Source organism: Acinetobacter sp. SM34 (assembly GCF_022012365.1).
Classification (GTDB): Bacteria; Pseudomonadota; Gammaproteobacteria; order Pseudomonadales; family Moraxellaceae; genus Acinetobacter.
In genome coordinates this window covers 115,343-201,538 of sequence record NZ_JAKLTP010000005.1, presented here as the reverse complement: position 1 = coordinate 201,538, position 86,196 = coordinate 115,343, and the positions used below count along the sequence as shown (strand labels likewise).

Below are 86,196 nucleotides of genomic sequence, written 5' to 3'. Positions count from 1 at the left end.
GCATGCAAAAGGTACAGGATTGGCTAATTCATCGCGCATTTTTTCTTGTTTATTTTTTTCTTGCCAGGTGAGTGAGCGGCAATCGATATATTCACAATAACCACTTTCACCCGTTTCTTCCTGCTGATTAATGCGGATTTGATATTTAAAACTGCCCACATAGCCTGCCGCCAGGCCAAATTTAAAATCTCCACGGCTTTGTGCTTGTATGGAAATGCAGGTGCCATCTTTACCTTCGTAGCCCCATTCAAACTCACGTGGCAAATACATGCTTTGTCCATTCGGTGTTTTTACTTTTGGATAAACCCGATGCACCTTAAAGCGAACGTTTTGGTCAAACATTTGTGTCTTGCCTGTTTTTGCATCTCTTAAATAGAGTCGTGATTGCAAAATGCCATTAAAAGAATCACGAATTTGTGCCAAAAGCAGCTGACGCTGATTTTCCAGGTTTATTACCTGATACGTAAAAAATGCCAAAGGCAAATAGGAAAAATTAATGCAGCGTGCATATTCAAAACAGCCCATCTGCTGAATTTCAAATTTTTGTTCTTTATAAGTCAGCTGCCCTTCACATTGACACAGTAAAGACCAGTGATCCGCCAACCCCATACGTAACTGAGTAAAATAAGAAATAATATTGCTGGTGGTAATCGATAAATCAAAACTCAGTTCTTTATCTTTACGCTGTATTTGAAAATGCGGAAAACTGCCGCGAATTGTTTCCCGATCTGAAAACTGAAAATGCCCTTTTGTAAAAAAACAGTCCTGTCCTACCGAGTAAGAATTCAATTGCCCCACCATATGCGAGCTAATACTGGCAATCGTGGTTGCAGTATCTAAGGCGGTGGTATGAATAGCACTTTCATTACGCAGCATTGCCGCATTCGGCTGACCAATCAGGCTAATAAAATTAAGATAATGTAAGGGTGCCGGCAAATTAGGAATCATCAATCCTTGATGAATGATTTTATAACGGCCTTTTTGCGCATGATATGCCAAGCGCGACTGAAGTGGAGCCTGATTGAGTTGTTTGGAACGATCAAATAAATCTTGAAACAACTGCATATCTTGCTCCTTTTATTTTCAGTATAGCGTTCTCATTTTTATATGGCGGTATTTTTTCTCGCAAGGAAAGTGGTCACAAAACCAGACAGTGCATAAATAATGGAAATTACCATAATCCCTACAGGAATATTATAAGTAATCGCGGCAAAGATAAATACAGCGATCGGCAACACAAAAAATGGAACGCGTTTGCGATCAAATGTTTTAAATGAATAGTATTTGATATTAGAAATCATCAGTAATCCCACAGCAATGATCGCTATAGCATTAAAGAGCTGAATACCAAATTCACGTACATCAAAAATTTGCGGGAAATCTTGTGCAACCCAAATCAGGGTAATAATAATCACGGCGGCTAATGGACTTGCAACACCAATAAAATAGCGCTTATCCACCACACCAATTTGTACATTGAAGCGTGCCAAACGGAATGCTGCACAAGCGGTATACACAAAACAGGCGGCTAACCCAATCCGTCCCAAATCATGTAGACACCAGCTATACATTAAAATAGCCGGTGCCACACCGAAAGCAAGCAAGTCCGACAAGGAATCGAACTGTTCGCCAAACGGGCTTTGAGCACCAATTGCACGCGCTACCCGACCATCTAATCCATCAAACAAAGCTGCCAGAAAAATGGCATAAATGGCGTGAATGAAATCACCATTCATACTGGCAATAATGGAGTAAAAGCCAGACAGCAAAGCTGCCGTGGTAATCAGATTCGGCCACAGATAGATTCCACGACGTTTCACCTTTTGTCCCTCATGGGTATGCTCTTCTTCCTCCACTTCAAAGGTGATGCCATCAAAACCATGTTCATCACGTGTAGAAGATTCACTTTCAGGTTTGTTTATACTTGTCATTCTTGTCGATCCTAAATGTAACCGTATCTCTTTCAAACGTATAACTTATTCGCCAACCAACCAACGGACAGCGGCATGTCCACCATTTTCACTCATGCGCAAATGCGGGAACAGCCATTGTAATGCTTCATCCGCATCTTCAGAAAATTTCCAAGGTGGGTTAATCACAAGTAAACCACAACCATTCAAGCCCACTGGAGTGTCATCTGGCCACACACAAACTTCACACACCAATTGACGGCGAATACCAGTTTTGATCATTTTCTTTTCGAAACGCTCAATCATGGCGCGGTCTTTAATCGGATACCAGACTGCAAAAACACCGGTAGGCCATTTTTTGTATGCAGCAACCAACAATTCTACCAATTGTGGAAAATCTTTACGTTCCAATTCGTAAGGCGGATCAATCATCACCAAACCGCGCTTTTCTTTCGGTGGAATCACCCCAAGCAAACCTTCATAGGCATCACGCTCATGCAAACCGGCACGGCGGTCACGAACATTAAAGCGCAACTGTTGAAACACCTCGGGCTGCATTTCAAAAATAGTCGCTTTATCTATTTCGCGCATGCCTTCCAAGGCAAACCATGGTGAACCTGGATAAGCCCCTTTACCTGAAACTTCACGCATATCCTGAACAATCTTAAGATATTGCTTTACGCCTTCAGGTGCATTACGAGTAATTGAATCATCAAGCTTGATTAAACGATGAATACCATTTAAAAACTCGCCTGATTTCTGTGCTGCAGAAGTCGATAAATCATATTTACCTGCCCCACCATGCGTATCGATATAGCGATAAGGTTTATCTTTGGCATTTAAACGTGTTAAAAGTTGCAGTAATAACACATGCTTCATGACATCGGCAAAGTTGCCTGCATGGAAATGGTGACGGTAATTCATGTTTCTTTAATTCCTGATATCAACCGATATTTTAGCATGAAAAAATGTTTCGTTCCGCAGGATATCTTGCTCTAGAATACGTCAGCATTTTTCTATCCTGTTTTTGAGTCTATCTTTATGGATGTAATTCACCTCCCGAAGTCATGCAATGTTGATCAAATTATTGAAGATTTAGATCAGCAAGGCTTTACCATTATTGATGATCTTTATCCTCAGGATTATGTACAGGCTTTGGCTGAAGAATGTATTTCTCATTTAAATCAGTTTAGAGATGCTGCCATTCAGAACGGTGTAATCAGCAAAATTCGTAGTGATCACATTTTATGGATTAATGAATATTTAGAAAAAGCCCAACAGCACATACAAACACTGCAAGGCTTGGCCGAACAACTGAACCGCGCATTTTTCCTCGGTATTCGTGAAGTTGAAGCCCATTTTGCCTGTTATAACGCCGGTGAGTTTTATGCCTTGCACCGCGACAATCCACAACAAAAAAATGACCGTGTGATTTCGGCAGTCTATTACTTACATGAAGACTGGCACGAAGATTGGGGCGGTGAATTACGTTTGCAGGACAAGCAGGATCAATGGCACATCATCCCGCCAAAACCGAACCGCATTGCCCTATTCCAAAGTGATTTATTGCATGAGGTACTCAAAACCAAGCATCAGCGCTTATCCATTACCGCATGGTTACGCAGCGGCAATTCCATTTGGTAATTTACCCCCAGAGGATGCTTTAAATCTGGAAAAACATCCTCATATAGCAATCATAGACAGATGAGGATGTAACCGATGCGGGAAAACACCCAACAAATTATTCAACGTATTGGCGAAACCGATCAGTTGTATTTACAAGGGAATACACCAAAACTTGCCTTGGAACGCGCTGAGTTACGTATGCAATTGGTTACACTCAGTATCGTACGTCAGGAACAGCTTCATTTCCTGCAAGAAGCCGTAGTATTGCTTGAACAGGGTCGTATTGAATTTGAAGAAATGCCGTTAAGTTTATATATGAACTTATCCATGCATTTGGCCAAAGCCTATATGCTGTATTTCGAAATCACCAAGGAACAAAGATTTGCCTTAATTACCCAGCAAATCTTAAAACCCATTACTCATGATGAGTATGGAGATATTTACTTCTTCCTGGCCTATGCTTCTGCGGTCAAAAGTGAAACGGCATTAACCCGACATTGGCTCACAAAATACAGTAAAACTGCTGAGTTTGACTTAATCCTACTACAGCAGCATCCAGCCTTCCACCCATTCCGTGAACACGACTGGTTTGTTAATTTAGTAAAAAGTAAATTGCATTAATGCTGATGCATCTGTAAAAAACGCCTCCGATGAGGCGTTTTCTGTTTCGGTGCTTTATTCTTCAGAATAAGGATATCGCTCCCATTTTTCAGTCGTCCATTGACTTCTTGTTCGTCTTCCTTTTCCCTAAATAAGATTAAAAATACCAATAAGGATCGAAAATTTTAAGATCGAAGTTTAAGCAGGCTGTAATTTAGTAGCATTCATATGTAATTGCTGGTTCAGCTCATCAATCAACATGACCCACTCATCTGCATCTTCCACTAAATAGCGAATTAAAAACTCACGCTGGGATTTATTCCAGAAGGGAGCATCATGCAGATTTTGATGTGCAGGTAATTGATGGGTCCGTATAAAAAGCTCAACAGCCGCAGGGCTAGAAGCCAGCCCGAGTTGTTCAAATAACATTTTAAAGGATGGGTTATTATTCATAAGCATGGCACACTCCTTATCAACCAAACTATCATTTATTATTCAATTAACTTATAAGATGTTCATAAAAAAACCTAGTCATAAAACTAGGTTTGTTGTTTCAATTTGTGTTCACTGATACGTGGAGGTTGAAAACCGGTCTTCGGTATGCAAGTGTTCATTTAAGATATCGACCGCCATCGCCCATTCATCATCCTTTTTTCCAATGACTGATAATGAAATCATGCTGAACACGCAACCAGAATGGTGCTGTATATAAAGAAACATCCATGGTCAATTGACCATGGATGTTTTTGGACTCGAATTCAGAGCCAATTGTTCAAAAAAGAGCTCCAAAAAGTAGGCTATTGTTCAAATACCATTTAAGACTCCGATAATAATGAATAACCTTTAAACCAGAAATAATAAAAATATTATTTCTGGTCATACACAGGTACGTCGCATGCTCCGGAGCCTTCAGCATCCATATGTAATTGTTCATTGAGCACATCAACAAAAATTGCCCAATCATCATCTTCTTTCCAATGACCAATCAGAAAATCGTGCTGTGACCTAGACCAGAACGGGGCTTTATGTAACGGAACATCCATACCAATTTGATGGGTCTGGATAAACTCATCAATGGCCTTAGGGCTTGAATCCAGCCCTAATTGTTCAAAAAAAACTTCCATGGTAGGGAGCTGCTCTAACATCTTGTGTACCTCAGCTTTTATTGATGATCTTGCTTATAAGTTAGACAAAAAACTTGAATAATTCAGTTATCCCTCCATCACAGCATGTTATTTTTTGTTCTATAAAAATGATGCAACAAAAAAAAGCACGCCATTGGCGTGCTTTTTTTAATTTAATCTTTTAGATTAAATTATTTAAGCATGTCAGCAATCGCTGCACGTTCTTCTTCTAACTCGTTAAGAGTGAAGTTAATACGTTCTTGACTGAATGCATCGATTTCAAGACCTTGAACGATTTTATATTCACCGTTTTCAGTAGTCACAGGGAAACCGAACATTACGCCTTCAGGGATACCATAAGAACCGTCAGAAGGAATACCCATCGTTACCCATTCGCCATTTGTGCCAAGAGCCCAATCGCGCATATGGTCGATTGCAGCGTTAGCAGCAGAAGCAGCAGAAGACAAACCACGAGCTTCAATAATTGCAGCGCCACGCTTACCAACTGTAGGAAGGAATGTGTTTGCATTCCAATCTTGGTCGTTGATCATGTCTTTAACGCTTTCGCCGTTGATAGTCGCAAAACGGTAGTCAGCATACATTGTTGGAGAGTGGTTACCCCAAACTGTAAGTTGTTTGATGTCTTTAACCGCTTTACCAGTTTTAGCAGCAATTTGAGATGCAGCACGGTTGTGGTCAAGACGTAACATTGCTGTGAAGTTTTTAGCTGGAAGATCTGGAGCAGATTTCATAGCGATGTAAGCGTTAGTGTTAGCAGGGTTACCTACAACAAGAACTTTAACATCACGGCTAGCAACTTCGTTAAGTGCTTGGCCTTGACCAATGAAGATTTCGCCGTTCACTTTAAGAAGGTCAGCACGTTCCATACCTGGACCACGTGGACGTGAACCAACCAATAACGCGTAGTCAGCATCTTTAAATGCAACTTTAGGATCATCAGTACCGATCATGTCCGCTAAAAGTGGGAATGCGCAGTCTTGAAGTTCCATCATTACGCCTTTAAGCGCTTGTTGAGCTTTCTCAAAAGGAACTTCTAACAATTGCAAAATAACGGGTTGGTCTTTACCAAGCATTTCGCCGCTAGCAATACGGAATAATAGGCTGTAACCAATTTGACCAGCAGCGCCAGTAACGGCAACGCGAACAGGTTGCTTCATGTAATTATCTCCAATTGAGGATAGTCAATGCGATTAAATAATCAATGTTTAATCTAATAATCATAAACGCGAAAGATTGTACTCCAATCCTTTTCGATATGCATTGAAAAGAAAATGAATTTCAACAAAAGTCTGATAGGAAATATAAAAAAGCTTAGTAAGAGCCTTTTATTATGAATAAATTGGGACAATTATTTTCTACCGCTACTGAGCATTGCTTGTACTGTCCGTTATTTTTATAGCAAAGTCTCACTTCGGTCAGAATGGCATTTCCTTGAGAGGTCGCACAGTTAAATTTAATTGCACTGGCAGGTAAACTCGAATTTAAACGCAAAAACCGTAACCGAAGATTGGTCTGATGCATGGTTCGTGTTTCAGGACTGGTCAACTCAGCCGGGACTTTAAGACGTTCGGCATAATTAATGATGGTACGAAAATATTGACTTGAATTCATCTTTACACATCCACCGATTCCCCGCCAAAGCTGCACGCGTGCATTTTCATCTGGCATGATACGTGCCACGACTTTCGCCTGCAGCGGCGATAGCATGGCGGAAGATGATGTTTTACATTCAGATTCTGAAGTTTCTGGATACAAACCGGAAATATTCAGTGAATAACCTTCCAGACATTTTCGCTGCTTGGATTTTTGAGCATCAAACATACATACAGCGGGGGTCATTTGCACGACCATGACATAGCCCTGCAAAGGCTCGGCAAAAATTTGAGGTGCAAGTAGCCCTAGTCCAGCACCGCTCACCCCGAACAGTGCCCATCTTGCTAAAACTGAAGTTTGCCCAAAAAATATCATCAACAAGTCAGACCTATCAATAAAATTAAAGTTTAAGGATTTATTCTCAATGGAATGATATTCATTCTTTTTTCAATCGATTGCGCCCCTTCCCCAAGCAATACCCCATAATGCGTTGCGTTAGTCATCACATGTTTTACATAATCACGTGTTTCAGTCAGCGGAATGGTTTCAGTATATTGATCCGCGGCAATGGACTGAGCGTCGGGTTGCCAGCGACGTGCCCGGTTTGGCCCCGCATTGTAGCCAGCCGTTGCCAGCACAGGGCTATTGCTGAGCTGGTTCTGAATCATCGACAAATAAAAAGTACCATAACGAATATTGGTATTCATATCGGTTAAAGCTGCAGGGTTATAGGTTTCACCCATTTGGCGGGCTACAAGTTTTGCCGTGTCCGGCATAATTTGCATTAAACCGCCTGCGCCCACATGCGAGCGTGCCTGCGAAACAAAACGGCTTTCCTGACGCATCAAACCATAGGCCCATGCAGGATCTATACCAGCATTACGGCTATGGCTGACCACATAGCTTTGATGTGGCATGGCATAACGATAAGAATAGTTGTGTTTGGATTCGGTACGGTCAGCAGCATAAATGGCCCGATCATACCAACCCATATCTGTTGCACGTTTTGCAGCTGCCAGCAGCAAGCCATCATCATGTTTTAAATAGGCCTGTCGCACCGCCCAGTTCCATTCACGATTCACATAACTATCTGGTGCATTTACCCGGCGTAAAGCAAAAGCACGGTTGAAATGAATATTTTGGCTTAAACGCTGCACATCACTATTTGAAGGTTGAACATTATTGGGAATACTATTGTAACTCTGGCCTAATTTATCTCTGGCCAGCAGATTATGGTAATCATCCCCTTGAGCCAACTTTTTAAAAATTTCTTGCGCTACACGTTTAGATTTAGCATCGCCACGCTGTTCCGAAGCCCGTGCCAACCAGTACTGCCAGCGATCTTCCTGTTTCTGGGTCACACTCATGGCATCAATGGCCCGAATCAAACTTTCCCAGCTACTGAAGCGAATGGCCTGACGGGCATAAACTTCCGCTTCTTCCGCACTAAAGGGCAATCCATAACTGGCATCCAGATAATTCAGCACTTCACGATTAAAGTTGTTTTTCATCACTGTGGTACCACCAATATAGCCCACAGCACGGTATAGTGCTTTTTGTACTTGCAGCGGTGTCCCTTCTGCTGCATTTTTTACCGAAGCCATTGCGGTATTTAAATCACTATCGGCCAAACGTCCTAGGGCATAAATCAAATAAGCCTGATCTGCACTAGTAGCTTTAGGCGCAGTCCATAAATAATTTAAAGGATTGGCCTGAATTTGATTGAGCTGTGCAAGGGACAGGCTCATACCCAGACTTTGTGCAGTTGCCAAAGCCAAACCGGACTGGCCTGCGCGCAGTTGCCCCCATAGGCGCTGCTGTCTGTCCTGCTCGGTCATCAGCGGGCTAGACAGCATCATCCGTCCTAAACCGGTACACGATTCAGGTTGTGAACTGGTGGCGAGCCAAACATCCTTATATTCAGCAAAAACCAAAGGATCACCCGATTTTGCACGAACTTGAGCAACTGCACAGCTTTCTGCCTGATCCGGATTGGTCACATACTGTAAAATGGGTTGTGCCGTCACAAAATCGGCTTGCTTTACTTTTTCTTCGACATAATCGGCAGCCAGTTTTTCAGCCATCGCAGATTGAGGATAACGCTGGGAAAAATTAACAATATTACCGGCCGGCTGATTGGCTAAATTACTATTCAATGACCAATATTCGGGATAATAGCCCAGTACGTCATTTTGCATCGACGCCTGATATTGTTGTAATAAAGCAACATTGCCTGAGTTGGCAGCACGCAAAGCATCATTAAACTGTTCATCGGCTGCATGGGAAATCGAAATAAAACCGCTAGATGCCACACTTAAAGCAAGCACTTTATAATAATTTTTATTGATTACCCGATTAAACATATGCTTGCCTTCTGTCATTTAGTATTGCCTTGGTCGCATCTAATCATTTTTGAATAGTTTAATTATTATTAAACTACTCTACTGTTCTGTTGTGTAACCTTATGATTAGACAATATTAATTTTCAATCATTTTTACTTCACAAATCAATATTCTTGTAGCTTTATTTATATCTATAAGTTTAGCTTCGATTCCTGCTAAAATATGCGCCTTTCTTGTATTCAAATCGCAATTTTTTCAAGATTGCAGCTAGCCTCATCTTTCTCAATCAATGCAATTAAGTATTGAAATAAAAAAGGAAATATTGCTCGCTCATCCGACCTGATCCGGTCAATCTTGAATGGCGATTTCATCGATTTACCTTTTAGGAGCCTACATGACGGTTCAAACCTTCATTCCAAATAGTGCCCAAGCTGCTTCAGAAAACACTGTTACCCAGCCACAGCACACCCCAGCCGACGGTTCAGTCAAAAAACTGTATATCGAAACGCAAGGGTGTCAGATGAATGAGTATGACAGTCATCGTATGGCAGACCTGTTGGGCGATTCACACGGTTATGTGTTAACAACCGATCCAAGTGATGCAGATATCCTGCTCATGAATACCTGTTCAATTCGTGAAAAGGCTCAGGAAAAAGTGTTTTCCGAATTGGGTCGCTGGCGCAAGCTGAAAGAAAAAAATCCTGATCTGGTGATTGGTGTCGGTGGTTGTGTCGCTTCTCAGGAAGGTGATAACATTCAAAAACGTGCACCCTATGTCGATATGGTTTTTGGTCCACAAACCTTGCACCGTTTGCCGCAAATGCTGGATCAGCATAACGATCAAATTGAAAAACCAAAGAAAGATAAAATCAAGCTGGTGGATATTTCTTTCCCTGACATCGAAAAATTCGACTTTTTACCTGAACCGCGTGTTGAAGGCTATAAAGCCTTTGTTTCAATTATGGAAGGCTGTTCCAAATACTGTTCTTTCTGCGTAGTCCCTTATACCCGCGGTGAAGAGGTATCGCGTCCTTTAGATGACGTACTGGCTGAAATTGCCGGTCTGGCGGAAAAAGGCGTACGCGAAATCTCTTTACTCGGTCAAAACGTCAATGGTTACCGCGGTGAAACTTTCGAAGGTGAAATCTGTACTTTTGCAGATTTACTACGTCTGGTGGCTGAAATTCCGGGCATTGGCCGTTTGCGTTATACCACTTCACATCCGCTTGAATTTAACGACGACCTGATTCAGTGCTACCGTGATTTGCCACAAATGGTTTCACATCTACACTTGCCGGTACAAAGTGGTTCAAACGATGTACTGAAAGCGATGAAACGTAACCACACCATCGACGTGTATATCGAGAAGATTAAAAAGTTACGTCAAGTCCGTCCAGATATACATTTATCTTCAGACTTTATTATTGGTTTCCCGGGTGAAACTGATCAGAACTTTGAAGAAACCTATCAATTCATCAAAGATTTGGATTTCGACCATTCTTACAGCTTCATTTATTCAAAACGTCCGGGTACACCAGCGTCAGAACTTGAAGACAACACCCCTGAAGATGTGAAAAAAGAACGTCTGGCCAAAGTTCAGCAATGGATTAAACGCTCAAGCATTGATAAAACAGATGCCATGCTCGGCACCATTCAGCGCGTATTGATTGAAAACGTATCCGATAAAGATCCGAACCTTTTGGTCGGTACGGCAGACAACACCCGTTATGTCTCCTTCATTGGTGATCCGGCTTGGGTTGGACGTTTTGCAGAGATTGAGATTACCGAAATTAAAACTTTGAATTTTGTTTACGGTGAGCTCTTGAATCTTGAGCCTGACGTGGCGTAATGTAAGGTAATCGGCTAGACCATTTATAAGGAATTCTCTTGACTGCAGCGATTCGGCGTACAGTAACTTTTCCTGGTGTTTCGATGGAGCGTTTGAAAGGCATGCTTGGTGCTTATAACGGTCATTTGAAACAAATTGAACAACGTTTAAACGTCAACATTTCCCATCGAGGCGAAGCCTTTTACATTGATGGTGAAATCGATGCAGTAGAGAGAGCTGAAAGCCTCTTGATGCGTCTACATGAAGAAACCGAAATTAGCCCGCAAGTGAGTGCAGATACCTTGCATCTCATGATTCAGGGCAGTCAAACTGACCGTGAATTACAAATCGATCCTCATCAGGAACATACCGGTCTGAATGAGGTGTGGCTGCAAACCCGTAAAGGTCGAATCAACCCGCGTGGTGCTAACCAGAAACGCTATGTGCAACGTATTTTGCAAAGCGATATTTCATTTGGTATTGGCCCTGCAGGTACAGGTAAAACCTATCTGGCTGTAGCAGCTGCGGTGGATATGCTGGAACGCAATGAAATTCAGCGTATCTTGCTGGTGCGTCCTGCGGTTGAAGCCGGTGAAAAACTCGGCTTTTTACCGGGGGATTTAAGCCAGAAAATCGATCCTTATTTGCGCCCACTTTACGATGCCCTGTATGAAATGCTGGGCTTTGAAAAAGTGGCCAAACTGATTGAACGTCAGATTATTGAAGTTGCGCCCCTCGCCTATATGCGTGGCCGTACTTTAAACCATTCTTTCGTGATTTTAGATGAAGCGCAAAATACCACACCGGAACAGATGAAAATGTTCCTGACCCGTTTAGGTTTTGGTTCACGTGCGGTCATTACCGGTGATATCACTCAGGTCGACTTGCCACGTGGTCAACAGTCCGGTCTTTCACATGCCTTACGTGTGCTGGAACCGGTGACTGAAATTCATATCACTCGTTTCCATTCTCGTGACGTGGTTCGTCATCAGCTGGTACAAAAAATTGTCGAAGCCTATGAAGGATGGGACAGTGAACAACACCGTCTTAATGCTGAAGCACGGGCAGAACGTAAAGCGCGTCAGGAAGCATTGATTGCTGAAAATGATGCCGCTGCCGATGCTCAGGATTAAGATATTTTAAGGATTCATTTTGAAACTTAACCTATCACTGCAACAAGACTACCAGTCCCATGAACTGGTACTGAAACGTGCTTATATTAAAAAGGTCATTGAAACTGCACTGCGTTTTATCGATGTCGATCAAGACTGTGAGATAGGGATTGCCTGTGTAGACAATGCCGAAAGCCATAAGCTAAATCTGGAGTATCGCCAGAAAGACAAACCTACCAATGTGTTGTCTTTTCCAAGTGACATTCCAGAGGAAGTTTTATCAATGCTGGATGCTCTTCCAATCGGTGACTTGGTCATTTGTATTCCTATGGTTTTAAAGGAAGCCATTGAGCAAAACAAAACCCCGATTGAGCATTTCACCCATATGCTGGTGCATGGCACATTGCACTTAATGGGTTATGACCATGAAACTTCAGATGAAGATGCCGAAGAAATGGAAGCATTGGAAATTGAAATTCTAGCCAAGGTAGGTTTTTCAAATCCATATACTGAACAGTAGTTCTTGTATTCCAGTTTTTTAAACCCGATTAATTTCGATTAGTCGGGTTTTATTTATGCCAAATAAGCATAAAATCTTAAAATCCCCTCTAAAATGGCGGAAGAAATAATGAACAGAATTATTTCCCGGCTTTTCCTGATTTCAGCGTTATTTCCTGCATGCCAGCTGTATGCCAATGACAAACTGCGCAGTAATGAACCGCCCAATAATGAACCACTATGTAAAGAAGTAAAATTCCAGCAGGCAGCAAATGCCTGGATAGGCCATTATTATCTGGAAGGCGTGATGGAAGTCGGCTCTGAGCTTTTACTGGAACCGGACGGCAAGTTTAAATGGTATCTGGCAGTGGGTGCATTAGACCAATATGCCGAAGGAACATGGTGGAAAAATGGGACATGTATTGGCTTGAAAGCCGCTCCCCAATACCGCCAATATTTAGAAATCTTCCCGACCCGTCTCGACCTTTCAGAAACCGGCTTAAATGCGACATGGCCGGATGGACATCAAAAAGGACAATATGTATTAGCGTCGCATTAAAACCCTAATCAAAAACCGTGATTAGCAATTTTTGCAAAGCAGATGAACCGCCATACAATCAATGTACTTCAAACTCAGCTTCAGCCGGATCAAAACGCCAGGTACGTACAATACGCAGCTCTGAAATATCCTTCATTCCCCGATCAAAGCTTCCAAACGGTGCTGCCTTGCGTACTGAAGTCTTTGCCGCTTCATCCAGCAAACTATGCCCCGAACTTTCAATCAGGCGAAGGGCACGAATTCCGCCGCTTTTATTCAAAATCACCATTAACCGAACCTCTCCTGCGAGGCGTTGCACTTTCGCTGCATCGGGATAATAACGGTTACCGTAGAATTCAACCTTTTCGCGGAATTTTTCCAAATAAGCCGCTGAAATGTCCTGCTTGGCTTGAATACCATCCACTGTTTTAATTTTTTGCTGGCGACTGAAATTTTGTTGACGTTGCAAATATTGCGCTTCCAGACTTGCGACCATAGCCGCTTTGGCCTGAAACTGACTATTCAGTTCCTGCATAGCTTTTTTGCGCTGGTTCTGTTCTGCTTCCTTTTTCCAGCTTAAGGTAGTCATCAACACTTTTTCTTCAAAACTTAATTCGCGCTTTTGCTGTAAACGTTCCAAAGTTTCCTGTTGCTGTTGGCCGGCACTTTGTTCAGCCATTGCAGCAGGCATATCGCTCGACATACGATGCGCTTCACGGAAAGTTCCGGAACCTTGCTGGTCTGCCTGTGCCAGAAAATCAGCCTGTTCTACCTTGTCCTGACTTGGGCGTAAGGTGACGGCAATTTCTTTGACTGCGGCATCACTTTCTTGAGGCATAGCAAATTGCAAGGTCAAAATAATCAAATGCAAAAGAGCAGCCACAATCACTGCGCTTGTGAAAACTGGATCTTTCCACCATGCCTGCATTAAAGGTGCAAAACTGATTTTCTTAAGCATCACATTAAACCGACAAAAAGTCAGGTTCCCCAAACTGCATAAAAGCAGTATAAAATAAACACAGCGTCTACTTTTGAATGAAAAAATGAGAACTCAATCAACAAGCGACCTGTAGACAATTAAAATCATGAAAATGGTGCAATTAATTTTGCTAAACTGCAAGATCGAATATCTGTATTTTTAATACTTTCGACAAAATCTATCGAAGTTTAAAAAGATTAACTCGCTGGGATGCCTTATATGCAAACGCTACTATCCAATATCTCTCAACGTATACGCCAGGTGTACCAAAAGGCAGAAGGGTTTATTGAGGATGAGCGTGAATTCCCCCTATCTCAAGTTTTTTTAAATGCAACTTTTCAGCGCTTTGTCACCGACAATGTCTCCATGCTCAAAGATCTGCATGCCGACTTGCATGAAGACTGGTTACGTTTATATGCAACGTTGGATGTGAAAGGTTTATACATTACCCTGTCAGTCGATTTGAAACTGGTTCAAATGGAATTGAATAAAGCTACCCAGCTGATTGTGTTTGAACAGATCAGCGATACCCAGGTCATTGACGCCAAATTCAAAAATGTATTCCAAAAACTTGCCGTAAAATTTGCTTTATTTTTCTATCAAAAAGTACTCAACCAAGACCCTTTGGGTATGATTCTTGAGAAACTGAAAGTAATTAAAGTTAAAGATGACTTGTTACATCTGGATTTAAACCGCTGGTTAGGCAAAAAGCGCTCTATCATTGATACCTTAGCGAAAGTTCATGTAAATCATGCCGTTTTACGTGAAGCTGAACTGGTGGTCATCGGCAATGTCAATCTGACTGCTTTATTCAGAAAAATGTCCGAAGAACCAATGGATGTTTGGGCGGATGAGGAAGAACAGGAAGAAAGCAAAGTCAGTCCAATTAAGCAAAAATAAATTGCATTGTGAGTAATGATTAAAGTCTGTATTTTTACCTAGAAAAAAACTACATAAAGATACAGATTGAACAAAATTTCGAATTTTATCTTCATAATCAAAGCGCATAATAGTAAGCAACAAAAACTTTATACTTTATTCAACCATTCTAGGAACCCACTACTTATGGCTCACAATGTATTGAAAACGATTGCGTTGGCATCTGGTGTAAGCACTACACTGTTGTTTGCTGGTTTCTCAAGCCAAGCATTTGCCATGAGTCCATTCCAGGCAAGTTATCAATTTAGCTATAACGGCAAAAATATGGGTTCGGCAACTCGTACTTTAAGCAAGTCGGGAAATAACTGGACTTATGTTTTTGCTGCCAAAGCAGGTGTTATTGCTTCTGCAACGGAAACAAGTCATTTTAGCTTAAATGGTAACAACATCATTTCTCATAACTTTAACCGCAGCAGTAAAATTTTGGTGCACAACAACACCATGAGCATTAACTTTAATCCGAATGCTAAAATCATTAACACCAAGAAAGATGACAAAGCACGTTCTTTTGCTTGGAAATCTGGTGTTTTGGACGAGCTAAATGCTGAATTGCAACTTCGTGAAGACTTAAAAACTTCAGGTTTAAAATCAAGTTATCCAATTGCCGACGCCAAAGAAGTTGAATCACGTCGCTTTGTCAAACAAGGGGCGGAAAAAGTTAAAACCTCTTACGGTACCTTTGACACCATTAAAGTGGTAATGAAACATGATAAACCAAACCGTGATACGATTTTCTGGTTAGCTCCTAAACTTGACTATGCTCCTGTGAAGGTTTCTCACCAAGATGGCAATACCTCCTATGGTTTGCTATTAACGGGGTATAAAGGCGCAACGAATTAATCAATTTGATCAATTTTGCTTGCATTTTTCGAGAGCCTTTTTAAAATACGCTTTTGCTTGAAAAAGCATCTGCCCTTAGAGGAATTCTCCCGTGCACGCACTAGAACAGAAAATCTTAAGTGAAGGTATCGTTCTATCTGATCAAGTTTTAAAAGTTGATGCTTTCCTGAATCATCAAATTGACCCTGTATTAATGCAGCAAATTGGTAAAGAATTTGCTGCACGTTTTAAAGATGCAGGAATCACCAAGATTATTACAATTGAAGCTTCCGGTATTGCTCCAGCAGTAATGGCTGGTTTAGAACTTGGCGTGCCTGTAATCTTTGCACGTAAATATCAATCTTTAACCTTAAAAGATGATTTATACCGTTCTAAAGTGTTCTCTTTCACTAAACAGATTGAAAGCACCATCGCCATTTCCAACAAGCACATTAACTCGAGCGATAAAGCTTTAGTCATTGATGACTTCTTGGCAAACGGTCAAGCAGCTTTAGGTCTTGCCGATTTGATTCATCAAGCGAATGCCGAAGTTGTCGGTATTGGGATTGTGATTGAAAAATCTTTCCAGCCGGGCCGCCAATTGTTACTCGATAAAGGTTACCGTGTTGAATCTTTGGCACGTGTTAAATCTTTAGAGAATGGTACGGTTGAATTTGTTCGTGACTAAGTTTCGAACTGAATTTAAAAAGAGCGCTTAGGCGCTCTTTTTTTGTATGTGGCTTTGTTATAAAAGACTGTATGTGAGATAGATATCTTGATCGGTTTCTCCCAAATCACTGACTATTTAATGTTTGCAATCTCTAAAAAGTCTTTTTTAAGTCTTTCAAGCTCTTCATAGACTTTTTCATCAAGTTTAGGTCTAACCTTTTCAAATTTAATTTTAAGCAAATCTAAACTTCTGAGCATCATTTCAAAAATAAGTTTTTGGCGTCCTAAATCATCCGTTGAATTAAATTCCTCATGATTTATTTTTAAGCGAAAATCCATAATCTTTTTTTTAAATGAATACATGACCCGTTCTTCAAAGCCTCCTGGACCCATCATTACCGTAATACAGTCCCAACTATCTAAAGGTAGATCGTAAGTCTTATGTTCAAGTCCACTTTTAAGTGTATTCTCCACATAATTGCGAGCAAGCCTCAATTGTGTTAATTGTTCTTCATTTAATACTTCTTTACTTGATTCACTACTTAACCACACTTGCATAAAAACCTCTTAATAGTCTGATTTTTTATCTCTCCGACATCCTGTCGAGGTTTTTCGTATTGGTTCGCTCAGTATAACTCCTGTTACATCTCACATTCCTTATCATTTATTTTCTTATTTTATCTAAAGCTTCCTGCTCTATATTTAACATCATAGGAAATTGTAATGCGATGATATAAGGTACGAAAGCCCCAAATTGATTTGTGCAGAAGCGTACAAATCAGCGTAATTTTTATAAATCGGAGATTATTTCGGATAATAAAGGTGCTAAGAAATCTACAAAAGGACTAAATTAACAATTTATATTATTGTAAGATAAAGGAAGGTCTAACTATCCGCAAATAGTTAGACCTTGGATCATATTGAACGGTGGATTTACTTTACGGTAACAGTAATGCTGCCGGTGTTCACAGCACCAATAGCAGAAGTTTTGATACCTTCAATATGATTCTCAAATCCGCGTGAATTGACAGATGCATCAATAGCCCCGGTATTAATGGCTAAATTCGCTGCGCTGTAATTGCTCAGGGTTTCAGAGAATTGATCATAAGTATCGGTATTCAATGACGTGCTGATAGAGCTTTCGAACTCTGATGACCGTTCAGAACGCCATTCTTCCAAACTACGTGCCGCACTTCTTTCAGCATCAAGCGTTGCATCTACTGTACCGGTATTCAAAGCAGTCAGGTTGCCTTGCTGTAAGCTGATACTGCCTGTGTTCACAGCACCCAGTGCGGAAGTTTCTACCGCGATAGTGTTACCCACACTCTCAAGTTCATTATAGCGACCAGATGTGTTAACGGTTGCATCAATATTATTGGTATTGATGGCAAGGTTAAGCGCACTACCATTTGCAGTCCTTTGAGATAAAAGATTGAGGGTCGCTTGCAACCCCGTATCTACAGTTACATTGTTATTTTGAGCATTTGCCATAGCTGCGCTGGACAGGAAGGCGACGGATAAGACGATTGTTTTGATAGACTTATTCATGGTTATTTCCTTTTCTCGTTTTGAAGTACTTCTCGCTAAGCACTTTCTCTTATAATGGGAGCGAGCCCATTTTTTACATATTTTTTTAATCGCGCTGAGTGGTTGACCAATAGTTTTCTATGACTGCTGGATTTGCATCCCACAGCATCGCGGTCTTCTGCTCTTCTTTTTCTTTATTGCCGTTTTCTTCATTCATTTTGCTTGAAGAGGTACGCTGTTTCTTGCTGATGTATTTAATCAGGTCCTGTTTGCTCATTTCTGGTTCCGCTTCAGGATTTTTAATCACCTCAGATTCTTTATGCTTAGGCGGCTTAGTATCTTTGCTGGGTGAGTTGGTCGACTTATTTTTCTCATCGGATGAATCTGTTTGATGTGAGGATGATTCCAGAAGAGAGCTACTTGAATCCGCAGTATTGGGCTGCTGACTTTGCTTGTATTTATGCAGGGCAACAGAACTTCGGGTTAAATTTAATTGACCAAATTCAGGCGGTATTGCAGCACGGCAGCTTTCAAACGTTGCAGGCGGGATGACCTGACTGAGCAATTCAAAAGTGGCCAGATTCAGCATTTGGCGCAAGGCAAAGTTTGTCGCTTCTCTCTCCCCTTTTCCGATCTGAATATTCAATAACGTATGGCCAGCAAACCTGCCGGAATTTATACCGTAATCCTGTGCTGCAATTTGTTTCTGCAGCGAGACATTGGCAACGACTTTACTGCTGCGCGTATCTGTCAGAGATAAATCTAAACCGACCATAATTCGGGTTTGACTGTAATTGGGGCCGACACCGCCAATCTGCATGTCCAAACCACCGCCAGGAATAAAGTCCAAACTGTTAATGCTGCCGGTCACATAATAATCCGATGCCTGGATTTGCCTTGGGTCACGAATTCCCCACTTGGCTTCGCTTTCGATAATTCGAGGATCACGCCGGTTCAATAAGCTGACCCCAGCCTGAAACAATGCAGATTGCACCATATCTCCGGCACCTTGGGTCACCATTTTGCCACTGCCGCCATTGGTCACCACATCTTTGCCGGTTTGATCCAGAATCGCGCCAACAGAGAAACTGACATCATTGCGCAGTTGCCCTTTCAGGCAGGATAAGGCCAGATCAAAAGGGGTAAAAATATCAGTAATCGGTGGGCCTTGTACCAGGCTGACTGGCTCCTTATTGGAAAGCGCCATACCCGTGCACCCGGTCATAAGTTGGCTAAAAATGATGGCGATGCTCACAGAAGATATTTTTCTTCTACTCAACCCAGGAAAATTCAGCATAGCGATTCTCCCGGTTGGGTGCTTAAGTTAGGACATTGCTGGTTATTTTGAGTGGTCGTCGAATTTACAGAACCGTCATTGGCAGTATCATTCGAAATGTCTACACCGTTGTTTGAACCGTTTACATTTACATTGCTGGTAGATGAATTAACTGTACCTATAGAACTTGTCGATGTACTGTTTATTGTGGTCTTTCCTAGTCCAGAATAATAATCTGAATCCATGAGTTCGATCAGATTGGCTTGGGTTAAATTCTCACTGGAACGGGTACTTGATGCTTTCCAGCGCTGACTCCACTCATCAGATGTTGCATAAGCGTTGCTCAGAAAACATAAACAAAATAAACCAACATTGATCACTGATATTCTCATAATGTTTACCATCCTTTGATCGAAGATGTTTATTTATTTTTCATTTAGTAATGTTTAATTAGTAATTTTTAATTTATCTAACAAAGATTAAATCACATAAAAAAAACAAAGTGCTAAATTTATCCGGTTTTAGCTGTTTTTTGTTTTTATAATTAAAATATCCTTTTGTTTTAATTTAACAAATGTTATTTATTATTATTTTTTGAATTGTAAGAAATCATTATGTAAAAAATTTTTAAATTTTAAAATTCACATCAAAACCTGTTTTAATTAATATATTTTTTATATTAATTAAAACAAGAAATTTTATTCAAAAAACTTAATTTATCAAACCGCTTCAATTTTATGGAGTTGTAAACTTTAATTTTCTTAGCATATTTATCAAAACTAGAACCGTGTCGCATTTTGCTATAAATATAAAAAACTAATCACAATTAAGATTATTTATATAGAAATTTTGAGATAAATAGGGAGTGTGGAAGCAATATGCCAGATAGGCGTTATACGGCACTTCCGCTTCAAAACGCCTCACGCTACAATCGAAAACACTAGTGTCGTTAAGCTTCCTGGGATAACCAGTGCAGCATATTCATGTTTTGAATTGCAGGACATTCAATTAAGGGATTTTTCATCATCTTAGGGATCAGCACTACCCAAAAATAATTCAGGGATCGCCCGCATTAGATGAAGAAGTAATATATTTACAACTCAGATAAACTTCTTTGTATTTACTTCTTCTAGAATCAAGTTGGTATGAAATGTTCCTGACATCAGGATTCAGAACAGACATACTGTTTAGCAACATGTAATGAATACCAGCTTATCTGGATGTAATTCCATATCACACATGAACTTAAGATAAGCAAATATCAATCGTTGATGGAAAAACCTATGCAATGTCCTAAATGCGGATCGTCTGAAGTAGAAAAACGTGATCACGAAAAAAGACTCAAGACCATTAGTGGTATTCTGCTCACCTCTGCTGGTGCAACCGCTGGAACAGTCGGTGGCGCGGCTACCGGAGCTTCAACTGGTGCAGCGATTGGCGCCGTTGCTGGGCCATTAGGGGTTATTTTTGGCGGCACAGTGGGAACTTTTGTCGGTGCCATTGCAGCAGGTGTGACTGGTGGCGTGTTAGGCAATATCTTCGGCAAGAAAGCCGGGGTGATTATTGATAAAAATGTGTTTTTAGATTACAAATGCCTGAAATGCAACCATCGCTTTAAAGAAAAAGAATAAATCTTTAAGTACTCAAATTTTATCTCGTAATAAAAAAAGACCCTTCATTTGACGAATGGTCTTTTTTTATATCTACAGGAGTTTATGCGATGTCATCCAGAAAGCGTGCCTCTTAAACTCGCTGTCTAAAGTTAAAACAGATCAATTTGCCTGTAATTTTTTAACCACATCACCCAAGCGTTTACCCTGCTCTTCACACAAGACTTTTTCATCCTGGCTGAGACCCAAATCATGGCGTGGACCACTGACATGGCTGGCACCATACGGCGTACCCCCCGATTTGGTATTGGATAATGCCGGATTGGCATTCGGCAAGCCCATAATCATCATGCCGTGATGGAACAATGGGGGGAGCATGCTCAGCAAGGTACTTTCCTGCCCGCCATGCATCGAACCTGATGAGGTAAAGACACAGGCCGGCTTTTGATGTAATGCCCCATTGAGCCACAGGCTGGTGGTCTGATCCCAGAAATATTTCATCTCGCTGGCCATGTTGCCAAAACGGGTCGGCGAACCTAAAGCCAGACCTGAACAGTTTGCCAAATCATCTAAACTACAGTAAATGTCTCCTTCGGCAGGAATACTCGGCTCAGCTTCCTTCACTACAGTTGATAAATTGGGCACCGTACGAATTTTTACAGCCATACCTGTAGATTCAATACCATTGGCAATTAAATACGCCATTTCTTTGGTCGAACCATATTTGCTGTAATATAAAACAAGGACATAAGGCTGCATAATTTTAATAAACAAAGTTAAAGATAAAAACTATACGGTATTTTTCCCATTTTTTGGTTAAGCTTGTTCATGAAAGTTCATAAAGATGATTAAAAAAATTGAGACTTTATAGTTATGTTAGAAAAGTATTTAAAAAAACTTCCTTTTTATGACGAGACCTGGTTTCAGTTTGTTTTATTTGTAATCAGACGTTTTGAAGCAGATCGTTGCCGTGATCAGGCCGCATCACTTACCTATACCACCCTGTTTGCAGTGGTGCCCATGCTGACGGTTTTTCTGGTCATCATTTCTTCTATTAAAGCCTTGGAACCGGCACGGCAACAATTACAACAACTGATTTATAGCAATTTTTTACCCAAAACCACCATTGCTTTTGACAAGGCATTTAATGCCTTTACCGATAAATCCAGCAACCTGACTGTAATTGGTATCTTATTCCTGTTTATCACCACAGTGATGATGCTTTCCAGTATCGAGACTGTATTTAACCGGATTTGGCGAGTCAAGGAAACGCGAGGCGGTATTATTGGATTTATGCGTTACTGGACCATTATTTCACTTGGTCCGATCCTGTTAGGCAGTGCCTTTGTGATTTCCTCTACCGTTGCCTCATTAAATGTGCTGAGTGACAACTTTACTGGTTATGAAGTCAACGGCGAATTCGTCTTATGGTTCATTTCCTTTGCCCTGACCATTTTGGGTTTTTTTATTTTAAACTGGACCATCCCCAACCGTAGTGTGCCGATTAAAGCGGCTCTGATTGCGGGTACATTCAGCGCAGTGGTGTTCGAATTATTAAAAGATTTATTCGGGCTGATCATGACCAATTTCACCAGTTATGAAATTGTTTATGGCGCATTCGCTGCGGTACCGATTTTCCTGTTATGGATTTTCCTGTCCTGGAATATTGTTTTGCTTGGGGTCGAAATCAGTTATGCCCTCACCGCATTTAATTCAGGTAAAGAGCAAAAGTATCATCCCGTGATCATGCTGTTAGATTTGCTGGAGTTGTTTTATAAAAAGCAACAAAGTGGCGACAGTGTTTCGGATGAAGAAGCCCTGGAAGTTTTAGGCCGTGATGAAATTGGACGCTGGCCTACCTATGTGCTGATGCTAGAAAAGCAAAACCTGGTCAAGCGCACCGATAATGATGAGTACATTCTTGCGCGCAATTTGGCTCAAGTCGATTTCTGGAGTTTCTATAAACAGTTGCCTTATCCGCTGCCCTTGCGCAAAGATGTCGGCAATATCCGTGCAGATGATGAATGGATGCAAAAACTCGGCCCGGCTTTGGTCGAATCTGATGATTATCTGGCTGCAAAACTCTCCATTCCACTGTCGGCTATTTTTGAAAAGAAGTAGTTTTAACTCACTTTGACCAGATCATAAAAAGCCTTCAAACATGCATAATGCCAGTCAACCAAGAAATTGACTGGCATTTTCTTTTTTAAATTCATGACTGTATTGGATATGTGGAAAAGTCATCCGCAACTGTTTGAGGCATGAGGTGCATTGCACCGCAAGATTAAAAAATGATTGTTTCTGCGACAAGTTTGCTAGTTGATAGTGGCTGACGAGTTTTGCGGATGACAAATGCCTTTGGTCTTACGAAGCAATGCTTCTCAGGGCGAAACCAAAGTAACAAATGATCTGCAAGGGCTTTATTTAAAACGGTAAGACTCCGTCATGAATTACTAAAAAATTAAAGAGTCTATTTCTAAACCCCTTAACTGATCAGCATTATTCAAACATGCCGGCTTTTTCAATGACTACGCCGAAGTATTAGCAGACAAAAATGTCTGATCCGACCATGCAAACTGACCATCATATAAAAATTAAGAACTTAAAAAGGCTGCCTTAAAGCAGCCTTTTTTAAGAATGGGATACTTATTTTACAAAAGTTGTCCAAACGAATTCTTTTGATTGACCTTGTAAAGCCATGCTCAGTTGATCACCCGCTTTTAATGCTGCCACACCCGCAGGTGTACCCGTCATCACCACATCACCTTCTTCCAAGGTAAAGACCTGACTAATGTCGGCAAGTAAAGTTGCAATGTCAAAAATCAACAGTGCAGTGTCGCCTTTTTGGCGTAACTCATCATTCACATGCAAAGTGTAATGCACATCTTTCCAGTCTTTGACTTCAGACAATTCCACCCAATCCCCCAACAGACATGAACCGTCATATGCTTTGGCACGTTCCCAAGGCTGACCTTTTTTCTTCAGCTCATCCTGTAACTCACGCAAGGTTAAATCCAGGCCTAAAGTTACCGCACCCACAGCTTCCAGCGCCTTAGCCGGATCGGTTTCCGCTTTTAAAGTACGGTCAATCCGCAGGCTGAGTTCACATTCATAGTGACAATTGCCCCAGGCCGGATTCCAGGAAATTCCTTCTTGCAATGCCGCTAAAGCACTCGGTGGCTTGATAAATAAAACCGGACGATCAGGAATGGCATTGCCTAATTCTTTGGCATGGTCTGCATAGCTACGACCGACACAGACAATCTTCGATGGACGAGTATTCATGATCTTCCCTTTTATTTCATTGTTACGATATTTAAAGCTTATTTTTTGAAGGTATTTTCAAATACGGTTTGATCGGCAGATTGCTCAAAAGCACGTTTCGGCACAATCACCACAGTACGATTTTTCAATTCAATCATATAAGTCAGCTTGCCCACCGCAAAGTTCTGTACTTCGCTGTAGTTGAAAATTTGCTTGCGGCCATTGGCATAGATTTCTGCATAATCCTGAAATAATTCGATGCCCTGTTCACTTTTACCAAACTGATATTTCACAAATTGACGCTTAAACATCATCGGTAAAAACCAGTAACGCATCAGCAATTGTAAAATTAAAAAGAACGCGCCGAGTGCAACATAATAGCGGCCTACATCATTAAAGCCGAGGTAAAATCCCCAGACCATAATTCCGATACTCACCAGTGGCGTAATAAAACGGGTAATTTGCTTTTTACCAAATGTAGCAAGGGCAAAACCATCTTGTGATTCTTCCAGGCTTAAGGAATAACGTAGCGATACTGCCGGCTTGGTTTCTGACATGATTGATCATCAAATTATTACAACAATTGTGCTAGATATTACACCAGATTCAACATTTTCCTTATCGTTTTTGCCCGCTTAAATTACATAAGCTTGCTTCACAATTGTTTTAAAATTGCTTAAAACATCAGCACTCACTCAGAAAAATGCATAAACAGGATGTGATATGCCCAACAATAAAAATAAATGCTGTTTGCTGATGCTGGGTTGCCTGATCCGTACGCAAGTCTCAGCTAAAATTATTCCATGGAAAGAACAGATTCCAAGTAGCCTGAGTGTATTTCAGGGCAAGGCCCAAGTACTGGCAGACCTGACTGCAAACTCTATTTTGATTTATGTACATCCTGCACAATCCATTACTTTACCCACGCTAAAAAATCAGCAAAGCATGATCGGTAAGTTTTATACTGGTGCGGTCGTTGTTCCTACAAATAGCCAGAATGTGGCCAGACTTTTAAGCAACTACAGCCAATACAATGGACTATTTCCGGTATTGAAAGTTGCGTTTTGACTATCCGAACAGTCTGGAAAATGAGTTTCACGCCGTTGGAGGTGATTTACAGTTTGTGAAAGGTGGAATACAGTTGATTCCGCAAGGTACAGGCACCTTATTCAAGGTCACCAGTGCCATGAAAATTCATGACCAGACGCCGTTTTTACTTCGGCCGATGCGAAGCACGCCTTATCACGACATGTTGCCAGCCTTGGGTGGCAATACCGTATTGGCATTAAAGATTAAGCAGAAAATGAAATAATTGTTTAACACATTTAATTTATTCTAGGCACAAAAAAACCGCAATTAAGCGGTTTTTTCCAGTTTTACATCTGTCGATGTGATCAAGTTGGTGCGCTCAGAGAGATTCGAACTCCCGACCCCTTAGTTCGTAGCCAAGTGCTCTATCCAGCTGAGCTATGAGCGCGACGTCTTGATGTGGTGCATTATACGCGTTTTTAACACTCTGTTAAGTGCTTTTTAACAAATACATAATCAAGTGGACAGTTATTGGGCAAAATTGGATTTTTCATCTATTTTTTAAACAAAAAAAATTAATTTAATCCTGCTGTACTACATTTGCATACTGTAAATGGTCATACTGATAAAAAGAATTGAATCATTAATCATTACCCCACTGTGCCAGTTTTCACTTCGCCTGCCCGCTGGTAACAAGTAAACATCACACCACTAGACGTGACCAAGTGATCGGTTAATTCAAAAGCCGTCGCAGTTGCACCCTCGGCAAATAAACGTTTACCTGTACCGAGGATAACTGGAAAAGTCATCAAACACAGTTCATCCACCAGATCATGTTGAAAAAGCGTCTGTGCCATATGCGCGCTGCCATGCACTTTGATATCCTCACCTTCTGACGCTTTGAGCTTTTTCACATCATCCACATTTTTCAAAAACACAGAGTTTTGCCAGTCTGAATGATCCAGACTGTTGGACATCACATACTTGGTGACCTCGTTGATTCCCGCCCACATTTCAGCATGCTTTGGCCAATAAGGTTCCCAAATCTGAAAGGTGTTTCTTCCCAAAAGAATATCGGTGGACTGCATCCATTTTTGCATGATGGTATTGATCACCGAGTCTTGCTTGGTAAAATAAGGAGCAACCCAGCCACCATATTTAAAGCCGCTGGATGGATCTTCCTGTGGTCCGCCCGGTGCTTGAATCACACCATCTAAAGTCATAAATTCCTGAACAATTATTTTTCTCATAATTATTTTCTCATATTAGGGCTTCATTTTGTTTATTCTGTAGCCTAATCCTTATTTTTATCCTTCCGCCCATTTATTTCAATTCTATAAAATTCAGACACAAAAAAACCGCAACATGTGCGGTTTTTTCCAGTTTTACATCTGTCGATGTGTTCAAGTTGGTGCGCTCAGAGAGATTCGAACTCCCGACCCCTTAGTTCGTAGCCAAGTGCTCTATCCAGCTGAGCTATGAGCGCGTACTTGAGTTGCTTTTCAGCATTCGTTACATTTACGTTTAACTTGATTGGTGCGCTCAGAGAGATTCGAACTCCCGACCCCTTAGTTCGTAGCCAAGTGCTCTATCCAGCTGAGCTATGAGCGCATTTCAAGTTATTCGTGGCGGTGAGAGAGGGATTCGAACCCTCGGTGGGCTTTAAGACCCACGCTCCCTTAGCAGGGGAGTACCTTCAGCCACTCGGCCACCTCACCGTAACGAGCCGCCATAATACAAATTAAAGTTAATTTCTTCAAGTCACATTTCAAAAATTTCTGATATTTTTGATCAATCAACTATTTTTTAAACAATTTTCGAGTTGAGCGCGTACTTTTCCCGGTTATTCGGCAGTTGTTACTGTGAAATATGCTGCTTCGCGTTAGAATTAGGACTGAAAAACACAATATTGCAATCATTTACGTGCAGTATCCTGCAGCATGACTTATGCTAATCCTATCTTCTGACATGAAGCCAAAGACATTATGAAAAATTGGGTCGACCCTGAAGCTAAGGCTGAAGCCGAACGTTATGACAATCCTATTCCAAGCCGTATTCTCATTTCAGAAACGATTGAAAAATTACAAGCACCACAATCTCATGCAGATTTAGTGGAATACTTTAATATTGCAGATGAAAGAAGTATAGAAGCACTCAGCCATCGTTTAAGTGCCATGGTACGCGATGGTCAGTTGATGAAAGATGGATTTAAGTTCCTACTCGCAACCAGCCAGCCGACTCATGAAGCCACCGTCTATATCAATTCCAAAGGTTTGGGCAGTGCCTCAATTGCCGATCATGATGACATTTTATTACCTGAACGCGAACTCCGTTTGGTATTTAATGGTGATCGCATAAAAGTGCGCCAAACCTCGGTAGACCGTAAAGGTAAAGCTTGGGGTTTTATTACTGAGGTCGTGCAACATCGGGTCAAACAGATTATTGGTAAAGTTGCGGTGTATGACGGCGAATACTTTATTCAGCCAGGCAATCCGAATGCCCATCAGCCAATTACTTTAGAAAAAGAACTGATTGAACACGCCCAAGTCAAAGTGGGTGATTCTGTTCGGGTGGCGATTGATGACTACCCGACCCGGGAAGAATTGCCGACAGGACACATCGTGCAATCCATGGCGGATAAAGCCGATACCGAAATCATTATTCCGCAAACCATTTTAGAATTTGGTTTACCTTACGAATTTCCGGAAGAAGTGCTTCGCGATGCCGAACACTTTAAAGAACCGAACCAACAGGACCGCGAAGGCCGTATCGATTTACGTGACTTGGCCCTAGTCACCATTGATGGTGAAGATGCCCGCGACTTTGATGATGCAGTCTATGCCGAAAAACGTCCGGGTGGCGGTTACCGCGTGGTGGTAGCGATTGCTGATGTGAGCCATTATGTACGTAATGACAAACCGCTGGATGATGAAGCAAAAGAACGTGGGACTTCGGTGTATTTCCCGCACTTTGTGCTGCCGATGTTGCCGGAAGCCCTATCCAATGGCTTGTGCTCGCTGAATCCACATGTCGACCGCCTATGTATGGTTTGTGATTTGACCTTGTCCCGCGCAGGTAAAGTTACCGGCTTCCAGTTCTATCCCTCGGTGATGCATTCCAAAGCACGTTTAACCTATACTCAGGTGGCGCAATATTTTGATGGCGAAAGCGATGCGATTCCTGAAGACCGCAGTGTGCACAAGTCGTTGAATACCCTGTTCCAGCTCTATCAGACCCTCAAAGGTTTGCGTGCAGAGCGTCATGCCATGGAATTCGAAACGGTCGAAACCTACATGACCTTTGACGAACTCGGTGGAATCAAGGAAATTTTGCCGCGTTCACGTAATGAAGCGCACAAACTGATTGAAGAATGTATGTTGCTGGCCAACGTTGCAGCCGCAGAATATGCCTTGGAAAATGACATTCCTATGTTGTACCGTGTGCATGAGCCACCTGAATTTTCACGTATCCAGAAAGTGCGTGAATATGTGAAATTGCTGGGCTTGCCCTTCCCTGAACAGCCAACGCAAAAAGATTATCAAGCAGTGATTGAAGCCACCAAAGACCGTATTGATGCACCAAGCATTCATGCAGTATTATTGCGTTCGATGATGCAGGCTTATTACGGCGCAAACAATGCCGGACATTTTGGTTTGGCTTATGATGCCTATACACATTTCACTTCACCAATTCGTCGCTACCCTGACCTGTTGTTGCACCGTGCCATCAAAGCACATTTAAAACAAAAGCCTTTCGCGCTTTCGGGTGCAGCTTTAGATGATGCTGGCGAACATTTCTCACAAACGGAACGCCGTGCCGATGAAGCATCACGTTCGGTCACCACCTGGCTGAAATGTCACTATATGCAGCAGCATTTAGGTGAAGAATTCGTCGGCATCATCAGTGCCGTGGCTGAGTTTGGCCTGTTCGTGACCTTAAAAGACTTGTATGTCGATGGCATGGTTCATGTCAGCCAACTGGGCGATGACTTCTTTGTTTATGACCAAGCCAGCCAAAGCCTGGTCGGTCAAAATCGCGGTCAAACCTTTAGCTTGGGCGATGAAGTCAAAATTAAAGTGGCAGCCGTGAATCTGGAAGATCGCAAGATTGATTTTCAATTGTTGCAACAGCTGACTCATGCCGGCCGTGCGATTCAAAGCCGTGCGCCACGTGTGGCCAAGACAACGACAGAAGAAGTCTTTAACCCGCGTGCTAAGGCCGTGGTGAGTGAAGATGGTGAACAGCCAATTCGCAAGAAAAAGCCAAAAAACAAATCAGCTGATTTGGCTAAAAAGTCAGATAAAAAATCTTCAGCCAAGTCGGATGCAAAAGCCAAAGACAAGCTGAAGAAAAAATCTAAGCCGAAAAAGAAAAAGTCGAATGCGAAAGCCAAGATAGAATAATTTTTCGATAAAAGCCCTACTTCGGTAGGGCTTTTTATTGAGTCTGATCTGGAAAGTATTTACCGACTGAAAAATAATAGCCCTTGATTTAACCCTTTCTAAGCCTTACATCTACTATTAACTTTATAAATGATATGGCGTATAGAAATGACTTTAGAAAAGGCGACCTTGCCCGTTCCACAATTTGATCAAATTCAACTGGCCGATTTAAAACAGCAGATTGAACAGGCCATTCAACAAGGACAAAGTTTTTTAAAAGATTTAGCCGCAGTTCCAGAGGATGCTCAGGCGCAGCTGAATATTCTGGAACAGGTCGATACGCTGGAAAACAACATGAGTGAAGCTTGGGGCGTGCTGTCACATCTCAATGCCGTGATGAATAACACAGAAACACGTGAACTTTATCAATCCCTACTTCCAGCATTAAGCGAATACTACACTCAACTGGGTCAACATACGGTACTGTATCAAACCTATCAGCATGTGCATGACTCGTCCGTATTTAGCACCCTTCCTGCAGCTCATCAAAGTGCCATTAAACTGGCGCTACGTGATTTCAAACTTTCCGGTGTGGCTTTAGAAGGTGAAGCGAAAAAACGCTATGCAGAAATTTCTGCACGTTTGTCGCAGCTTTCTTCCGACTTCTCCAACCATGTCCTCGATGCTACCCAAATCTACTTCAAACCTCTGACAGAAAAACAACTCAAAGGCTTACCGCAAAGCAGCATAGACCTACTCAAACAATATGGTCAGCAACGCGAACTTGATCAGGCTGTAGCGACTTTGGACATTCCGGCTTATCTAGCCATCATGACCTATGCCGATGACCGTGCCTTACGTGAAGAACTGTATAAAGCCTATACCACTCGTGCCTCCGACTTGTCTGATCATCCTGAATTTGACAATACCCAGGTGATGGAAGAAATCTTAAGTCTGCGTCATGAAATGGCCCAGTTATTAGGTTTTGCTAATTTTGCCGAGCTATCGCTGGCCAGCAAAATGGCACCCGATGTCGAAACCGTAGATAAATTTCTGGTTGACCTGGCTGAACATGCACGAGCACCGGCCAGCAAAGAAATTGCCGAATTAAAAACCATTGCCATTCAGGACGGCATTCTCGAGTTACAACCTTGGGACACTGGCTACTATTCTGAAAAACTGAAACTGCAACAATTCAATTTATCGCAGGAATCCCTCAAACCATATTTCCCTGCACCGAAAATCCTGCAAGGCCTGTTCAGCATTGTGAACCGTCTATATGGCATCAACATTGTGGAACGTGAAGCGCCTGTCTGGCATCCCGATGCACGCTATTTTGAACTGGAAGATCAAGGCAGCGTAGTCGGTGGCTTCTACCTCGATCTTTACGCACGCAGTAGCAAACGCGGTGGTGCCTGGATGAGCGGTTTCCGTTCACGCATGCAAACCAAGGATGGCTTACAAAAACCGATTTGCTACATGGTCTGCAATTTTACCCCTGCGGTTGGTAATCAGCCGGCATTGCTCACTCATGATGAAGTGAACACCCTGTTCCATGAATTTGGTCATGGCCTGCATCATCTGTTGACCGAAGTCGATCATATTGCGGTTGCAGGGACTCACGGCGTAGATTGGGATGCGGTCGAACTACCTAGCCAGTTTATGGAGTTCTGGACCTGGGATACCGACAGCCTCGATCTGCTGAGTGAACACATCGAAACCAAGCAGCATTTACCTCAGGATCTGCTTAAATCCTTGCTGGATGCACGTTTCTTCCAGTCCGGCATGCAAACCTTGCGTCAGATCGAATTTGCCCTGTTTGACCTGTCTATTCACAAGCACAGTTCTGCTTTAAATGCCGAACAGGTGCAAGCGACGCTGGATGAAATCCGTCAAAAATATGCTGTGGCACCAACGGCAAGTTATAACCGTTTTCAACATAGCTTTAGCCATATTTTTGCTGGAGGCTATGCCGCAGGTTATTACTCTTACAAATGGGCCGAAGTTTTGGCCAGTGATGCCTTCGATCGTTTCGAACAGGAAGGAATTTTTAACATACAGACCGGAAAAGAATTTCGTCAATTTATTCTAGCAGTTGGCGGAAAAGATACAGCACTTGATGCGTTTATCAATTTCCGCGGACGCGAGCCAAAAATAGATGCGTTATTACGTCATCAAGGTTGGACGCAGCCCTCTAAAAACGCTTAAACTAGGGATCTAAGATTGTTCAGAAGGTTAGGATGATGACTATCAAACGTCGTTTCATTGCAGGTGCTAAATGTCCAAAATGTGAAGCGCTAGATCGGGTTGTCATGCTAACTTCTGGCGACGATGAATGGATTGAATGTATCGACTGTGGCTATAACGAAAATCGGCCAACGCATGTCGATGAACCACAAATGCCGGAACTGCCGGATGAGATTGGTGTCATTCAGTTCAAACCACGTCAGCCTAAATAAAAACAGGTTCACTATGACATTAGATCAAAGAAATAGCCCAAAACTTTTATTGGGCATTACTGGGGGATTGGTTGCAATCATTGTGCTTTTTTTGGCATATCAATGGTTTTTTGCAACTTCAAACGAAACACTGCCTGAACATGAAGGAGCCAGCTTGACCGCTCCTGTAAAACCGGCACCACCTACTACCGCAGAACCGCCAGTAGCTGCTGCTAAAAGCGATCCAGAAACCATTCAACTGGTGGATGAAAAAATTCTGAAAGCGCCAGTTTCAGAAAATGCTTCTTTGGTCAAAGAAGAAGTGGCCAAACTGGACGATATCCAGAACCAGCTCCATGAGCAAGAAACCATGCTGAAAGCACAACATACCGATGCCGACGAGCTGATTGCCCTCAAACAAGAACAGATTAAATTACTTGAAGCCCAACTGGCTCAAAAACAATCATTATAATGCGTGAAATTTCAGCTAAAATATCGGCACATATTTTAGCTGAATTTGTTTAATGCCCATCCCAAGAAGCAACCTTAATTTAATCAAGGCACTTAGCTTTCTCACCTGCTCTGCTTTTCTGTTTTCCCTGATGGGCGTATGTATCCGTTATGCATCGCACACCGTAGACAACCCCACCATTGTTTTTTTCCGCAACTTTGTCGGTCTGTTTATTTTTCTGCCTCTGATTTTTAGCAAAGGTATTGGATTTTTTAAGACGGAAAAAATCTGGATGCATAGCTGGCGTGCCGTGATCGGACTGATTGCCATGTATGGTTTCTTTTATGCGATTGCCCATTTAAAACTGTCCAATGCCATGGTGTTTACCTACTCTTCTCCGATTTTTATTCCACTGATTGCCTGGTTATTCCTGAAAGAAAAAATCACCAAATCCATGCTGCTCGCGGCAGCCATTGGCCTGGCCGGGGTGATATTTGTAGCCAAGCCAGATGCAGGCATGTTTAACCAGATGTCAGTGATTGGTCTGGGGGCAAGCTTCTTGGCGGCCATGGCCTTTGTGACAGTACGTGCACTCACCAGTACCGAATCGCCAGAAAAAATCGTGTTTTATTTCTGCTTTATAGGCACTCTCATTTCCATGATTCCGATGTTCTGGCTATGGCGTCCTTATACTTGGACTGAACTGGGTTTCTTGATTGGCGCGGGTCTGCTTGCCAATATCAGCCAAATTTTGATGTCCAATGCCTATAAACTCGCCCCTGCCGGACAAATTGGACCGGTAAATTATATTGCGATTATTTTTGCCGGGATCTGGGGCTTTATATTCTGGCAAGAAACACCTGATCATTATAGCCTGATGGGCTTCGGGCTGATTTTGAGTGCTATTATTCTTTGTAGTCCCTTAATTCAAAAGCGCTCAGCTTAATCATTCAGGCCGATTTTCCAAATATAAGTAAGACATAAAAAAGCACCCGAAGGTGCTTTTTATTCAGTTAAAATTAATGATACCAGCCGAATAGTTTAAAAATATACGGCGCATAAGTCACAATCAGTAAGGATGGGAACAGCACCATAATCGGCAATAACCAGCGCTCATAGCGGTAATAGAACTTGGTATATTTGGCCTTTGCTTCTGCATCGGCAGCACGAACCTCATCATCACCCACCGACATTCGGGTCAGGAGATGATTCAGCGCCACGGGCGGAGTCACATAACCCAACTCAAATGCGACCAGTACAATCATCCAGAAATGAATTGGATGAATACCATTTTCATAGGCTACGGGTGCAATGGTTGCAGCCACCAGAATGACTGCGCCAAACGGGTCGGTAGTCATACCGACAATCGCCAGCAACAGTGCAATAAAGGCCAGTGAAATATAGATATTACCCAAATGCGTTGGTAACAATTCAACCACTTCACTACGTTCAATCAGACCGCCTACACTTGCAGACAAAGCCATCAAAATAATCAGTGCACCAATATGTCCAACGGTTTCTGCCGAAGCAAACCACATTGAATGGGCAAAGCCGCGTGACTTCTCTCCCCCATGCGGTGTATGTTCACGCATAAAGGCCGATTGTTTTTCATGCTCCTGGGTTAAAGCAGCATGACGGTCTGGTGGTGTCACAAATCGGTCACCCCACCATTTATCAAACATAATATAAGCAATCAGAATGATCGGCAGAATCACTGGTGCAGTGAATTCATCCATCTGGGTATCCAGACCCACCGTATACATTGCAATCACGGCAATGGTGATCACGATATAAGGAATAACCGGCACAATGGCTTTTAACATGCCCGGCACTGCCACTTTAGGCGAATTCACACGGAAACGTGTTTCCGCAAGATACAGAGATACACCCAAGAAGATTAAAGCAGTCAGCCAGAATACATAGATACCATGATCAAACAGTTCATCTGAAGTCACATGACGGCTGTCGAGCATCGAAATTAGGATCACCAGCAAGCATGGACGAATCACCACACCTAATGAGCCGGACATGGCTGAAACGGCCAAGGCATATTGACGGCGAGAACCGGAATTCCACACTTCCTTGTAAATAATTGCACCTGCCGCCACAACGAAGATCCCTGATGCGCCGGTATAAGCGGTTGGAATAGCAGCAGCAATCAAAATCAGCCAGGTCAGTGTTTCAGGTGCCAAATTCCAAGGACGTAAAATACCGAGGAATAAATCCATCACCCGGGTTTGGGTCAATAGCATACCCGCCCAGATAAACAGTGCCAGGTTTAAGAAAATACCGGAGAATTCCACCAGAATTCCAAGGTAAATCCCTTGCCCCATTGGATAATCCATGACGAAGGTAAAAACAATACCGGTTAGCAATGCCATGTAGGCATACAGAGGCACACTCAATAAAGCCAGACCCAGATTGCCTTTGCCTTCCTGCTTGGCTACAGGTGGTTTAAACAGTTGTAGCAGACTGATCAGGGTCAAAGTAATAAATAGGAAAATCCACAGCCAGTAAACAGTCAGTGTTTCGTAAGTCGAAGTCACACCTGAATTGATAATCGAGTGATATTGGCTTAATACCGATGCAGTCAGCAGACCATTACCCAATGCCATAAACAGGGCATAAACGCGATAATCCAGCTTGGTGGTTGGCGCACGTAAACCAATATGGTGAAACTTCACTGAAGCGGTAATTGCAGCCACTACAACCATCAGCAATAAAATAATCACACGGTTTTCAGTACCAAATTTAAAGACACCAAAGAATGATGTTTCAAGGGTACGGTAACTTCTTATCGTTGGATGATCATCCATATATTTAATGGCTTTGTCATAGAACTGATACTTTTCCTGACATTGTTGTTGTCCTGCCATGACCGAAGCCCGTACATCTGCTTCTGAGGTAGTACCGAAAATATCGGCAAACTCATCATTGGCATTGGCTTTCATTTGCTTTTGTACTTGCGCATCAATATCCGGATGTAAATCACAGCTTGGTTTGGCGGGTTCTGCACGTAAAAAAGAATATTGCATGCCAATTTCTTCATTGCCATACAAACGTTCACCCACACGTAATAGCTGTCCATGAATCATCTCACCGGTACCGATGATGAGGGTAAGCAAAAGCAGTAAGAGAATGACAAAAGTCGAAATCCACTCTGTCCATATATAACGTAACAGACCTAATCCTGATCTGTTGTTTTCATCATTTTGCATGTGCATTCCTATTTTTTATTTTGGCCATTACACGGGGTTTAGCAATGCCAATCTTCTTTATGAATAGAAAAGATCCTTTCTCTATCCAATCTCTTTATTGTTATCTACAAATTTGCATTAACTCGATACCAATGAAAATGACAATATGTATTTTCTTTTCTGTTTTAAATGTCAATATCACCACTATTCAACGAAATATTCCCATAAAACATAGGCCAAGGCGATTACTACTCCTCCAATCACCCCTAATAAATGTGCTTCGACCAATACCGGACTTCCAATCAGTTCAGCTGTGCCGACACTGCCGACCGTATTTTCCCAAATCAATTTCCCTAGAATCAGGCACAACACTAATGCCGCAAAATTACGTTCTTTCCTATACAACAAATGCACACAGGCAACGGTGACATACGCCCCATGCAATACCCCGGACAAGCCCGCATAAGCTTCTATATTGGGAAAGAAATAATAAAAACACAGGCTGATAAACGGCGGCAGCAATACCAGTAAAGCAACAAAATGCCAGATTTTGACGCGAGGAAAAATGAAAGGTAAGCAGGCGAAAGCCAGCATATTCAGCAGATAATGAATCCATCCCACATGTACCCAATGGGCAGTCCATAAACGCCAGAATTCTTTTAACAAACTGGCTTGCCAATAGATAAATGAATCTGCAAAAACTTGAAGGCATGCCAAGAAAGACATTACAAATGCAATAAAAATAATTTTTCGCATCAGAAACGGGTCTTTCATGGGCATGCCCCCTAATTTAGAAATAACGAATTAAAAATAAAACATCATTCCAACCCATCTTTTCTTATATTCTCTTTCATCCCATCCAATTTAAGAGGATGCAGCAGTCTCATTTTCAGTGAACAAATCATCCAATTCTGCAGAATTGTCCTTCTCATCCCAGAAATGTTGCATGCCGTCATCATTAGAGCGGATTCCGGTATGTTCAGTCCAATAACGGTCTGAAATACCCTGCACCATATTTTGTGCCATGCTGTCTACCAGTCTGAACTGGGGATTGACCGGTTTTTCTTCAGTACGGGCAGCGGCAAATGCTTTCAGTGCATCACGCATCTTGGCATCATCACCACTGGCTTGAGCTGCAACCGCATACAAGGCATGAGATAAACGCACCCCTTTTTGCTCACCCAACTGTACCGACTGTTTTAAAGTCTGGTAAGGATCTGGCTTGCCATCCCCTGCACCCGGCAATAAGGTCCAAATGACTGCACGTGCCGCTTCTGGTGCTCCCCAGAATTTGGCATTATCCAGGCACACCATACCGCGTTCAACAACGGCAGCGATATCTTTTGGTACATTCACTGCACCGCCAGAATTAATGTCATTGGTCATGGCCTGTAAGCCACTGATCATCCCCATCAAATACACGGTTTGATCCAAGTCACTTTTCATTTTTGGGCATCCATCACCCAATGCCTTATTATATTTTGCTTCCCAACGCTTTTCTAACAGCTGGTAGCCTGCATATTGACGTTGTGCAGCAATGGCAGCCCAGCGTTTTTGTTGAATACGGGCATCTTGCGCTTCTGAAACCTGCCCCGCTTTAGAGGCACGTAAATAATGTAATTCTGCTTCTAAGGCCTGATTTTCAGCACAAATTCCCGATGAAGCATATAACAGTACCGCAATACGGGTTGGATCTGCCCCCATATCTTTGGTTGACATAATGGCTGGTGTCAAGGCATTGCCTGAATTACACGCCATATCCGCATCATCCATGGCCAAGATTGGCGGTACGATATGTTTCTCACTAAAACCCAGTGCAATATTTGCCCCTGATTTAACTACTTGAGAACAACCTGATAAGAAAGAACTTGTAACGATGATAACTGCCATACCCTGGCATATTTTTTGGACTTGCGACATTTTCCTGTCCTCTATAATTGTGTTTATGTCCATAGCAACCAAACATATCAGATGCGAAATCCGAATAAAAGAGTATTCACTCTAATTAGATTTGATACTTTGCCATGAAATGAGTTTGGGGAAATTGACTGTATTCCATCAAGTTAAAAATTTTGGGCAAAAAAAAAGTAGCATTGCGACGGTTCGGCACATGCTACTTATCAAGGGGTCAAAGCCTATTGGCTTTCATGTTGTGCAAATCGATCCTTCAGCACGGTTCCTAGTCGTCCAATAACAATTGCCAAAACAATTGCTACCACCAGAAACATCCAAGTTGGAATCATCATGATGATTTCCTCATTTGCTGTTGGTGTTTTTAATTTACATTTAGCTTAAATAATTCAGGGGAAAAATTGTCTGACAATTGCAATATTTGTTATTTTTCTCATCCAAGTGTCTTACAAAAACAAACACCTATATTCATGTTATTGATTATTAATATTTTAATTAAAATAAATTTTATACAACTGTCTAACAATTAGGTCAATTTAGCCAGTTTTTTCAGTGCCTTCCATTGCTGAAAGGATAATTGATCGATCCAGATCAATAATGGCTTTTCCTGAAAATGCTGGAAATACACCACTATATAAAGCTGATGATCAACCAAATGACTAATCGAAACGCGTTTTACCTGTTGCGATTTTAAATGTGATAGTGACCATTCACGTGTATGCAAATGCTCAAAACAAATCGGTTGAGGGACTTTTAAGCCATAGGCATAGGTCAGCACACCCAACAAAATGCACAGCAACCATAACCATGCCGGCAAGAGTTGCTGTAAAAGTACAATTAATAAAATAAAAATGATCAGCTGAAATACAAAGGCCAGACGACTGCGTTTCAGCTGAAAACAACGATTAGCCATGAACGTAATGTTTCAACTTGACAATCAAGGCTCTCATTTCCGGACGAGGGGGTTCAGAAACTTCCATAAACCAATCTAACAGGTCTGGGTCTTCTTGCGCGACCAACTCGGCAAAAACCTCTTTCTCAGCTGCATCAGCCTGTAAATAATGATTTTTGACATAGGGATCAAAGTACACATCAATTTCTTTTAAACCGCGACGAGCACGATAAATGACTTTGCGTTCTTCCAAGCTGATTTCTTCGCTCATAGCTTTCCCCAATAGTGTGAAAATTTTTGCTAGTTTACCCTATCCCTTCCCCCTATTTCGAGCCATTTCCCCGAATTGACCAAATTCATCATTTTATATGCACATTTGAGCATTCATCTCATTGTGGCTTGCGGCTCAATCTTCTAATTTTTAACTAACAATAACTTTGTAGATGGACACAATAACAATGCAATCAGCTGCGATCCGACCTTTAGCCAATATGCTGCCACGTCATTTATTTAGCGCAGAGCATGAAGCCTTTCGTGAAAGCGTACGAAAATTTTATAAAAAGGAAGTTGCTCCCAATATTGCCAAATATGAACAGCAACAGCATGTCGACCGGGATTTATGGAACAAGGCCGGTGCAATGGGCCTACTTTGTGCGACCATGCCAGAACAATACGGGGGATCGGGTGTAGACCGTCTTTATAGCATGATCCTGATTGAAGAACAGGCTTATGCCATGGATTCATCCACTGGTTTTTCACTCCATTCGGATATTGTAGCCAATTACATCTTCAATTTTGGCAATGAAGAACAGAAATCAAATTGGTTACCGAAAATGGCCTCCGGTGAAGTGGTCACTGCCATTGCCATGACCGAACCGGGAACCGGATCTGACCTGCAGGCAGTACGTACTTCGGCCGTACTGGATGGCAATGAGTATGTGATTAATGGTTCGAAAATCTTTATTACCAATGGCTACCTGTGTGACATGGCGATTGTGGTCTGCAAAACGGGCAGCAGTGATAAAGGTTCAGCCAATCTTTCTTTAATTATGGTCGAAGCTGACCGTGCCGGTTTTAGTAAAGGTAAACCTTTAAATAAAATTGGTATGAAAGGACAAGATACCTGCGAGTTGTTCTTTGACAATGTACGCGTGCCCAAAGAAAATTTGCTGGGTATGGAAGGCATGGGATTTATGATGCTGATGAAAGAACTGGCCTGGGAACGCATGCTGGTTGCCATCATTTGTCAGGCGGGAGCCGAAGCTGCATTTGCGCATACTGTGCAATACACCAAACAACGCCAAGTCTTTGGTAAACCGATCAGTGCCTTTCAAAACACCCGCTTTAAACTGGCTGAATTACGAACCGAAATCGATTTCTGCCGTGCTTATTTAGACCGCTGTATGGAATTACAACTTACTGAACAGCTTGGGATTGATGCTGCGGCAGCGGCGAAATACAAAATTTCCGAAATATTTTCTAAAGTCGTGGATGAATGCCTGCAACTGCATGGCGGTTATGGCTACATGATGGAATACCCCATCGCACATGCCTATATCGATAACCGTGCCAACCGGATTTATGCCGGCACCAATGAAATTATGAAAGAACTGATCTCGCGGTCACTGTAATCAAAAGCCCATCTGTTGATGGGCTTTTTTCTTTTAGGCAATGTCTGCTAAAAATTCACTAATCAACACCAGCACCTGTTCCGGTTGTTCTTTATGCGGCATATGATGCAGACCTTGCAAGATCTGCAATTCGGCTGCTCCCTTCACTCCAGCAAAGATTTGCTGAGGCTGTGCCACCGTGCCATACTCATCCTGTTCACCATGAATGACCAAGCTTGGGCATTCTACTTGTGGCAGCACCTCACGCAAATTCCAGTCCTTAAATGCAGGCGCCAGCCAGGTTTCAGTCCAGGCATCCAGCACCCACTGCGCTTTATCAGGGTGATTGGCTAGACGCTCTATTTGCCCTGCTTGCTGAAATGCCTGTTTGGCTGCACGGATACCCGCTAAAGTTCGTTCTTCTACTTCATATTGCGCGGCAATGGTCACTAAAGCCTTACAGCACTGTGGATATTCAGCAGCGATGGCTGCAGACATTCCACCACCCACACTATGACCGAGCACAATAAAATGTTTCAGATCAAAATAATCAAGCACAGCCTTAAATCCATGGGTCGCTTCAGACATGACAAAATCCAGTGCCAAAGATTGGTCATTGACGGATGATTGCCCAAAGCCAATCCGGTCATAGGCATATACAATACGTTTAGTCTGAGCTGCAAGTTGCGCAGGAAAATCACGCCATAAAGCCACACTGCCCAGTGAATCATGCATCAATATAATCGGTGCCAATTCTGGATTAACTTCAGCAGACTGCCATGATTTGGCATAAATGGAATAGGAATGAAATGACAATTGATATTCACGCGCTAAAATACTCAAAACTTATTCCTATGCTGGCTTAATTCGTTTTGTTCCATCATGTAGAAGTTTGCAGCAGAACTAAAGATTACAACTTGAACTCGTGATTCAATATGCATAAAAAAAAGGAGCCTTTTTGCCACTGCTGTCCCACAAATATCACAAGAAGAACCTCAATTGAGGTTCTTCTTGTTTTCGCCATTTTTTATCAAGCACAAAGAGTGACCTTAAAAGTTTCCTTTCAAATAAATTGACCTGAATAATTCGCAGTAAACGCTGAACACTCCATTCTTCTTGTGCCATGTGTTTAGCGAAGTTCACCAGCAAATAGGCGATTAATGCAATCCATATTTGCGTTTGTATCGCATTGCGGCTTCGACCTAGAAATGACTTCAGTTTTAAATTCTGCTTGATGGCTTTAAAGAATAACTCAATCTTCCAGCGGTCTTTATAAATTGCAGCAATGGTGGATGCTGCCAGATGAAAGTTGTTGCTCAGAAATTCGAATGTTCTTTTCTTATATGTATCATAAAACTCTATACGTCTTAATAATTTAGGTGCGCCTCTTTTCTTGGCATGCGCACTGCTCAATTCAATACATTCATCCGCAATAATGCCTTTAGTCGCTAATACGCTGCGGCTTGATTTAACTTGATAAACTGTCTTTGGGCGTAGCCGAGTTACGAAGCTGACTTTCTGATGTGTCAACTGAGCAAACCATTGATAATCAACATATCCTTTATCAAAGACGATAATGCTGCCAGCAGGAAATTTAAATGCTCTGCCTTGCACCATATCATTTTCAATACCATCCCCAAGCGCTACAAATTCAGGAATGGTATTGCTGTGATTTAAGCCAACACTTAGTTTAATACTGGCTTTGGATTCATGCACTTTTGCCCATTCGCACAATGACAGTGAAAGATCAATATGACTGGCATCTAGTGAATACAGCGGATTCTTGAATCTAAATTTATGTGCAGTTTTAGAGTTTTCACAGTGCTGAAGCAGCTGTGTGAACAATTGCTGATACAGGCTGGCGGGCTGTTCTTCGTTGAGTCTTGCTAAGGTGCTTCGCGCAATTCTTTTCGCGCCAAGATGATAGAGCTTTTCCTGCTGGGATTCGAGATTGGATTGAATGTCTCTTAAGCTTTGCCGACAAGAAAGTTGGGACATTAATATGGCAACAAACTGATCCCAGCGGGTGGCTGATCTTAATTTTTGCCCAGAGTGGTGCAGTTTAGCCAGACGTTCAAAATCTTGTCTTAAAATGGGTTTGAGTAATTGATGAAATACGGTATTCTGATGTGACAAAACCTGAGTCTAAATAGTTAAAGTGTTTGTTTGCACTCATATTTTAACTATTTAGACTCAGGTTTTTTTATTTAAAGCAAACTATGGGACAGTAGTGGCCTTTTTGCTCCTTTTTTTTATGATGATCAGGCTCAATAAGAAAACTAAATCATGAGACCAAACGCGGTGTCACATTTTTATTATCCTTTTGCTCACGCTTATGAAATTTAAGTACGCCATCATCAAAGCGCGCATGCTTTAATTGTTTACGGTCAGCCAAATAATTATTGGATACACTCCAAGGTGCATGCTTGCCCTGTTTTGGCATCACATCTGCGGCACGGGCAATATAGCCTGAAGATAAACTGCCCATGACGGTATCTTCCATTAACTCGGTCGCATCGCCTTGAGGACGCACTTCATCATAGCCGTTTTTATCCATATAATTGATCAGACGGCAAATATAATCTGCCGCAATATCCACTTTGAGGGTCCAAGAGGCATTGATATAGCCAATAATCATCGCCATGTTTGGCACATCACTGACCATGATGCCCTGATACAGCATATGTTTAGAGGTATTCATCGGCTTGCCATCAATCGTGGCCTGCATGCCACCTAAAATTTGAATATTGAGTCCGGTGGCAGAGACAATAATATCCGCATCCAAGTGCTTGCCTGATTTTAATTGAATCCCCGTTTCAGTAAATTTTTCAATTTGATCCGTTTCAACTGATGCACGGCCTTCACGTAAAATCTTGAATAAATCGCCATCTGGTACCACACATAAACGTTGATCCCATGGCTCATAGTTCGGGGTAAAATGTTTCATATCCACCTTACCTTTGAGCTGAAATTCAATTGATTTCAATAGCAAACTACGCAGTAATTTAGGCTGTTTCTGTGCCAGTGCATAAATACCACGCTGCATGCCAATATTACGTGCGCGAGTCAGCTTATAGGCAATATCTTCTGGCAAGTACTTACGCATTTTATCGTAGATTAAGTCAATCGAGGGAACCGAGGCGATATAGGTCGGTGAACGTTGCAACATCGTGACATGAGCTGCGCCACCTTTCGCCATGGCTGGCACCAAGGTAATTGCAGTTGCCCCACTGCCAATAATCACCACTTTTTTACCCGAATAATCGAGCTGCTCAGGCCAATGCTGTGGATGAATAAAGTCACCTTTGAATGCAGACTGATTCGGGAATTCTGGCTGAAAGCCTTGATCGTAATTATAGTAACCAGTGCAGCCTATAACGAAATTGGCTACCCAAGTCTGTTTTTTCCCTTGCACATCTTCAATTTCAACAATCCATTTTTTAGTAGCAGAATCATAATTGGCAGCCAACACCCGGTGCTGAAAATGAATTCTATTTTTGAGCTGATACTCATCAATCACTTCAGACAAATAATTCTTGATGGATGGACCATCTGCCAGAACACTGGCTTTTTGCCACGGTTTAAAATTAAAACCAAAGGTCGACATATCTGAATCGGAACGAATTCCAGGATACTTGAATAAATCCCAGGTTCCGCCAAAACTTTCACGACGTTCAATAATTTCAAATTGGCGTTGTGGGCAGTTTTTAGAAAGATGAACAGCAAGACCAATACCAGAAATACCGGCACCTACAATCAAGACATCAATATTTTTTTCCATGTTCTTTTTATAACCTGTTTAAGCTTTATTTTATTAAACCATAAAATTGACAATACTCAATGTCAAGTTTATACAAAACTGATAAAAAATATGTCAGTTCAGGACAAAAGCTTAAATTGTCAGACAATGATAAAACAACAGGCATAAAAAAGACCGGTGAAACACCGGTCTTTTTTAGAACAACTGAAGCTATTCTTGCGAAATTAGTTAACTTCGCGGTCTACTAGCTCAACGTAAGCCATCGGTGCAGCATCACCTGCACGGAAGCCCGCTTTAAGAACACGTAGATAACCGCCGTTACGTTCTTTGTAACGAGGGCCAAGAACGGTAAATAATTTACCAACAGTTGCTGCTGAACGAGTACGAGCAAACGCTAAACGACGGTTTGCAACAGTATCGTTTTTAGCTAAAGTGATTAAAGGCTCAGCTACACGACGTAACTCTTTTGCTTTAGGCACAGTTGTTTTAATCAACTCGTGCTCGAACAAAGAGTTAGCCATGTTTTGGAACATCGCTTTACGATGACTGCTTGTACGGCCTAATTTCACACCACTATTACGATGACGCATGGTGATAGTCCTACTTAATTAACGGCTACGATAGGCGAAACGATCGTCCATACGGAGACTAGCTGGTGGCCAGTTCTCTAAACGCATGCCGAGCTGTAAGCCCTTAGAAGCCAGAACATCTTTGATTTCAGTTAACGATTTTTTACCAAGGTTAGGAGTTTTTAACAACTCCACTTCAGTACGTTGAACCAAGTCACCGATGTAGTAAATATTTTCTGCTTTCAAACAGTTAGCAGAACGAACAGTAAGCTCTAGATCATCTACTGGACGAAGCAAGATTGGATCCACTTCTTCGCGAGGCTCTTGAGCAACAGGAGCTTGATCTTTCTGAAGATCAACAAAAATTGCAATTTGTTGTTGCAAGATTGTTGCCGCTTTGCGGATTGCTTCTTCAGGATCAACTGTACCATTGGTTTCAAGATCAATGATCAATTTATCAAGGTCAGTACGTTGTTCTACACGAGCGTTTTCCACTGTGTAAGACACGCGCTTGATTGGGCTATAAGAAGCATCTAACTGTAAGCGACCCACAGGGCGAGTCTCGCCTTCTGGGAAACGTGAATCAGAAGTTTCATAACCACGACCTTGAGAAACTTTCAGGCGCATTTTTAAATTGCCTGATGCACTCAAAGTGCCGATCAAATGCTCAGGGTTTACCACTTCAACATTATGAGGTAAACGAAGATCAGCGGCTGTTACATCGCCTGGACCTTGTTTTTCTAATGTCAAATATGCTTCGTTTTGATCGAACAGCTTAATCGACAATCCTTTTAGGTTCAGCAAGAGCTCGACGATGTCCTGCTGCAAGCCTTCCAAGGTACTGTACTCGTGCTCAACCCCTTCTATTTCAACTTCAACCACAGCAGCGCCAGGTAAAGAAGAAAGAAGGATACGACGTAAAGCATTACCAAGAGTATGACCAAAGCCACGCTCTAATGGTTCTAGAATCACTTTTGCCGAGGTCCCGCTAGCCGCTTCGACCTTGATCGCTTGCGGAGTTAGAAACTCATTTGCAGTACGCGTCATTATTGCTACCTCAAGGATTATTTAGAATACAATTCTACAATCAAGCTTTCGTTGATTTCAGCAGGTAAATCAGAACGATCCGGTGCAGCTTTAAACGTACCTTCTAATTTTGAATGGTCAACTTCCATCCAAGAAGGGATACCACGTTGAGCAGCCAATTCAATCGCGCCTTTAATACGCAATTGTTGTTTAGCACCTTCGTGAACCGCGATTACATCACCAGCTTTAACTTGGATAGACGCGATGTTTACACGACGACCATTCAAAGTAATGCTACGGTGAGATACAAGCTGACGAGCTTCTGCACGTGTAGAACCAAAACCCATGCGATAAACGACGTTATCAAGACGGCTTTCAAGCAGTTTCAACAAGTTTTCACCTGTTGCGCCTTTAACACGAGCAGCTTCTTTATAGTAGTTACTAAATTGACGTTCTAACACACCGTACATACGACGTACTTTTTGTTTTTCACGTAATTGTAGTGAGTACTCAGATTGTTTACTGCCACGAGCCCCGCCATGTTGGCCAGGCGCTTTAGCATGTTTTTTAGTTTTGACGTCAAATGGTTTAACGCCAGATTTTAATTGCAGGTCTGTCCCTTCGCGGCGAGAGAGTTTGCATTTTGGACCAATATAACGAGCCATGAATGATTCTCCTTACACACGACGTTTTTTAGGTGGACGGCAACCGTTGTGCGGGATTGGCGTCACATCGGTAATGCTGTTAATTTTATAACCCACTGCACCTAAAGCACGAACCGCAGATTCACGACCAGGACCAGGACCTTTTACAAGGACGTCCAAGTTTTTCAAACCATAATCCAAAGCAGCTTTACCAGCAACTTCAGCAGCTACCTGAGCAGCAAACGGAGTTGATTTACGTGATCCACGGAAGCCTTGTCCACCAGAGGTAGCCCAAGCCAGTGCATTACCTTGACGATCGGTAATAGTCACAATGGTGTTATTAAAAGAAGCGTGAATGTGTGCAACACCTTCAGAGACGGTACGAGTGACCTTCTTGCGTGTGCGTGTATCTTTAGCCATCTTTTAGCTTCCAGAAATCTTATTTCTTAATAGGTTTGCGCGGACCTTTACGGGTACGTGCGTTAGTTTTGGTGCGTTGTCCACGGACAGGCAAGCTGCGACGATGACGAAGACCGCGGTAGCAGCCTAAATCCATTAAACGTTTAATGTTCATGGAAATTTCGCGACGTAAATCACCTTCGGTCGGAACCTTGGTAATTTCTGCACGAATCGCATCAAGTTGAGCATCATCCAATTCACGGATCTTGGTAGTTGGTGCAATACCAGCAGCAGCTAAGATGTTCTTAGCAGTGTGGCGACCGATACCAAAGATATACGTGAGGGAGATAACAGCATGCTTGTTATCCGGAATGTTTACACCGGCAATACGAGCCATTCACTTTCTCCAAAAAGGCAGTAGAGATAATCAACCGCCCCACAAAAACCTTGAGGGGCGGATATTAACCTAATTCACCTACTGAAATCAACAGGTCTTGATCAGATTAACCTTGACGCTGCTTATGACGAGGTTCAGCGCTACAAATCACGCGGATAACCCCATTACGACGGATAACTTTACAGCTACCACAAATTTTTTTAACAGAAGCTTGTACTTTCATGATGAAACCTCAAGTGCGCTTATCCTTTAGGATGAGCAGTCGTTTTTCTCATTAACGTTTGATTGTCATACTGGTGCGAAGTGAGATGAGCTTGCAGCTGAGCCATAAAGTCCATCACAACTACCACTACGATCAACAAAGATGTACCACCCAAATGGAATGGAATACCAAAAGAACTTTGCAGAATCATCGGCATTAAACAGATGATCGTAATGTAAATTGCACCAATAAACGTCAAACGATTAAGAATATGATCTAAGTAACGAGCAGTTTGCTCACCTGGGCGAATACCAGGTACATAAGCTCCGCTGCGTTTCAAGTTCTCTGATACTTCTTTAGGACTGAACACAAGTGCAGTATAGAAATAACAGAAAAAGATAATTAACGCACCGAAGAGCACCAAATACAAAGGTTGTCCAGGCGATAATACCAATGCCAAATCTTGTAGGCTACGCTTTACAATTCCTGCATTTGGATCAGAACTACCTAACCATTGACCTAAACTTGCAGGGAACAGCAATAACGAACTAGCGAAAATTGCTGGAATAACCCCTGCCATATTCAATTTCAATGGCAAATGTGTCTGCTGTGCAGTGAATACGCGACGCCCTTGTTGCTTTTGAGCATAGTTAACCGGTATACGACGTTGAGCCTTTTCAATAAATACAATCGCAGCAAGAACCGCAACTGAAAGTAATGCAAACACAGCCAGACCAATTAAACTTGATTGACCGTTATCCACCGAAGTGAATGCTTGAATTACAATATTAGGCAAACCAGCAACAATACCTGCGAAAATGATCATCGAGATCCCATTACCAACACCACGTTCGGTAATTTGCTCTCCCAACCACATTAAGAACATGGTACCTGCAACCAATGAAGTTACAGCAGGAATGTAAAAAGCCAGTCCTGAAGTCAAGGTAATCCCTTGGCTAATCAGACCAGCACACATACCTACACCTTGTACCAATGCAAGTAATAACGTGCCGTAACGCGTATATTGATTAATCTTACGCTTACCCTGCTCGCCTTCTTTCTTTAATGCTTCCAGCGAAGGAACGACTGTTGACATCAACTGCACGATAATCGATGCAGAGATATATGGCATGATCCCCAACGCAAGAATTGACATTCGCTCTAATGCTCCGCCAGAGAACATATTAAACAAACCTAAGAAGGTACCTTCATTAGCTTTGAAAAAACGTTCTAAAGCGACATTATCAATACCCGGCAGTGGAATATGTGCTCCTAGTCGAAAGACCAATAATGCGCCAACCAAAAACATTAATCGACGAATAATTTCACGATATTTCACATGAAATGGTTGGCCTTTCATCATGTTGACATGACCTGAAGAACTAGGAGACATAGACACTAGCGATTACTCCTCGACTTTACCGCCAGCAGCTTCAACAGCAGCTTTAGCGCCTTTAGTCAAAGCAACACCTTGTACAGTGAATGCACGAGTAATATCACCAGAAAGTACGATACGAGCACGAGTCATATCTTTACGTACAACATTGGCAGCTTTTAAAGTTTCCAGTGAAATGATGTCACCTTCAACTTTAGCAAGCTCTGATAAACGTACTTCAGCAGTTTTTAAAGCAAGTTGGCTAGTGAAGCCGAATTTAGGCAAACGACGATATAATGCAGTTTGACCACCTTCGAAACCTGGACGTACGCCACCGCTCTTACGTGATTTTTGACCTTTGACACCACGGCCACCAGTCTTACCAACGCCAGAACCGATACCACGGCCTAGACGAAGGTTGTCACGTTTAGCACCTTCTGCAGGTGCAATAGTATTTAAACGCAGAGTCATGGCTTATTCCTCTACACTAACCATATAGTAGACTTGGTTGATCATACCACGGTTTGAAGGCGTATCTTGCACTTCTACAGTATGACCAATACGACGCAGACCTAAACCTTGAAGGCTAAGCTTGTGATTTTTCAAGCGGTGCGCAGAAGATTTAGTCTGGGTAACTTTAATCGTTTTCATGATTGATTACCCTTGAATTTGTTCTACTGAAAGACCACGTTTCGCAGCGACTTTCTCAGGAGAAGTCATATCACGCAAGCCTTTGAAAGTTGCGTTAACTACGTTAGCAGCGTTTGTAGAACCGTAACATTTAGCAAGTACGTTATGTACACCAGCAGCTTCCAAAACAGCACGCATCGCGCCACCAGCAATTACGCCAGTACCTTCAGAAGCAGGCTGCATGTAAACACGGCTTGCACCATGACGAGCATTCACAGGGTGTTGCAGAGTAGTACCTGCAAGATCAACAGTGATCATGTTGCGACGAGCAGCTTCAAGTGCTTTAGAAATAGCAGCTGGAACTTCACGTGCTTTACCACGACCAAAACCTACACGACCATTACCATCACCCACAACAGTTAATGCTGTGAAAGAGAAGATACGACCACCCTTAACAACTTTGGCTACACGATCAACGGCAACCAGCTTTTCAACAAGACCTTCGTTTTGTTCAACTTTAGCCATGATTAGAACTCCAAGCCGTTTTCACGAGCAGCATCAGCCAAGGCTTTGATACGACCATGATATTTGAAACCAGAACGGTCAAATGCAACTTTAGTAACGCCAGCTGCTTTAGCACGTTCTGCGATTAAAGCACCTACTTTAGTCGCTGCATCAACGTTACCAGTTGTACCAGCACGTAAAGTAGCATCTAAAGTTGAAGCTTGCGCTAAAACTTTGCCACCATCTGCTGAGATAACTTGAGCATAGATGTGACGCGGAGTGCGGTTTACACACAAGCGAGTCGCACCCAATGCACGAATGTGCAAGCGTGTGCTTTTCGCACGACGCAAACGGGATTGTTTCTTTTCGTTCATAAGAACCTCGCGCCTTATTTCTTCTTAGCTTCTTTACGAAGTACAACTTCGTCAGAATAACGAACACCTTTACCTTTATAAGGCTCTGGTGGACGGTAACCACGGATATCTGCAGCAACTTGACCTAAAGCTGCTTTATCAGCAGATTTAAGAACAATTTCAGTTGCAGTAGGAGTTTCAGCAGTTACACCTTCTGGAAGGTTGTAATCAATCGGGTGAGAGAAACCAAGGTTAAGGTTAACAACGTTACCTTTAACCGCAGCTTTATAACCAACACCGATAAGTTGTAACTTGCGTTCGAAACCTTCGCTAACACCTTTTACAAGGTTGTTTAACACAGCGCGAGCAGTACCAGCTTGCATCCAAGCGTCTTTCGACTCAGCTTTAGGAGCAATTTGAAGTTGACCTTCTTCCTGTTTTAGCTCGACCAGCGCATGCAGGTTGAAAGACAATGTACCTTTGCTGCCTTTCACTTCGACCTGCCGGCCGTTCTGAGTAACTGTTACACCGTTAGGTACAGTTACTGGGGCTTTAGCCACACGAGACATGAGGAATCACCTATTAAGAAACAAAAGCAATAACTTCACCACCGATGCCCGCAGCACGTGCAGCGCGATCAGTCATGATGCCTTTGCTTGTAGAAACAATTGCAATACCTAAACCTTGCTTAACGCTAGGAAGTGCATCTTTACCGCGATACTGACGTAGACCTGGACGGCTTACGCGTTTCACAGTTTCGATAACTGGTTTGCCTTCAAAATATTTTAACGTAAGTGTTAAAGTTGGTTTGCCTTCAGCATCTGCAACTTCTACGTTTGAAATATAACCTTCTTGTTGAAGAACGTTGGCAATTGCAACCTTCAACTTAGAATTTGGCATAGAAACAGTTTGTTTCTTTGCCATTTGTGCGTTACGAACACGGGTTAACATGTCGGCAACGGTATCTTGCATACTCATTTATAGTGCTCCTTACCAGCTTGCCTTAACAACGCCCGGTACATCACCTTGCATTACTGTATCACGTAGTTTGTTACGGCTTAGACCGAACTTACGGAAGTAACCATGAGGACGACCAGTTAAACCACAACGGTTACGAAGACGCACTGGAGATGCATTACGTGGTAATGCCTGTAACTTCATCATCGCATCGAAACGTTCTTCGTCGCTAGCATTTACATTTGCAATCGTAGCTTTTAATTCAGCACGTTTTGCAGCAAATTTAGCAACTGTTTTTTCGCGTTTCAATTCGCGATTAATCATACCTTTCTTAGCCATATCGACCTCTTATTTGAACGGGAAGCCGAATGCACGCATAAGCGCACGGCCTTCGTCATCGGTGCGAGCAGTCGTAGTAACGGTAATATCCATACCACGAATACGATCAATCTTATCGAAATCGATTTCAGGGAACATGATTTGTTCCTTCAAACCCATCGAATAGTTACCACGACCATCAAATGATTTCGCAGAAAAACCGCGGAAGTCACGAATACGAGGGATCGCGATAGAGATCAAACGGTCTAAGAATTCGTACATTTGTTCGCCGCGTAAAGTAACTTTACAACCAATCGGCCAACCATCACGGATTTTGAAACCAGCGATTGATTTGCGAGCTAGAGTAAGAACTGGCTTTTGACCAGCAATCGCTTGCATATCAGAAAGAGCGCCATCTAACAATTTCTTGTCAGCTGATGCCGCACCAACACCCATGTTAATGGTGATTTTAGTGATGCGAGGAATCTCCATCACATTTTTAACGCCTAATTGCTCTTGTAACTGAGCTTTAAGTACGTCGTTGTAACGTGTTTTAAGTCTGGCCATTGCCTATTTCAACCTATTACTTCGCTACCGCCACTGATTCACCGTTAGATTTGTAAACGCGAGTTTTCACGCCTTCAATCGTTTGGTAACCAACACGGTCAGCCTTTTGGGTTGTAGCATTAAAAACTGCCACGTTTGAGATATGAAGCGAAGCTTCTTGTGTAACTACAGCGCCTTCAGCACCTGTTGCACGGTTAGGCTTTTGATGCTTCTTAACCAAGTTAAGGCCTTCAACCATAACACGGTCATTTGAAACAGACAGAACAGTACCCTGTTTGCCTTTTTCTTTACCTGCGATCACGATAACTTGATCGCCTTTTTTAATCTTAGCCATGAGTGCCTCTTATAGAACTTCAGGAGCCAATGAAATAATTTTCATGAACTGTTCAGTACGAAGTTCACGAGTCACTGGTCCGAAAATACGAGTTGCAATCGGCGCTTTGTTGTTGTTCAAAATAACAGCAGCATTGTCATCAAAACGGATGATAGAACCATCCGGACGACGTACACCGAATTTTGTACGTACAACTACAGCATTCATCACGTCACCTTTTTTAACACGTGCGCGTGGAATAGCTTCTTTTACAGTAACTTTAATAATGTCGCCAACAGAAGCATAACGACGATGTGAACCACCAAGTACTTTAATACATTGTACGCGGCGAGCACCACTGTTGTCTGCTACGTCGAGCATACTTTCGGTTTGAATCATTGCCCTACTCCAAAACCGAGCATCACCGGTCAGTATTTCGAAAGGCTCAAAGAGTACTCGAAATTAACCGATGATGCAACAAGAACGTCTAATTACTCAGCAGCAGCTTCAATAACTTCCACTAAAGCCCAAGCTTTAGTTTTAGAAATCGGGCGGCTTTCTTTAATGGTCACTACGTCGCCAGTTTTAGCAACATTGTTCTCATCATGAGCGTGTAATTTTGTTGAACGGCGGATTGATTTGCCATACAACGGGTGTTGAACGCGGCGTTCAATAAGCACAACAATAGACTTGTCCATTTTGTCGCTTACGACTTTGCCGGTTAACGTGCGAACTGTTTGTTCACTCATTGTCCGTTCCCCTGTTTTTCGGTAAGGAGTGTCTTGATACGAGCAATAGTCTTGCGAGTAAGCGCAACTTCATGCGATTTACCCAATTGACCAGTTGCTTTCGCCATACGAAGACGGAATTGGTTAAGCTGTTGCTCATCAAGCAAAGCTGTCAACTCTTCTACCGATTTTTCACGTAGATCTTTAGTTTTCATTACATTACCGTCCGAGTCACGATAGCGGTTTTAAACGGAAGCTTAGCAGCAGCAAGCGTAAACGCTTCACGTGCTAATTCTTCGCTTACACCTTCCATTTCGTACAAGATCTTACCTGGTTTGATTTGACAAACCCAGTATTCCACAGAACCTTTACCTTTACCCATACGAACTTCTAATGGTTTTTCAGTAATTGGTTTGTCTGGGAAAACACGGATAAAGATCTTACCACCACGTTTTACACGACGGCTGATTGTACGACGCGCTGCTTCAATCTGACGAGCTGTCATTTGACCACGCTCGATAGATTTAAGTGCGATAGAACCGAAAGATACGGTGCTACCACGGTGCGCTAGACCAGTGTTACGGCCCTTTTGAACCTTACGGAACTTAGTACGTTTAGGTTGCAACATGGATTATTCTCCTTTTTCAGCAGAACGATCATTGCGACGACCACGACGCTCTTGACCTTCACCACGGCCGCGACCACGTTTAGCTGGACGTTCTTCAGCAGGAGCAGGGTTCATGACTTGTTTCATGCCACCTAAGATCTCACCACGGAAAATCCAAACTTTAACGCCAATCGTACCGTAAGTAGTTTCAGCACGCATAGTAGCGTAGTCGATGTCCGCACGAAGTGTATGCAAAGGTACACGACCTTCACGATACCATTCAGTACGTGCAATCTCAGCACCACCTAAACGACCAGAAACTTCAACTTTGATACCTTTAGCACCAGCACGCATAGTGTTTTGAACCGCACGCTTCATAGCACGACGGAACATTACACGTTTTTCTAATTGAGAAGCGATAGCTTCAGCAACTAAACGAGCGTCTAAGTCTGGGCGATCGATTTCGTTGATGCTTACTTGCGCAGGAACACCCATAATAGATGTTAATTCGCGTTGTAATTTTTCAATGTCTTCGCCTTTTTTACCGATAACGATACCAGGACGAGCAGTGCTAATAGTAATTTTAGCAGCGCCTGTAGGACGTTCGATAAGAATATTGCTGATCATTGCATTCTTAAGTTTTTTAATTAAAAACTCACGAACTTGCAAATCTTTAAGCAAGTATTCAGCGTATTGTTTCGGACTCGCATACCAGTTAGCGTTATGACGTTTCACAACACCTAGGCGGATACCGATTGGATGAACCTTCTGACCCATATCAAACCCCTACCTTAACGGTGATGTGACAAGTACGCTTAGTAATACGATCTGCACGGCCTTTAGCGCGTGGCATAATACGTTTAAGGCTGATGCCTTCATCAACGTAAATCGTAGATACTTTAAGGTCGTCTACATCTAAACTGTTATTATGTTCAGCGTTTGCAATTGCAGATTCCAACGCTTTTTTAACTAAAACTGCAGCTTTTTTGTTGCTGAAGTTCAAGATATTTAAAGCGTGAGCAACAGATTTGCCACGGATTAGATCTGCAACCAAACGAGCTTTTTGTGCCGAGATAGCGGCACCGCGTAATTTAGCAGTAACTTCCATCATCGCACCTTAACGTTTAGACTTCTTGTCAACACCGTGACCACGATAGGTACGAGTTGGCGCGAATTCACCGAGTTTATGACCAACCATGTGTTCAGATACAATCACCGGAACATGGTTACGACCATTATGAACAGAAATTGTTAAACCAACAAAATCTGGGAGTATCATCGAACGACGCGACCAAGTTTTGATCGGCTTGCGAGAGTTACTCGCTACAGCCGCTTCAACCTTAGCGAACAAGTGCGCATCGACGAATGGGCCTTTTTTCAGAGAACGAGGCATTGTCAGATTCCTTTACTTGTTACTTAACGCGACGGTCGCGAATAATCATCTTAGTCGTACGCTTATTGGTACGTGTCTTGTACCCTTTAGCTTTTTGACCCCATGGGCTTACAGGTTGAATACCTTTGTTACGCCCTTCACCACCACCGTGTGGATGGTCAACCGGGTTCATCGCCATACCACGAACGGTAGGACGAACACCACGCCAGCGTGATGCACCAGCTTTACCCAGTGAACGAAGGTTGCTTTCTGAGTTAGAAACTTCACCCAAAACAGCGCGACATTCAACGTGTACTTTACGCATTTCGCCTGAACGAAGACGAATGATTGCGTAAGAACCGTCACGACCCAACAATTGAGCAGAAGTACCAGCAGAACGCATCAATTGTGCGCCTTTACCGATTTTAAGCTCGACGTTGTGAAGAGTAGAACCGATAGGCATGTTACGAAGTGGCAAGCAGTTACCTGGACGGATTGGAGCATCGTTACCAGATTGTACTTTATCACCAGCACGCAAACCTTTAGGCGCAATGATGTAACGACGTTCACCGTCAGCATATTTTAATAGAGCAATATGAGCTGTACGGTTAGGATCGTATTCAATACGTTCAACTACAGCTGGAATGCCGTCTTTGTTACGTTTGAAGTCGACAAGACGGTAGTGTTGTTTATGACCACCACCAACGTGACGAGTTGTAATGTGACCGTTATTGTTACGACCACCAGTACGTTTTTTAGCTTCAACCAACGGAGCATAAGGCGCGCCTTTGTGAAGATGGTCGTGAACGACTTTCTCTACAAAGCGACGTCCTGGTGACGTTGGCTTACATTTTTGAATAGGCATAATTCTCGTCCTTATTCCGCTGCGCTTTCAGCGGTATCGCCCAAGTCAGCCATTTCAACATCTTGGCCAGCTTTCAGGGTGACGTATGCTTTTTTAACATCAGAACGACGTCCCAATGTTTTACCAAAGCGTTTAGTCTTACCTTTAGTGATCGTAGTGTTAACTTTAACTACTTGAACACCAAAGAGTTGTTCCACTGCTTTTTTGATTTCAAGTTTATTTGCATCAAGTGCAACTTTAAAAACTTGAACACCAGCAGCTTCACCTAAAACTTGTGCTTTTTCTGAGAATACAGGTCCTTGTAGGACTTGATAGATACGTTCGTTGTTCATCCGAGTTCTACCTCAATTTTCTTAGCAGCAGCTACAGACATAACAACTTTGTCGAACGCGATCAAGCTAACAGGATCGATTGCAGCAGCATCAACCACATCAACGTGTGGAATGTTACGTGCAGCAAGATACAAGTTCTCATCAACAGCATCAGTAACGATTAATGCACGAGTAGCATTCAAGTCGTTAAGTTTTGCAAGCAACTCTTTAGTTTTTGGAGCTGCAACAGCAAACTCATCAACTAAGATTAGGCGATCTTGACGAACAAGTTCAGCCATGATGCATTGCATAGCACCGCGGTACATTTTACGGTTAACTTTTTGAGACCAATCTTGTGGACGAGCGGCAAAAGTTTTACCACCACCAACCCAGATTGGGCTACGAATAGAACCAGCACGCGCACGGCCAGTACCTTTTTGACGGAATGGTTTTTTACCACCGCCAGATACATCGCCACGTGATTTCTGAGCTTTCGAACCTTGACGACCACCAGCTAAATAAGCTGTAACAACTTGGTGTACAAGAGCTTCGTTAAATTCACGACCGAAAGCAACTTCAGATAATTCAACAGCAGAGCCGGAAACAGTATTTAAATTCACGTTATTTCCCCTCAGGCCTTGATCGTAGGACGAACAGTAACGTCGCCACCAGTAGCACCAGGAATCGCACCTTTAACAACCAGAACTGAACGTTCAGCGTCGATAGATACAATTTCAAGACCTTGAACAGTTACGCGTTCAGCACCTAAATGGCCAGCCATTTTTTTGCCTTTGAACACGCGACCAGGAGTCTGGTTTTGACCTGTAGAACCTAGAACACGGTGAGACAATGAGTTACCGTGAGTAGCATCTTGGGTACGGAAGTTCCAACGCTTAACACCACCTTGGAAACCTTTACCTTTAGATTGACCAGTTACGTCAACAACTTGACCAACTGCGAACAAATCTACACCGATAGTTCCGCCAACTTCACGACCTTCAAGCTCAGCTTCTGTAGTACGGAATTCTTGAACCAGACGACCAGCAGCAACACCAGCTTTCGCAAAGTGACCTTTCTGAGCGTTAGTTACGCGAGATTCGCGACGTTCACCAGTAGTGATTTGAATCGCTTGATAACCATCAGTTTCAAGCGTTTTGATTTGAGTGATGCGGTTAGGATCAACCTCAATCACTGTTACAGGTACAGAAACACCAGCATCTGTAAAGATACGAGTCATACCGCACTTGCGACCGACTAAACCAATAGCCATGTGCATAAACCTCTAAAAAAGCGGCCTAATTAACTTAGAGCGTTAATTAACCGAAAGCCTTAACCCAATGCGATCTGAACATCAACACCAGCTGCAAGATCCAACTTCATCAATGCATCAACAGTTTTATCTGTAGGTTGAACGATGTCGATCAAACGTTTGTAAGTGCGGATCTCGTATTGGTCACGCGCATCTTTGTTAACGTGTGGTGATGTTAAAACGTTAAAACGTTCAATGCGTGTAGGCATTGGAATTGGACCACAAACTTGTGCGCCAGTACGTTTTGCTGTTTCTACGATTTCTTGAGCTGATTGATCAATTAGACGGTGATCAAAAGACTTAAGACGGATACGAATTCTCTGGTTAGACATACCAGTTAACTCCAAGCCAAATATATAAAGAATCACCCTTGACGCATCTCACTCCACTTTTATATGGGTAAGTGTCAAGAGCAGTGAATTATCACTAAGGTCATGATCGATGCCACGACTGTCACGATGTTAACTACGTTATTGGTAGTCAACCCCCTTTCATTAAAGGGTCGCTTATTATAGCTATTGTTTAACGCTTAAGCAAACCTCTTTTCAACTTTTTGCTCTTTTTTTCCGCTTATCTATTTATGCTTTTGTTTAAAAATAAATCAGCATGAAGTTTTTTGTAAAACGTACTCTATTGCTTGGTTTAGTATTTGATTTCCTTCAATAAAATTTATTTTATCTGCTTTTCTTAATTGCTGTTCAGTTTGCACATATTCTCCTGAAAAACCTTCTAGCTCTTCGTCATTTTCTAAAAACAGCTTTAGCGTCTCGGAAGTAATTTCAGGATGAAACTGAAATCCCAGCACATTTTTACCAATCTGGTACATCTGGTTGCGGCAAACATCATTTTCAGCCAAATGAATAGCACCTTTAGGAATTTCAAAAGTTTCACTATGCCATTGCATAATCTTAAATTGTGCTGGCAATTCAAAGCATTCTTCCGGCACATGCTGTACCTTACGCACGGTAGTCCAACCCAACTCCTGTTGCTCATTGCGCCTGACCGCAGCACCCAAAGCATTGGCGATCAGCTGCCCGCCCAGACATAAACCAATGGCCGGTTTACCCATAGATAAATAACGTCGAATCCAGCGTTTTTCTATCTTTAACCAGGGATAATTTGCTTCATCATTCACACTCATTGTCCCACCCATGATAATGAGCAAATCGACATCTTCAACTTGCGGTAAAGCCTCGATATCGAGTGGCCGATCCAGCGGTAAGGCAAAAAACTCCGTTGCACTAATTTTAGCTTGATGCTGTTTTAAATATTGATAACAACTGCCGAACCCTTCACCAGCAATATGCTGAAAATAATGTACTTTTAAATGCGACTTCATCCGCCCCCACCTATTGTTTTAGCTCTGTCGTAGATTTAGCAAGAATAAAGCCAACTTTATGTGCGGTTTAATGTTTCTATACATTTTGGCATTTATATAGCCTAATTCGCGTGTTTCTCTTAAGCTAAGACTAATTTTGATACGACTTAGAGCAGTCCCTTGAAAAAAAACCCACAAACCGCACTCATTCATGCACCACGAAAAGCCCCACAATATATTTCTAGCGTTCAACCTCCCCTGTTTCGTGCATCAACCATTATTTTTAACAACACCGATGCACTATTTAATCGCCATTGGACCGATGACTATGACTATAATTATGGCACCCACGGCACGCCAACGACCTTTACTTTAGCGGACAACATTGCCCAGATTGAAGGAGGGCAATATTGCTTGCTGGCCCCTAGTGGTTTATCCGCGATTAATCTGGTCAATTCCTGCTTTTTAAGTCAGGGCGATGAAGTCTGGGTGGCAGACAATATTTATGGTCCAAATATGGAACATCTGCACAACCTGCAAACGCGCTATGGCATTACTGTAAAAGTTTATAATCCGATTGATGCAGATACTTTCCAGCCAACAGAGAAAGCCAAACTGATTTGGTTAGAGGCTGCAGGTTCCGTGACTTTAGAATTTCCAGATCTAGCTGGCTTAGTGAAAAAAGCGAAACAGCATAATATATTGACAGCTTTAGACAATACCTGGGGCGCAGGTCTAGCCTTTAATGCCTTTGATTTTGGTGAAGAACATTTGGCGGTTGATATAACCGTGCACGCGCTGACTAAATATCCAAGTGGCGGCGGTGACATCTTAATGGGTTCTGTAGTCACTCGTGATCGAAAGTTGCATCAGCAATTATTCCGTATGCATGCTATTCAGGGTATTAGTGTATCTGGTGATGATGTTGCACAAGTACAACGTAGCCTGGCTTCAATGCAACTGCGTTATCAGCACCAGTCTCAAAGTGCATCAACCTTACTGGACTGGCTTAAACAACAACCAGAGTTTGTACAGGTCTTGCATCCTGCTGATGAAGCTTCGGCAGGACATTCATACTGGAAAGAAATTTGTACAGATGGACAAAGTGCAGGTCTGGTCAGTGTGATTTTTAAACCTGAATATACCCTGGAAGATATTCGTAGATTCTGCGATGCACTGGAACTGTTTAAGCTGGGCTTTAGCTGGGGCGGGCCGCTCAGTCTGGTCATGCTGTATAACCTGAAAGATATGCGGGTGTTGCCACATACACATTTACAACAAGGTTTATTGGTTCGTTTTTGCATAGGACTAGAACATCCGGCAGACTTAATACAAGATATAGAAAACGCATTAAAACAGTTGCCTACGCAACAACATGAATAAAATAGAATAGGGAAAAAAATATGGGTACACCAATCGTCATTGCCAAGAAAACCACCGATACACAACAAGAAATTGTTTTACATTCACAATTTGCCAACCGCCACGGTTTGATTGCCGGAGCCACCGGAACCGGTAAAACCGTGACCTTAAAAGTATTGGCAGAAAGTTTTTCCCGCATTGGTGTGCCGGTATTTTTAGCCGATGCCAAAGGCGATGTGTCCAGTCTGGCCAAGGCCGGTGAAAGCAATGCTAAATTTGATGCGCGGATTAAAAGTCTGAATATTGAATCGATTCCCTTTGCAGCATCGCCTGTGGTGTTTTGGGATTTGTTCGGTGAGCAGGGCCATCCCATTCGAACCACAGTTTCTGAAATAGGTCCGTTGTTACTGGCGCAAATACTAAATCTCAATGACACCCAGGAAGGTGTACTTTCAGCAGTGTTCCGCATAGCCGATGATCAGGGTTTATTGCTGATTGATTTTAAAGACTTGAAGTCGATGATTAGTTATGTCAGTGAACATGCCACCGAATTTAAAGCAGAATATGGCAACCTGTCTCCAGCAAGTTTAGGGGCAATCCAGCGCAATTTACTGGCGCTGGCCGATCAAGGCGGAGATCAGTTCTTTGGTGAACCTGCATTAGACATCATGGATTTTATCCAGACCGATAGCCAAGGCCGTGGCACCATCAATTTACTGGCTGCAGATAAACTGATGAATACGCCTAAACTGTATGCCACCTTTTTACTGTGGATGTTATCCGAACTGTTTGAACAGTTGCCTGAAGTAGGCGATATGGATAAACCCAAACTGGTGTTCTTCTTTGATGAAGCACATCTGCTTTTTGATAATGCTAGCTCCGCCCTGCAGGAAAAGATTGAACAAGTGGTACGTTTAATTCGCTCCAAAGGTGTCGGCATTTACTTTGTTACCCAGAATCCGCTGGACCTACCTGAAAGTGTTTTAGGTCAGCTTGGTAACCGGGTGCAACATGCCTTGCGCGCCTTCACGCCTAAAGACCAGAAAGCGGTCAAAACTGCTGGAGATACTTTCCGTGCCAATCCTGAATTTAAGGTCGATCAGGCCATTACCGAACTGGCTGTGGGTGAAGCCTTGATTAGCTGTCTGGATGAACAAGGCACCCCGCAAATGGTGCAACGCGGCTGGGTGATGCCACCCTATTCTTCCTTCAGCCCCATTTCTCTAGATGAGCGTAAAACACTAATAGCACAAAGTGTTGTGGCAGGTGTTTATGAACAACAGCTTGACCGAGAAAGTGCGTTTGAAATGTTGCAAAATAAAGTAGCAGAACGCCAACAACAAGCAGTTCAAGCCGAACAAGAAAAAGCGGCAGCAAAAGAAAAAGAGGCTTTAGAAAAACAGCAAGCCAAAGATGCTGAAGCTTTTGCCCAGCAACAGGCACGCGAACAACAGCGCCTAGCACAAGAGCAGCAAAAAGAAACGGAACGTGCAGCCAAACAGCGTGAAAAGCTGATTCAAGATACTGTCGGTACTTTTGCCAAAAGTGCCGCCCGCAGTCTGGGTGGCAGTACTGGACAAAAAATTGTTCGTGGCTTATTAGGTTCACTGTTTGGTAAAAGATAATTTAAGAAACTGATTAATAATTTGTGAATTATGGAATATTTTTATATTCCATAATTTTTTATGGTTTAATGAAAAATATGTGTTGTAAAAAGATTTTATAAGATATATTTTAAATACATCTTATAAATAACAGCCATGAGAGATCAGCTATGACTCCGCAGCAAATTGACCTTGTAAAAGCCACTGTTCCTGTACTTCGTGAAAATGGCGTAGCCCTGACTGGTTATTTTTATAACCGTATGTTGGGCAATAATCCTGACCTAAAAGAAACTTTTAATATGGGGCACCAGCGCAGCGGCGCACAGGCTCAAGCATTGGCAGGTGCAGTGTTGGCTTATGCTGAAAATATTGAAGATCCGTCTGTGCTTTTACCTGTGGTTGAGTTGATCGCGCACAAACACGTTAGCCTGAATATTCAGGCACCGGACTATAATATTGTCGGTGAAAACCTGCTCCACTCAATTAGTGAAGTACTCAGCATTTCAATGGATGACCCCCTGATTGGTGCTTGGGCAGCAGCTTATGGCCAATTGGCAGACCTGTTCATCAGCACCGAAAAAGCCATTTATGATCAGCACGAACAGACTAAAGGCAGCTGGTTAGGCTGGCGTAACTTCAAGATTGCCAAGAAAGTCGTTGAAAGCGATGAAATCACGTCGTTCTATCTTCAACCTGCAGATGGTGGTGCTTTACCGAAATACGAAGCTGGCCAATATATTTCAGTGCGTGTTTTCGTCGAAGAACTTGGCTTAAAACAACCTCGTCAATATACGCTTTCAACTAGCCCTCAAGCGGACTATTTACGTATCTCTGTGAAACGCGAAGACCAAAAAGGTGACATGGTTCCAGGTTGGGTATCGAATACTCTACATGGTCTGCCAGAAGGTTCAGAAATTGAAGTGTCTGCACCAACAGGTAATTTCTACCTGATTGATCCAAATAAACGTAATGTATTTATCAGTGGTGGTGTAGGCCTTACTCCAATGATTGCCATGCTTAATCAGTTGGTGACGCTGGACATGCCGCAACCTGTGACATTCATCCATGCCTGCCGTAGCAAACAGGTGCATGCGATGCATCAGCACATTCAGGATTTGAAAGCAAAATATCCGCGCCTAAGCACATTTACCGCTTATGAATTCCCGCATGAAAGCGATAAATTAGGTGAAGATTATGATGTTGCCGGTCGTCTAGACCTAAGCACGATTGATAGCGCATTGTTACCAGCTAATGCCGACTACTACCTCTGCGGCCCAATGCCATTTATGGCTGAACAGCAAAAAACTCTCGTTGCTCGCGGTATTCCTGCTGAAAATATTCACAGTGAAGCGTTTGGTACAGGTGGCGTTCACCACTAATCTGCTCCGTCAGCATAAAATAAAGAGAGGGCTGGTCTGGTTATGCTAGACTAGCCCTTATCTATTCATTTTTTGAAAAATATCAGTGCGATCATGCAATTAAATAAATTCACCGACTATGCCTTGCGTATCTTAATGTATATTGCCCAGCCACGGGATATGCCTTATACCATTGCAGAAATTGCCCAGGACTTGCATGTGTCTAAAAACCATTTGGTGAAAATTGTCCACTTTATGGGAAAACAGAACTGGCTGATTACCACGCGTGGCAAAGGTGGGGGTATCGGTCTGAATCCTGATGCCCTGGAACTGCGATTGGGGCAAATTGTGCGAATTCTACAAGGTGAAAACCAGATTGTCGAATGCAATACACCTCCTTGCGTACTGCGTTCACAATGTGGTTTAAAAGGCATTCTGGATCAGGCGCTGGAACAGTTTTATCTCAGTCTGGATCAATATACGCTGGGACAAGTGCTGAATACTTCCCCAGTGGCCAAGTACACCACTCAGTCCCCTATTCAGATGATCAATCTTTAATTCCCGGTCTTTGGCTTGCAAAGTTCGCTTGCCCGAACGACTTCCTTTATAATGTTCGCTTGTAGATCATTTATTGAAGTTGAGTTATGCATCACAGCAGAGGAAAATCCAAAAACAGTAAGACAGCCAGTGCGCCTAAGCAAAAGATCAGCTACGAGAAAAAAGTTGATTCTGCCATTACTGAGTACTCTGTTCGCGCATTGAACTGGTTGCGTAAAGCTGAATTTTTAATGAGTGCGCCCAAGCTGAATCTTTGTGTGGAAGATAGCGGTTATGAAATTGCTTTTGCCGGTCGTTCCAATGCCGGTAAATCCAGCGCCATTAATGCCTTAACCAATCAAAAGCAGTTGGCACGTGCCTCGAAAAAGCCGGGTCGTACCCAGATGATCAACTTTTTTAGTTTGGGCAACCCAGACCAGCGCCTGGTGGATTTGCCGGGTTATGGTTATGCAGCCGTACCGGAAGCCATGAAAATTGTCTGGCAAAAAGAATTGGAGAACTATCTGATTCACCGTCAGAGCTTACAAGGTCTGGTGTTGCTGATGGATATTCGTCATCCGCTGCAACATTTCGATGTGATGATGCTGGAATGGGCTCACTCACGTAAATTGTTCGTGCATGTGCTATTAACCAAATCAGACAAGCTGAACCGTGGTCCTGCATCGAAAGCCTTGCAGGAAGTCAAAGCAGCATTGAAAAAGATGAAGCTGGATTTCTCCATTCAATTGTTCTCGTCACTTAACAAGCAAGGCCTAGAAGAACTGGCCAGTGTGATGGGTGGCCGTTTGAACTTTACCCTTGAGCAATCCACCCAGTTCGATTTGGACAGCATCCCTGAAGCCACTGCTGATGAACTCAATGATCTGGATGAACCACTCGAATCTTTAGATGCAATAGAGGAAGAGTGTGAAACTGAAATTGCCGAAGATGCCACCGATGCAAGTCGACAAGCTGATTGACAGGATCTGATTGAGCCAAATTGTCCGACAAAAATCATCATCAATTGATATTCCAGTGTCCTGTATTGCTAATCACAATGCGGGACATTTTTTTCATACTGACCTTGAGCTCAAGTGCAGCACTGCACGCTAAAACAATAAGGACAGTATGATGAAACTTCTCTCCCGTTTAAGAAATTCCAAACTCGGCTCATCCATTGCCTATCATATTCACCCGCGTAAAGTAAAATTCGAGTGGCAGGACACCCCGATTGACTGGATTCCCCAGCAGCCCTATGTCAGCTATTTCATTAATGAAATCAATATGATTTTGCCAGCCGGCGAATTCTGGTTCTGTCGTTTATATAACAAGGTTTTGCCGCAGATTCAGGATGAAAAACTGAAACAGGATGTACAAGCCTTTGTCCGTCAGGAAGCCATGCATGCTCAGGCACACAACTCAGCCAACACAGAATATCTAACTGCACGCAACATTGATATCCAACGTAATCTGGATGTGATGAATTTCCTGTTTACTAAATTACTTGCGGATCAGCCTTTGGGTTTAAAAGTGCCTAAATTGCTTGAACATCAATGGGACTTATTCCGCCTCGGCATTATTGCCACCGTGGAACACATGACCTGCGTACTGGGAAAATATGCCCTGTATAATCAGGAATGGGAAAAACTGGGTGCCGATCCGGCCATGCTGGATCTGATCAAATGGCACGGTGCAGAAGAAATTGAACACCGTACCGTAGCCTTTGATTTGTATCGTCATTTAGGTGGTGGTTATATTGCCCGTTATTATTTAAGCATGATTGTAATTGTGGCGGTGATTGGCTTGTGGGTCGATGGGACTGCTCATCTGCTTAAGCAGGATCCACGTTTTCAGTCTATCCGTCCTGCCGTTTACAAACCGTGGATCTGGCGCGAATGGTATGCCATTGCACAGTGTGACAACAATTTAATGCCCAGTCCATTCTGGCTGGTTTCACAACAACTGGGCTATTTGATGCCATGGTACGATCCACTGCATGAAGCCAAAACTGAAGATGCCCTTGCTTACCTGAATCGCTCCCCTGCTGCCAAACGCGCAGCCAAACTGAAAGTAGCCTAGTCCTTTTGATCATTCAGTTGATACTTAAATTCATATATACAATTTAACCACAGTAGGGCTTTATGCCCTGCTTTTTATTTGTTCTAAGATAAAAGTCCAAGAAAACAACAATAAGGATAACTGTATGCAAGCACGGATTTCAGTCATTACACTGGGGGTGCACGACCTGGAAGCATCTTTACATTTTTATCGCGACGGCTTGGGCCTACACTGTGAAGGAATCATGGGGCGGGAATTTGAATATGGTGCAGTGGCATTTATTGAATTACAGTCCGGTCTGAAACTGGCATTATGGCCACAAAACAGTATTCAACAGGATACCGAACTAGAGCTCACGCCGATGTGTCCCACTCAAATGACTTTAGGACAAAATGTCTATAGCCCACTGGAAGTGGATCAGGTCATGGCTCAGGCAGCACATGCTGGTGCCAAAATCATTAAACCCGCACAAGCCACCTTTTACGGCGGCTATGCCGGTTATTTTCAGGATCCAGATGGCCATATCTGGGAAATCGTGTTTAATCCCAGCTGGGAAATGGATTAATCGACTTGCGGTTCACGGGTATAACGATCGACCACCACACTAATCATCATATCGCCCTGAACATTGACCACGGTACGCACGGTATCCAGCAAACGGTCGATCGGCAGTAAAATCGCAATTGCTTCTGCTGGTAAACCGACCGATTGCAATACCATAATCATGGTGACCATGCCTGCACTTGGAATACCCGGTGCCCCCAAGGAAGCGATCATGGCAGTTGCGCAGACAATCAGTTGCTGACCGATACTCAAATCCAGCCCCATCAGGTTGGCAATAAAAAGTGCTGCCGCAGCTTCATACAACGCCGTACCATCCATATTCAGCTGGGTGCCCAATGGAATTACAAAACCTGCTGTTTGGGGACGTACCTTTAAATTTTCCTGCGCGCATTTCATCGACAGTGGCATAGTGGCCGAACTGGAACTGGTGGCAAATGCGGTAATCAGCGCAGCCCGTGTACCTTTAAAGAACGTAATTGGACTCATCTTGCCAAAAATCCATAGCAACAAAGGCAATACTACTGCACCATGAAAAATGGTGGTTCCAGTCACCACGGCGGCAAACTCGGCCAGACGGCTTAACACCGAAATATCTTCAGTTGAAATCAGTTTTGCCAGCAAGGCAAAAATACCAAGCGGTGCCAGCTTCATGACCCAGCTAATCATCAGCATCATGATGTCAAAAAATTGCAGGCTTAATTTACGTACACTGCGGAAATTATCTCCGCCTTTGACCAGCGCCACGCCAATAAACAGGGCAAACACCACTACAGCCAACACATTGCCTTCTGCAAAAGCTTTAAAGGGATTAATCAGGGTGTTCTGAATAAAATTGGTGAAGAAGGAAGACGGCGTTAAGGTATCGGGCGTTTGATGGCTGCTCATGGCATCCTGAAACATCACGATATCCACGCCCTTGCCCACATTAAACAGATGGGCACAGCTCAAGCCTAAAATGAGCGCCAAAGTGGTGGTGGTGACACAGCACAGTAGGGTGATTTTCCAGACCCGCCCCAGTTGTCCACCGGCCTGCAAATTCGAAACACCAACCACAATTGAACTGAAAATCAGCGGAATCAGCAGCATTTTCAACAAACCAATAAAAATGCTACTGGCCAACCCCAAACCATAAAGACTGAGATTAAAAAACTGGCTATCAGGAAACAGATTTAACAGAAACCCAAATGCTACCCCTAAAATTGCAGCAATCAATATTTGTGTATTTAAGCTCATCACAACATGCTTTTTATCATTAAGTCCTGACTGGCACTATGCCATGGCCTATTTTTAGAATCGAGGAATTTTTTGTCACAAGCTCAGCATAAATAGATTAAAGCCAGTGGCTCACTTTATCTGAATCATCAACACTGCGCTAAACTGATGGCATAAAATCTGCTTATTGATAAATACTCATCCAGCCAATAATTAAAAGAGAATCGATATGAAAAAAATCATGCTCATGACTGCACTGCTTCTGAATATCAGCGTGGCATTTGCCCATCCAGACCATGGCTGCCATAAAGACATCTCCGAAGATATCCCTCGCTGCCACTAAATCACAATGACCAAGACAAGCATAAAAAACCGGACAGCAGCTCCGGTTTTTTTATGACATTGCAGTCCTTATTGGGTTTCAATTTCACGCAAGCGAATCAAACCTTCCTGTGTCGTGCTACACACCAGTTCACCATTTTGCCACATGCGGCCGAAATTCAGTCCGCGCGAACTGGCACTAATGGTGGCTTCCATATCATAGAGCATCCACTCATCAACACGGAATGGCTTATGGAAATACATGGCATGGTCAATGCTGGCACATTGCAGACTTGGGGAAATATAACTTAAACCGTGTGGACGTAAAGCCGTGGTCATTAAGGTAAAGTCCGAGTAGAAAGCAGCAATGGCCTGATGCAATGAAATTTCATCGACCTTCTGGGCAATCTGACCATGGGTGCGGATATAGTGAGCGTATGATGGAGCTTCAGGCTGTGGCTGGAACGGATTTTGTGGATTGACTGGACGAATTTCCACATGACGGTCACGCATAAAACTGGCACGCACATTTTCCGGCACGAATTCGACCAGCTGTGTCTTTAATTCAGCTTCATTTTTTAAATCTTCAACGGCAGGATATTCCGGCTCCGAGATTTGATAATTTAAGCCTTCTTCCGGACTTGCAAATGAAACCATGGCGGTAAAAATGGTGCGTCCATGCTGAATGGCACGCACCTGTCGGCTGACAAAGCTCTTACCATCCCGTAGATGGTCTACTTTATAAATAATCGGTGCGTTGACATCTCCACCATATAAAAAGTAGGCATGCAATGAATGTGCAGGACGATCCGCCGTATAGGATGCTGCGCGTAATGCCTGCCCCAGCACCTGTCCACCAAAGACGCGCTTGCCCACCAGATTACGGCTTTGCCCTCGGTAAATATTTTCTTCAATTTTTTCCAGGCTCAGTAATTCAACCAGTTCTTGGGTTAAGGCATTCATAAGCGACCTATTTTTTAATGGGAGGATACCTAAAATGTAGGCGAAAAATTTCAAGCAATCAGCTAAGCTATTCACCCTATTCTGCCACAAATCCAGACTAAATCCCTAGAGTTAGACTGACTGGCCTGTCACGCTATTTGTGCGGAATATTCGCTAAAAATACGATTTTTAACGATAAAATTTAACACTCAATATGCATTTTGTCAGAAAATGACATATTGTTTTAAATTACAATGATGCAAAACTATTTCCCCTCAGAAAATCTGTGGTTTCGGTCATTTAAGTAGGAGTATGTATGTCCAAGAGTGGCTTTGGTCAAATCTATCGTCAGCTTTCCAGTAAGCTGCTTGACCTGGTGGTAACCCCACATGTTCTTGGTGAGGTTCCTACTGAACCGACAACTACAGAAGCAAATTCCCAGACAGAGCACCCCGTTCAGCAAAAAGTGGTGTGCTATGTGCTACAAAATTACTCGCGCAGTAATGCGCTGATTGTCGATGGTGAAACCCGTCGTCTTAAACTGTCACCGGCATTAAATCCATTGGTGGTAGGTGACCACAAGGAAAAAGCATCGGTGCTGTTCTTGCAGCATCATGATGAAAACAACCTGCTCAACCCTCCGCCACATGCCTTTCCACCACGGTTATTGCGCCTGATCGACATTCTGGAACATCATCCTCAGGTTGATATTGAACTGATTCCGGTCACCGTACTCTGGGGGCGTTCGCCAGACAAAGAAGATTCCTGGCTGAAACTGCTCTTTACCGACACCTGGGCAACACCAGGTACGGTCAAACAGCTGGTGAATATTGGTTTGCATGGTCGTCAGTCTTATCTGGAATTCCATCAGGGCCAGTCTTTGCGTCAACTGATCGAATTTTCCCAACAGACCCATCCGAACCTGTCTCCTGCGACTTATATTCTCAATACCTTAAACAACTATTTAGATGGTCAACGTGAAGTGGTACTGGGCCCAGATCTTTCAGACCGTCGCAACGTGGTGCATTCACTGATCAAGGCCAGTGATGTTCAGGATGCCATCCGTCGTGAAAGTATCCGTGGCAAAATTAGCATGATTGAAGCTGAACGTCGTGCCATTGGCTATTTAAACGAGATCGTATCTGACTATTCGCATTCAGCCGTGCGTTTTGCCGACATGGCGCTTACCCGTTTATGGACCCAGCTTTATGACGGCGTAGAGGTGCATAATTTCAGTACCGTGCGTGAACTGGCCAAAGACTACGAGATTATCTACACCCCCTGTCACCGCAGTCACATCGACTATTTATTACTGTCTTATGTGATTTATAAACGTGGCATGATGGTGCCGTACATTGCTGCGGGCGATAACCTAAACATGCCTTTTGTGGGTCAATTATTGCGTGGTGGCGGTGCATTTTTTATTCGCCGTACTTTCCGTGGTAATGGTCTATATACCACTGTATTTAAAGAATATCTTTTCAACATTCTTTCCCGTAATACACCACTGGAATATTTTATTGAAGGTGGCCGTTCACGTACAGGACGCTTGCTGCCAGCCAAAACCGGTATGCTGGCCATGACCGTGCACGGGCATTTACGTGGCCGTTCTAAACCGATCGTATTTGTACCGACCTATATTGGCTATGAACGCCTGATGGAAGGTGCCACCTATGTCGGTGAAATGAATGGTAAAGATAAAGAATCGGAATCCATCATGGGCATTATGAAAACCCTGCGCAAAATCGAACGCATCTTCGGTCAAGTGCATGTGAACTTTGGTGAACCGGTTTTCCTGGATGACATGCTGAAACAGCATGGTGCAGACAATATTAAAATTGCCAAAAATGATGACCCGATCCCTCAAGAAGTTTCGGATGCAGTCAACAGCTCGGCACATGCGATTTTGGAAAATATTAACCGTGCCGTGGTAATCAATCCGGTATCGTTACTTTCTCTGATCCTGTTAGCAACCCCGAAACATACCCTAGATGAAGAGATCTGCATCAAGCAGCTGGATGCCTACCGTAAACTATTGACTGCATTGCCTTATGATTCGCGTACTCAGGTTACCCCGCTTTCAGGCAAGGAAATCATTGCCTACGGTTTAAAACTGAAACTGATTAAACGGGTTAAACATGTCCTAGGTGATATCATTGCCATTGAAGACAATCAGGCGGTATTGCTGACCTACTTCCGCAACAATATTCTGCATGCATTTGTCTTGCCGTCACTGATTGCTGCACTGGTAGAACATAACGGTTCGATCCGCCGTGGTGATTTAATTAATGTTATCCGCACGCTTTATCCATTCCTGAAAGCGGAATTGTTCCTGAAATGGAATGATGAAGAACTGAAAGATCAAATCTGTGCCTATGCAGAAGCGCTGATTCAGGCCAAATTGATTTCTGAAGATAATGAGGGCAACCTGCTTTCCCCTGCACCAAATTCGGAAGATCATAACCAGCTGGTGGTGCTTGCTGCTCCTGTGATGCAAAGTCTGGAACGTTATTACATGACGCTGGCTTTAATTACCCAGCGCGGTTCAGGCAATATTTCTACCCGTCAGGTGGAAGAGCTCAGTCATCTGGTGGGTCAGCGTCTGTCGGTACTGTATGAGTTCAATTCACCGGAGTTCTTTGATAAATCGCTGTTCCAGAGTTTTATTAAGGTTCTGACGCAACAGGGTTATATTCGTAACAATGAAGATAACGCCATTGTGTTTGATGAGAACTTCCAGAACGTGGCTCAGTATGCCAACCTGGTGCTGGATGATGTGACCTTGCAAATGCTTCAGCACATTACCACCTTCAGTGATGAAGAGCTGAAAGAAGCTTTGGATGCCGTTGCGGCACAGCAGGCAAAACGTCGTTTGAAGCGGAAGAAGAAATAAGGGCCTTAAGTATTCCCTCTCCTGAGCTAGAGATAAAGCACTGCTTTAGATCTAGCTCAGGAGAGGGCTAGAGAGAGGTCTCTTAAAGAATTGCCTTTACCGATTTATTATTTTTACTGATGTACCCAAATTCCATCTTCACCTATAAAATAAGTATGAAAGTCTTGTACTTCTAAATTGTAAACATTGGCACTCAAAATTCCATTACTAGATAAATCCAAACTATTTAAATAATCAATATCTTTTCGTGGAATTACTGAATACTCATAACTAAAATCATAATAATTTTGCCAGCAACTGTCTGAAAATACCTGTATTCCTTCAATGCGGTTAAGAATTATCATATCTGTCTCTCGTTGCTTATCTACACAACAAAAACCAACCTTACTTAAATCTATTAGGGATTCTTTATTTGAATTAATATGATATTTGTCAACTTTAAGAACAGGATAAACAGATACTGTTGCAAAAAGCTTGTTAAAATTATAAGAAAATAGCGCCTCACCATTACAAGCATCCAACATATAAGTTGGAACCCAATCTTTATCGCTTTCAACCCATATTAGGTGGTTTTCAGAAACAAATAGAACTTTAACTTTAAGCTTCGCACCCTGAATATACTCGACATCAGAATCCCAGAGCACTAATCTATATATTAACTCTTCCCCCGAACAAAAAGCTCTAGTGACACATTTATAATCTATCAGTGCATCTTTTCCACCCCATTCAGGGCGAGATAAAACAATATCACCAACTTTTATCTCCTGAATCGGCACTAGTCCTTTATCTGTATGTACTAATGTCCTCGCAACAAAACCTGTCATTTTAAATCCTTATTTTTTTAATTTTATAAAACACTATTAAATAGGTTTAAGCTAATTATAGTATACGCTTTGATTTTTAATCGTTATTCCAATGACTTTTCATAATCCCTAAAACAATCCTCATGTTCTAACTGAAAGCCCATTTCCTTCATCCGAGTTACATAAATCCGCTTGCCCGTTTGTTTTTGGCTTTGTAAAACCAGTTCAGGTAAATTCAACTGCCGTTGAAACCATAGAATGATTTCATGCAGAGCAATCGGTTGATTATTCGTGACAATATAAGATTTTTCCGGATGTTCCACGTGAATCAATTGCGCAAGGAAGCGTGCCAGATCATCGATATGAATTCGGTTTGACCAATGCATATTGGCATAGGTTTTTGTGCTCTCAGCCAGCTTGATCATTCTCGCCACAGACGTGCCATAAATCCCTGTAGGGCGAATCACCACACAGCGCTCTGGAAATGCCTGCTGATAGAGCTGCTCCATTTCCCAGAGTAATCGGCCCTGCTCATCCACAGGACGAATAGCAGATTCATCATCAATGCACTCACCAGCATTTTCACCATAGACCCGGGTCGAGGACACTACAACAATCTTTTGCACCGGATGCTGTTTTAAAGCATTGGTAATTGGAACAACTGTATCAACATAAGTCTGTTGATAGCCTTCTATTGTGCTTTGTGATGGCGACAACAAAATATAGACCCAATCTATGAGCTTGATCTGAGTTAAATTAAGCTGATGTACATCCTGAATCAGATGATTTGCATAGACATCAGTTTTCGGACTTTGGCTGATTGTGGTAATTTGGTGCCCTTGCTGAAATAATTGTTTAGCAACCCGGGTAGATGTTTTACCATAACCTATAAATAATATATGCATTAAGCACCTGATGAATTAACTCAAGTTGAGGGGACATGGCTGCAGTCCATCAATTGCAAGGGGTAGGAACTGCCTCTGCTGCATTACTGGAAAAACTGAATATCTTTAGCACAGATGATTTGCTGTTTCATCTGCCTCGTGATTATGAAGATCGTAGCACGATCATCCCCATGAACCAATTGTCCGTGGGGCGTAGCTATTTGCTGGAAGGAATCGTTAAAGGGGTAGATTTTCCGCCAGGTAAGCGTAAATCCATGGCGATCCAGCTACAGGATGATTTTGGCAAAGTCACCTTACGTTTTTACCATGTCTATAAAGCCCTGACTGACCGTGCAAAAGTAGGTAATCGCTTGCGCATTTTTGGTGAAGTTCGCGTGGGTGCACGTGGTCTGGAACTGTATCATCCTGAAATTCAGCTGATTACTGAACATACTCCGTTGCCGAAAACCCAGCTCACCGCGATTTATCCTGCAACCGATGGCCTAACCCAGCCCAAACTGCGTGAATATGTCAGACAGGCATTGAAACAGCACAGTGATGACCTGCCCGAATTATTGCCGGAAAAATTCACCAATGGTTATGCGCTCAAGCAGGCACTGGAATATATTCATGAACCGCCACTGAATGCCAATATGCTACAGCTGGCTCAAGGCTCACATCCTGCCCAGCAGCGGCTGATTTTTGAAGAACTGGTTGCCCATCAAATTAGTCTGCTTGCACGTCGTGCTTATATCCAGCAGATTGACGCACCTTCATTTTCACCGAGTAAAAACTTTGCCAAGCAACTCTTGGAGGGTTTACCCTTTAGCCTAACAGGTGCGCAAAAACGGGTCTCCAAAGAAATTGTGCAGGACTTAAAACAAAACAAGCCGATGCTGCGTCTGGTTCAGGGCGATGTCGGTGCAGGTAAAACGCTGGTCGCCGGGGTTGCGGCCTGTCATGCTTTAGAAGAAGGTTGGCAAGTAGCACTGATGGCACCGACAGAAATTTTGGCTGAACAGCATTATTTGAATTTTAAAAAATGGTTTGAACCGCTGGGATTGAATGTTTCTTGGCTTTCAGGCAAACAAAAAGGCAAAGCGCGCACAGCAGCAGAACAAACAATTAAACAAGGCACCGCAAATTTAGTGATCGGTACTCATGCCCTGTTTCAGGAAAATGTTGAATTTGCCAAACTCGGCCTGGTGATTATTGATGAACAGCATCGCTTTGGGGTCGATCAACGACTGGCACTTCGTAATAAAGGTGCCAACAACATGACACCGCATCAACTTGTGATGACCGCGACCCCTATTCCACGTACGCTGGCGATGTCGGCTTATGGTGATCTGGATACTTCGGTGATTGATGAACTGCCGCCAGGTCGTACCCCGATTCAAACCGTCACCATTCCTTTAGATCGCCGCGAAGAAGTGCTTCAGCGTATTACGACCAACTGCGCTGAAGGCAAACAGGCTTACTGGGTCTGCACCCTGGTGGAACAATCGGAAACCCTGGATGCACAGGCTGCTGAAGCGACTTTTCAGGAAATTAAACAGCGCTTTCCACATCTGAATATTGGCTTGGTACACGGCAAAATGAAAGCCGATGAAAAACAGTCGGTGATGCAGCAATTTAAAGACAATCAACTACAGTTGTTGATTGCCACCACAGTGATTGAAGTCGGTGTCGATGTGCCGAATGCATCCATCATGGTAATTGAAAATGCCGAACGCTTAGGACTTTCGCAGTTACATCAACTGCGTGGACGGGTTGGTCGTGGAGCAACCGCCAGTTTCTGCGCCCTGCTGTATAAAAATCCATTGTCGCAAAATGGACAGGAACGGCTGCGCATCATGCGTGAAACCAATGACGGTTTTATCATTGCCGAAAAGGATCTGGAAATTCGTGGTCCAGGTGAGTTGCTAGGCACCAAACAAACTGGGGATATGGGCTTTCGCGTGGCCAAACTGGAACGCGATGATCATTTACTCAATCAGGCACACTACGTCGCCCAGCAAATACTCAAAGATTATCCGGGAAATGCCAATGCCTTATTAAAACGCTGGCTGCCTGAAGCACCGCGCTATGCCTATGTGTAAAAAATAATTTTAAAAACAGGCTCAGTCAGTTATTGATTATGCCGTGAGCAGCATGGATGCTGCCACTGCCGCACTTAAATACCTGCTATGCAAAATTAATATTCAATAAAAAGAAGAAGAAAATATGCTGCAATTTATTCAACCATTCATGCACAAAGCCATCCAACGTTTTTCCCCTTGCGTACTCTGTGGCATAGACCATCAACGGCATCATTCAGTCTGTACAGATTGCTGGCAGAAATTACCGTGGTTTAAAAATGTGGTTCAAAGACAAGAAATGAATATTCAGGTCGCCTGTCATTATGACTATCCGATGGATCGCATCATTCAAAAATTCAAATATGAACAACAGCTGCACTTTCAAAACCTGCTTGCTGGCTCACTCATTGGTCTCAAACTTCCCAAAATCCAAGCGATTGTCCCGATGCCCATTTCCCATCAGCGTTTGGCAGAACGTGGCTATAACCAGTCATTGGTAGTTGCGAAACTCTTGGCAAAACAGCTGAATATTCCAGTCTGGCAACCGGTGTCCCGGCTGGCCCAACATTCGCAAAAAGGCATGAGCCGGATAGAACGCCTTGACCAGATCGAGCAACAATTTGTGATTGCAGCACGGCCTAAAATTCGTTACCGCAAAGTGCTGATGCTGGATGATGTAGTTACGACTGGCAGTTCACTACATGCCTTAAAAACCAAGTTAGACGAATTAGGCTGTCAGCAAATCTATGCTGCCTGTATAGCCAGTGCAGAGCCATAAAACCAAGAAGACATATCCCAGATCCCGATTTTAGCTTGAGCTATGCAGGCATAATACAGGAGGCAGATATAAGTCAGAAAGTCGTTGTCCTGATCAGGAAATAATGGCTTTGCCTGTTAAAAACTGCTTTATCCAAGGCATCACAATTTGCGTACTCAGTGGTGCAAGTGGTGTACTCTGATCATCCAGACTTACCCACCTCATCTCGGCAATTTCAGCTGCAATTTTCGGTGCGTGATCTAAAGTCACATAATATAGATAACTCACCAGCTGATGATCCGGCTCATTGGCAGTTGCAGTTTCAAAACGACCGATGAATTGCTCAATCGAGGCCCGACAGCCTATTTCTTCCTGAATTTCACGCAGCATGGTGTCTTCAGGTGGCTCATTCGGTTCCAGCTTGCCCCCTACCTGCATAAAGCAGGAAGTATTACGTTTATGCACCACTAAAAGTTGTTGTTGATCATTTAAAATAATGGCCGCTGCGACAGTAATGATTTTCATGCATGTTTCACCAAGACTTCCTGATCCACCACCATTCCCCATTTCGGTTGTGGCGCTCGAAAAGCGTCAAATTGTTGCAAAATCTCTTCAATGGAATCCGAAGCAATCATACTGTCTGCAAAACGTGGCTGGGTAAAACCTTTTACTGTGGTCAACTGAATAAATTTCAGCAAATCATCGTAAAATCCGGCCACATTTAAAAATGCACAGGGCTTTAAATGAATACCGAGCTGTGACCAGGTCCATTGCTCAAAAATCTCTTCCAGCGTACCTGAACCGCCCGGTAAGGCAATAAAGGCATCAGAAAGTTCCGACATCCTGGTTTTGCGTTCATGCATATTCGCAACCACATGCAATTCGGTTAAATGCGGATGAGCCAGCTCATGATCCACTAATACCCTTGGGATTACCCCAATGACTTTGCCACCTGCCTGTAAAGCACTATCGGCCACCACCCCCATCAGACCTGAACGTCCACCCCCATAAACCAGGGTTTTCCCTTGCTGGGCGATGGTTCGCCCCATTTTTTGCGCGGTATCTAAAAAAATCGAGTCGGTGCCTAAAGCTGAGCCACAAAAAATTGCGATCGATTTCGTCATTGTTTCAGCCTGTTTTGCAGATGTCATATTAATAAAGTAAATTTTCAGGAGATTTTTTAATAAAAAAGCGATTGAATCAGTGTTTTTATTCAATTCCTTGTCTAAAATACACCCATCAATTCACCTATACTGCGCAGGGAAAAGACAGCATGCTTGAAGCCTTTTACGCCACAGAGCGCGGTAGTTTGGAAGATGCCACCATCAATGGTGGTTTTGATCTCCACCCGGATTTAGTGTGGATCGATCTCATTGCCCCATCACAAGAAGAACAACAATGGGTCTTAGATGCTTATGAGCAAAATTTACCGACGCTAAAATCCTTGGAGGATATTTCTTCATCGGCACGATTCTACCGTGATGATGACGGTATTTTACATATCAGTACCTATTTTTTGACGAAAAATAAAAATTTTCAGGTCGATGGCGAAACCGATGACAACTCGAGCATTTTAGCAACCGTGCAAACGGTGGCTTTTATTCTGCATAAACAACACCTGTTTACCCTGCGCGGTGAAAAACTGGTGGCCTTTCGTGCTTTCCGTGCCCGTGCCCGTCGTAACGACTATGAAATTGACTACAAAGACCCGACCTGGGTTTTGCTCGGTTTACTGGAAGCCAAACTGGATGAACTTGCGGATATCCTGGAAGATATCCACAAAGACCTGGAAAAATATTCCACAGAAGTGTTGAACAACCGCCATCGTGAACAAATTCTCGATCTGGATGACATGATTACCCGTCTGGCACAATTGGAAGATATGCTCGGAAAGGCACAGTTGTGTTTAATCGATTTACGTCGGGTACTGACTTTCTTGTCGCGTCCGCGTGCTTTAGGCAGTCATATTTATGATGCCGATATTCGAGAACTCAGTGAAGATGTGCGATCTCTGGTAGAACATGATGCCTTTCTGTTCCAGAAGGTTCGATTTTTACTCGACACCACCTCCGGATTCATTAATACCGAACAGAACGATACCATCCGTCGCTTCTCGATCTTGCCAAGCATGCTCGCACCACCGATGCTGGTTGCCAGTATCTATGGCATGAATACCGATGTGCTGCCATTTGCCCGAGGAGCGACCAGTTTTATTATGGTCGGCATTATTTTAGTGGCCTTCTTTATTGGACCGCTGATCTATTTCCGTTGGAAAAAATGGATTTGAGCAAGCTTTGAAGCACTGCTTCAAAGCGAAGCGCAAGAAATGCACTTATTTTGATGGTTGTCTTCTATTTCCACGCCTTAGGAAAAGTGAGAAGTATGTAAGCTATGGATATAAAAAAGCACCTTCCGGTGCTTTTTTATTGGTTTAGCCAATCAGCTGCAGATCATCTTGCAAATGACAGGCCTGAATGATTTTCATCATTTTCTCAGGCACTGCTTTAAATTGCAGACCCTGAGCTTTCGGGGTCTGACGTAACCAGCGCACCAGTACTGCCAGTGCCAGCGTACTGCCCTGTTCCAGCTGTGCCAGATTGACTACCACAGGAAACTGATGCTGCGATTGAATCAGTTTTAAACCTTGCTGGTAATAGTCCTCTGCATTGGCATAATCTATTTTGCCGGAAACCTGCAATTCCTGATGAATGAATTGAATCACTGAACACCCTTCCCGGTTATTTTTTATCTACAGATGCATCGGGTTCAAAGTTCGCAATAGCTTTATCGATATTGCCACCATTACGTTTTACCGTTGCAGCAAACTGATTACGGAACTGTAAACCTAAATCAATACCAGCCACATTGATATTACGTACTTTCCATTGATTGCCTTTATCCACCAACTGGAAAGATACAGGGGTTTTTTCACCTTTGTTGTTGAAGTCAATCGTGACCACAGGATTTTTGCTATTTGTTTCTTTATATGGACGCAGGCTATAAGTCTGGTTGGTATATTTAACAAAAGCTGTACCGTAATTTTCGATTAAAGTTTCACGAAAATTGTGTTCAAACTTGGCACGCTGAGCAGCCGTACTGTACTGATTGGTGGCATAGGTTCCCATGACCAGACGGGTAAAGGCTTGTGAATCAATATAAGGATCAAGATTTTGACGCACAATCGCTTTCACCGCAGCAGGATTGTTTTGCAATTTTCCTTGATCCGCTTTTAAACGAGCAACCAGACCATCTGCTACTTTTTTAACAAAAGCCGGTGGCGTTTCAGTCGGTGCTGCAAATGCAGTACTTGCGATCATTGTTGATAAAACACTTATGCTAAGTGCATGTTTAAGTAAGGTATTCACGAAATTCTCCTCTCAAAATTATTCAACAAATGAAGTTTGCGCATCTTCTGTTGATTCAGTTGATGTTTTTTCTTCTACCGCCTTAGCTGATGACTTGCCTGCACCACCAGTAATAAATTTACTGATTAAATCTTCAAGATCCATCGTACCTTGGGTATTGGCAATGCTTTCACCACGCTTGATATAGTTCAGGCCACCACCTGGAACAACTTTCAAATATTTTTCGCCCAATAAACCATTGGTTGCAACCATAATATAAGCATCTTCATCGATACTAGTGATGGAGTTCATGTTATCAGCCAGTTGCTTTTCCATTTCTTTTTGTTTCACAGGAGCTGCTTCACTGTATTCTGTGCTATAGCGCAATTCTTCCAAAGCATTGGCTTTAACCTTTTTCAGCTGTTCTTTATTGAAAGACGTTAACTTGCCATCCAGCTCAAAATACACCGTTGCCAAACGTGATACCGGATCAAGGGTAATATCCGTGACACGACCAATGGTCACGCCACTCATGGTGACTTTGGCACGCGGTTTTAGGCCATTCACATTGTCAAAACTTGCGGTCATGTTGTAGCTGTCACGCAGGTTTGTTCCCACCAAGCCACTCACTTTCATAGCCAAGAAAAATAAGGCAATACCTGTAAGAATGACAAAAATACCTACGGCCAGCTCACTTGCACGTGATTTCATTAAACACCTCCAAACATGACCGCAGTCAACACAAAATCAGAACCCAAAACACACAATGAGGAATACACTACTGTTCGCGTAGTCGATGTTGCAATTCCTTCCGACGTTGGCACACAGGCATAGCCCTGATATACCGCAATCCATGTGCAAATTAATGCAAAAACCAAGCTTTTAATAATGGTGCCGTTGAAAATATCTTTATAGAACTGCACGCTATTTTGCATCCCGCTCCAGAAGGAACCTTCATCTACCCCTAAAAAATCGACCCCAACCATTTTACCGCCCATGATACCAATGGCACCAAAAATGATTGATAACATCGGCAGACTAACAATACCGGCCCATAAACGAGGAGAAACGATACGTTTCAGCGGATCGACCCCAATCATTTCCATACTGGCCAGCTGCTCTGTGGCTTTCATCAAGCCTATTTCAGCCGTTAAAGCCGAACCGGCACGCCCTGCAAACAATAATGCCGCCACGACAGGAGCCAACTCTCTTAACAGGGTTAAAGACACCATTGTGCCAAGCATGGCTTCCGAGCCGATATTGACCAAAATGGAATAGCCTTGTAAACCAAGTACTAAACCAATGAACAAACCCGATACGGCAATAATCAATAAAGACATCACACCAATACGGTACATTTGATAAAGAAACAGTTTGACCCCGAGCCAGGTCGGCATGGAAAACAGGATTTGCAGCAACATCTGGGTTGCCACACCTATACCCTGAACACGTTCAATGACGCGTCTACCTAATGAGGTAATAGCATTCATGAACGCACCTCATCACTTAAATAAGCCTTATGACTAAACTGATAATCGACAGGACCTTCAGCAGCCCCGGTTAAGAACTGACGGACAAATGCCGATTCATGCTGCATTAATTCAGCCGGCGTGCCCTCGCCCTGAATAACCCCTTCCGCAATAATATAAATGTAATCGGCAATGGATAAGGTTTCTCCCACATCGTGCGACACAATAATCGTGGTTAAATCCAGTGCTTCACGCAAGGTACGAATTAAACGGGCAAGTACCCCTTTTACAATCGGGTCTTGGCCGGCAAAAGGTTCATCGTACATGATCAGTTCCGGATCTAGCGCAATCGCACGGGCCAAAGCCACACGACGATTCATCCCGCCAGACAATTCTGCAGGCATCAACTTTTCAGTACCGCGTAAGCCCACCGCCTCCAGTTTAAGTGCTACCAGCTCAGCAATCAGATGTTCAGAAAGTTGAGTATGCGCACGTAAAGGAAAAGCCACATTTTCATAGACACTCATATCGGTAAACAGGGCACCGCTTTGGAACAGCATGCCCATACGGGCACGTGCAGCAAATAATTCCTGACGTGACATATCTGCAATATTTTGGCCATCTAACAGAATTTTACCGTGTTCAGGCATCAACTGACCACCAATCAGACGGAGCAAAGTAGTTTTACCGGTACCTGAAGGCCCCATAATCGCAGTAATCTGACCACGTCGAATTTTTAAACTGACATTATCGAAAATGACACGTTTCCCTCGTTTAAAGCTCAAGTCATGGACTTCAATCCAAGATTGAGCTTGCTGAGGTATTTGATTATTCATAGCTGAGGGTTTTCCTGCATTTTTTCAGCATGCATACTATAAAGGATTCGGGTTTAAAATGTTACCTTTAGATAAAAAGCAACCAATTTACCATAATTTTTATTTTTTAATTGTAGTGCAGCTATTTTACCCAGCAGGATGCTGAGTTATTGAAAAGAATTATAGATATAGTATGCAATATTGCATAGTAATAAAATTAAACCAATATAAGGCATAATCACCTCTTGATTAAAATTCCATACATAATGATTAGATTCATTATTCATATTTAACAGAATGAAAATAAAATATGACTTAGTATACATTTTTATTCAATAAGGTCAAAGATTAGTCTCATAAAAAAACCGGTGTTTCCACCGGTTTTTTACTATCAAAATCTAACGTTTTTAGTCGTTAAATTTACGACGTGGGCGATCTTCACCAAAACTGCGTTTAGGACGATCTTCACCAAAGTTACGTTGCGGACGGTCGCCAAAATCACGCTTAGGACGGTCGCCGAAGCTGCGTTGTGGACGGTCACCAGTAAATTCGCGACGTGGACGATCTGCGCCTTCACGAGCTGGTTTATAATCTACGCGGTTACCACGGTTGTCATCGTTAGAACGCGGTTTGTCACCAAAGCTGCGTTGCGGACGATCACCATAACCACCTTCACGACGTGGAGCTGGACGATCACCGAAATCACGTTGTGGACGATCACCGAAATCACGTTGTGGACGATCATCGAAAGAACGTTGTGGACGGTCGCCAAAACCACCTTCACGACGTGGAGCTGGACGATCACCGAAATCACGTTTAGGACGGTCATCAAAAGAGCGTTGTGGACGGTCGCCATAACCACCTTCACGACGTGGAGCTGGACGATCACCGAAGTCACGACGTGGACGATCTTCTCCACCAAATGCTGGACGTTCGCCACGTGGTTTGTCATCGTAGCTACGACGTGGACGATCATCACCGCTTTCACGACGTTTGAAGTTGCTTTCGCCTTCAAAACGACTACGGCCACCGCCATCACGACCACGACCGCCGCCAAAACCGCCACGACCACGACCACCGCCGTCACGACCACGACCACCGCCATCACGACTACCGCGTGCAGGAGGTGGAGATGGCTCAAGACCTTCAATTTCAGATACATTTAAACGTGCATCTAGGAAGTCTTCTAAAGCACGGATCTTGCCGCGTTCACGGTAAGTAGCAAGAGTAATTGCTTTACCTGTACGACCAGCACGGCCAGTACGACCAATACGGTGTACATAGTCTTCGTTCTTCATAGGAAGACCGAAGTTAATTACGTGTGAAATTGTTGGTACGTCAAGACCACGAGCAGCCACGTCAGTTGCAACTAGGATTTTTGCACGACCTTCACGGATGCTACGTAAACGACGGTTACGAACAGTTTGTGGCATAGCACCATGAAGCGCTACAACTGATAAACCTGCTTCAGCAAGTTCTTCAGCCAACATATCTGTATCTTCTTGAGTTGACGCAAATACTACTGCTTGATCAACGTCTTCTTCGTTTAACCAGTGAGTAAGTAATTTTTTCTTGTGTTCAAAGCCATCAGTCCAGTGCAAAGTCTGAGTGATGTCAGTGTTTGTAGAGTGACCAGTTTCGATCGAGATACGCATTGGATCATTCATCATGCGTTCAGCAAGCGTAATGATACGTGGTGCAAAAGTCGCAGAGAACATAAGTGTTTGCTTGCGGTTTGCAGCCAAGTCACCAATTGCTTCTAGGTCTTCAGAGAAACCCAGGTCAAGCATACGGTCAGCTTCATCGACAATTAATGAGTCAACTTTATCAAGTTTGATTTGACGACGGTTAACCAAGTCAAGTAAACGACCTGGAGTCGCTACAACCACTTGTGCGCCTTTTAACTGCTGGATTTGTTTACCAAAAGGCATACCACCCATGATCGCAGCAACACGAACACCTTTCATGTGACGTACAAGTGCAATCGCATCTTGACATACTTGTTGTGCTAACTCACGAGTAGGAGAAATCACTAAAATGGATGGTTGAGTAACCGCTTTCATACGCTCTTTAAACGGTACGAAAGTTTCTTGATTTGCAAGCGCATTCAAAGTTGGAAGCAAGAATGCAGCAGTTTTACCAGAACCGGTTTGGCTTGATACTAAAAGGTCTTTACCTTCAAGTGCAGCAGGAATCGCTTGTTCTTGTACAGGAGTTGGCGTAGTAAAGCCTAAACCTTCAAGAGCCTGTGTTAATGACTCATCGAGGGAAAAATCAGCAAAAGTTTTGCTCATAGAGAGTATTCACCCTGAAGTGGGTGCTCCATTTAATAAATTACAATATGGACATCGGCAAAAAGCGGCACAGCAATTAGAGCTGAAAATATAAGAATTCAGCAGCGATCCGAATAACGACGATGTGGATATAACGCACGCATGATTACGGCCGCAAACCTGAAGGAATCGCTTAAGCGATTGGGGCGCGAAGGATATGTCCTCTCTATGGACAGGACGCGCATACAATGATTAGAAGATAATGTTCAGGTAAAGAACGGAAATTTAAGTGCGTGGCGGCATAATAACAGAATCATTTTAAAAAGTAATCATTTTTTTCGATCGAATTGTGCATAGATACTGTTTTTTTCAGTAACAGCCTATTTTACAACTCAATTTTGTTTAATTTTCAAACAATCCATATTGTAACCTTTTCGTACTGAATAACAATGTGCTCAAACCTTGATCCACGGGTATTTTCAGTAAATCATGAATTTAATTCGAGAATAAAAAAAGCCCTCACAAGGAGAGCTTTTCTTTGTCATATCACTCGATTCAATCGATCTTACTTGGCTGCTTCACCCCAAGCTGGAACAACAGCTTGCATTAAAGGTTTGAGCATTTTCATAGAGCAAGCAAGTACTTGACCATTTTCCATAGAATCGGCACCACCACGCGCATCCACTACAGTACCACCCGCTTCTTTCACGATTAACTCGCCTGCAGCGATATCCCAAGGTTTCAGCCCCAGTTCAAAATAACCATCTAAACGACCTGCAGCAACATAAGCCAAATCTAATGCAGCAGAACCTGCACGACGGTATTGTGCACCCGCTTCAGTCACGTTTAATAATGAATTGAAATGGTTTTTCGCATAAGAAATCACTTCACCGTTACGTTTCGCACGGTAAGCATGACCTACGGCAAGGAAAGTATTTTGCAGGCTGTCTTTGACATTTACGCGAATACGGCGTTGGTTCAACATTGCACCGCGACCACGACTTGCAGAGAATAACTCGTCTTTCACAGGATCATAAATGACACCGTGTTGAGTTACACCTTTGTGCTGAACAGCAATAGAAATACAGAAATGCGGGAAACCGTTAATGAAGTTTAAAGTCCCATCAAGCGGATCGATCACCCAACACCAGTCGGCGTCGTGACCTTTACCTTCTTGCAGACCGAACTCTTCACCAAGGAAGCTGTGGTTTTTATAGCTTTTACGTAGAGTATCGATAGTCAATTGTTCCAAATAACGGTCTACACGCGTTACCGGACCATCAATCCCTTTTTCTTCGACTTGTAGATCGAGTTTATGACGATTCTGATGCGCTTTTAAAAGCTCTTGACCAACTAATTGAGCCGCACGCGCAGCCATCACCACCATAGGTTCCATTGAACACCCACTACAAATTTGAAGATATTGATAAAGAATAATGCATAAAAGCCCTCACATTTTAGCAAATATGAAGGCTTTTAGGGAAAAAATGTTTCTAAAATTTTTAAGCTGATCAGGACACCGACTGCACAAGTTTCAACCAGGCCAATTCAATTGATCTTTCAATGCCTTTGGCATCTAGCCCGGCCTGTTGCAGCATCTGTGCATGTGAAGCCTGATGCATGAAGATGTCTGCCAGCCCCAAATTCAAGATTGGTTTAACAATTTGCGCCTGAGCTAAATACTCATTCACTGCACTGCCTGCCCCGGCCATCACGGCATGTTCTTCTACAGTCACAAACAGGCTGGTGGTTGCAGCCAGTTGATCAATGATCTGTTCATCCAGAGGTTTAACGAAGCGCATGTTTACGACACGCACACCAACATCATGACTGTCTGCCAAGACTTGTGCCGCTTCTACCGCCGCACTGACACGGCTACCGAATGCCAGAATACTGATCTGTTCATCTTGCTGTTCATTAAAACTGGCCACAATTTCTGCTTTACCAATGTCCAGAGCAGTCAATTGTTGCTGAATTTCAACACCGATCCCATTACCACGCGGATAACGCACTGCTGCAGGCCCCTTATATAAATAGGCGGTATGCAACATTTGACGACATTCATTTTCGTCTTTAGGTGCCATAATCACCATATTGGGTACGGTACGCATAAAGGCATAGTCATAGGCACCAGCATGTGTCGGACCATCTTCACCCACCAGCCCGGCACGGTCGATGCCGAAAGTGACATCCAGATTTTGTAAGGCTA

General features: G+C 42.9%; 96 protein-coding genes, 4 tRNA genes and 2 pseudogenes (1 of these 102 running past the window's edge). 30 read left to right on the top strand and 72 right to left on the bottom strand.

Annotation, left to right across the window (positions count from 1 at the left end; translation table 11 throughout):
• The 3 genes from LZZ98_RS06605 to LZZ98_RS06595 form a co-directional block, all read right to left on the bottom strand.
• Positions 1 to 1,065 (bottom strand): DUF6670 family protein (locus LZZ98_RS06605; RefSeq protein WP_237787144.1); only part of this gene is annotated, 1,065 nt, incomplete at its 3' end.
• A 38-nt stretch (positions 1,066 to 1,103) separates the two neighbouring features.
• Positions 1,104 to 1,931, bottom strand: a complete 828-nt coding sequence (pssA, locus tag LZZ98_RS06600; RefSeq protein ID WP_237787143.1) for a CDP-diacylglycerol--serine O-phosphatidyltransferase — start codon at positions 1,929 to 1,931, stop codon at positions 1,104 to 1,106.
• A gap of 45 nt (positions 1,932 to 1,976) precedes the next feature.
• Positions 1,977 to 2,834, bottom strand: coding sequence for a 23S rRNA (adenine(2030)-N(6))-methyltransferase RlmJ (locus tag LZZ98_RS06595; RefSeq protein ID WP_237787142.1), 858 nt, complete (start codon positions 2,832 to 2,834; stop codon positions 1,977 to 1,979).
• Between the two features lie 117 nt (positions 2,835 to 2,951).
• Between LZZ98_RS06595 and LZZ98_RS06590 the strand changes: the two genes are divergently transcribed.
• Positions 2,952 to 3,554, top strand: a complete 603-nt coding sequence (locus tag LZZ98_RS06590) for a 2OG-Fe(II) oxygenase (protein WP_237787141.1) — start codon at positions 2,952 to 2,954, stop codon at positions 3,552 to 3,554.
• Between the two features lie 75 nt (positions 3,555 to 3,629).
• On the top strand, positions 3,630 to 4,157 hold the full coding sequence (locus LZZ98_RS06585; RefSeq protein ID WP_237787140.1) for a hypothetical protein: 528 nt from the start codon (positions 3,630 to 3,632) through the stop codon (positions 4,155 to 4,157).
• A 177-nt stretch (positions 4,158 to 4,334) separates the two neighbouring features.
• Here LZZ98_RS06585 and LZZ98_RS06580 read toward each other — a convergent pair whose 3' ends face one another.
• The 5 genes from LZZ98_RS06580 to LZZ98_RS06555 all read right to left on the bottom strand — a co-directional run bounded on the left by LZZ98_RS06580 (position 4,335) and on the right by LZZ98_RS06555 (position 9,255).
• Entirely contained in the window at positions 4,335 to 4,595 is a 261-nt protein-coding gene (locus LZZ98_RS06580) for a DUF2789 family protein (RefSeq protein WP_166168765.1), read from the bottom strand.
• A gap of 407 nt (positions 4,596 to 5,002) precedes the next feature.
• Complete coding sequence (locus LZZ98_RS06570; RefSeq protein WP_237787139.1) at positions 5,003 to 5,281, bottom strand: DUF2789 family protein; 279 nt, start codon at positions 5,279 to 5,281, stop codon at positions 5,003 to 5,005.
• A 170-nt stretch (positions 5,282 to 5,451) separates the two neighbouring features.
• Positions 5,452 to 6,438, bottom strand: coding sequence for a malate dehydrogenase (locus LZZ98_RS06565; protein WP_086174414.1), 987 nt, complete (start codon positions 6,436 to 6,438; stop codon positions 5,452 to 5,454).
• Between the two features lie 154 nt (positions 6,439 to 6,592).
• Positions 6,593 to 7,249, bottom strand: a complete 657-nt coding sequence (locus LZZ98_RS06560; RefSeq protein ID WP_237787157.1) for a ribonuclease T2 family protein — start codon at positions 7,247 to 7,249, stop codon at positions 6,593 to 6,595.
• 32 nt (positions 7,250 to 7,281) lie between these two features.
• Entirely contained in the window at positions 7,282 to 9,255 is a 1,974-nt protein-coding gene (locus LZZ98_RS06555) for a lytic transglycosylase domain-containing protein (protein WP_237787138.1), read from the bottom strand.
• A gap of 356 nt (positions 9,256 to 9,611) precedes the next feature.
• Between LZZ98_RS06555 and miaB the strand changes: the two genes are divergently transcribed.
• From miaB to LZZ98_RS06535, 4 genes are all read left to right on the top strand, one after another.
• Positions 9,612 to 11,066 (top strand): tRNA (N6-isopentenyl adenosine(37)-C2)-methylthiotransferase MiaB, encoded by a 1,455-nt coding sequence (gene miaB / locus LZZ98_RS06550; RefSeq protein WP_237787137.1) that lies wholly within the window; start codon positions 9,612 to 9,614, stop codon positions 11,064 to 11,066.
• A gap of 38 nt (positions 11,067 to 11,104) precedes the next feature.
• On the top strand, positions 11,105 to 12,178 hold the full coding sequence (locus LZZ98_RS06545) for a PhoH family protein (protein ID WP_237787136.1): 1,074 nt from the start codon (positions 11,105 to 11,107) through the stop codon (positions 12,176 to 12,178).
• Between the two features lie 19 nt (positions 12,179 to 12,197).
• The gene (ybeY, locus tag LZZ98_RS06540) at positions 12,198 to 12,677 is read left to right on the top strand and encodes an rRNA maturation RNase YbeY (protein ID WP_237787135.1); all 480 of its coding nucleotides are present in this window, start codon (positions 12,198 to 12,200) and stop codon (positions 12,675 to 12,677) included.
• Positions 12,678 to 12,785: 108 nt separating this feature from the next.
• Complete coding sequence (locus tag LZZ98_RS06535; RefSeq protein ID WP_237787134.1) at positions 12,786 to 13,214, top strand: hypothetical protein; 429 nt, start codon at positions 12,786 to 12,788, stop codon at positions 13,212 to 13,214.
• 58 nt (positions 13,215 to 13,272) lie between these two features.
• Here LZZ98_RS06535 and LZZ98_RS06530 read toward each other — a convergent pair whose 3' ends face one another.
• Complete coding sequence (locus LZZ98_RS06530; protein WP_086174420.1) at positions 13,273 to 14,151, bottom strand: energy transducer TonB; 879 nt, start codon at positions 14,149 to 14,151, stop codon at positions 13,273 to 13,275.
• A gap of 240 nt (positions 14,152 to 14,391) precedes the next feature.
• On the opposite strand from LZZ98_RS06530, the gene LZZ98_RS06525 reads away from it, so the two are divergent.
• The 3 genes from LZZ98_RS06525 (at position 14,392) to LZZ98_RS06515 (ending at position 16,618) form a co-directional block, all read left to right on the top strand.
• Positions 14,392 to 15,072: a hypothetical protein gene (locus LZZ98_RS06525; protein ID WP_237787133.1), complete on the top strand. Its 681-nt coding sequence runs from the start codon at positions 14,392 to 14,394 to the stop codon at positions 15,070 to 15,072.
• Positions 15,073 to 15,237: 165 nt separating this feature from the next.
• Positions 15,238 to 15,951: a DUF3108 domain-containing protein gene (locus LZZ98_RS06520; RefSeq protein WP_237787132.1), complete on the top strand. Its 714-nt coding sequence runs from the start codon at positions 15,238 to 15,240 to the stop codon at positions 15,949 to 15,951.
• Positions 15,952 to 16,042: 91 nt separating this feature from the next.
• Positions 16,043 to 16,618: a xanthine phosphoribosyltransferase gene (locus tag LZZ98_RS06515; protein WP_086195739.1), complete on the top strand. Its 576-nt coding sequence runs from the start codon at positions 16,043 to 16,045 to the stop codon at positions 16,616 to 16,618.
• 113 nt (positions 16,619 to 16,731) lie between these two features.
• Here the strand turns inward: LZZ98_RS06515 and LZZ98_RS06510 are convergent, their stop codons facing one another.
• The 4 genes from LZZ98_RS06510 to LZZ98_RS06495 all read right to left on the bottom strand — a co-directional run bounded on the left by LZZ98_RS06510 (position 16,732) and on the right by LZZ98_RS06495 (position 19,794).
• Positions 16,732 to 17,157 carry an Imm44 family immunity protein gene (locus tag LZZ98_RS06510; RefSeq protein WP_237787131.1) on the bottom strand — a complete coding sequence of 142 codons (426 nt, stop codon included), beginning with the start codon at positions 17,155 to 17,157 and terminating at the stop codon, positions 16,732 to 16,734.
• A gap of 375 nt (positions 17,158 to 17,532) precedes the next feature.
• On the bottom strand, positions 17,533 to 18,090 hold the full coding sequence (locus LZZ98_RS06505) for a hypothetical protein (protein ID WP_442862691.1): 558 nt from the start codon (positions 18,088 to 18,090) through the stop codon (positions 17,533 to 17,535).
• Between the two features lie 142 nt (positions 18,091 to 18,232).
• Entirely contained in the window at positions 18,233 to 19,423 is a 1,191-nt protein-coding gene (locus tag LZZ98_RS06500; RefSeq protein WP_237787129.1) for a CsgG/HfaB family protein, read from the bottom strand.
• Positions 19,417 to 19,794 (bottom strand): hypothetical protein, encoded by a 378-nt coding sequence (locus LZZ98_RS06495; RefSeq protein ID WP_237787128.1) that lies wholly within the window; start codon positions 19,792 to 19,794, stop codon positions 19,417 to 19,419. Before LZZ98_RS06495 ends, LZZ98_RS06500 begins: the two co-directional genes overlap by 7 nt.
• Positions 19,795 to 20,673: 879 nt before the next feature.
• Between LZZ98_RS06495 and LZZ98_RS06490 the strand changes: the two genes are divergently transcribed.
• Entirely contained in the window at positions 20,674 to 21,033 is a 360-nt protein-coding gene (locus tag LZZ98_RS06490; protein ID WP_086198513.1) for a hypothetical protein, read from the top strand.
• Between the two features lie 141 nt (positions 21,034 to 21,174).
• Here LZZ98_RS06490 and wrbA read toward each other — a convergent pair whose 3' ends face one another.
• Positions 21,175 to 21,771 (bottom strand): NAD(P)H:quinone oxidoreductase, encoded by a 597-nt coding sequence (gene wrbA / locus LZZ98_RS06485; RefSeq protein ID WP_237787127.1) that lies wholly within the window; start codon positions 21,769 to 21,771, stop codon positions 21,175 to 21,177.
• Positions 21,772 to 21,885: 114 nt separating this feature from the next.
• Here wrbA and LZZ98_RS06480 point away from each other — a divergent pair, with 114 nt between their 5' ends.
• A complete protein-coding gene (locus LZZ98_RS06480) occupies positions 21,886 to 23,133 on the top strand; it encodes a YihY family inner membrane protein (RefSeq protein WP_237787126.1) in 1,248 nt (415 codons plus the stop codon).
• Positions 23,134 to 23,658: 525 nt separating this feature from the next.
• On the opposite strand, the gene LZZ98_RS06475 is transcribed toward LZZ98_RS06480, so the two are convergent.
• Entirely contained in the window at positions 23,659 to 24,339 is a 681-nt protein-coding gene (locus tag LZZ98_RS06475; protein ID WP_330848194.1) for a fumarylacetoacetate hydrolase family protein, read from the bottom strand.
• Positions 24,336 to 24,833, bottom strand: coding sequence for a YcxB family protein (locus tag LZZ98_RS06470; protein ID WP_086174432.1), 498 nt, complete (start codon positions 24,831 to 24,833; stop codon positions 24,336 to 24,338). Before LZZ98_RS06470 ends, LZZ98_RS06475 begins: the two co-directional genes overlap by 4 nt.
• Before the next feature lie 166 nt (positions 24,834 to 24,999).
• Between LZZ98_RS06470 and LZZ98_RS06465 the strand changes: the two genes are divergently transcribed.
• Together LZZ98_RS06465 and LZZ98_RS06460 are read left to right on the top strand one after the other, a co-directional pair.
• Positions 25,000 to 25,344: a hypothetical protein gene (locus LZZ98_RS06465; RefSeq protein WP_237787124.1), complete on the top strand. Its 345-nt coding sequence runs from the start codon at positions 25,000 to 25,002 to the stop codon at positions 25,342 to 25,344.
• A pseudogene (locus LZZ98_RS06460) lies at positions 25,331 to 25,588 on the top strand (SRPBCC family protein); the annotation flags it as partial. The gene LZZ98_RS06465 and the pseudogene LZZ98_RS06460, both read left to right, overlap by 14 nt.
• 88 nt (positions 25,589 to 25,676) lie before the next feature.
• Here the strand turns inward: LZZ98_RS06460 and LZZ98_RS06455 are convergent.
• The 5 genes from LZZ98_RS06455 to LZZ98_RS06435 all read right to left on the bottom strand — a co-directional run bounded on the left by LZZ98_RS06455 (position 25,677) and on the right by LZZ98_RS06435 (position 27,023).
• Positions 25,677 to 25,753 (bottom strand) — tRNA-Arg (locus LZZ98_RS06455).
• Positions 25,754 to 25,955: 202 nt separating this feature from the next.
• A complete protein-coding gene (locus LZZ98_RS06450; protein WP_237787122.1) occupies positions 25,956 to 26,555 on the bottom strand; it encodes a dihydrofolate reductase family protein in 600 nt (199 codons plus the stop codon).
• A 159-nt stretch (positions 26,556 to 26,714) separates the two neighbouring features.
• Positions 26,715 to 26,791, bottom strand: a tRNA-Arg gene (locus LZZ98_RS06445).
• Positions 26,792 to 26,839: 48 nt separating this feature from the next.
• Positions 26,840 to 26,916: transfer RNA gene (locus tag LZZ98_RS06440), tRNA-Arg, on the bottom strand.
• A gap of 15 nt (positions 26,917 to 26,931) precedes the next feature.
• Positions 26,932 to 27,023, bottom strand: a tRNA-Ser gene (locus tag LZZ98_RS06435).
• A gap of 264 nt (positions 27,024 to 27,287) precedes the next feature.
• Here LZZ98_RS06435 and rnr point away from each other — a divergent pair.
• From rnr to LZZ98_RS06410, 5 genes are all read left to right on the top strand, one after another.
• Positions 27,288 to 29,708 carry a ribonuclease R gene (gene rnr / locus LZZ98_RS06430; protein ID WP_237787156.1) on the top strand — a complete coding sequence of 807 codons (2,421 nt, stop codon included), beginning with the start codon at positions 27,288 to 27,290 and terminating at the stop codon, positions 29,706 to 29,708.
• A 132-nt stretch (positions 29,709 to 29,840) separates the two neighbouring features.
• Positions 29,841 to 31,895, top strand: a complete 2,055-nt coding sequence (locus LZZ98_RS06425; RefSeq protein ID WP_237787155.1) for a M3 family metallopeptidase — start codon at positions 29,841 to 29,843, stop codon at positions 31,893 to 31,895.
• A gap of 41 nt (positions 31,896 to 31,936) precedes the next feature.
• A complete protein-coding gene (locus tag LZZ98_RS06420) occupies positions 31,937 to 32,146 on the top strand; it encodes a YheV family putative zinc ribbon protein (RefSeq protein ID WP_171263966.1) in 210 nt (69 codons plus the stop codon).
• 13 nt (positions 32,147 to 32,159) lie between these two features.
• Positions 32,160 to 32,597: a hypothetical protein gene (locus LZZ98_RS06415; RefSeq protein ID WP_237787121.1), complete on the top strand. Its 438-nt coding sequence runs from the start codon at positions 32,160 to 32,162 to the stop codon at positions 32,595 to 32,597.
• Positions 32,598 to 32,649: 52 nt separating this feature from the next.
• Positions 32,650 to 33,522, top strand: a complete 873-nt coding sequence (locus LZZ98_RS06410) for a DMT family transporter (RefSeq protein ID WP_237787120.1) — start codon at positions 32,650 to 32,652, stop codon at positions 33,520 to 33,522.
• Between the two features lie 73 nt (positions 33,523 to 33,595).
• Here LZZ98_RS06410 and LZZ98_RS06405 read toward each other — a convergent pair whose 3' ends face one another.
• From LZZ98_RS06405 to LZZ98_RS06385, 5 genes are all read right to left on the bottom strand, one after another.
• Complete coding sequence (locus LZZ98_RS06405; protein ID WP_237787119.1) at positions 33,596 to 35,794, bottom strand: TRAP transporter large permease subunit; 2,199 nt, start codon at positions 35,792 to 35,794, stop codon at positions 33,596 to 33,598.
• Positions 35,795 to 35,977: 183 nt separating this feature from the next.
• Positions 35,978 to 36,553, bottom strand: coding sequence for a rhombosortase (rrtA, locus tag LZZ98_RS06400; RefSeq protein WP_442862690.1), 576 nt, complete (start codon positions 36,551 to 36,553; stop codon positions 35,978 to 35,980).
• A gap of 84 nt (positions 36,554 to 36,637) precedes the next feature.
• A complete protein-coding gene (locus tag LZZ98_RS06395) occupies positions 36,638 to 37,693 on the bottom strand; it encodes a hypothetical protein (RefSeq protein WP_237787117.1) in 1,056 nt (351 codons plus the stop codon).
• Between the two features lie 517 nt (positions 37,694 to 38,210).
• On the bottom strand, positions 38,211 to 38,597 hold the full coding sequence (locus tag LZZ98_RS06390) for a hypothetical protein (RefSeq protein ID WP_237787116.1): 387 nt from the start codon (positions 38,595 to 38,597) through the stop codon (positions 38,211 to 38,213).
• Positions 38,590 to 38,847 carry an FAD assembly factor SdhE gene (locus tag LZZ98_RS06385; protein WP_086174442.1) on the bottom strand — a complete coding sequence of 86 codons (258 nt, stop codon included), beginning with the start codon at positions 38,845 to 38,847 and terminating at the stop codon, positions 38,590 to 38,592. Before LZZ98_RS06385 ends, LZZ98_RS06390 begins: the two co-directional genes overlap by 8 nt.
• A gap of 187 nt (positions 38,848 to 39,034) precedes the next feature.
• Between LZZ98_RS06385 and LZZ98_RS06380 the strand changes: the two genes are divergently transcribed.
• Complete coding sequence (locus tag LZZ98_RS06380) at positions 39,035 to 40,207, top strand: acyl-CoA dehydrogenase family protein (protein ID WP_237787115.1); 1,173 nt, start codon at positions 39,035 to 39,037, stop codon at positions 40,205 to 40,207.
• Between the two features lie 33 nt (positions 40,208 to 40,240).
• Here the strand turns inward: LZZ98_RS06380 and LZZ98_RS06375 are convergent, their stop codons facing one another.
• The 32 genes and pseudogenes from LZZ98_RS06375 to LZZ98_RS06220 all read right to left on the bottom strand — a co-directional run bounded on the left by LZZ98_RS06375 (position 40,241) and on the right by LZZ98_RS06220 (position 58,731).
• Positions 40,241 to 41,029, bottom strand: a complete 789-nt coding sequence (locus tag LZZ98_RS06375; RefSeq protein WP_237787114.1) for an alpha/beta fold hydrolase — start codon at positions 41,027 to 41,029, stop codon at positions 40,241 to 40,243.
• Between the two features lie 138 nt (positions 41,030 to 41,167).
• Positions 41,168 to 42,322, bottom strand: a complete 1,155-nt coding sequence (locus tag LZZ98_RS06370) for an IS4 family transposase (RefSeq protein ID WP_237787113.1) — start codon at positions 42,320 to 42,322, stop codon at positions 41,168 to 41,170.
• A gap of 148 nt (positions 42,323 to 42,470) precedes the next feature.
• The gene (locus tag LZZ98_RS06365) at positions 42,471 to 43,967 is read right to left on the bottom strand and encodes a flavin-containing monooxygenase (RefSeq protein WP_237787112.1); all 1,497 of its coding nucleotides are present in this window, start codon (positions 43,965 to 43,967) and stop codon (positions 42,471 to 42,473) included.
• A 203-nt stretch (positions 43,968 to 44,170) separates the two neighbouring features.
• Complete coding sequence (gene rplQ, locus LZZ98_RS06360) at positions 44,171 to 44,536, bottom strand: 50S ribosomal protein L17 (RefSeq protein ID WP_004281488.1); 366 nt, start codon at positions 44,534 to 44,536, stop codon at positions 44,171 to 44,173.
• Positions 44,537 to 44,554: 18 nt separating this feature from the next.
• The gene (locus LZZ98_RS06355) at positions 44,555 to 45,562 is read right to left on the bottom strand and encodes a DNA-directed RNA polymerase subunit alpha (protein WP_004869497.1); all 1,008 of its coding nucleotides are present in this window, start codon (positions 45,560 to 45,562) and stop codon (positions 44,555 to 44,557) included.
• A gap of 17 nt (positions 45,563 to 45,579) precedes the next feature.
• The gene (gene rpsD, locus LZZ98_RS06350) at positions 45,580 to 46,206 is read right to left on the bottom strand and encodes a 30S ribosomal protein S4 (RefSeq protein WP_086195760.1); all 627 of its coding nucleotides are present in this window, start codon (positions 46,204 to 46,206) and stop codon (positions 45,580 to 45,582) included.
• Between the two features lie 12 nt (positions 46,207 to 46,218).
• Entirely contained in the window at positions 46,219 to 46,605 is a 387-nt protein-coding gene (rpsK, locus tag LZZ98_RS06345; protein WP_001040166.1) for a 30S ribosomal protein S11, read from the bottom strand.
• Positions 46,606 to 46,624: 19 nt separating this feature from the next.
• Complete coding sequence (rpsM, locus tag LZZ98_RS06340; RefSeq protein ID WP_086174447.1) at positions 46,625 to 46,981, bottom strand: 30S ribosomal protein S13; 357 nt, start codon at positions 46,979 to 46,981, stop codon at positions 46,625 to 46,627.
• A 106-nt stretch (positions 46,982 to 47,087) separates the two neighbouring features.
• Positions 47,088 to 47,204 (bottom strand): 50S ribosomal protein L36, encoded by a 117-nt coding sequence (rpmJ, locus tag LZZ98_RS06335; RefSeq protein ID WP_000867907.1) that lies wholly within the window; start codon positions 47,202 to 47,204, stop codon positions 47,088 to 47,090.
• A 19-nt stretch (positions 47,205 to 47,223) separates the two neighbouring features.
• Positions 47,224 to 48,543, bottom strand: a complete 1,320-nt coding sequence (gene secY, locus LZZ98_RS06330; protein ID WP_171263967.1) for a preprotein translocase subunit SecY — start codon at positions 48,541 to 48,543, stop codon at positions 47,224 to 47,226.
• A 45-nt stretch (positions 48,544 to 48,588) separates the two neighbouring features.
• Positions 48,589 to 49,029 carry a 50S ribosomal protein L15 gene (gene rplO / locus LZZ98_RS06325; protein ID WP_086174449.1) on the bottom strand — a complete coding sequence of 147 codons (441 nt, stop codon included), beginning with the start codon at positions 49,027 to 49,029 and terminating at the stop codon, positions 48,589 to 48,591.
• Positions 49,030 to 49,032: 3 nt separating this feature from the next.
• Entirely contained in the window at positions 49,033 to 49,209 is a 177-nt protein-coding gene (gene rpmD / locus LZZ98_RS06320; RefSeq protein WP_004691302.1) for a 50S ribosomal protein L30, read from the bottom strand.
• Positions 49,210 to 49,215: 6 nt separating this feature from the next.
• Positions 49,216 to 49,713 (bottom strand): 30S ribosomal protein S5, encoded by a 498-nt coding sequence (gene rpsE, locus LZZ98_RS06315; protein ID WP_004657688.1) that lies wholly within the window; start codon positions 49,711 to 49,713, stop codon positions 49,216 to 49,218.
• Between the two features lie 2 nt (positions 49,714 to 49,715).
• Positions 49,716 to 50,066 carry a 50S ribosomal protein L18 gene (rplR, locus tag LZZ98_RS06310; RefSeq protein ID WP_053579516.1) on the bottom strand — a complete coding sequence of 117 codons (351 nt, stop codon included), beginning with the start codon at positions 50,064 to 50,066 and terminating at the stop codon, positions 49,716 to 49,718.
• Positions 50,067 to 50,080: 14 nt separating this feature from the next.
• Positions 50,081 to 50,614 (bottom strand): 50S ribosomal protein L6, encoded by a 534-nt coding sequence (gene rplF, locus LZZ98_RS06305; RefSeq protein WP_086174450.1) that lies wholly within the window; start codon positions 50,612 to 50,614, stop codon positions 50,081 to 50,083.
• 13 nt (positions 50,615 to 50,627) lie between these two features.
• Positions 50,628 to 51,023: a 30S ribosomal protein S8 gene (gene rpsH, locus LZZ98_RS06300; protein ID WP_086195766.1), complete on the bottom strand. Its 396-nt coding sequence runs from the start codon at positions 51,021 to 51,023 to the stop codon at positions 50,628 to 50,630.
• Between the two features lie 12 nt (positions 51,024 to 51,035).
• Positions 51,036 to 51,341, bottom strand: a complete 306-nt coding sequence (gene rpsN, locus LZZ98_RS06295) for a 30S ribosomal protein S14 (protein WP_086174452.1) — start codon at positions 51,339 to 51,341, stop codon at positions 51,036 to 51,038.
• A gap of 9 nt (positions 51,342 to 51,350) precedes the next feature.
• Positions 51,351 to 51,887 carry a 50S ribosomal protein L5 gene (gene rplE, locus LZZ98_RS06290; protein WP_086174453.1) on the bottom strand — a complete coding sequence of 179 codons (537 nt, stop codon included), beginning with the start codon at positions 51,885 to 51,887 and terminating at the stop codon, positions 51,351 to 51,353.
• A gap of 16 nt (positions 51,888 to 51,903) precedes the next feature.
• Complete coding sequence (rplX, locus tag LZZ98_RS06285; RefSeq protein WP_086174454.1) at positions 51,904 to 52,221, bottom strand: 50S ribosomal protein L24; 318 nt, start codon at positions 52,219 to 52,221, stop codon at positions 51,904 to 51,906.
• Between the two features lie 9 nt (positions 52,222 to 52,230).
• A complete protein-coding gene (rplN, locus tag LZZ98_RS06280; RefSeq protein ID WP_086174455.1) occupies positions 52,231 to 52,599 on the bottom strand; it encodes a 50S ribosomal protein L14 in 369 nt (122 codons plus the stop codon).
• Between the two features lie 92 nt (positions 52,600 to 52,691).
• Positions 52,692 to 52,949, bottom strand: coding sequence for a 30S ribosomal protein S17 (gene rpsQ / locus LZZ98_RS06275; protein WP_004650481.1), 258 nt, complete (start codon positions 52,947 to 52,949; stop codon positions 52,692 to 52,694).
• Positions 52,946 to 53,143, bottom strand: coding sequence for a 50S ribosomal protein L29 (gene rpmC, locus LZZ98_RS06270; RefSeq protein WP_004650482.1), 198 nt, complete (start codon positions 53,141 to 53,143; stop codon positions 52,946 to 52,948). The genes rpsQ and rpmC overlap by 4 nt, the downstream gene beginning before the upstream one ends.
• A complete protein-coding gene (gene rplP / locus LZZ98_RS06265) occupies positions 53,143 to 53,556 on the bottom strand; it encodes a 50S ribosomal protein L16 (RefSeq protein ID WP_086174456.1) in 414 nt (137 codons plus the stop codon). The genes rpmC and rplP overlap by 1 nt, the downstream gene beginning before the upstream one ends.
• Positions 53,496 to 54,312, bottom strand: a pseudogene (rpsC, locus tag LZZ98_RS06260) (30S ribosomal protein S3). Before rpsC ends, rplP begins: the two are co-directional and overlap by 61 nt.
• Position 54,313: 1 nt before the next feature.
• The gene (gene rplV, locus LZZ98_RS06255) at positions 54,314 to 54,643 is read right to left on the bottom strand and encodes a 50S ribosomal protein L22 (protein WP_004754247.1); all 330 of its coding nucleotides are present in this window, start codon (positions 54,641 to 54,643) and stop codon (positions 54,314 to 54,316) included.
• A gap of 9 nt (positions 54,644 to 54,652) precedes the next feature.
• Positions 54,653 to 54,928: a 30S ribosomal protein S19 gene (gene rpsS / locus LZZ98_RS06250; RefSeq protein ID WP_004869548.1), complete on the bottom strand. Its 276-nt coding sequence runs from the start codon at positions 54,926 to 54,928 to the stop codon at positions 54,653 to 54,655.
• A gap of 19 nt (positions 54,929 to 54,947) precedes the next feature.
• The gene (rplB, locus tag LZZ98_RS06245) at positions 54,948 to 55,772 is read right to left on the bottom strand and encodes a 50S ribosomal protein L2 (RefSeq protein WP_086174458.1); all 825 of its coding nucleotides are present in this window, start codon (positions 55,770 to 55,772) and stop codon (positions 54,948 to 54,950) included.
• 11 nt (positions 55,773 to 55,783) lie between these two features.
• A complete protein-coding gene (rplW, locus tag LZZ98_RS06240; RefSeq protein ID WP_086174459.1) occupies positions 55,784 to 56,104 on the bottom strand; it encodes a 50S ribosomal protein L23 in 321 nt (106 codons plus the stop codon).
• Positions 56,101 to 56,703, bottom strand: a complete 603-nt coding sequence (gene rplD, locus LZZ98_RS06235; RefSeq protein ID WP_086174460.1) for a 50S ribosomal protein L4 — start codon at positions 56,701 to 56,703, stop codon at positions 56,101 to 56,103. The genes rplW and rplD overlap by 4 nt, the downstream gene beginning before the upstream one ends.
• A gap of 11 nt (positions 56,704 to 56,714) precedes the next feature.
• On the bottom strand, positions 56,715 to 57,353 hold the full coding sequence (gene rplC, locus LZZ98_RS06230) for a 50S ribosomal protein L3 (protein WP_086174461.1): 639 nt from the start codon (positions 57,351 to 57,353) through the stop codon (positions 56,715 to 56,717).
• Between the two features lie 59 nt (positions 57,354 to 57,412).
• Complete coding sequence (gene rpsJ, locus LZZ98_RS06225) at positions 57,413 to 57,724, bottom strand: 30S ribosomal protein S10 (RefSeq protein ID WP_000070912.1); 312 nt, start codon at positions 57,722 to 57,724, stop codon at positions 57,413 to 57,415.
• A gap of 269 nt (positions 57,725 to 57,993) precedes the next feature.
• Positions 57,994 to 58,731: a type 1 glutamine amidotransferase gene (locus tag LZZ98_RS06220; RefSeq protein ID WP_237787111.1), complete on the bottom strand. Its 738-nt coding sequence runs from the start codon at positions 58,729 to 58,731 to the stop codon at positions 57,994 to 57,996.
• 159 nt (positions 58,732 to 58,890) lie between these two features.
• Here LZZ98_RS06220 and LZZ98_RS06215 point away from each other — a divergent pair, with 159 nt between their 5' ends.
• The 7 genes from LZZ98_RS06215 (at position 58,891) to LZZ98_RS06185 (ending at position 66,194) form a co-directional block, all read left to right on the top strand.
• Entirely contained in the window at positions 58,891 to 60,093 is a 1,203-nt protein-coding gene (locus LZZ98_RS06215; protein WP_237787110.1) for a PLP-dependent transferase, read from the top strand.
• Positions 60,094 to 60,113: 20 nt separating this feature from the next.
• Positions 60,114 to 61,697, top strand: coding sequence for a helicase HerA-like domain-containing protein (locus LZZ98_RS06210; RefSeq protein ID WP_237787109.1), 1,584 nt, complete (start codon positions 60,114 to 60,116; stop codon positions 61,695 to 61,697).
• 149 nt (positions 61,698 to 61,846) lie between these two features.
• Entirely contained in the window at positions 61,847 to 63,055 is a 1,209-nt protein-coding gene (gene hmpA / locus LZZ98_RS06205; RefSeq protein WP_237787108.1) for an NO-inducible flavohemoprotein, read from the top strand.
• A gap of 93 nt (positions 63,056 to 63,148) precedes the next feature.
• Complete coding sequence (locus LZZ98_RS06200) at positions 63,149 to 63,592, top strand: RrF2 family transcriptional regulator (RefSeq protein ID WP_237787107.1); 444 nt, start codon at positions 63,149 to 63,151, stop codon at positions 63,590 to 63,592.
• Between the two features lie 86 nt (positions 63,593 to 63,678).
• Positions 63,679 to 64,551, top strand: coding sequence for a ribosome biogenesis GTP-binding protein YihA/YsxC (gene yihA, locus LZZ98_RS06195; protein WP_237787106.1), 873 nt, complete (start codon positions 63,679 to 63,681; stop codon positions 64,549 to 64,551).
• A gap of 151 nt (positions 64,552 to 64,702) precedes the next feature.
• Positions 64,703 to 65,650: a metal-dependent hydrolase gene (locus LZZ98_RS06190; RefSeq protein ID WP_237787105.1), complete on the top strand. Its 948-nt coding sequence runs from the start codon at positions 64,703 to 64,705 to the stop codon at positions 65,648 to 65,650.
• Positions 65,651 to 65,774: 124 nt separating this feature from the next.
• Entirely contained in the window at positions 65,775 to 66,194 is a 420-nt protein-coding gene (locus tag LZZ98_RS06185) for a VOC family protein (RefSeq protein ID WP_237787104.1), read from the top strand.
• Here LZZ98_RS06185 and LZZ98_RS06180 read toward each other — a convergent pair.
• Positions 66,191 to 67,426: a dicarboxylate/amino acid:cation symporter gene (locus tag LZZ98_RS06180; protein WP_237787103.1), complete on the bottom strand. Its 1,236-nt coding sequence runs from the start codon at positions 67,424 to 67,426 to the stop codon at positions 66,191 to 66,193. The two genes, LZZ98_RS06185 and LZZ98_RS06180, sit on opposite strands and share 4 nt — an antisense overlap.
• 390 nt (positions 67,427 to 67,816) lie before the next feature.
• Positions 67,817 to 68,689, bottom strand: coding sequence for an acyl-CoA thioesterase (locus LZZ98_RS06175; RefSeq protein WP_086174471.1), 873 nt, complete (start codon positions 68,687 to 68,689; stop codon positions 67,817 to 67,819).
• A gap of 295 nt (positions 68,690 to 68,984) precedes the next feature.
• Here LZZ98_RS06175 and plsB point away from each other — a divergent pair, with 295 nt between their 5' ends.
• Positions 68,985 to 71,561: a glycerol-3-phosphate 1-O-acyltransferase PlsB gene (gene plsB / locus LZZ98_RS06170; protein WP_237787102.1), complete on the top strand. Its 2,577-nt coding sequence runs from the start codon at positions 68,985 to 68,987 to the stop codon at positions 71,559 to 71,561.
• A gap of 113 nt (positions 71,562 to 71,674) precedes the next feature.
• Here plsB and LZZ98_RS06165 read toward each other — a convergent pair whose 3' ends face one another.
• Both LZZ98_RS06165 and LZZ98_RS06160 read right to left on the bottom strand, forming a co-directional pair.
• Positions 71,675 to 72,385 (bottom strand): HINT domain-containing protein, encoded by a 711-nt coding sequence (locus LZZ98_RS06165; protein ID WP_237787101.1) that lies wholly within the window; start codon positions 72,383 to 72,385, stop codon positions 71,675 to 71,677.
• Between the two features lie 83 nt (positions 72,386 to 72,468).
• Positions 72,469 to 73,269, bottom strand: coding sequence for an NAD-dependent epimerase/dehydratase family protein (locus tag LZZ98_RS06160; RefSeq protein WP_237787100.1), 801 nt, complete (start codon positions 73,267 to 73,269; stop codon positions 72,469 to 72,471).
• Between the two features lie 35 nt (positions 73,270 to 73,304).
• On the opposite strand from LZZ98_RS06160, the gene recG reads away from it, so the two are divergent.
• Together recG and LZZ98_RS06150 are read left to right on the top strand one after the other, a co-directional pair.
• Positions 73,305 to 75,350 (top strand): ATP-dependent DNA helicase RecG, encoded by a 2,046-nt coding sequence (gene recG / locus LZZ98_RS06155; protein WP_237787099.1) that lies wholly within the window; start codon positions 73,305 to 73,307, stop codon positions 75,348 to 75,350.
• A gap of 124 nt (positions 75,351 to 75,474) precedes the next feature.
• The gene (locus LZZ98_RS06150) at positions 75,475 to 76,107 is read left to right on the top strand and encodes a ComF family protein (protein ID WP_237787098.1); all 633 of its coding nucleotides are present in this window, start codon (positions 75,475 to 75,477) and stop codon (positions 76,105 to 76,107) included.
• Between the two features lie 93 nt (positions 76,108 to 76,200).
• Here the strand turns inward: LZZ98_RS06150 and LZZ98_RS06145 are convergent, their stop codons facing one another.
• Together LZZ98_RS06145 and LZZ98_RS06140 are read right to left on the bottom strand one after the other, a co-directional pair.
• Positions 76,201 to 76,611 carry an NUDIX hydrolase gene (locus LZZ98_RS06145; protein WP_237787097.1) on the bottom strand — a complete coding sequence of 137 codons (411 nt, stop codon included), beginning with the start codon at positions 76,609 to 76,611 and terminating at the stop codon, positions 76,201 to 76,203.
• Positions 76,608 to 77,210: a TIGR00730 family Rossman fold protein gene (locus tag LZZ98_RS06140; RefSeq protein ID WP_237787096.1), complete on the bottom strand. Its 603-nt coding sequence runs from the start codon at positions 77,208 to 77,210 to the stop codon at positions 76,608 to 76,610. Before LZZ98_RS06140 ends, LZZ98_RS06145 begins: the two co-directional genes overlap by 4 nt.
• Before the next feature lie 149 nt (positions 77,211 to 77,359).
• Between LZZ98_RS06140 and LZZ98_RS06135 the strand changes: the two genes are divergently transcribed.
• Positions 77,360 to 78,373 (top strand): CorA family divalent cation transporter, encoded by a 1,014-nt coding sequence (locus LZZ98_RS06135; protein WP_086174477.1) that lies wholly within the window; start codon positions 77,360 to 77,362, stop codon positions 78,371 to 78,373.
• A gap of 144 nt (positions 78,374 to 78,517) precedes the next feature.
• Here the strand turns inward: LZZ98_RS06135 and LZZ98_RS06130 are convergent, their stop codons facing one another.
• From LZZ98_RS06130 to dxs, 8 genes are all read right to left on the bottom strand, one after another.
• The gene (locus tag LZZ98_RS06130) at positions 78,518 to 78,808 is read right to left on the bottom strand and encodes an STAS domain-containing protein (RefSeq protein WP_237787095.1); all 291 of its coding nucleotides are present in this window, start codon (positions 78,806 to 78,808) and stop codon (positions 78,518 to 78,520) included.
• Between the two features lie 16 nt (positions 78,809 to 78,824).
• A complete protein-coding gene (locus LZZ98_RS06125) occupies positions 78,825 to 79,451 on the bottom strand; it encodes an MlaC/ttg2D family ABC transporter substrate-binding protein (RefSeq protein ID WP_237787094.1) in 627 nt (208 codons plus the stop codon).
• Positions 79,452 to 79,469: 18 nt separating this feature from the next.
• On the bottom strand, positions 79,470 to 80,141 hold the full coding sequence (gene mlaD / locus LZZ98_RS06120) for an outer membrane lipid asymmetry maintenance protein MlaD (protein ID WP_237787093.1): 672 nt from the start codon (positions 80,139 to 80,141) through the stop codon (positions 79,470 to 79,472).
• Positions 80,141 to 80,920, bottom strand: a complete 780-nt coding sequence (gene mlaE / locus LZZ98_RS06115; protein ID WP_237787092.1) for a lipid asymmetry maintenance ABC transporter permease subunit MlaE — start codon at positions 80,918 to 80,920, stop codon at positions 80,141 to 80,143. Before mlaE ends, mlaD begins: the two co-directional genes overlap by 1 nt.
• Positions 80,917 to 81,735 (bottom strand): ABC transporter ATP-binding protein, encoded by an 819-nt coding sequence (locus LZZ98_RS06110; RefSeq protein ID WP_237787091.1) that lies wholly within the window; start codon positions 81,733 to 81,735, stop codon positions 80,917 to 80,919. The genes mlaE and LZZ98_RS06110 overlap by 4 nt, the downstream gene beginning before the upstream one ends.
• 386 nt (positions 81,736 to 82,121) lie before the next feature.
• Positions 82,122 to 84,008 (bottom strand): DEAD/DEAH box helicase, encoded by a 1,887-nt coding sequence (locus LZZ98_RS06105; RefSeq protein WP_237787090.1) that lies wholly within the window; start codon positions 84,006 to 84,008, stop codon positions 82,122 to 82,124.
• A 544-nt stretch (positions 84,009 to 84,552) separates the two neighbouring features.
• Entirely contained in the window at positions 84,553 to 85,383 is an 831-nt protein-coding gene (locus LZZ98_RS06100; RefSeq protein WP_086174483.1) for an inositol monophosphatase family protein, read from the bottom strand.
• 115 nt (positions 85,384 to 85,498) lie between these two features.
• Positions 85,499 to 86,196 carry the final stretch of a 1-deoxy-D-xylulose-5-phosphate synthase gene (gene dxs, locus LZZ98_RS06095; protein ID WP_237787089.1) on the bottom strand. The gene runs 1,210 nt beyond the window's last position, so only the last 698 of its 1,908 coding nucleotides appear in the window; its start codon lies beyond the right edge, outside the window — the gene reads right to left on this strand; its stop codon occupies positions 85,499 to 85,501.

Excerpts from the sequence above, each read along its gene's own strand:
- LZZ98_RS06390 (WP_237787116.1), bottom strand. The coding sequence starts at position 38,597 with ATGGCTAATCGTTGTTTTCAGCTGAAACGCAGTCGTCTGGCCTTTGTA.
- LZZ98_RS06520 (WP_237787132.1), top strand. The coding sequence starts at position 15,238 with ATGGCTCACAATGTATTGAAAACGATTGCGTTGGCATCTGGTGTAAGC.
- LZZ98_RS06355 (WP_004869497.1), bottom strand. The coding sequence starts at position 45,562 with ATGACGCGTACTGCAAATGAGTTTCTAACTCCGCAAGCGATCAAGGTC.
- rplF (WP_086174450.1), bottom strand. The coding sequence starts at position 50,614 with ATGTCTCGTGTGGCTAAAGCCCCAGTAACTGTACCTAACGGTGTAACA.
- LZZ98_RS06500 (WP_237787129.1), bottom strand. The coding sequence starts at position 19,423 with ATGCTGAATTTTCCTGGGTTGAGTAGAAGAAAAATATCTTCTGTGAGC.
- LZZ98_RS06145 (WP_237787097.1), bottom strand. The coding sequence starts at position 76,611 with ATGAAAATCATTACTGTCGCAGCGGCCATTATTTTAAATGATCAACAA.
- yihA (WP_237787106.1), top strand. The coding sequence starts at position 63,679 with ATGCATCACAGCAGAGGAAAATCCAAAAACAGTAAGACAGCCAGTGCG.
- LZZ98_RS06480 (WP_237787126.1), top strand. The coding sequence starts at position 21,886 with ATGTTAGAAAAGTATTTAAAAAAACTTCCTTTTTATGACGAGACCTGG.
- LZZ98_RS06560 (WP_237787157.1), bottom strand. The coding sequence starts at position 7,249 with ATGATATTTTTTGGGCAAACTTCAGTTTTAGCAAGATGGGCACTGTTC.
- rplX (WP_086174454.1), bottom strand. The coding sequence starts at position 52,221 with ATGGCTAAGATTAAAAAAGGCGATCAAGTTATCGTGATCGCAGGTAAA.
- LZZ98_RS06510 (WP_237787131.1), bottom strand. The coding sequence starts at position 17,157 with ATGCAAGTGTGGTTAAGTAGTGAATCAAGTAAAGAAGTATTAAATGAA.
- LZZ98_RS06535 (WP_237787134.1), top strand. The coding sequence starts at position 12,786 with ATGAACAGAATTATTTCCCGGCTTTTCCTGATTTCAGCGTTATTTCCT.
- LZZ98_RS06410 (WP_237787120.1), top strand. The coding sequence starts at position 32,650 with ATGCCCATCCCAAGAAGCAACCTTAATTTAATCAAGGCACTTAGCTTT.
- LZZ98_RS06100 (WP_086174483.1), bottom strand. The coding sequence starts at position 85,383 with ATGGAACCTATGGTGGTGATGGCTGCGCGTGCGGCTCAATTAGTTGGT.
- rrtA (WP_442862690.1), bottom strand. The coding sequence starts at position 36,553 with ATGCCCATGAAAGACCCGTTTCTGATGCGAAAAATTATTTTTATTGCA.
- rpsK (WP_001040166.1), bottom strand. The coding sequence starts at position 46,605 with ATGGCTAAAGATACACGCACACGCAAGAAGGTCACTCGTACCGTCTCT.
- LZZ98_RS06530 (WP_086174420.1), bottom strand. The coding sequence starts at position 14,151 with ATGCTTAAGAAAATCAGTTTTGCACCTTTAATGCAGGCATGGTGGAAA.
- rplW (WP_086174459.1), bottom strand. The coding sequence starts at position 56,104 with ATGAACAACGAACGTATCTATCAAGTCCTACAAGGACCTGTATTCTCA.
- LZZ98_RS06590 (WP_237787141.1), top strand. The coding sequence starts at position 2,952 with ATGGATGTAATTCACCTCCCGAAGTCATGCAATGTTGATCAAATTATT.
- LZZ98_RS06185 (WP_237787104.1), top strand. The coding sequence starts at position 65,775 with ATGCAAGCACGGATTTCAGTCATTACACTGGGGGTGCACGACCTGGAA.
- LZZ98_RS06110 (WP_237787091.1), bottom strand. The coding sequence starts at position 81,735 with ATGAATAATCAAATACCTCAGCAAGCTCAATCTTGGATTGAAGTCCAT.
- rplB (WP_086174458.1), bottom strand. The coding sequence starts at position 55,772 with ATGCCTATTCAAAAATGTAAGCCAACGTCACCAGGACGTCGCTTTGTA.
- rplN (WP_086174455.1), bottom strand. The coding sequence starts at position 52,599 with ATGATTCAAACCGAAAGTATGCTCGACGTAGCAGACAACAGTGGTGCT.
- LZZ98_RS06135 (WP_086174477.1), top strand. The coding sequence starts at position 77,360 with ATGCTTGAAGCCTTTTACGCCACAGAGCGCGGTAGTTTGGAAGATGCC.
- LZZ98_RS06140 (WP_237787096.1), bottom strand. The coding sequence starts at position 77,210 with ATGACGAAATCGATCGCAATTTTTTGTGGCTCAGCTTTAGGCACCGAC.
- LZZ98_RS06175 (WP_086174471.1), bottom strand. The coding sequence starts at position 68,689 with ATGAATGCCTTAACCCAAGAACTGGTTGAATTACTGAGCCTGGAAAAA.
- LZZ98_RS06490 (WP_086198513.1), top strand. The coding sequence starts at position 20,674 with ATGGAAAAACCTATGCAATGTCCTAAATGCGGATCGTCTGAAGTAGAA.
- LZZ98_RS06395 (WP_237787117.1), bottom strand. The coding sequence starts at position 37,693 with ATGTCGCAAGTCCAAAAAATATGCCAGGGTATGGCAGTTATCATCGTT.
- LZZ98_RS06525 (WP_237787133.1), top strand. The coding sequence starts at position 14,392 with ATGCAAACGCTACTATCCAATATCTCTCAACGTATACGCCAGGTGTAC.
- pssA (WP_237787143.1), bottom strand. The coding sequence starts at position 1,931 with ATGACAAGTATAAACAAACCTGAAAGTGAATCTTCTACACGTGATGAA.
- rpmD (WP_004691302.1), bottom strand. The coding sequence starts at position 49,209 with ATGAAAACGATTAAAGTTACCCAGACTAAATCTTCTGCGCACCGCTTG.
- hmpA (WP_237787108.1), top strand. The coding sequence starts at position 61,847 with ATGACTCCGCAGCAAATTGACCTTGTAAAAGCCACTGTTCCTGTACTT.
- LZZ98_RS06220 (WP_237787111.1), bottom strand. The coding sequence starts at position 58,731 with ATGAAGTCGCATTTAAAAGTACATTATTTTCAGCATATTGCTGGTGAA.
- LZZ98_RS06150 (WP_237787098.1), top strand. The coding sequence starts at position 75,475 with ATGCTGCAATTTATTCAACCATTCATGCACAAAGCCATCCAACGTTTT.
- rpsE (WP_004657688.1), bottom strand. The coding sequence starts at position 49,713 with ATGGCTAAAGTTGAACAAAACGAAGGTCTTGTTGAAAAGCTGGTTGCC.
- LZZ98_RS06580 (WP_166168765.1), bottom strand. The coding sequence starts at position 4,595 with ATGCTTATGAATAATAACCCATCCTTTAAAATGTTATTTGAACAACTC.
- LZZ98_RS06365 (WP_237787112.1), bottom strand. The coding sequence starts at position 43,967 with ATGGAAAAAAATATTGATGTCTTGATTGTAGGTGCCGGTATTTCTGGT.
- rpsH (WP_086195766.1), bottom strand. The coding sequence starts at position 51,023 with ATGAGTATGCAAGATACCGTTGCCGACATGTTAACCCGTGTTCGTAAC.
- LZZ98_RS06165 (WP_237787101.1), bottom strand. The coding sequence starts at position 72,385 with ATGACAGGTTTTGTTGCGAGGACATTAGTACATACAGATAAAGGACTA.
- LZZ98_RS06415 (WP_237787121.1), top strand. The coding sequence starts at position 32,160 with ATGACATTAGATCAAAGAAATAGCCCAAAACTTTTATTGGGCATTACT.
- LZZ98_RS06105 (WP_237787090.1), bottom strand. The coding sequence starts at position 84,008 with ATGAGCAAAACTTTTGCTGATTTTTCCCTCGATGAGTCATTAACACAG.
- miaB (WP_237787137.1), top strand. The coding sequence starts at position 9,612 with ATGACGGTTCAAACCTTCATTCCAAATAGTGCCCAAGCTGCTTCAGAA.
- LZZ98_RS06160 (WP_237787100.1), bottom strand. The coding sequence starts at position 73,269 with ATGCATATATTATTTATAGGTTATGGTAAAACATCTACCCGGGTTGCT.
- LZZ98_RS06450 (WP_237787122.1), bottom strand. The coding sequence starts at position 26,555 with ATGAGAAAAATAATTGTTCAGGAATTTATGACTTTAGATGGTGTGATT.
- LZZ98_RS06585 (WP_237787140.1), top strand. The coding sequence starts at position 3,630 with ATGCGGGAAAACACCCAACAAATTATTCAACGTATTGGCGAAACCGAT.
- LZZ98_RS06465 (WP_237787124.1), top strand. The coding sequence starts at position 25,000 with ATGCCCAACAATAAAAATAAATGCTGTTTGCTGATGCTGGGTTGCCTG.
- wrbA (WP_237787127.1), bottom strand. The coding sequence starts at position 21,771 with ATGCAGCCTTATGTCCTTGTTTTATATTACAGCAAATATGGTTCGACC.
- LZZ98_RS06210 (WP_237787109.1), top strand. The coding sequence starts at position 60,114 with ATGGGTACACCAATCGTCATTGCCAAGAAAACCACCGATACACAACAA.
- LZZ98_RS06405 (WP_237787119.1), bottom strand. The coding sequence starts at position 35,794 with ATGCAAAATGATGAAAACAACAGATCAGGATTAGGTCTGTTACGTTAT.
- LZZ98_RS06565 (WP_086174414.1), bottom strand. The coding sequence starts at position 6,438 with ATGAAGCAACCTGTTCGCGTTGCCGTTACTGGCGCTGCTGGTCAAATT.
- rplP (WP_086174456.1), bottom strand. The coding sequence starts at position 53,556 with ATGTTGCAACCTAAACGTACTAAGTTCCGTAAGGTTCAAAAGGGCCGT.
- mlaE (WP_237787092.1), bottom strand. The coding sequence starts at position 80,920 with ATGAATGCTATTACCTCATTAGGTAGACGCGTCATTGAACGTGTTCAG.
- rpsM (WP_086174447.1), bottom strand. The coding sequence starts at position 46,981 with ATGGCTCGTATTGCCGGTGTAAACATTCCGGATAACAAGCATGCTGTT.
- LZZ98_RS06180 (WP_237787103.1), bottom strand. The coding sequence starts at position 67,426 with ATGAGCTTAAATACACAAATATTGATTGCTGCAATTTTAGGGGTAGCA.
- rpsQ (WP_004650481.1), bottom strand. The coding sequence starts at position 52,949 with ATGAGTGAACAAACAGTTCGCACGTTAACCGGCAAAGTCGTAAGCGAC.
- rplO (WP_086174449.1), bottom strand. The coding sequence starts at position 49,029 with ATGACTCTGCGTTTAAATACTATTGCACCTGCAGAAGGTGCTAAACGT.
- rplR (WP_053579516.1), bottom strand. The coding sequence starts at position 50,066 with ATGAACGAAAAGAAACAATCCCGTTTGCGTCGTGCGAAAAGCACACGC.
- LZZ98_RS06595 (WP_237787142.1), bottom strand. The coding sequence starts at position 2,834 with ATGAATTACCGTCACCATTTCCATGCAGGCAACTTTGCCGATGTCATG.
- rpsD (WP_086195760.1), bottom strand. The coding sequence starts at position 46,206 with ATGGCTCGTTATATTGGTCCAAAATGCAAACTCTCTCGCCGCGAAGGG.
- LZZ98_RS06570 (WP_237787139.1), bottom strand. The coding sequence starts at position 5,281 with ATGTTAGAGCAGCTCCCTACCATGGAAGTTTTTTTTGAACAATTAGGG.
- LZZ98_RS06505 (WP_442862691.1), bottom strand. The coding sequence starts at position 18,090 with ATGGCAAATGCTCAAAATAACAATGTAACTGTAGATACGGGGTTGCAA.
- rpmC (WP_004650482.1), bottom strand. The coding sequence starts at position 53,143 with ATGAAAACTAAAGATCTACGTGAAAAATCGGTAGAAGAGTTGACAGCT.
- LZZ98_RS06190 (WP_237787105.1), top strand. The coding sequence starts at position 64,703 with ATGAAACTTCTCTCCCGTTTAAGAAATTCCAAACTCGGCTCATCCATT.
- rpsN (WP_086174452.1), bottom strand. The coding sequence starts at position 51,341 with ATGGCTAAGAAAGGTATGATTAATCGCGAATTGAAACGCGAAAAAACA.
- LZZ98_RS06385 (WP_086174442.1), bottom strand. The coding sequence starts at position 38,847 with ATGAGCGAAGAAATCAGCTTGGAAGAACGCAAAGTCATTTATCGTGCT.
- rplV (WP_004754247.1), bottom strand. The coding sequence starts at position 54,643 with ATGGAAGTTACTGCTAAATTACGCGGTGCCGCTATCTCGGCACAAAAA.
- LZZ98_RS06555 (WP_237787138.1), bottom strand. The coding sequence starts at position 9,255 with ATGACAGAAGGCAAGCATATGTTTAATCGGGTAATCAATAAAAATTAT.
- rplC (WP_086174461.1), bottom strand. The coding sequence starts at position 57,353 with ATGGCTATTGGTTTAGTCGGTCGCAAGTGCGGTATGACTCGTATCTTT.
- LZZ98_RS06470 (WP_086174432.1), bottom strand. The coding sequence starts at position 24,833 with ATGTCAGAAACCAAGCCGGCAGTATCGCTACGTTATTCCTTAAGCCTG.
- rpsJ (WP_000070912.1), bottom strand. The coding sequence starts at position 57,724 with ATGTCTAACCAGAGAATTCGTATCCGTCTTAAGTCTTTTGATCACCGT.
- recG (WP_237787099.1), top strand. The coding sequence starts at position 73,305 with ATGGCTGCAGTCCATCAATTGCAAGGGGTAGGAACTGCCTCTGCTGCA.
- secY (WP_171263967.1), bottom strand. The coding sequence starts at position 48,543 with ATGAAAGGCCAACCATTTCATGTGAAATATCGTGAAATTATTCGTCGA.
- rpsS (WP_004869548.1), bottom strand. The coding sequence starts at position 54,928 with ATGCCTCGTTCTCTGAAAAAAGGCCCATTCGTCGATGCGCACTTGTTC.
- rplE (WP_086174453.1), bottom strand. The coding sequence starts at position 51,887 with ATGGCCAGACTTAAAACACGTTACAACGACGTACTTAAAGCTCAGTTA.
- LZZ98_RS06380 (WP_237787115.1), top strand. The coding sequence starts at position 39,035 with ATGCAATCAGCTGCGATCCGACCTTTAGCCAATATGCTGCCACGTCAT.
- mlaD (WP_237787093.1), bottom strand. The coding sequence starts at position 80,141 with ATGAAATCACGTGCAAGTGAGCTGGCCGTAGGTATTTTTGTCATTCTT.
- rplQ (WP_004281488.1), bottom strand. The coding sequence starts at position 44,536 with ATGCGTCATCGTAATAGTGGTGTGAAATTAGGCCGTACAAGCAGTCAT.
- rpmJ (WP_000867907.1), bottom strand. The coding sequence starts at position 47,204 with ATGAAAGTACAAGCTTCTGTTAAAAAAATTTGTGGTAGCTGTAAAGTT.
- LZZ98_RS06200 (WP_237787107.1), top strand. The coding sequence starts at position 63,149 with ATGCAATTAAATAAATTCACCGACTATGCCTTGCGTATCTTAATGTAT.
- plsB (WP_237787102.1), top strand. The coding sequence starts at position 68,985 with ATGTCCAAGAGTGGCTTTGGTCAAATCTATCGTCAGCTTTCCAGTAAG.
- LZZ98_RS06495 (WP_237787128.1), bottom strand. The coding sequence starts at position 19,794 with ATGAGAATATCAGTGATCAATGTTGGTTTATTTTGTTTATGTTTTCTG.